This is a genomic window from Terrisporobacter petrolearius, from assembly GCF_020748185.1.
GTDB classification, from domain to species: domain Bacteria; phylum Bacillota; class Clostridia; order Peptostreptococcales; family Peptostreptococcaceae; genus Terrisporobacter; species Terrisporobacter petrolearius.
Genome location: NZ_JAHZMO010000008.1, coordinates 1 through 115,343 on the forward strand (window position 1 = coordinate 1; position 115,343 = coordinate 115,343).

Below are 115,343 nucleotides of genomic sequence, written 5' to 3' on the forward strand. Positions count from 1 at the left end.
ATATTAATTTGTCCTATTAAATTTAAAATCATGGCTATCCCTCCCGGGATAAGGATAGCAGAAATTTGTATAATTTTGTACATTTTTATATTCCATTTTATGTACATCTATATAGTATCATTTACAATTATATATCTTACAGAATACTAAAATTATTAAAAAATAACCTGTAAAAAATATAATAGCATTAATAATATCACTTGAAGATAATCCCTCAGTTCGTTCAAAAATTTGAATCAGTAAAAGTGATATACATGTTACTAAAAATATTAATATGGCTCCACAAAAATTAAAAAAATATTTTGGTAATAAACTAATTACTCCCTGTTTTTTTTCCTCATCTACAGTGTTCATAAGTCCCCCTTAAAATAATTTAATTCAACACAATCGTAGCACTAATTTTTCTAAAGGCTATATTTATTACGAAATCGTTAAGTTATTCTCCACCTTTCCTAGACCTTTGTGTAAGTAAAAAAGGCATACACGTTTTTGTGTATGCCTTTTTGATACTTTATTTTTAGGCTATGTTAGCTTTATCAAGAGTAAATCTAAAATAATATTAGAACAACTTAATCTTAACAGATTATATATGTGTAGTCCGTAATATATTAAAATTGCGTACTTTAATTAACGTAAAAATACCCCTAGAATCAATGGATTAGATACTAAGGGTATTACCTATTAGTTATTATTATATGGAATACTATCTTCATATAATGTTTCTGGGTCTATATCTGCTTCATTTGGCCATTCTATAGAATCAAAGCTTACTTTAACTGCTTTAAATAAATTTTCATCTTTTAAGTCTTTAAATATCCCCTGATTTAGATATGGGTTCATATCAAATAACTTAACTTCTTTATTTTCAAAAGTTAATATTAATTTATAATTATCTATTGCCTTAACATCTTTAACAGCTAAATACATATAATCACCCCTTACTTTAACGGTTCTATTTTAAATGGTAGTTCACTATTCATAGCTATTTCCCAATTTGCTAATAATTCATCTTGATGTGGTTCTGCCCAAGCAAGAACTAATCTAAGTTGTTTTTTAGGTAATTTACCATCTATTATACACTAATGTATTATAATTAAAAACATATCATAATACAATTTACGTTCACAATATATTAAAATTGCGAACTATTTTTTTCTACAATCTAATAATACTTACTTCAAATTTAGAGAATCCTTATCAATTTCATTATATAAAGCATATCCACTAATTAATACTCCAAATCCACCGACTAAAGAAATTACTACTCCACAAGTTCTATAACTTATTGTACTATCTTCAACAATGCTTTCATATTCATTAGTATCCATCATTCCGCCATTTTCTGTCATAGCCTTCATTCCTTTACTCTGCCCAATCTCTGCTGATGAAAATATTAATATAATCCCAATTACAAATGTAATTCCCGTAACTATTAAAGAATTTATAGCAATTTTGGTTTTCATATGCTCCCCCTTAACTCATTAATTCACACTATATAACAATTGTGAAGTGGTAGGTACTTGTGATTGTTGATACCTTAAAGTTTCAATACGTTCTCTATTTAACTTTATCAAACAATGGTGCTTCAATTCTAAAACATCTGATATTCTAAGCCCAGTTTTTAACATAATATAAACTATTAGAATAATATCTTTATGAATATTATGCTCATTTTCTATGTCCAAAACCTTTTTCTGGTGCCCACTCACATTCTTCATTAATATAGAATTTATTATTACACATCTCGTCTCCATCACCCAATGTTTTATCTCGCAAAAATCCGTTTTTTAGATAGTGTGACGTTAAATAATCTTATATAAATTTCATATTTATCATATGGTATCAAATACTTCTTTATTTTTTATTATATATCAATTGCAAAATAACTTCATTATATTTGATCCTTCCAAAACTTTTCCACATTAACTACTTCATGATTTAATCTAGAATATTCCCCTGCAAATGCCATTATATGACTCTCCACAGAAGTAATTGCACTAGTTTTTACTTCCTTATTATTTGAACTTACGGCTTTCACAAACTCTTCCATTAGTTTAAAATCCCCTCCACCATGACCACTTTTTACCACCTTAGGATGAATTACTGTGTGGTGGTTATCTCCAAATTTATGCACCTCTATTACATTCTTGTGAAAATCCCCTCCTACTTCTCCATGGGAAAACATAAGCTTTATAGTTCTTGTGCAATCCTTTGTAAATGCACATAAGTTGAAAGTGGCAGTTATATTGTTTTCAAACTCCAATATACTTACCATATGATCCACCACGTTGTTGTCACATTTGTACACACATCTTCCATAGGGGCCAGTAGTTATAGCCTTTGCCAAATTTTCTTTTGTAGGGTTGGCATCCACTGCATATAAAGATGCCTTAAGTACATCATCTTCCAAATATATTTTCTTTGCACTATAGGGACAAGCTTCCTCAGCTGCACAGTCCACACATTTATTTGCCATGTTTTCCTTGAAGCTTTCTTCTTTCATATGACTTAGACTTCCAAAGGAGGATATATATTTGCAACTTTTCCCTGTTAACCATAATAATATATCCATATCATGACAACTTTTAGCCAATATTAGCGGACTTGTTTCATGGCTATTTCTCCAGTTTCCGCGTGTATAGCTATGTGCAAAATGATAATATCCTATGTTTTCATTGTGTTGTATGCTTATAAGGTCACCTAATTCTTTGCTGTCCACTATTCTTTTTAGCTCACTGAAAAATGGTGTATATCTTAGAACGTGACATATGATAAACACTTGGTCTTTGTGTTTCTTTGCCAGTTGTCCTAGTTTGATTACTTCCTCCAGTTTATTTGACATGGGCTTTTCTAGTAACACATTATATCCTTTTTCTAGGGCTGTTTTAGTTGGTTCAAAATGGGATTCATCACTGTTGGCTATTATTATTGCGTCTGCTAATTTAGGTTTTGATAAGAGCTCTTCATATGAGGAATATGTATTTTCTTCTTTTATATTGTATCTATTTTTAAAGTTCTTTCTTTTTTCTTTGTTGGGTTCTGCAACTGCTACTATTTCTCCTAGGTTGGGGTTTCCCAATAGATAGGGTGCGTAGGCATTCATCCCCCTTGATCCTGCTCCTATTACAGCAACTGATATTTTTTTCATACTATCTCCACCCTTAATTTGTATTATAGGTAATTGTTTCCTTCTATTTATATATTCATATAAACATAATTAAAATGAGAAAAATTTAAGCTTTTAATTAATATTTTTGTCTTAAGATTTGTTTAGATACTGAACAATTTGTTGTTCTTATCAAAACTCATTGTTACAATATGGTTAATATGTAATTTTTTACATTATTGTAAATATTATAATTTATTCTAAAGGAGTATAAATTTCATGAAAAAAAAATTGGTAATTCCATTTATAGTTGTACTTAGTCTATTTTTTTATATAGTATCCTCAAATATTAATAAAGAAGTTTCTGATTATGACTATGGTGTAGTATATAGCTTGACTCACTCCAAGTCTAGAATAGTAACATATGATAAAAGTGGGAAGCTAATCGACGATAAAAAATTGAAATTTAGAGGAGTTAATCTAGGTGGTTTTACTGAGGTCGGTTTAAAAAACGGTGATGATATTTATTATGTAGATCCAATTTATAAAAACCATATTAATAATTATATAGTTAAAATAAATATGAATACATTAAAAGCCAAGGAGGTTGATGCTTATAATATTTCTCCTACAATTTTTTGCATAGATGATAAATACGCTTACACAGGTGCTTCTAATGCACAAGGAACACAAATTAATAAAACAGATATTAAAAAAAATAAAGTGATTGAATCTACAAAAATTGATGATGCAGGATGTTTCTTATTAGAAAATAAAGATAAGCTTTATTCTATAAATAATAACAGTGATACAGAAAAAAATTGTCATACTAATTTATATATTTTAAATAAATCTAATTTAAAAGTTAGTGATACTATTGATTTAGGCGAATCAACTTATGTGTCTGACGCTAAAATAATAGGTGAAAATATGTATGCATTACTATATTGTGATGGAAATGATGAATACTCAAACATAATGCTGAAAATAAATTTAAAAGAAAAATCTATAGAAAAAATTAAGTTACCATTTAAATACTTAGCACGTATGCATTTACACAATAATAATCTATATGTAGTTGAATATGAATCACATGATAATGATACTGGAAATAGAATTGCTAAAATTGATTTGAAGAATATTGAAAATATCAAAGTATTTAAAAGTAAAAACAAAAGCAGTTGTAGTTATATTCATGACAATAAATTTATATCTTGTGATGGAGAATATATATATACTTATAATATTGATGATTTTAAACTATTAGATAAATTCGAAATTAAGCAATTTGATGATTTGAATTTTGTGTCTTTTTACATAAAATAAAGAATGCATAAAATTAAGGCCCTTTAAATCCGAATAAGTGGATTTTAAGGCCTTTTTTAGCATTCTAATAAAAAATACCATATAACATTATTTAAACTTACGGCTTTTACAAATTTTTTGTAGGATTGACATCCACTGAATATAAATATGCCTTAAGTTTCTTTTTATTCATGAAAGTAATGATATGGATCATCAGGATCTAAATATCCTGGATTTATAACATTGCCATATTCATCTCTACCATTATCATCTCTATAATCATCATATGGACATTCATTTTCCCATTCAAAATACAATGTTTCTTTTATATCTTCATGAATTTCATCTAAGGTAGCTATTAAATTGTTCACGTTTTTAAAATAAGTTTTCATTCTTTCAATTTCGAATTTTGAGAAATAGTGATTTATATTTACAGCCTCAGGCCTTTTATTAATGCTTATTGTTTTATATGTTTCTGTTATTGCATTTACATAATCTCTTTGCCTTTTACTTTTATCTTCTGTATATTTATATAATTCATATTTTACACTACTTTTAATATCTTCCTGTGTTCCATTGCATAATCTGTTCATTATTTCTGATAACTCAGAAGTTATAAGTCTTACCTCTCCACATAATTCATAACATATAATATCATATATTTTGTCATATAATTCTTTATTTGAAAATTCTTCTCTAATTTCCTCGTGTATATCTTTAATTCTTCTTCTTCTAGTAGATTGTCCACTTAAATTTGGATTTTCATCTGAACTTTCCAACATAATGCATACCCCCTAATAATAATTATTTGCACTTACAAGTTCTATCCTGTTTGCCTAATAACTCTATATTCATATGTTAATTTATTTACCATTATGTTACTAAAAATCTAAATAAATTTAGCTGAATATAAGGATGCACTTGAAAATGACGAGGCTATAGATATAGATTTATAAGAAAATTTGATTAAATAACTCTCTTAATAATAAAAGAGAGCTATGGTATTTAAAAGTATATAGGTTACTTAATATATTCTAAAATCAAACAGGTATCTAATATTACTTAGTTATGTAAGATATTTGTTTGATTTTTATGCATTATGCTATGATTAAATTAATAATTAATATAAATATAAATAAAAAAAGGGGGATTTATTATGGAATTAGCAAATAGCACTTGTTATGCCTTTGGAATATCTACAACTTTTGTTTATATAGCTTTAAGCATAGTAATTATAGTTGCAGGAGTTTTTTTATATAAAAAATTAAAGAATAAAAAGTAATATTTTATTGAACAGAGCACCATACTTGTAATTTTAAGATATTCCATCACTCTATCCTTTGAAGTTTCTGTAAAAGTTTGTTTTTAAGATATTATTCTCATTTTCTATAATTTTAGATATAAAAATAAGGCAAGTCATATTTTGTATAACTTGCCTTACTCTTATTAATTTTATACCATAGCTGCCTTTTTATTAACTATATTATCTCAAATACATTACTTTGAAAGTAACTCAAGTGCATTGGCATATATTTTAGCCAAAGTTATCAGATGATCTATTTTTATATATTCATGATTAGTATGTTCCACAACTTCCTCTCCTGGAATGCATGGACCAAATGCTACTATATTATTAAGGTGTTTTGCATAAGTTCCTCCACCAATTGCAGTAGCCGCACTATCTCCATGGTAGAATTCACTATATACATCTGTTACAGTTTTTATAAGTCTACTATCCTTGCTCACATAAAGTGGTTTTGCATTTTCCACATTCTCTGCATCAAATCCTTGTAACTTAGCCAAGAAAGTTTCCAATATTCCTTTCTCAGTCTTTGTGCATGGGTATCTTAGGTCCATATGTACACGAAGTTTTCCATCTACAACCTCTACAATACCCATATTTATTGTTAATGATCCTGTTTCATCTTCCATATCTACACCAAGTTCAGCTCCAAAAGTTCCTTCACATAAATACTTACGTAAAAATGCAAGTTTTTCTCCTTCTTTACCTTCAACAAGGTTGTTATCTACTAAATATTTAATTAATATGCCAATAGCATTTTTACCTGTATGTGGTATACTTCCATGAGCAGGAATACCCTTAGCTGATACAGTTACACTTTTATCAGCATTTTCTTTGCAAGTAATGTTTTGTGTCTCTGGACACGTTTTCCCAGTAATAATAGCTTCGGCTTTATCAGGAACAGCATTTACCACAATTCCACCAGCTATGTTCTTAATGTTTGAACCATCTGTCAAATCAAATGGAGTAGTTAGTTCAAAACGAAGAATTCCTTTTTCACCATAAATTGCTGGAAAATCAGCATCTGGTGTAAATCCGTAAATAGGTGCTTTTTCTCTTTCATTATAATACGCCATATCTTCACAACCTGTTTCTTCATCACATCCAAAGATAATTCTAATTTTCTTAGAAGGCTTAAACCCTGATTCTTTAAGTGCTGCTAATGCAAACAAGGCTGCATTTATAGGTCCTTTATCATCAACAGTACCTCTTCCCCATAATTTATCATCAACTATTTCACCAGAATAAGGCCCATATTGCCATCCATCTCCCTCTGGAACTACATCCAAATGACCAAGAGCACAAACGTATTCTTCACCTTCGCCATATTCTGCATATCCATAGTAATTGTCTACGTTGGTTACTTTAAACCCTAGTTTTTCAGCAATCTCAAGTTGTTTATTAAGGACTTTACATACTCCTTCACCAAATGGCATTCCTTTTTTAGGTGTATCTCTTACACTTTTAATTTTAACCACATCTTGTACGGCTTTGATTAATTCTTCACTGTTTTTTTCAACGATTTCATTTAATTTATTATTCATTTCTTATACCCTCTTTCATAAAATAATCATATTTTATTTCATTTAATCAGTAGTTATATTTTTTTTGTATAACTTAAGTGAAATTCTTATAATAATAAATCCTGATCATAAGTACTATGTTATATATTTTGTAATATACTACCATTTATTATAGTACTCAATCTAGTCAAGAGTCAAATGGCATGGGATCTATCTAAATCTACAATAAAAAAGTTGCTTATAATAGCAACTTTTTTATATTAGAGTCCCCTTAGTTATATACTTCTTCACTCTCAGCAACTAAAACACTACTTCTAACAACCCTAGCTTCTTCCTTAGCCTTTTCATAACAGATATTCTCACTCATAAGCTTGGTCTGTCTCATAACTATCTCAAGTGCATGCTTAGCCTGTTTTGGTGGGTAGTCGTATTTTTTAAGAAGTCTTTTTATGGTATTTCTCATACCTGCTTGCAAGTTTGCTCTTACATTATAATCAACATTAACCTGTTTTCTTATGGTATCACTTAGCTCTTGTGCTATTTTTTTAAGAATTTCATCACTCATTACTTCTTTTACTATTTCATCATCTGTTAGAGCATCGTAAAATGCTATTTCATCTTCTGTAAGTCCTAGATCTTTTTCTAAATCACTTGCTTCTTTAAGTTCATTTGCCATTCTTATAAGTTCTTCTATAACTTCAGCATTTGTTATTGCTTGATTTCTATATTTGTTCAGTGATTTTTGTAGCTTTTGGGAGAACTTTTCAGATTTAACTATGTTTCTTTTTTCCATTAGTTTTATATTACCTTCTAGAAGTTTTTTAAGCATTTCCACTGCTAAGTTTTTATGCTTAATGTTTTTTACTTCTTCTAAAAATTCTTCTGATAATATTGAAACATCTGGTTGTTTTAAGTTTAATGTATCAAATACATCTATAACATCTTCTGATATTATTGATTTTTCTAGTAATTGATTTACTCTTTTTTCTATTTGATTGACCGAAAGCTTAGTTCTATCCCCTTGTGTTAGTTTTAATAAACTAGCTTTAACTGCTTTGAAATAACTGACTTCAAGAGCTACTTCCCTTCCTAAGTCAGTAGCAGCACATAAGCTATGTGCTTTTGCAAGTTCTATACATAATAATTTAAATTCCTTTTGCTCTTGCTCACTAAGTCCTAGTATAAAGTTCATACCTCCAACTATGGCATTCATTCTTCCTCTTGGAGAGCCAGTCATATACTCTGTGTAATCATATTCATGCATTACTTGGCGAAGTAGTTCTAGTTTTTCAATCATGACAGCTATGGCTTGTGATGAATCTATGCCTGTATTTCCTCTATCACTATCTGTATATTGTTTTAGCGCAGTTTTTAAACTTTCCAGTATTCCTATATAATCAACTACTACTCCACCACTTTTGTTTTTGAAAACTCTATTAACACGAGCTATTGCCTGCATTAAGTTGTGACCTTTCATTGGCTTGTCTACATACATAGTGTGCATAGATGGAACGTCAAATCCAGTAAGCCACATATCACGAACTATAACTATTTCTAGCTCATCTTTATTATCTTTCATACGTTTAGCAAGTAGATCTCTCCTAGATTTGCCGCCTACATGCTTTTGTATATATTCATCATCACTGGCACTTCCTGTAATAACTACTTTTATTTTTCCTTTGTTTTCATCATCACTACACCATGATGGTCTTAATTTTTCTATTTCATTGTATAAATCTACACATATTTTTCTACTCATACATACAATCATAGCCTTACCTGTAATAGACTTTGATTTTTCTTCGTAGTGACTTACTATATCTTTTGCAAGTTCCTTTACTCTATTAGGAGAGCCTACTATTGCCTCCATCTTAGAGAACTTACCTTTCATCTTTTCTTTTTGATGTTCTTCATAACCTTCTGATAATTCTTCAAACTCTTCATCTATTTTTTCAAGTTCTTCATTATCTGTATCAAGTTTTATAATTCTATTTTCATAATAAATCTTAACCGTAGCGCCATCATCTACTGCTCGAGTCATATCATATATATCAATATAATCACCAAATACCATCGGTGTAGATTTATCTTCAAACTCTATAGGTGTACCTGTAAATCCTATATATGATGCATTAGGTAGGGCATCTCTTAAATACTTAGCATATCCGTACTTAACATCTGCTTCTTCATCATTAGAAGTAGTCTTAGCATCAAGTCCATACTGACTTCTATGAGCCTCATCTGCCATTACTATTACATTTTTTCTATCTGTTAAAACAGGCATTTCACCATCTTCTGGTTTGAACTTTTGGATAGTAGTAAATATAATACCACCAGACTCCCTACCATTTAATAAATCAAATAGTCCATATTTCATCTTGGAATTATCCCTACAACCTGCATTAGCTAACTTATCCTCAACAGATAATTTTCTCTTATCTGCTCTTTTTGGTTCTTCACCAAGTAAATCAGCACTCTTTGCAAAAGTGCCATATAGTTGCTCATCTAAATCGTTTCTATCTGTTAAAACTACGATAGTTGGATTATTAAACTCTCTAATTAAATTACCTGTGTAAAACACCATGGAAAAACTCTTCCCAGATCCTTGAGTATGCCATACAACACCTATTTTTCTATCTCCATTATTAGCTGTAGCTACTCTTGTTTTTTCTATAGCTTTTTTTACTGCAAAATACTGATGATATCCTGCTAATATTTTTATTGTAACTTGTGTCTCTCCTATTTTATTCCCATCATCATCTAATAGGTTTTTAGAGTCATTTTGGAATAAAATAAAATTCTTTATAATATCTAAGATTCTCGCTCTTGGAAACATTCCACTAAATAATACATCATACTGTGGCATCCCTAGTGGTGCTATATTTTCTCCATCTACAGTTCTCCAGTTCATATATCTCTCAATATTTGAAGTAATAGTTCCAACCTTTGCATGTAGTCCATCACTCAGCACACAAAAGGCATTGTAGTTAAATAATGCAGGAATGTCTTTTTTATATGTTTGTATTTGGTTATAAGCTTCTTCTATACTTACATTCTCATCTGTGGCACTTTTTAACTCTACCACAACTATAGGAAGACCATTTATGAAAATCACTATATCAGGTCTTCTACTTTCTTTTCCTACTACTACAAACTGATTAACTGCTAAATATTCGTTGTTGTTTATATTTTCAAAATCTATAATATAAGCTTTTTTCGTTCTTATATTCCCATCTTCTTTGAAAGAAACATCAATCCCATTTACCATTAGGTTGTGAAAGTACTTGTTGTTTTCTTCTAAGGAAGGTGAGTTGAAAGATATTATTTGTCTATATGCATTTTCTATTGCTTCATTTGGAAGATCTCTATTTATTCTAAACAAAGCTTCTTTAACCTTCTCACTAAGTATTACTTCTCTATAGCTCTCACGCTGTGGAAACTCAGCACTTGGTGATAATTCTTTTCCGTGGATGTATTCATATCCTAAGCTTTGCAGTATTTCCAGTGAGGCTTGCTCTAATTCATCTTCTCTGAAATCATATTCACTCATAAATTTCCCCTTAATTTTAATAATAATTTTTTTAAGTTTATATATTTCAAGCTAAGTATTATTATTTAATAATTTCATTATAAGTCTTATAATCATATCCACTAAAATAAGTAATACATTTTTCAACTAAAAATTTAATAATATTATCTGCATTAAGAGTTTCGTAGAACTCTAGCATTAATGTATTGTATTCCTGCTTATCTCTAGCCGAAATAGATAACACTCCTATGTTGTTGCCTAAAAGTATTAAATTACTACTTAATCTTGAAGTTCTTTTATTCCCATCATAGAAAAATTGGCAATATGATAACCATAAGTTCAATATTATTGCTTTTTCTAAAGGGTTATTTATACTATTTATTATTTTTATATCATTTTCAAATATATCATTAAGCTTTGATGATTCGATACATTTATACTCAGTAGTCCCTGCGATTCCAATATTTCCATTTCTAAAATCACCTACTATTAATGCTTCATCTTTTGCGACTATATTGTGAATTGAACATATGATATCTTTGTTTATGTTAATTTTATCTTTGGTTCTTAAATTAATTATGTAATCCCATGATGCTTTGATATTTAATATCTGGTTTTGATCGCTTAACTTATGTCCACCTACTGTTATTCCATCTAGTAGTGTCTGTACTTCTGGAAAAGTAAATGGATTATTTTCTAGGTTTCCCATATCATATACAAACTCACTTATCATCTGTCTTACATAAGTTAATATGTATTTTTTATCTCCTCGTGGGATTTCTATAGGAAATTTATATTTATAACTTGGTATATATGATTTCATTTTTTCACTTCCTTTAATTTGATTTAGTTTTTATATATTTTAGTCATTATATCTTGATATCTGTTTATATTATTTGAGCACTCTTAAGATTTGGAGTGCTTAATTGGGCTCATGCTATATTTATTACTCTTTTATTTTTTAATATATATATATTCATATTTGCCTGTATTTTTAATTATTATGCTTTTGTCATTATTTTCTGCACCTCTGTGGGTTATAGGCAAGTCATTTCAATGATTTAACTTGCTATTCGACATAATTAGCGTACCCCCGGACATGTTTGAGGGAAACTCTGTTTCCCTCTTCCTATTTGTCTTACTATTTGTTTAGTGGTACCCTTATTTCTCCACTTATAAGTTTTGGTAATATAGTGTTTCTTAAACTCTCTAACTTTTCAATTTCTAAATTATTTTTATAAATTTTTTTAAAAATGTTTACTGAGACATTATTAAATTCTTTCAGTACTTTAGTATAAGGAATGAGAATCTTTATTTTATTAATATTTTCATTATTTATAGCTTGCATTGTAGTTCCATTACATAAACTATTTTTTATATCATCAAATTCATCACTCATAACAAAACACCAAATATAATATAGGCTTTCACATTTACAATTTAAACCTGTAAATCCAGTAGATATTATATAGTTCTCTATTATTTCTGTTGAAAAATCATCAATAACAATCAATTTTCTACTATTTTTCATTTTTGCAAACCAAATAGTTTTTTCTGATGGCTGTATGTTAGCTCTACTTGGCCTATTATCATATGTAATCATAGTTTTATTATTAGTAATTTTTGTATTTTCCACATCTGCTGTGGCAATGTATATTTTCTCTCCACAAAATTCTCTAATACCAGTTTTTACAAATGTTGTAATTTTACTCTTACCTAGATTTCCAACTTCCCAGCCCTTAGGAATCATACCAAGTTCACTTTCAACCATTTCTCCACCACTACTCTTATACGGTTTGCCTTCTTCATTAGGAAACTCAAAATCAACAAACCAATGCTTAAAAATACTTTGTGCAATGTCTTCTAATCTTTGATTTATTTTAGTGTTAACCTCTATCTTGTTCTCAATATTAAATAATATATTGTTAATTACTGCAATCTCATCATAAGTTGGTATATCTATAACCATATCAGTCAGCATTCCTCTTGAAACATTCGGGAATGTTGAGCCAGTAGCACTTTGTAATAATTCTGGAAGTTTTATCTCCATAATTGCTTTAATGAATTGAGCACTCTCACTATTTTTAGGTGAAATAGAAGCTATTCCTCTACCAATTGCATACTCTCTATCTGCCCAATTCATTCTACCTGTTGTAGAACCACGTACACAGAATAGCAAATCTCCTTTTCTAGCAGATTTTTTTATATCAGTAGTAAATTGCGTTGGATATGGATGATGTGTCCCAAATTCAGTTGGACCATTTAATAATGGAGTTCCATTTCCTTCGTTGTTGCAAAATTCACCTTTTGGAGATTGCCCCATTATAATCTCAGCAATATCACTTAGCTTTCCTTTTTTCCATTCCTTAAAACTCATAGCCAATGCCCCCTAAATTCCTTCTTATCTCATCCTCAAGGTTTCTTGACTCCCTAAACAACTCATCAAGCTCACTAGTTATCATCTTCATCTTCTCATCAAAAGGAACTCCATCATCTTCCACATCTTCAATCCCAACATATCTACCAGGAGTTAAGATATAATCATTATCTTTTACCTCATCAAGTGTAGCAACTTTACAGAATCCTTTTACATCTTCATAATTTCCATCCGTATTTCTATAATTATGATAAGTATCAGCTATCTTCTTAATTTCCTCATCACTAAGCTCTCTATGCTTTCTATCAACCATTTCCCCTAGATTTCTAGCATCTATAAACAGCACTTCATTTTCTCTACTTCTAAACTTAGGATTTGTACCTTTGTTTCTATTTAATATCCATAAACAAACTGGAATACCTGTTGAGTAGAATAACTTATCAGGAAGTGCAACTATTGCATCTACCATATCATTTATTAATAAGTTCTTTCTAATCTCGCCTTCATTAGAAGTATTAGAACTTAAAGAACCATTAGCAAGTACAACTCCACCTACTCCATTTGGTGCTAAGTGATGTACTATATGTTGTAACCATGCGTAGTTGGCATTTCCTTCTGGTGGAACTCCAAATTTCCATCTTATATCATCTACTAAAGCACTACCTCCCCAGTCTTTTATATTAAAAGGAGGATTTGCTAGTACGTAATCAGCTTTTAACATTTTGTGCATGTCATTGTGGAAAGTGTCTCCTTGGTAAGGTCCTATATTTCCATCTAATCCTCTTATAACTAAGTTCATTCTACATAATTTCCAAGTTGTAGAGTTTAGTTCTTGTCCGTATATAGATAAATCGTTTAAACTTCCTTGGTGTTCTTCTACGAATTTTTCACTTTGTATAAACATACCACCACTACCACATGCAGGGTCATATATTCTTCCTCTGTATGGCTCTATCATTTCTACTAATGTTTTAACTATACTTGTTGGTGTGTAGAATTCTCCACCGTTTTTTCCTTCTGCAGAGGCAAATTGTCCCAGGAAGTATTCGTAAATTCTACCTAATAAATCTTTTTCTTCTTTGCTATGAAGTTTTATTGTAGATACTAAGTCTACTAATTCTCCCAGTCTTCTTTTGTCCAGCTCTGGTCTTGCGTATCTTTTGTCTAGAACTCCCACTAAGGTAGGGTTTTCTTTTTCTATTTCTATCATGGCATCGTCTATTATTTGTCCTATTTCGTTAGACTTTGCATTGTTTCTTATGTATTCCCATCTAGATTTTTGAGGTACCCAGAATATATTTTGTTCTGTGTATTCGTCTATATGTTCTTCGTATCCGTATCCCTCTTCTACTAACTCATTGTATCTAGTTTCAAATTTATCTGAAATGTATTTTAAGAACATTAGTCCTAAAACTACATCTTTGTAATCATAGCTTGACATACTTCCTCTTAGTTTGTCTGCTGCTTTCCATAGTGTTTCTTCAAATCCAATATTTGCACTACTTTTATTAATAGCCATAATTATTTCTCCATTCTTATTGTTTAATATTCATTGTTAGAAAATACTTCAAATAGTTCTTCTTCAAAATCTTCTTGGTCAAATCCTTTGTTTATTTCTTTTGGAATTATGTTGTAATAGTGTGCCAAAGCCTCTATTGTTTTATTAAATATTGTTTCGTGAGGTACTTTTTCTGCTAGCTCTACTATTATGTTGTAAGTATCCATAAAAGGATTTTCATCAGTTATTTCTAGAGCGTTTTTAAATCTTTCTACTAACTTTGCTTTTTCAATGGACCTTTCTATTGAGTTCATTTCCTCTTTGTCATAAACTGGTTTTTTCACCATGTCATTTGCTTCACTTATTGAGTATTCAATTTCGTATTTGTTTACAATTGGTTTTAAATCTTTTTTTAGTTTTTCTTTTTGTATTTCCAGTTTATCTATTTCGCTTAGCTCTTTAGTAAAGTAGTTTCTATCTAATTGAAATAGTTCTTCTAGTACTGGCAAATATTTTTTAGGTATATTTTGTTTTCCTTTTACCCACATATTTATGTTTTGTTTCTTTATTCCTAAAATCTCTGCCAACTCTATGTGTTGCATGTTGTATAAGTTTAGTATATATTCCAAACCCAATAGCATCACCTCGTAGTTTATCATATTTTAGCTTTATTTATATTTTATAGTATGAAATTGTCTTAGTCAATAAACCTACTATTTACCTATAGATTTCCACATTTACTTATATATCATAAAAACACTTACGAACTGTAAGTGTTTTTATTCTTATTATTTATTTTCTATCTTTTCAACTACCATTGATGGAATTGTTATTTCTCCACCCATTGTAGACTCATATGTTAAAAGGTCTGAGCTTAATCCCATTACTGTTATATAATCATCTTCTAGTACTCTTGATGATACTATAGAACTATCGTATACTCCATATAATATATTGTCATAATCCCCATTTACGGCTAATCTTATTTGAACTTCCCCATCACCTTCCATTACTTGAATTACTTTACCTTTGAATTTTATTTTCTTTCCTACATAGTCTTTAGGATTTCTTGCTAAGTCTTTGTACCCTATTCCTGTATCGTATCCCTTTTTCTCTTTTTCCTCTGCAAGTTTTTTTGCTTTTTCCTCTTCTTGTTTCTTTTTAGCCTCTTCTTCAGCTTTTAATTTTTCGTTTTTTTCTTCTATTGCTTTTTGTTCTTCTTCTTTCATTTCAAACCATGGCGCAGCAGAATCTACTTTAACATTTAATGTTTCTATTTCTGTGTCTTTTTCTTTTATTGAAGTTTCTAGTTTTGATATTTTTTCTTCAACTCCATCGTGGTTGCTATCTGAGCATGTGGGAGAAAACACCCCTCCTACAAATATGCCTATTGCTACTGCAATAATTATTTTTATGTTTTTCTTTTCTTTTAATTTTTCTAATAATTTCATAATTCCTCCTATATTTTAATTCCCTCAAATTATATTTATTGTCTTAGACAATATTTATAATTATATAGTAGTAGATTTTATTGTCTTAGTCAATATATTTTTCAATTTTTACCATTTATTTTTTTTAATTTAATAAATTGGAACAAAACAAAAAGGATAGCCTACAGACTATCCTCTACATCCCTATTATCTATTTTATTTTCTTCTATCCCTCCACCACAGTCATCTGCCATGAACTATATCCAAGGCCTGTTAATGCATTGAATTTGCTATTTTTGCTTTTCTAGTATAATCTTTGTAGTTGTGCCCATAGCTGAAGCTTCATAGCTTAATTGGCCATTTTCGTATGTGATCGTTTTAGTATCATCATTTGATGCTAGCATAGCAGTTTCAGTTTTACTATGGTCATTTTTAGAATTCCATGAATAAGGTTCATCAGCAGTTTTTGGAGCTACAAAAGAACCAGCCCAATAAAGTGATTTTGTATCACCGTTATCACTTATCCAATAGATTGTAATAGTCTCATCACTTATTGTTGCCGCTTGATAAGAATCATTAGATTTGCTATTTTTTTGTTTCCATTCACCCTTCAAGTCAGGTATTTTCTTTTGCTGTGTTTTACTTGTGTTGCCAGAGCTTGTGGAAGTAGAGCTACACCCAGTACATATTGTTGTGAGCATGACCATGCAAAGGCCAATCATTACTAGTTTTTTCATTTTCATTAACCTCCTATATTTTTTATTAGTTTAAATTTTTATTTGTTTGTAATTAATTGTTTACTTCTACTTATATATTCATAAATTCATAATTAAGATGATTATAAAAAACAAAGATTTATTCTTTCCTCATTTCATAATCATCTTCCACCCTGCTCTTCCAACTTCCATCCACAACCCCCCTTGCCCTACAAGTGGAAATTACAGAGTTCATAACTTCATACGTAATCTGTGTGCCAACTTCATCACTCACATAATTAGAGGCAAATTCTTCTGATATGCCAAATTTTCTAGCTGTTGAAATTGCATCTATATTTGCTCCCAAAAATAAGAATTGCCAATTATATTTTTCTTTTTCATAAGTAATCATCTTTTTAATCTTTTTATAGGAATACTCTTTGCTGGCATTTTCGTATCCATCAGTAGTTATAATAAACAAAACATTTTTAGCTCTTTCTTTTTTTTTATTTTTCTGCACATTTATCATAAAATTAATGGAATAACCTAGGGCATCTAAAAGAGCCGTACATCCTCTTACATAATAATCCTTACTTGTAATGTTTTTAATCTCTTTAATATTAACTCTTTTGTGTAACATTTCTATTTCGTCATCAAACAAAACTGTGGTAACATTGGCGTCTCCATCTTCTGATCTTTGTTTTTTTAACATAGAGTTAAATCCACCTATTGTGTCATCTTCCAAGCCCGACATTGACCCACTTCTATCTAATATGAACACAACCTCTGTTAAATTATTTTTCATAAAAAATACCTCCCTAAAATTTATAACTAAGTTTTATCTTTAAATAAAGAATAGTTTTTTTAAGGAGATACTTGGTCGCATTAAAAGCGACATATATTTTTAAGTTGCCAATAAAGGCTGTTCAAAGGAGAACAGTGCTTCATTTATTATGAATATGTCGTAGTTTTTGTTTTTTATAAAATACTCTACTATTAAATCAAACTTGTGACTTGGAGATAGTGTATATCCAGCTTTTGCTAACAAATCCTTAGTTTCATCTAAAGATAGTTCTAAACCTATGGCCAAGGATAGGGCTGTGGATTTTTTAGGATTATAATTTTTATTACTTCTTATTTTAGAAAATAATTTTCTATCCATATTAGCTTTTTTATAAACTTCTACATCAGTTTTTCCTTTTTCATCAATAAGTCTTAATAACATTTGTGAAAAACTTTCATCAATATTATCTAAGATGCTTTCCAATGATGTCTTGTTAAAGTCTTTTGTTTCATATATTGGTTCCTGAAAATCACAATCATCCTGATAAATTTCTTCTATTTTTAATAAATCTGTATCTCTTAATCTATAATCTTCATCTTCATCTACATAAAAATCATCAATATAATGCTGAATTCCCTCATACAATTCTTCACTTAAATGTACAGCTTTTCTATCAAATACAACAAGATAAATATCCATTTCATTTTCAGCCAAAAACTCTTTAGTAGTTGAAACTGCTATATTTAGTGCTTCTTTTTTGGGATATCCATAAATACCAGAAGATATTAAAGGAAATGCTATGGATTTTAAATTATAATCCTTTGCAAGCTTTAGTGATGTTTCATAGGCACTTTTAAGAAACTTGGCTTCATCTGAGTTTCCATCTTTATATATAGGTCCTACAGTATGAATAATATATTTGGATTTAAGATTATATGCCTTTGTAATAACAGCCTGACCTACTGGACAGTGCTTTATTTTTTCACACTCTTTTTGTAACTCTTTCTCACCTGCTGCTCTAAAAATCGCTCCACAAACTCCTCCACCCATTAGGAGTTTAGAATTGGCAGCATTTACAATAACATCTGTGTTCATGTTTGTAATGTCATTATGTAGAATTTGAAATGGCATGGTACTACCTCCATATAAAGTTTTAGAATTAACCTACGGGAAAGTTAACAACTATAACATCTTTTTTAGGTATTTCCATACCTATCATATTTACAAATACTTCTTTGTAATGGGTATTCCATTTTTCTTCGCTTGTAGGTCTATATGTATAGTCTCCTACAAAATTTAGCAATACTAGTTTTACTTTTATATTTTTAATTTTTAATTTATCATTAAGCTTATGTAAAAATGTTAGACGATTGGCAAGTTGATAATATTCATCTGTCCACATTTTAAATGAGCCTTTTGGATAGTTACTTTCAAATACTTCTTTCATAGTTTTTAAAATTAAGTCCTTACTATTTGGATTTTTTGCACCGATTTTACTTTTTAACTCCGACAGATGGGCTTTTGCTTCTACCAAGTATAATGTATTATTATCTTTTGTTAGTGCTATGCCATCCCACTGTGGTTGCCTATTTGGCCAAAAAGAAAATATTTCTTTCTTTTCTTCAGCAGATATATTCAGTATTTTACACATGTAGTCTTGCTTTAGTTCATACTCTAGGTATTCTTTGTTATTACCCTCAAGTGGGGAAATCCATTTTAGGTCACAACCAATCTTAGAGTTCAATTGACTTTGCAAATTCTTAACAACATATTGCATCCAAAACTTACTTCCTTTAGTAGCTGGACCTTTGGATGTATTACTCATATTGCTACCCCCTTATTTAAGGAGCCATCTAAGACTCCATTAAAAATTATTCGCTAAATTAATACATTACTTCTCTTTTACAAATTTCTAATTTGAATATATTGTGTGTATTTCTTTATCTCCACCATAAACATGACTTTTGCGTAAACAGCATAGATGACCCAACTTTAACATATCCATATTTACCAGAACTATTTTTTACTTTTATATACTTGCTACTTCCCTTTTGATACAACTCATAAATATAAGCCTTACTACCCTTATTTATAGTAAATGCTTTCTTCTTACCACTTGTACTTGTATATGCAGTTAATTTTTTAGCCGCTACATATTTATTTTTTCTAGTACTACTGTCTGTATTAGCACTATATTGATTATACACATTGTATCCTTTTATTTGCACTTTATCATAAATATAAAAACATCCCATTGCCTTTATAAAACTGCTATATCTTCCTTGTTCATATTCTTCAAAAGTTACCATTCCATTGTTAGGATCATAACTTTTTAACATTGTATCTTTATAGTGCTTATTTACCATACATTTATTGTTTTTGAATTTAAGTATTTTTGTTCCACACTCACTATTTCCTGACCAATAAAAAACAATCTCTGAACTTTTGTCCTTTTTATTAAAATCGTAAATCTTCACATCATAATTACCATAATCAGTGTAATAATATGAGTCCAATGTTTTAGTTGTGTTATTTACTTTTAATAATAATTTATGACCTTTGCTATAAACTTTTATACTGTCCTTATCTCTATCTCCGTCCAAATCATATTTATAAGTCTTTCCAATTTTCAACTGTTTCTTATATGCTGTAGCAGCATAGGAACTGTTAATATCCCTTACAAAAACACTTCCAACTATCATACTTATTGATAGGAATAAAACACATACTTTTTTTATTATTTTCATTTCAAACACCCCCTACAGTAATATTAGCATATTATTTATTGGTAATATAAGTAAAATAAAAAGCTAATAATTTCAATAACTGAAATTATTAGCTCAACTTCCTATCAATACTACATGACTTTCCACACTTATCCTCTATGAAAGTAACAAACGCTTTACCTTATCTAATATATTTCTTAACAACCTTCGCCACAGGAACACCTATAATTAGCCCTACAACTATCTGAGTAACATTTCCTGGCACAGACGCCAAAGGTTGCACATAGTTTCCATATAATATTATCTCCGTTACATAATAACCAAATATCATCCAAATACCTGACACTACTATGGCAAAAACATTAGTTAAAACACTGTTTCCTTTTTTGTTGTTAGACCAAGCAATTCTTCCTATAATATATCCCATTACCCCTCTAACTATAAATGTAAAGGGTGCCCACATTGCCCATTCTGATAGTAAATCAAACAAGCCCATACCAAAAGCACCAGCTAAAGCACCCTTTTTCTTACCAAATACAATTGCTGAAATAAATAACATGGTATTTCCTAAGTGTACTAATCCTCCACTTGATGCTATGGGCAGTCTTATGTTAATAAACCTTGTTGCTATAAATACCAATGCTATAAGTAAAGCCGTTTCTACTAAATCCCCAGTTTCTATAGTTTTTCTACCTTCATTTGATATTTGCATTTTATATCCCCCACCCACATATTTATTTGTAGTATTTATTAAACAAACTTACTAAAGAGCCATTTCCTTTAAAACTTAAATCTTTCAAGCTATTATCTAAAATATCTAATATATATATTATTTTATCTAATTTTGCATTTTCTCCCATGTGGCCAATTCTAAGTAATTTGTCCACATATTCTCCCAGTGATGTTCCAATTATTGTGTTGTATTTTTCACCTATATACTTAGTTAAATTTAGAGCTCCTATATTTTCAGGTATAACTAGTGCAGTTACAGTATTAGAGTATCCACTGTTTAAAAACAACTCTCCACCATATTCTTTAAGTGCTTCTCTTGTAGCTGTTGCAATTCTTTCATGTCTTTTTATTGTATTTTCTATTCCTTCTTCTAATATATTTTCCAAAGCTCTATCCAAACTTATAATGTCACTTATAGGCATTGTATATGGAAAATATTTTTGTTCATAGTAATCTTCCCATATTGTTAAGTTGCAGTAGAAACCTATTATTTTACTTTTTCTATTTTTCATAGTATTTTTAGCATCTTCACTTACACTTACTATACTAAGGCCTGGTTGAGCTGATATGGCTTTTTGAGATCCACCAAGTACCATATCTATTTGCCAATCATCTACCAAAAGTTTTTCTCCAACCATGGCTGCCACTGAATCTACAACAGTAAGTATGTTGTACTTTTTAAGTAATGGACATATTTTGCTTAAATCATTTAAAACTCCTGTTGGTGTATCACAGTGGACTATAGTTGCATATTTAAAATCATGGTCTTTTTCTAAAAATCTTTCTAATTCATCTACATCTATAGCTTTTTTATAGCATTTACTAAAAAGTACAGCTTCCCCACCATACATAGTTACAAAATCCTCAAAACCTTTTCCAAATACACCATTATCTATAACTAAAACTCTATCGTTTTTCTCTGTCAATGATGCACAGGCTGCTTCTAAGCCCAATATACCTTCTCCACTTAATATGTATACGTCATTTTTAGTGTTTATTATTTTTGCCATTTTATCACAAGTGTTTTTATAAAACTCAACAAAATCAACATCCACATCTGGATTTGTAGTTTTTATACTTCTTGCTTGTCTTACATTTTCCCTAACATTACTTGGTCCTGGCATATATACATTTTTATTGTTCATAATTTCCTCCCCTTGTTAAAATACTTATGAAATAATTATATATGATTTTTTTATTTATATAATACAATTTCATCTTTTTCAAGAATTGTACCGATACACTTTATTGTGATAAAAGCATAAATAAGATCATAAAAATTCATTATAAACATAAAAAAAGCTGCTTATCTCAAATGATACGCAGCTTTTTATTTATTATTATTTGGCTATATTAAACTGTTCTTGTCAGTACTTCCCATTTTGTCAATTCATCAACGGGGTTCTATAATTGTTTTGGCACATCTATGGTTATCTTGTTGCATTCTTTGCAATAATAACCTTCTACTTTTGAATCCATCCAGTCTAAAATTTTAATTCCCTTTACAAAATTGGATAAAACCACACCTTTATCTTTTTCTTTTGGTATCCATTTAATAGAATCTCTTCCTCCACGTATAACCCCTAGTATCATATCATTATTACAATATGGACACTTCATAATTTACACCCCCACTTCATATATAAAAACTAAGTCCTACTTATTTTAATATTATATTATTTAATTCATTATAACAATTTACAATAATGTAAAAATTACTATCTTTAATAAGTAAACTACTTCATTATTCAAAACATTTATTAATTCCATCAGCTATAGCTTTAGCTATTTTAGGATGATTTTTTGTATTACTAACAAATGTATCATCTTCCTTATTAGACAAGAATCCCATCTCTATCAAAACAACAGGCACTTTTGACCAGTTAAACCCTGTCAAATCATCTCTTTCTATAACTCCTCTATCCTTTATACCTACTTCCTTCACATATGTATTAAGTATTTTTGTTCCATAAGATTTACTAACTTTATAAAAACTTGATGTGTATTCATTATTAGCGGGAACATGCATAGATGCACCTTTCACACTACTATCTTCACAAGAATCTCCATGAATTCTCACTACCAAATCCGCATTATTTTTGTTACCAACTTCAGCTCTTTCTATATTACTTTTAGATTCTGCCATGTCTTTTTTAGTTAAAACCACATTATAGCCCTTTGACTCCAGTTCATTTTTTAGTAAGGATGCCACAGACATAGTAGTTTTGTGCTCTGGTATATTTGTGAATGATCCTGTTGCTCCTAAGCCATCTTTTAGTTTCGTTTTAGAAGAATTTGGTGACACTGGTTCATTTCCTGACGTCCCTGTTGATGAATGACCTGGATCTATAACTATAGTAATCTTTGAATTATCATCTTTCTCAGAGTCATTATTTTTATCATTTTGTCTATCTTCTACTTTATTTTTTTGTTCATCCTTATTTTCCTCAGAATTAGTTTTAGCGCAGCCAGTAATGAAAGCTAACATGCTTACTGCCACAAATAATAAAATAATTTTCTTTTTCATATTATATCCCCTTTTTTATTTACTCTTTATTTATATTCTAAATATAAAACTTTGTAACTTGTGTTTTTACATGACTGTAATTATAGCTTAGTGATACAGTCTCTTTTTCTATTGTACAATAAATGTAGTATTTATAATAGGAATAGAATAAATTAAACCTGGTACAAAACTAGATATCTAGTACAAAAAAGGTATACACATTTTTGTGTATACCTTGATTATGTAAATTTCTTAGAAGTGTTCTCCATTTTCATAATACTTCTCTTTTTCAAAAACTGTAAAAGCTAAATCCATACTTTCTATACTTAGATTTTCTCTTATATTATTAGTTATTATTTTAGCTACTGTATCTTGCACCTCTTGACCTCTATCAAACCAAGCTACTTCTACAAACGGATATACATCTGCTATCTTACCATTTCTTATAGCAACAGACTTTATACATTCTATTTCAAAATAATCTCTTGGGCATTTTACTGCTTCTACTAATTCATCAATCATCTTTTCACTTATCTTGCAGATGTGGTTTTCATTTATTCCTCTTACTTTTATTTGTGGCATAACGCTCCTCCTGTTGTTGAATTTATTACTTATATTTATTTTACTATTTAGAAGATATAGTTTTACTATTTAGAAGATATAGGACAATCTTGTAATAGATATATTATAACAAATTATTAAAAAATAACAAAAGGGCTAATAAATAGTTTTAATGCTAAGAAACGATATATGTCTTTAACTTATATTAGTTTAATATTTGTATAGATATATTTATAACTCCCCAGCTATTGTTCCTGTTGCAGTTATACCATCTTCACTATAAGCTGTAGCTGATAAAGATACATATATATAACTAAAACCACTATAGATATGTTTACATCTGCTTATTTTTTATATTTTGTATTATTAAATAATCATGAAATGAAAGATATCAACTTATGCTTAGGCAAAAATTCTAAGAATATTGTAAATGTTCTAATGTCTATGATTACTAATTTTCTATTAGGATTTAATTTCTTTTTTGGTGAAGAATTTGGTTGGATATACTTTTCACACCCTAGATTGCAAAAACTTTATGGGAAAAGATTTTGTGTAATACTTATCTACTTTTTTTGTTGTAAAAATAGTTTATCAAATCAACATCATATTAAAACATAGCCTCTTTTAAATATGTTATATATAACATTAAATTTTAATTATGTAATTCAGATTACAATTATATATTTTTATCAAAAATCTACATTTTAAGCACAATATATGACAATACTAGTTATAAATAATTATATATTAAGGAGCACATTAACAATGAAAAAAAAAATAATTTGTCTTTTTATAACGATTGTAATGGTACTTCCTACTTTTACTCAAGTATCATATTCTTTAAGTCCTTTTTATCAAAGTCCGAACTTATCTGATATAAAAGGTAAAGATAATATAGTAAAAAATTTAATAGAGATACAAAGGATACGAAGTAATATTAGTGCGATAAAGATTAATTCTAATTCTCCAAATGATAATTTAACTGAAAATTCTAAGTTCATCGATTTTTATATATCAGAATTAAATAGAGTTGAAGACAACTTTAAAATGCATATAAAGACATATAAAGATTCTGAGGCTGATACATTTCTTTCAGATACATCAATATATATTATCCAGTGCTATATTTTAGGATTAAGAGAAGCCAAATTTTTAATTAATAATTTAAAGGGTGATAAAACATCTGACATAAGTATCTTTTATTCTCAACAGAATTCAATAATGTATTATTATTTTATGGCAGGAGATCTTCAACTTACATGCCTTGAGTCTTTTTTAATAAATAAGTAGTTCTAAATTTACTTTTAATATTATTTTAATTAACAAAAACCCCGTAATAAGAAATTCGAAATTTTCATATTACAGGGTTTTACTATCTTAAATTCGTTTTTTGTAAGTATCCATAGTTTCACTTGTTCTTGCTGTGTTTTTTATGATTTTTGTGAATTCTCCTCAAGAGAGCTCTTGGTTTTTCCAAATTTTCTCCATTAGGCTGCTTCCTGTTACTATTCTCATTAAATTTCCTCCTTTGTCTTTTTAGATTTCCCTTATGTATAAGCGAAGAAATAAAGTATATCGAAAGTGGGGGTGGGGGATTTTTTGAGCAACGGATATATCTGTAGCGGATCAAAGATATATCGTTGGCGACATGACACGCAGTAGCTTAAGCGAAGGGAATTTTTATAAGTTTTTGAGATGTTTTAGAATAAATTAGGAATAGAAAAGGGGTGATGTAATATGGAATTAACTACTAGTACTACTAATGCATTTGGGATATCTAAGAGTCTTATTTATATAGCTGTTGGAGTTTATATATGTGATACTCCACAAAGAGAGCTAACATATCCTTTTATAATAAAAAAGAGCCAGATACATTTAGTACCTGGCTCCAGTAATTACATATCTACTTTATCTACATCAACACTCGGTATGCTAACACTAGCAACCATATATCCCTTTAACTTATACTAATCTAATATTTGTATAGATATGTTTCTAACTCCCCAGCTATTGCACTGTGAATCCGAATTCATAAATATATCTATTTTATTTCCTTTTATTCCTCCACCACAGTCTTCTGCAATGAATGTTTTCCCAAATCTAGGTATATAGACTCTTGTTCCATAAGGTATAACATCTGGATCTACAGCTATTGTTCCCCATTTTGGTTTTGTTCCTGTTGCAGTTACACCATCTCCACTATAAGCTGTAGCTGAAACTACTATATTTTTATTTGATGAAGATGAAACTTCAGAATCTGATAATTTAGCTTGTGATGATTCTTTTTTGCCTGATGATACTTTTGAACTTGATGATTCTTTTGCATCAGAACCCTTTGAAGTTTTATTACTTGTCATTAAAGCCACATCTGTATCTAAATGTGAGCTATGTACCCATCCAGTTTTTCCCTCTGAAGTTTGAAGTTTATACCATCCATCTAATGATGATATTACTTTTACCTTTTCTCCTTCACCTAGGACTTTTATAACTTCATAATTAGTTGATGCTCCTTTTCTCATGTTAGCAACGTCTTTTAAAGTTCCATTAGCATCACTGTCTGACCATGCAAATTTAGCATCTGATACTTTTATATATTTTCTATATGACCAGCCTACTTCACCATCTGAAGTTTTAACTTTGTACCAGTCACCTTTTTTTGATAAAACTTTTACACTATCTCCCTTTTCATGAACACTAATTATTTCATTTTCAATTGATGGACCTTTTCTGAAATTTAAATATTCTGTTACTGTTCCTGAAACAGCATTTGCTTCTTCTTTTTCTTGTTTTGAAGCATCTACATATTTACCATATGACCAACCTGTTTCATTATCTGAAGTTTTAACTTTGTACCAACCATTTGACTCTGATAATATTTTTATATTTTCCCCTTGATCAAGTACCTCTTTAACATTATGTTCAGTAGATGCACCTTTTCTTAGGTTTAGATCTTCCTTTACTGTTGCTGCTTGAGATTCAACAGAAGCACAAGCCCCTAGTGCCATTGCCATTGATACAAAAGCTGTTGTTTTTAAAGTATTTTTTAACATATATTTTCCTCCAATATCGTTTTATAGAATAATCTTTCTAAATAAAATATTGTGCCTTTAGTCACTTAATTTTCAAATCTATACTTATATGTTATTACAACTTTGTAACTTTTGGAAGTGTTTTTTGCAAAATATTTACAAATCGTTTACAAAATATATGTTTCATTTCTAATCTCCATTAGCTCAAACCCAGTATTTTCAACATCCAAGCCTTTTGTATATTTTTTTAATTTTTTTCATTTTTGTAACTTTTGTAACTTTTGTAAAATAACTCTTTTTAAAATATTGCTAACCATACTAATATATTCTATATAAAAAAAAATATGTTTCTTTTAACAATAAATTTTCATCTCTCATCATCAATTTTTACTCTTTCACTTCCATAAAAATTAGCACTACTATATTAGTTTTTTTCCCTACTTTTCTTTTGATAATATAGCCCTTATTTTTAATATTTGATTTTTACCATCCTATCTCCTTTAATTTTAAGTAAAAAAACACCCCTATCGTTAGAATTTTGATCCAACAATCGGGGCGCAGTACAAAAATATCCCTTTATTTTTTTATTTATATTAATCTACCAACAATAAATTCTATAATATAACATCCCTATTGCAGTCTTTTGAATATATGTATGATAAATTTTCTCTACCTACTCCATAACAGCATTGTGGTACATAAGGTCCAAACCAAATATAATCATTTTTCTTAACAGGTATCCATGTATTGTCTAAATTATAAAGACCTTCACCAGACAAAAAATACGCTCCATGCTCTTGTACATGGGTCTCAATAAATGGATGACAAGCTCCAGGATAAAAAGTTAATATGTGAAAGTTCATATCAAATGCTAAATCTTTTGGTAAAAAATCTATTATTTTAACATTAGCCATATTGTCATAATCTACTTCATCTTGTTCTTTTATGTTGGAAACTACAACCCAAGGTTTATAATCTTCCAATGGTTGATATTTTTGTTTATACAAAAATATTTTAGAGTCATTACCATATATATTTTCTAAATTCATGGTTTCCCAAGGAGTGCAATATACATATCCTCCAGATTCAATTATATATTCTTCATTTTTTATAGTTACTTTAATTTTACCTTCTATGCAATAAACAAAGGTTTCTATACCATTTCCGCCAAATCCTTTAGTTGTTCTTCCATCTTTATTCATTGTTATTATGTAATCTACAAAACTTGCACCTAGTTTTGGTGATGCTAGTATTGATATTCTACAATTTTCAAATCCTGGTACTACATTATTTACTAATCCTTCTGGTGGTATTAGTGCAAAACTTCCATGGTTGATTATTGATCTAGATGTTAACAAATCATTTGGATACCCCATTTAAATTCACCCCTAAAAATATATTTTATAATTTAATATTAATGCAGTGAACAGTGTATTGGCAACATTTGATAAGTTTCTAAAGTCTGATGTAGTTATAATAAATGGATATAGAACAGATTAGATTGTATAAAAAAAAGACCCAATGGGTCTTTTTTTATACAATCTATATATAAAAATTATAATATAGTTATATTTTCAGCTTGAGGTCCTCTAGCGCCTTGAACTATTTCAAAACTTACTTTTTGTCCTTCTTCTAATGTTTTGTATCCATCAGTTTGTATAGCTGAGAAATGTGCGAATACATCATCTCCACCTTCTACTGATATAAATCCAAATCCTTTGTCATTGTTAAACCATTTTACTGTTCCGTTAGTCATCTAATAATTCTCCTTAACCTTTTTACATGTTTATATTTTTTTTACTTCATATGTTATTATATACTATTTCAAGAAAATTTACACACTTTTTTGAAATATATTTTAATTATTTATTTTATTTAATATTTTTTAATCTTTATATTTTTTATATCGCTTTTTATATCATTACAGTTGCCATCCAACAGCTTCTTTTCTTACATCAATAAATTGTTTGTATATACCCTCTTCTTTAATCAAACTATGATGATCTCCTCGTTGTACAATTTTCCCATCATCTACAACTAAAATTTGATCTGCATTTCTAACAGTTTTCAATCTATGGGCAATCATAATTATAGTTTTATTTCTTGTTAATTCTTCAATAGCATCTTGAAGTTGTTTTTCATTTTCAGCATCTACATTTGCTGTAGCTTCATCTAAAATTATAATTGGTGCATCTTTAAGCATGGCTCTTGCTATAGATATTCTTTGTTTTTCCCCTCCAGAAAGTGATGCACCTCCCTCACCGATTATGGTATCATATCCATTTGGTAGATTTATAATAAAATCATGACAACTAGCTTTTTTAGCTGCTTTTATTACATCTTCTCTAGATGCATTATTACTACCAAATTTTATATTATTAGCCACTGTGTCTTGAAATAAATAAACATCTTGAAATACCATACTAATATTTTTTAGTAAACTATCTAATTTATATCTTCTTATGTCATTTCCCCCCAATGTTATTTTTCCCTTATCCACATCAAAAAATCTAGCTATTAAGTTGCATATAGTAGTTTTACCTCCTCCAGAAGGCCCTACAATTGCTGTAGTTGTATTTTGTGGAATATTAAACAACATATTATCAATTACTTTTCTATTTTCATAACTAAAACTTACATTGTCAAAATTAATATCATAGTTTTTAGGAATTATTTCACTACCCTCCACATCCATTACAGGAGTATCAAATACTGTATTGACTTTGTCTACACAATTATCCATTACTCTAAGAAGGGCAGAATAATTGCCTGCTGATTCCAACTGCCCATAGATTATAAATGAACAAATTATCATTAATATACAGTTTATAAGAGTCATTGAATTATTTAAATAAAAATAGATTGAAGTTAATATTACTAATATTCCCATAGATTTTAGTACAAAAGTTTGAAGTCCCATAATAGGTATAAATGTTTTTTCCATTTTATAATTTATATCATTATTATCCTCAATAGCTTTTATTACTTTTTGATTTGATTGATGTGATAAATTATAAGATTTCACTATGGAAATTCCTTGTATATATTCTAATATTTTCTCTACTAGTCTGCTGTCACTTTCAGTTTTAATAGGTGACAATTTATTGGATTTTTTTTGCATAATATTGTTTACACCAAGAAAAACTAATATTCCTAAAAATATAAGAATACCTATTCTATAGTCATAAATCAAAACACATATTCCTATAATACACGTATTTATAAACCCTTGAGTAGATAACATTATAACTCTTGTTGCCACATCTTGTAGCATTTCTAGTGTATTAGTAGTAATAGAGGTTATATATCCTAAACTATTATCATTTAAATAACCCATTGGCACATATTTCAAATGTTGTGCAATATCAATACGTTTATTTGCACATAATTCATATCCACCTATGGTTTGCTTCATTGTGATTTTGTTTTTTAGTATGGAACAACCTACTATACTTACAATCATAATACCTAAACTTAAAAACATGGTTTTCTCCGTCACATTATTTTCTAACATATCTTTAAGTACAATGGCTATGGCTGGGATTCTTATTGCTTCAAATATGGAATAAAAAACACTCATTACAATAGAATCATAAAAGTATTTTTTATATTTGCCAGAAAAATCAAAAAACTTATTAAATATTTTCAACATTATATAGCCACCTCTTTTCTATCTTTAACACTATTATGAGCTTTCCACATTTCTTTATATAATTTACACTTTTTAAGTAGGTCTTCATGTGTTCCTGTGCTTTCTATTTTCCCATTATTAACAACTATAATTTGACTAGTATCTACAATAGTAGAAAGTCTATGAGCTATAACTATCAATGTTTTTCCTTTTACAAGTTTTCCTACAGCCTTTTGCAAAATCACTTCATTTTCTGGGTCTGTATATGCAGTTGCTTCATCTAAAATTACAATATCCGCATCTTTTAACATGGCTCTTGCAATACTAATTCTTTGTCTTTCTCCTCCCGACAAATGACCTCCACTAGAACCAGCAACTGTGTTGTATCCATTTTCAAGTTTCAAAATAAATTCTTCGCATCCACTTTTTCTAGCTACTTTCTTTACATCCTCATCTGAGGCTTTTAGATTTCCCATACGAATATTGTTCATTATAGTATCATTAAATAAATAACTATCTTGAGATACATAAGCTATTTTTTCATTAAGTATTTCTAAAGGTATATCTTTAATGTTTATTCCTCCAATTTCTATAGCCCCTTTATTCACGTCCCAAAGTGAGGCTATTAATTTAGCTATTGTAGACTTTCCTCCTCCTGAGGGTCCAACTAGTGCATTTACTTGACCACCTTTTATATTTAAGTTCACATTATTTAATACTTGTTTTTTATCATAAGAAAAGCATACATTTTTTAGTTTTATATTATTAAAGGATAATTTTTCATTTAAAACATTTGGTCTCTTTAAATCATCTTTTTCTAATACACTATTAATATCACCTATTATTGTTTTTATTTTAGCTATATCGTCTGAATAAGACATAGCTGTTATAAGTGGTGTCATAACTCCTAGGGCTAAAATTATAATATTTATAAAATTTTCTGAAGTTAAGCTTCCATTTATATAAAACATGCACCCAATAGGTAGTACTCCTATTAATACTGCTGGAAATACTGCTATAGCAATAGAAAAATAAACATTGCATTTATCCATCCAATCTATAGCTGAATGAGCTGATTCGTATGCTGCTTTAGTGAATTTTTCATAAGATGATGCAGATTGATTAAAAGCCTTTATAACTTTTATTCCTGACACATACTCAACTGATGTGGCATTTAATATTTTGTTTTTGCTAATATAATTGCCATAATTTTTTTCATAATCTTTTGTCATCATCATATAGCATAATATTCCAAGGGGAACGGTTATTAAAGATGCAAGTGCCATTCTCCAATCTATGGTAAAGATGTAAATAACAATTGCAAAAGGAACGAGTAAATTAGATGTCATTTCTGGAACAACATGTGCTAGTGTTGTTTCTATACTATCTATCTTTTCTACTATTATGGATTTCATAGTGCCTGAAGGTATGTTCAAAACATCTCCAAGGGGCATATTAGCCAATTTTTCAATAGATCTTTTTCTCACATTAGCTATAACTGTAAAAGTAGCTTTATGAGATAAGGTAGTTGATATGCTGTGAAATAACACGCGCAAAAACCAAGACACTATACATATAACACAAAGATTAACATAATTATTAAAATCCTTAACTCCCTTGACTAAATCAACAACTATTCTCGCAACCAAATAGTAGGGTAATATACTACAAGCAACTCCAATTACTGCACATATAACTGAAATTATATAATACTTTTTGTGATCACTTACAAAATCAATAAGACTTTCAATAGTGCTTTTTTTATTCATTTATACCACTTCCTTATTAAAATTCATTATTTCTATATCTTAATGGTGTAAACCCAATAACAGACTTAAAAGCTGCTGCAAATTTACTAGGGTTGTCATATCCTAAATAATTAGCTATATTGCTAATATTGTCATTACTTTCCTTCAACAAAATACAAGCTTCATTCATTCTATAGGATTTCATATAGCTATATATGGGGTCTCCATATACTTCTTTGAAACATTTTTTCATTGTAGTTAGTGGATAATCAAATTTATTAGATAATTCTTCTAAAGTAATATGTTTATCCATATTTTTAATCATATATTTTTCAATTTCCTTTACTTTGTCCACTTGAGATTTTGTAAAATAATTTCTATCTTCTTTATCTTTATTTACATCTAAAGTTTTGAAAAAAAGTAGCAACTCTAATATTTTTATTTTTAAATAAGAATCTCTTATTTTGTCATCTACTTGGTACAATTCATTAAACACATGCTCTATTCCACTTTTTGTTCTCATTATAAATGGTTCATTGTTTTTGCATAACTTGTCTTTTAGGTCATATAAGTCCACATCAAAATTATCCAAAACTTTCTTTATGCTCTGATTAGCTTCGTCTAAATAAAAAACCACTGTTATACCAATATATTTTTTTAGAGGAAATCCAAATATTTTTCCATGATGCTCTCTTATACTTATTTGCATATCCCCTTGTTTCAAATACAAATAATCATTATTGTGACATATCCACTCCATTCTGCCTTCTTTGCAATAATCTATACAAAACATATTAATGTCGCTTTTAAAATTAGATGTACACTCCCTCATATTAAATTCATTGTAAGTAATATAAACTCCAGGAAATACTTTATATGATTTGAAGCCACCACTACCTGTATTATTTCTTATCTTGAATATTTCTGGATCATCACCTTTTATAATTTGGTCAAAACTTTCAAATACATCAAATGAATATCTTTGCGATAAAAACATCCCCACCCCTCCTATTATTTTAATCTCTCTCACGATACAGTTAGTTTCAACTAACTATATAGTAGCAAATATATTTGTCTTTCTTCAACTCCATATTGGTTTTTATAATCCATTTGGACATTAACTTTAGACTTATTGTTTTTAAATAAAATTTATGATAATGTAATATTAATAGAAATGGAGGTAACTTATGAAAAAACAAGAATCTATAGAAAATTATTTAGAAACTATTTTAATACTGTCTAATAGATTAAGTTCAGTTAGATCCATAGATATAGTAAAAGAACTAGGCTATAGTAAACCTAGCATTAGTGTTGCCATGAAAAACCTTCGTACAAAAGGATATATAAACATGGATGATGATGGTTATATTACTTTAACTACTAAAGGCAATAATTTAGCAAAATCCATTTATGAACGTCATATAGTTTTATCTAAAGCCTTAATGTCAATTGGTATAAGAGAAGAAACAGCAAAGGAAGATGCCTGTCTTATAGAACATATTATTAGTGAAGAATCTTTTGAAAAAATAAAATTATATCTAAATAGAAAAATAAAAGTATAAATAATTGTATTAAAAAAGTGACATAACCCATAAAATTTCATGAGATATATCACTTTTTATAAGAAATAATAAATAAAAGTAGTACATATTTTATTTATTTTATTACATAATTATAGTTTTCCAAAGCATTTTTCCAATTGATCAAATTAATCCAATTATCTATATAATACGCCCTGTTGTTTTTATACTGCAAATAGTAAGCATGTTCCCACAAATCTATACAAATAATTGGTGTTAAATTATCTGATATAGGTGAGTCTTGATTAGCTGTTGTAATTACAGATAATTTTCCATCACCATCAGAAACAAGCCATGCCCACCCTGAGCCAAATACACTTGATGCAGCTTTCTTAAATTCATCCATAAAGTTATTATAAGTGCCAAAATCTCTTTCAATTGCCTTTTTCAATTCACCAGAAGGAGCCGTTTTGCTAGGTGTCATAATAGAAAAGAAAAACTCATGATTATATACTCCACCAGCATTATTTTTTACAGATTTGTAGATTTCCTTTGGTAGATAATCTAGATTTCTCAATAGTTTCTCCAAAGAATAACTTTGGTATTTAGGATAATTCGCCAAAGCTTTGTTTAAATTAGCTACATAAGTTTGGTAATGTTTGTCATGATGATAAGTCATAATTTCATTGCTTATAAATGGTTCTAAAGCATTGTAGGAATATGGCAGTGGCACTGCTTTAAATTCTTGGATGTCCTTCAACCCCAATGAAAATATACTTATGTAAGTTGTAAAAAGAAGCAAAAATCCAAATCCTACTGCCAATAATTTTTTTCTCATATTTTATCACCTCAGCAATAGTATGTCTTAAATAGTGCAAAAATATTTTACATTATAAAAGGCCTATAAAATTCTCATAAGCCTTTATAATCATTACAATTACTTTCTCTATCTTCAGTTTTAAGATAATTTCACATCATAACGATCTGCATTCATAACTTTATTCCAAGCACATACAAAATCTTTCAAAAACTTAACCTGAGAGCCTTCACTTGCATAAACTTCTGCAATAGCACGAAGTTGAGCGTTAGAACCAAAAATAAGGTCAACTGGAGTTCCTTTCCACTTTAATTTTCCTGTTGTTCTGTCACGTCCCTCAAATATTTGTTCATCGGTAGAAGTAGGTTGCCAAACTGTGTCCATGTCTAAAAGATTTACAAAGAAATCATTTGTAAGAGTCTCTGGTCTCTTTGTAAAAATACCATATTGAGATTTTTTATAGTTAGTATCTAACACACGCATACCACCTAATAATACTGTCATTTCAGGAGCAGTCAAAGTTAAAAGCTGTGCACGATCAATTAATAATTTGTCTTGCATCATCGAATATTCTGGCTTTACATAGTTTCTAAATCCATCTGCTTTTGGTTCAAGTACATCAAATGATTGAATATCAGTTTCTTCCTGTAACGCATCTGTTCGTCCTGGAGTGAAAGGAACTCTGATTTTATATCCTGCTTTTCTTGCTGCTTTTTCAATTCCTACACATCCCCCTAGCACAATCAAGTCTGCTAAGGATACTTTCTTATTTACTTTATTTGATTTTAACTGTACATAATTAAAGTCTGATTGTATTTTTCCAAGAATTTGTAAAACCTTATTTAATTGATCTGGTTCATTAACTTCCCAAGATCTCTGTGGCTGCAGACGAATTCTTGCACCATTTGCACCACCACGTTTATCTGATCCTCTAAATGTGGACGCAGAAGACCAAGCTGTATAAACAAGCTGTGGCACAGATAAATTAGACTCTAAAATTTTATTTTTAAGATGTTTAATATCTTCTTTGTTAACTAGTTCATAATCAACTTTTGGCACAGGATCTTGCCATATTAGTTGTTCTTTTGGAACTTCCGGACCTAGATACCTTGAAATAGGTCCCATATCTCTATGGGTCAATTTAAACCAAGCGCGTGCAAAATCATCAGCAAATTTATCAGGATTATTCATATAATTTCTAGCAATTTTCTCATATATTGGATCAAAACGAAGACCTAAATCAGCCGTTGTCATCATAGGACGATGCTTTATAGATGGATCATGTGCATCTACTATCATATCTTCCCCAGCTACATCTTTAGCCAGCCACTGATAAGCTCCCGCAGGACTCTTAACTAATTCCCAGTCATACTTAAACAATGTATTAAAATAGCCCATATCCCATTTTGTTGGATTTGGCTTCCATGCACCTTCAAGTCCACTAGTAATCGTATCAATACCTTTACCTGTTTTATAATCATTCTTCCAACCAAGTCCCTGTTCTTCAATAGGAGCAGCATCTGGTGCAGGTCCAACATATGTGGCTGGAGCTGCTCCATGACATTTTCCAAATGTATGACCGCCTGCAATAAGTGCCACAGTTTCTTCATCATTCATAGCCATACGAGCAAATGTTTCTCTAATATCTTTTGCAGACCCAACTGGATCTGGTTTTCCATCAGGTCCTTCTGGATTTACATAAATAAGTCCCATCTGAACTGCGGCAAGGGGATTTTGAATTTCGTTTGTACCAGAGATTTTATTAGTTCCAAGCATCTCTTTAGTAAAGCCCCAATAAACCTCTTGTGGCTCCCAAACATCCTCACGACCACCACCAAATCCAAATGTCTTAAGTCCCATAACCTCAAAAGCACAATTACCTGTTAATATCATAAGATCTGCCCAGGAAATTTTATCTCCGTATTTTTGTTTAATTGGCCAAAGCAACCTACGAGCTTTATCCAAATTAGCATTATCAGGCCAACTATCTAATGGTGGAAACCTTTGAGTTCCATCACTTGCTCCACCTCTTCCGTCCCCTACTCTATAAGTTCCTGCACTATGCCATGCCATACGAATAAATAGAGGTCCATAATTACCAAAATCTGCTGGCCACCAATCCTTTGAATCTGTCATTAAATCATATAAATCTTTTTTTAATGCATAATAATCAAGTTTTTCAAATTCTTTAGCATAATTAAAATTACAGCCCATTGGATTACTTAAATTTGAGTTTAGGTGAAGAATGTTTAAATTTAAATTATTAGGCAACAAATCCATGTTGTTTGTTGTAGTATTTGACATTCTAGTTCTTCCAGTAAAGGGACATCTCATCTCTCCCATTTCATAATAACCCTCCTTTACTTTAATGTTTTAAATGTTTCATTACATAATATGTAAATAAATTTTTACTTATGCAAATTCACATTTGTGTTTCATATAGGAGCTGTAATTATTAATACTATTTATTTTTATCTATAAATTTATCAACTTCATTATTTATCTTATTCTCATTGCCTGTCATTAAGTGGCCACCACTTTCATATGAAATAAAAGTACAGTTTGGAAATCTTTCTACAGATGATTTGGTACGACTGTACACTGCCAGTTTATCATCTTTTGCATTAAAAACAATTGTAGGAACTTTTAAATTCTCCACATCATACTGGTTAAAGTTTTTATCCATATCTGTATTTACTACTTTGGAATCAAATACTATTCCATTACGTTTTTCATTTATTGGAAGAATCTCATTAATAGTACTGCTATCCATTCCCATTAGGGGTTCAAATAAAGGACTTATAAGCCACATTGTGAGATTATTACAAACTTGCTTAGGTGGGCCAACATATTCTTCATTTGTATCTGGTTTAACTGAATATAGCATAGATGAGCAATATAATATAAGTCCCTTTGTTCTCTCAGGATAATCTAGAGCAAATCTTATGGCAGGTGTTCCTCCTGCTGATGTTGCAAGTACATAGACCTTATCTATGTTTAACTTATCAAGAAGTTGTTTATATGCTTTTGCTTGATCCTTAACTGTTGCATTTTGTGGCATATCACTTCCTATATATCCAAATCTTGATGGAGCAATTATTCTATAATCATCCACCCTATTTTTTAAAGCATCATAAGCTTGATCATATCCACCACAAATTCCATGACAAATAAGGACAGGTTCTCCACTTCCCTTATCTATATAAGTCATCTTTCCAAAACTAGTATTTATACTTGAGGTCATTTCCTTATAATAATTAAGGCGTGTATTAGCCTTATTAATACATATAAAATATCTAACTACAATTAAGACTATAAGGAAAGCTAAAAGAATTATTTTTAAAAACATACTCATTTTCATTAATTATTCCTCCAATCGATAATTATCAGAAAAAACTCTTACATGCTCTTTTATCATAAGTTTTAGTTCATCTTCCCTGGAGTTATCTATATCGTACATTTGGAACATTAGAAAAATTGGTGCATAGAAGTGCATTGCAATTATTTGAGGATTTTCCTTTCTAAAAAATCCATCCTTTACAAATTTATCAAAGATGTGAGATTCATTTTCTATGGGACCACTGATAAAAGTTTTATCATACATTTCTTTGGCATAATCATTGTTGTATTGTTCTCGACATAGGAGTTTTCTATAACTTGAAACTACATTGTCTTTCACATAAAGTTGAAATATATTCCATGATATTTCACTTAGTTTCTTTACTGCTAATCTTTTGTAATCACCACTTAAGTCTTGGCTTTCTGTATTTGGTACTGCATTTTTTAGAAAGGTTTCTTCTAGACGTTTATCTACTTCTTCGATTATTTTGTTTAGTATATCTTCTTTGTTTTTGTAGTGTTTGTAAAGCGCACTTTAGCTTATACCAATTACTTTTGAGATATCTCTGACAGATACTCCGCTGTATACTTTTTGTGAGAATAATTCTAAGGCTACTAATAAAATTTTTTCTTCTGTTTTTAAGTTATCCATAAATTTTATCCCTTCTAATAAATATATATATTAAGCTTTATATTCGGTGAACGATTGTTAACTAAATTGCAGTTAACAATTGTTCACTTGTCAATTTATATTTTTGTATAATGATGATATGTAGATTTTTTCTTTTGATGTATTTAAATTATTAAATTTAGGCATAATTTAAGGGGTGTATCAAAAATGATACACCCCTTGAGATTTTTTATTAAAGTAACTTAATCAGCTCTTCTAAATCCTCTGATAAAGTTCTTGCACGTTCAAAATCAGTATCAGCTAAAGCTAATGCTACTTTTGTTTCAACTGATTTTTTCTTTTCTTCTATTGCTAAATAGTCTTTATCAAAATGATTCGCATAAATCATTCTTCTAAACTTTTTCATACTCATTTTTCTAACTGTCTTATCTTCAATAAATAAAACATAGTCTACACAATTAACTATAAAATGATAATCATGAGAAATCATTAAAATAGCGCCTTTATAATCTTCTATCGCTTTTTCTAAAGCCATTTGTGAATAAATATCTAAGTGACTTGTAGGCTCATCCATTAGTAACATATTTGCCCTACTTGCAGAAACCTTAGCCAGTTGAAGTATATTTTTTTCTCCACCAGACAAAGATTCTATCTTTTGTGTAAGTGTATCTGCATCAAAACCGTATTTTCCAACATATCTTCTAATCTCACCATAAGTTTCAAATCCTACATCGTAGAACTCTTGAAGGATTGTATTAGATTCATTTAATGCTTCACCTTGATTTTGTGATAAATAAGCTACTTCAATGTTTTCATTTATTTCAATAGCTTTGTTATTATTTTTAAATATTTCTTTTAATAAAGTAGTTTTTCCCACACCGTTTGTACCAATGATAGCCACTTTATCCGTAGATTTTATCTCAAAATTAACATTTTCTAAAAGTACATCATCAAAGGCAACACTGTAATCTTCAACTTTCAAAGCAATAGTTTCTTCTATTTCATTATTTGTAACTAAGTTTATATACGGTTGTTTTATATCTACAAATGGAGCTTTAATTCTACGCTCTTCTAATCTTTCTTGGATTTTTACCCTAGCTTTTAAGGCTCTTCCTCTAGAAGCATCAGCATTGTAAGTTGCTTTTTCTCTTAATATATCAATTAAAGCTTCATTTCTGGCAATTTCTTCTTCATCAGCAAGAGCCATTTCTTGTAACTCTATTTTAGTTTGAAGTAAAGATAAGTTATAATCAACATATCTTCCATCAAATTCTTGAATTTCCGTATTTTCAAGATGAACAATTTTATTAAAACAATGATTAAGCAGATATCTATTGTGTGTAATAACTAAAATTGTTTTTTTGTGAGAATTAATTAAATCTTTAAGAGAATTAAGATTTTCAAAATCTAAAAATACATCTGGCTCATCCATAATTATTAAATCTGGATTATTAAGCATTTCCTTAATTACTTGAATAAGTTTAAATTCCCCACCACTAAGTTCACATATCATTCTATCTTTATGCTTGCTTAAGTTTGCAAGATTTAGTTTCTTGTTTATGTTACTTTCAAAATCATCCCCATCAATTGCCTCAAATGCGTCTAATGCTTCTTGGTACTTTTCTAATAAAGTTTCAATATCATCAGAAGTTCCCATTTCAGCGCAAATAGATGATATTTCATCTTGTAGCTTAATAAAAGGTTCAGCTATATATTCAAAAACTGTAATTTCCTTTGTTTTGTCTACTTGTGAGAACTGGCTTACATACCCGATTCTACAGCTTGGATCCATTTCTAACTTACCATCAAACATATATCTTTCTGGGTCCATAATTATATCTATAAGTGTACTTTTTCCGCTACCACTTGCTCCTATAAAAGCGCAGTGTTGATTCTCTTCTAATGTAAATGAAACCTTATTGTATAGATCTTTTAGCGGAAATGAGTAAGACAAGTTGTCAATTTTTATCATATTATTACCTCTCTTTATGATTTAAAAAGAGCTTATAAAAATAAGCTCTTTAATATATATTATAACGACATTTTTTTAAATTTTCTTTTGATAGCATAACACTTTTTACAACTAATTTCAATGATTTTATATTTAATTAAATTACTCTTTTATAATCCTTTTTATTTCTTTTTTTAGTTTTGGATCAAGATTTTTATTTGAATATACCTTTTTCCATTCTTCATTCAATGACTTCTTTTGATCCTCTGAAAGAGTTTCTGAATTATAAGGATTAAACATGTCCACTATTTCATAACAATCAAAGTTAACATACTTGCATAAGTCATCTATATTTTGAATTGCAAATTTCATATTTTCATATGACATCAATTCACCATCTCTTCCATTTTTTAATAAATACTCACTTATTTGATATTCTTGATCTGTAACAAGAAAGTATTCTCCTTCAGCATCCATTATTTCATCTGTAGAATCAATATATCTAACAAGCTCAATTTCTCTTATCAACTTCTCTTTTTCAGTTAAATCTTTATAATTACCATTAACAAACCCAACTAAGCCAAAGTCACAATCAGGATCTAAAATACTCTCTTTACGTTGTTTAATTGTTTCATCTTTAACATCGAATTCCTTAAACCCTTCTAAATTTTTATCAATTTCTTTATCCCTAATTTCTGTTAATTGATTAATATTTAAATCTTCTAGTTTTTGTGACTTATTATCACTATTTCTAAATATAAATACCGCTGATAATATAGCGCATATTATTAAAATAAAAACAATTAAACTTACTTTTTTATTTTTTATCATTTGTTCACCCCTGTTTCCCCTGATTTTGCTGCATTACTTATTCCACTAAATTATAATTAAGTCCACATAATCAATTTAATTATATCAAACTAAAAGTTAATGTAAATAAATGGAAACAATTTTATACCCTTTCAATATCTTAGGTTTAATGTGAACTATAGTATTTTGAACATCTATACAGATACAAATCATACTAAAGTGCATTTTGGTGTAGCAAATTAATACATTATATGATATGACAGTGTGATTTCAAAGCTAATACATTAGCCTGTGGTTACTAATTTTTTTTATTGGTAACCACAAATATTAATTTCCACAATACTCTGTTCAAGTACTATCTTTTCTGTCAAATTGTCTTTATCCTTTTTAATTGGTTTAATTATATTATATTTTTATGAATTACATTCAAGCTCTCTTTATACAAAAATAACCTGGAGCATTTAACTCCAGGTTTTTATATTTATTACTTGATTCATATGTAAGTATATAATTTCCTTTTTACTAATCACATAACTATAAATTTTACATAATAAAATTGCTCAATATAAACTTATACGTTTCTCCACCAACTATACCTATAAATATACTTAGAAAAGTACCAACTATAAATTTAACAGCAAAATCTCTATCCTTAAAATCGCCCATCCTAGCCAAAGATTTTCCAGTCAAAAGTAATGCAATAGATGAGTAATTATTGCAAATAACTAATATTATAACAATACTACGTTCTAATATTCCTATGTATCTACTTATATTCTCATCATTCTTTTTTGATTCATCAGTCTCTTCTGTTATAGCAGGTTCATCAATTTGTTCATTAAACTCATCATATTCTTCTACTCTCCCGCCGCTATTTAAAGCAAAATAAGTAGCAACTCTATCAATGCTACATACCAATCTATTAATTGACTCTTCTTTAGAATTAGCTTTGATAGTTTGTTGTTTAATGTTCTTAAATGCCTTTTCAAAAAACAAATCAATAAATAACTCACCACATCTAACTGTATAAATAAACACTATGATAAATAATAGTATTTTATAAAATAAAGATTGATCTATATAAGTTATTACTCTTAAATTTATTAATTTTGAATTAGCAAATATTAGAATAGTAAATATTAAATGAAGTATTTGATCTACTAGAAAAAGAATATCTTCGCCAAATCCAATATTAAATATTTTTTTGTCAGAAACTAAATTATATGCTTTTAAAAATTTAAATTTATTTTCATCTGTAACCACTTTAAAAGTCCAACATTTTATTATATCAATTAAAATATGTATGATAGAAATCAAAGATGTGTATCTTATAACATTTATAAAACTTATATGTCTACTATATAAAACTCCTATAATTATAGTAAAAGGTATAAATATTTGTGCAAAATGAACTAAATTACCAATGCACCTATTTTTTGCAGAACTTCCATCTTTTCTAAGTTCTACTGTTACACTTCCTTGTAAATACACATCACACAAAAGTGTAACTAATATTGAAATTAATAATGCTTCCAAACCTTACTCCTTATTTTTAAAATATAAATCTATTACTCTTTTTAAGTCTTCTTCAGCTTGTTTTATTTTTTCAAAGTGAGCTGTTTTACAGTTATTCGATATTGATTGTCTACTTTTACCAATTGAATTACCGGCTTTTTCATAATTTTCATATACTTCATAAGCATTTACAGACTCCCATTTTGAATCTGACCATTCATTTATAATACTATCCATTAGCATATAAATACTGTTGCTTATAATGTCAAACTGTTCATTAGGTGAGCATATATATGTCATTCTTTTTTTATCTTGTATTTTAACTTTATCTAAAGCTTCTCTTGCTTTGAAAAAAGCTTCCCCATCCATATTCCACGAGTTATCACTTTTTTCTGTATTTATTCCTCCAATACCCACTCCAATTCGTATTTTCAATGGTCTAAAGTAATATCTTAGTTGTCTAATTACTTCTATTATATTAATGATATCAGAACAAAATACTTGGATTTCATCTCCTCTAGATATGGATACATCTGTAGAAATCAAATTTTCACTTTGCAAACTCATTGTTATTTTTTGTGCTTGTTCAGTCAAAAATATATTTAGTACTTTGTCTTCATTATAATAAATATTTTTTGATTCTAAAAACTTTAATATATCTTTGTTACTATTTTTAGAGTTTATAACATCTGCCGTAATTACTGCACATAAGTAGTCCATATTTATTTCCTCCTTTAATTATTAATTATAATCATTTACAATATACTTGTCCACATTTATGTCAATCAATACACTTAACATTTTAATAATGTTAAGCATATTAGTTGACAAATAATTATAATTATCAACAATTATGTCAATTAATATACCTAACATTAATTTTTTATACATTATCTTTATACCTCATCTTCCTAATAGACGAAAACACTTTATTATCAAACAACTCATTATCTTAAGCCAATATAGAAGTAGCAAGATATAAGAAACCATTAATATTATCACACTAGTAATCTTAATAAAAATAAAAAGCTAATAATTTCAATAACTGAAATTATTAGCTTAACAAACTATTTGATTAACTTTTTATATTATTTGAAATCATTTTCAAACTCATCTATAGCATCTTTTAATAAAGTTACACTATAAGCCATAGATGGTCCTCCACCAAATCCTACAGCAACCATAGCTGCCTCTATTATTTCTTCTCTTGTAGCTCCAAGCTCTAATGATTTATAAACATGATAAACTATGCAGTATTCGCAACGGTTGTACACTCCAATAGCCACACTCATAAGTTCTTTAGTTTTTGTGCTTAAAGCACCTTCTTTGTAACCAGTATTTAAAAGTCTCATAAATGCGTTAACATTTGACTTATTAGTTTCTGCAAGTTCACCTAACCCCTGTGTAAATGAATTTAATATCTCCCTAACATCTCTTTTCATAATACCCTCCTTAATTTAATGCCATAGCAATAATTGCTATGACAAGTATTTAAGAAAATTGTAGCACCTTGTGCTACTGTTGTAAAGTATTTACTGTGATTTATTTATATTTTTCACCATTTTATTTAGAACTTCTTTGAAAGTTTCCAAATCTTCTTCACTGATTCCTTTAATACAATCTTTTGAGAACTTATCTCCTATAGGTAGTATTTCTTCTCTTTTTTCCATTCCTTCTTCTGTAAGAAATAACTTTGTAACTCTTCTGTCTGCTGGATCTTTTTCTCTTCTTACTATGTTTTCTTTTTCCATACGATCTACTAACCTAACAATTGATGATTCGTTGGAATCTAGTTTTTTAGCTAAATCTCTTTGAGTTATTCCTTCATTTTTACCTATATAAAATAAAGCCGTCCATTGAACTCTTGTAATACTATGTTCTTGAAGTCTTTGGCTAAATAAATCAGTAATCTCTTCATTGTATTTGTTAGTCATAAAAGCTATACAATCTTCTAGATTAAACATATTTATCTCCTCTTTTATATTTGTTTTTCATATTAAATTTATTATAAGTTCAATTTTAGTGTATCACTAATAATATGATTTAGGCAAATAAATTAATAAATACAAAGGTTCCTTATTTTTCAATAAAATAATAAATTCAAACTCCAATATATGGTATTATATTTTATACGGAGGTGTTTTATGAAAGCTTTATCAATGGATGAATATTTACATAATTTACAGTTTTTAAATACAAAAAAAGAAGAAATACAGACTCTTAATGAGAATAACTTGTCTGTAATAAATGAATTGGCAAATTTTATTTCTTCAAATACACATTATGAAAAATTAAATACATTTATTTCTTTGGCTGATACTATTGTTGAATTTATTGAAAAATTTAACAATAATGAAATAAATTCAGATGAATTAAAAAAATACTCTTATAACTTAAAAATCATTTTAGAAAATCTTGAGTTAGAATTAAGAGAACAATTAATGATTAATTTTTATTTCTACGGTGAAGATAATTTAGGAATCATAGAGAACAATCTTATAAAGTACAATATTAAGAAAATATGTGATGAAAATGAACTTAAATTATTTCAATTGAAAGACAAGAATGAAAATGATTATAATATTTTAGTTTTTAATAAAGATATCACTCATATTGATAATAGATATTTTGACGAAACTATAGATTATTCTAAAGTAGGTAATTCTCTGAAAAACCTTACTAAAATTTTATATACAAATAATTATGACTATAGTTACTTGAGTAATTCATTAATAGAAAGTATACAAGGAGATGCAAAAGCTATTATTGTTGGTAATTCATACCCTTTAGTTGGTATAGAAGAACAATTATTAAGTAAAAACACAATTAATTTATCAATGCATTCTCAAGATTTATATTACTCTTATGAATTAGCAAAAAAATCTATATCACAAAATAAAAATATAAAACAATGTATATTAGGAATTAGTCACTATGTGCTAAATCATGATTTGTCTAAAGGAGAAAGTTCATACTCTAAGAATATGATAGAAAAAATTTATTATCCTTTATTAAATGATGTGCATAATTACCCTAAAACTAATCTACCAACTCAGCAAACATTAAATGATTTTGACGCAGATATATTAATAAAAAGCTTTTTTGATTTTGATAAAATAGATTATTATTTCAGAAAACAAATTTATATTAGTAATAAAACTTATTATAGCGATTTAAATCCAAGAAATGTAGATAATTCATTTATGGTTCATACCATAGCTGAAAAAGAAAATATAGGTTATTATAGAGCAAATCAACACAACAAATTGTTTAAATATGATAATACAAAATCAGAATATGCAAATATATTAAAAGAGTTTATCAATTTCTCTAAAAGGGAAAATGTAGAATTAATAATAGTTATTTTGCCTACAACAAAATATTATTTTAATAATATAAAAATAGAATACAAAAATGATTTAGATAACCTTATAAAACACTTAAAAGATGAAGATGGTGTTAAAGTAATTGATTTAAGAAATTTAGATTTTGATGATTCTGATTTTGCAGATTCTGATCACCTTAACCAAAAGGGCGCTATAAAATCCACAAAATACTTAAACCAAATATTATAAAATACTTTTACCAATCTGAAATATTTTTATATGCTGCCTCTCCCTAGATAAATATAGGTATAGGCAGCATCAAATTTTCTCTTATCACTGATTAAATCTCTATAATATATTCCTAGTAAAGAATACAAAGCATTTACATCTTATTTTCAAAAAATTTATGGTGCTCCTAGTCTAAAAGCTGCTATCTTTGAATTTGCCATTCCAACCAACTACATTACTTACTGTATTTAGGCAAGAATTATTTCACTATTTTTACTCTTTTTGAAATATCCTCTTTTTCCTTTTCCTCTGGATATGAGCTAATTCCTCCAAAAGGCATTTGTGCATTTAGAGAGTAGCTTTCTGGTAGATTAAACATTTCTTTAACCATTTCATCTATAACAGGGTTATAGTGTTGAAGTGAAGCACCTATTCCTAACTCTTTTAAACCACTCCATATGCTTATTTGAAGCATACCAGATGACTGAGAAGCCCAACCTGGAAATCTATCTGCATATGTTGAAAATTGACTTTGAAGATTTTTCACAATATCTTCATCATAAAAATAAAGAATTGTTCCATAACCGTTTTTAAAACTATCAATTTTCTCTCTTGAAACCTTACCTTCAAATACTTCATAAATATTATCCCATAATTGATCTTGCTTTTCTCCTGTTACAACAATAACTCTTGAACTTTTCATATTAAAAGCATCAGGAACTAGCTCTGTTGCTTTTTCTACTAAGTCAAATACTTCTACTTCATCTACTGGTAAGTCTCTATTAATATGGTAATATGATCTTCTTTCTTTTAATGATTCTAAAATTTTCATAATTATTTATCCTCCATTTTCATAAAATTACGAAATTCTTTATTGTTTTTATTAATAATCTACTTTTTCTTTTAAAAAACTTCCTTCACTTAATTCCCTAAATGCCAAATCTAGTTCCTCTCTAGTGTTCATTACTATTGGTCCACCCCAAGATACAGGTTCTTCTAATTTATCTGAACTTATAAATAAAATCTGAATATCTTCCTTAAGAGATTCTATATCTAATGAATCTCCATTGGTTAACTTAACTGCTGTCTTCTCACTTATAGTTTCTCCTGCTACCTTAGCATCTCCAGACAATAAAAATACCAATACTGATTTGTCATTCTCAGTTTCAATATTAAACTTATTATTTGCATTCAGTATTATATGATAATAATCCATTGGTAAATATTTCCCCATAAAGCCTTTATGCTCTTTATATTGTCCACTTATAAGTCTCAAAATTCCTCCATCTATAGGAATTTCTTTTATTTCTTCTTTCTTTATACTATGATATTCTGGTGGAGCCATTTTATATTTTCTTGGCATGTTTAACCAAAGTTGAACTCCAAGCATTCTATCTGAAGCAGGTAATTTTTCTTCATGTAATATTCCAGATCCTGCTGTCATCCATTGAACTTCTCCATCTGTAATTCCATCTTCATTTCCTAGGCTATCCTTATGAACCATATTTCCCTTAACTACAAGACTTATAGTTTCTATACCTCTATGAGGATGCATTGGAAAACCTGCTGTGTATTCTTCAGGATTTGTGCTATCAAAAGAGTCTAACATTAAAATAGGATCATAGGTCTCAGCTGTAGTATTTCCTAAAACCCTAACTAAATTTACTCCTGCTCCATCTGTAGTTCTAAAACCTCTAACTTTATTTTTTACCATTCTTTTCATCTTCTACACCTCCAAATTTTTTCATATATTTTAGTATCTCTTCCTGTTCTTCTTTGTTCCAAATATTCATCATAGAAGTGATAATTGCTTCGTTTTCTGGATATATAATGTCCATAAGTTCTCTACCTTTTTGCGTAATATGGAGTATAAATCTTCTCTTGTCTCTATCATCATTGCGCTTTTCTAAGAAACCTTCTTTTTCTAAATTCTTTACTATAACAGGAATAGTTCCACTAGTACTCAATATTTTAGCCTGAACCTCTCCAACAGATAAATCTCCTTTATGGTAAAGAGCTTCTAATACAGCAAATTGAGCACTTGTTAATCCATATTTTGTATAAATCTTGTTAGTAGCTCTATTTATTTTGTTTAACGCTCTACTCATTCCTATAAATATTTTAAGTTCTGTCATCTCTATAACCTCACCTTGTAATATAATTTAATCATATTTAATATCTCTAATTAGATATAATTTACTCTAGTTAGAGATATTTGTCAAGCCTTTTTTATTTATTGTCTATTTTATATTTAAAAATATTTATTCTATTAAATTAAAAAGGAGCCCTTTAGGCTCCAATAAATTTCTAGTACTAATTCTTCTTTTGAAATATAGCAAGCTCTTGACATAAACTGTCAAGAGCTTCACCCCAAGGGCATTTAGTTATATACTAATTATTTACATTTTCATCTTTTGAACGTAGTTTAAATCTAGATATTAACTCATTCATTGCATAAGATTGTCCTGTTAATTCCTCACTTGCTGCTGCACTTTCTTCTGAAGTAGCAGAGTTAGATTGTATAACTGCACTAACTTGTTCTACAGACTCTCTTATTTGATTTACAGATGTAGATTGATCTGATAAATGAGTAGATATATTATCAACTAATGTAGCTGCCAAGCTGGCATTTATTGCTACCTCATCTAATGATTTTGCTGTATCTTCAGCAATTCCACTTCCTACATCTATAGCATTTACAGTTTCTTCAATAAGTAAAGCAGTATTTTTTGCTGCTTCAGCACTTTTAGCTGATAAGTTTCTTACTTCATCTGCAACAACAGCAAATCCTTTCCCTGCATCTCCCGCTCTTGCTGCTTCTACTGCTGCATTTAATGCAAGTATATTTGTTTGGAAAGCTATATCATCGATTATTTTTATTATTTTACTTATCTCATTAGATTTTAAATTTATTAATTCTATAGCTGACATCATCTCTTTCATTTTGTAGTTACTATCTTGCATTTTTTGCCCAGCTTCTTTTACTACATCATTTGCTTTATTAGCATTTTCAGAACTACTATTAATCTTGTCTGAAACATCTTCTATTGCTGCTGATAGCTCTTCCACACTAGCTGCTTGCTCAGACGATCCTTGTGCTAATGACTGAGCACCCATAGAAACCTCATTTGCTCCAGACGCAACTTGGTTAGATGTAAGTGTTATATCTTCCATTACATCATTTAATGATTTGATTATATTGTCTGAAGAATTTTTTATACTAACAAATTCACCTATGTAATTTGCATTTGTTTCAACAGTTAAATCTCCATTTGATATAGATGTTAATACCTGGTCTATATCGTATATTATCTCTGACATATTATGTACAAGGTCCGATGTTGCCCCAGCTAAAATTTCGATTTCATCCTTAGTAGTTGCAGATGGTACTGGTGATGACAAATCCCCCTGTGATAGAAGTTTTATTCTATCCACACAAGCTATAATAGGATTTACTATACTATTTGCTGATCTTAGAGTTATATATATTCCTAAAGCTAGAGCTATTATTATAAATAATACTACTATTTTTACTCCATCTAAAATAGCTTGCATAAATTCAGCTTTTTGCGCTGTTATTGCAATATTCCATCCATTTGTATTTTCAATTGGAGCATATCCTATAAATTCTTTACCTTTTGCTCCTTTAAATTCTGTAACGGCTGTATTTCCTTTAATCCTGTCTTTATATATTTCTGCTAAAGGCTGTAATGATTGATCTTTATTTGCTGCCTCTATTACATTGTATTCTTCCTTTACCAATTCTTTATTACTGTTTCCTATATCAGTTCCTTTAGAGTTTACAATAGATACTTTTCCTGTGTCTCCAATTTCTACAGCTGAAGCAACTTCAGATAACATCATTGCATCAGTAATAATACCTACAACGCCTTGAACTTCACCATTTACTACTATAGGTGCTGTTGTAGTCAAAATAGCTTTACCATCCTCTTTATTTATTACAATGTCATTTGTTAAGGCTTCTTTCTTTTCCATTGTTTGTGTAAAATACTGTCTATCAGAAAGATCCAAACCACTTATTAAATCCACGCCATCTTTTCCAATTACAACCATATCATAAATATATGGGTGCATTTCATAAATTCTATTTACCTTATCAAGCATCTTTTGTTTATTTTTCTTTGACTTATCTTTTGTAACATTTATAAATGCATCATTAGCAGAAACTTCATTTGCCAATTCTCTATATACTTCTAACTGATTGTCAATTCTTTTTGATGTTGTTGCTACTGTTTCTTTGAGTATTTTTTCTACAGTTAATTCCGTACTTTTATATGAAGTTAATAAAGATACTAAACCAATTACAACAGCCATTAACATAAGTGTAATTATCGATGAAAATAATAGTTTTTGCTTTATGCCAAGCTTAATATCCTTTTCAACCTTATTTTTTTTGAAAAATCCTCTTATATTTTCTAATTTAAATTTTTTATTTATCATGCTTTTTCTCCCTTAGTTGATTTTTTATTTTATAGTATGATAAATTCAACCCACCCCTTTCTTTAGATAATATCTGGAAACTATAAAGACCCTTTATTCATTATCGGAATGAATAAAACTTACTTTATAGTTAAGTCTAAATTTTAATAATTAAATTTCTAAATTTTATTTGAGTAGAGCCATACTAAAATAAGGTATACACAATTTTGTGTATACCTATAAAGTAAAAAAGGAGCCCTTGGGCTCCTATTAATCTACTAGTACTAATTCTTCTTTTTCTTTTGTTGTAGCATTTAATACATGATAAATTATATTCATAACTATATTAGAAATTAATATAACTATGATCCCATACATAAAATGATTAAGTTTATTTCCAACTTGTATAGGTGATGAGTTCATAAATCCATAATTTGAATTTGCCATATAGTTAAATATATATATAACTACACAGTATGTATTAGTAAATGCTAATATTTTTTTTAAGTCTGTTTTTGTTATTCCAATCTTCTTTGCATATAAAACATATATACTTCCCCATAACAGGAACATATGACCTATAAAAAAAGATACAATGGTTATATGTGGAAACATAAAAGGATCCATGTCTGCTGGAATTACTAAAGCAATTATAGCACCTACTATACCCCAATAAGCTCCAAATTTCATTAATGATACTTTGTTAAAAAGTAATCCTATACTTAGGAATAATATGGCTATTCTACAATGATATAATGGTAGTCCTTGTGTTAAAACATAGTAATTATTAGCTGTATACCACATATATAAAGCCCCTTGCTGAATAATTAAAACTATTCCTATAAAAATTTCAAGTCTACGATTTTCTTCTTTATGTTTAATAATAATATAGCTTACTAAAGTTGAAACTATTAATATCCATAAATGAGATAATCCAAATTGAACAAACTTTGTATTATCAGGAACTCCTCTAAAAAAGTATTTCATATTTTGCATCATATTTGCCCCCCTTTCTAAATTTTTTCTAGCTTATTTATATTTAGATCTCTACTAATTAATTTCATTACAATACATATTCCATTATAGAAATACTTTGAGAAATTTAAAATTTAAGTTAAATGCATTGAATATTATATCATAAATTTAAACAAATTTGATAAAGTTATACTTTTATGTTATTTAAATTATTCCAAATATTGACAATGTAAAAAGTTCTTGATAAAATATCAAGAACTCTTTGGTATAATATAAATTAAATTATTTATAAATATTAATGACTTACTCCTAATTACATCTTATTTAAACTATCATCAATGTATAACTCCACATCATCTTTTTCTATACCTAATACAATTGAAAACTCATTTTCAATTAAATTTTGGGCAGTTCTCATAAACTTATCATCCATTTGACTAAGTTTTTTACCATTATTACTTGCAACTTTTTTCTTGTCTCTAAGCGTTATCATTATAGTCAATAAATCCATACAATCATGATTTTTTATTAATTTCTTATAATACTCTTGTAATTCTCTTACACTTTTGTCATCATGGTCAATTTCTTTTATTGATGGAATCTGTTCAATTAATTTATGAACTTCTTCATATGATACAATTGGTCTCATAAATACAGTCGTATCAATAGGTGCAAACACTGTTCCATTATCATGCATTGGTTTTAGGGTATAGTAAGTTTTTCCTTTACTACTACCTCCAATGCTTAATTCACTTATGTCATCTACCCTACAAACACCTTCATTTCCATAAACAATAAATTCTCCAATTTTATACATATTAATTCTCTCCCATCTTATTTTTTATTTTATAGAAGCTGTACTTCTAGAAATAATTACTTTTCTAACTAACCTACAAAGTGTTTAAAAAAAAAGACCCTATATAAGGATCTTTTTTCCCGAAACAATGTATATTATTATAATATAGTTATGTTTTCTGCTTGAGGACCTCTAGCACCTTTAACTATATTAAAGCTTACTTTTTGACCTTCTTCTAAAGTTTTGTATCCATCAGTTTGTATAGCTGAGAAATGAGCGAATACATCTTCTCCACCTTCAACTGTTATAAATCCAAAACCTTTTTCACTATTAAACCATTTTACTATTCCGTTAGTCATATTAATTCTCCTATCAAAATCTCTTCAAAGACTTTTTTACCATTTTGTATTACTACAATAAGTATATTATAGCACAGTTTGAAATAAATAGATACAATAATTATAAAATACTTAATTTTCTATTTTTTCATTAAATTATCAGATGTTATTTTAAGCTATTCATCAAATCCTCAAATTCATTAAAATGAAGTGATTGCATTCCATCTGACAATGCTTCACTTGGATTTGGATGAACTTCTATCATTAAACCATCAGCTCCACATGCCATTGCCGCAAGGGACATTGGTTTAACTAGTTCTCTAACTCCCGTTCCATGGCTTGGGTCTACTATTACAGGTAAACCCGTTTCCCTTTGTATAATTGGAACTGCAGCTAGATCAAGTGTGTTTCTAGTATAGTCGTTGTAAGTTCTTATACCTCTTTCACACATTATGATTTTTTTATTGCCCTCGTAAGCAATATACTCAGCCGCTCCAATCCATTCACTTATAGTTGCTGAGATTCCTCTTTTTAGCATAACAGGCTTGTCTTGTTTTCCTACTTCCGTAAGTAAACTAAAGTTTTGCATATTTCTTGAACCTATTTGAATTATGTCACTTACTGCATAAAGTTTTTCCAAGTCTCTAACGTCCATAAGTTCTGTAATTACAGCTAATTTGGTTTCTTCTTTTACTGCTTTTAAAATTTCTAAACCTTCTTCTTTTAGTCCTTTAAATGAGGATGGTGATGTTCTTGGCTTAAAAGCCCCACCTCTAAGTATATTTGCTCCTTGTGATTTAACAAATTTAGCAGTCTTTAAAAGTTGTTCATAACTTTCTATTGCACAAGGTCCTGCCATTATTACTTTATCTTTTTTGAATACTATTGTTTTATCACATGAGACGACTTCTAAATTTACATCCTCATGGAAAAGTGTTTTTTTCATGAATATTAAGCTCCTTAATCTTTCTTTAGTAAATATATTTATATATAAGATATTATCTGGTTAAATACTTCATTATTTGAAGGGTAAGCTATTTTATCAATTTGTGATATTTTCATAGCTTTCATTAAACTGTTTGATATAAATGCAAAGTCAAAATTCTTAATGTCTTCCAGTTTTATTTCTCCTTCTATAACTTCAATATTTAAGTTTTTACAAATATCTAAGATTTTTCTTTTCATTATACCATTTAAAATGGGTAACTCGCCATGTGGAGTATAAATTTTATCATCTTTTATAAAAAATATATTACTCATAGAACATTCTAATATAATATTTTCATAATTTACAAATAATCCATCGTCAAAATTATTTTCAGTAGCATATTTTTTAGTATAAATATTTTCATAGTAATTTGTAGTTTTATGCTTATATATTATACTATCTCCTCTTTTTATAGGAGATATTGTTAGCTTAAATCCTTTTTTGTAAATTTCTTCATTATAAGTTATAGGTCTAGTAGAAATATTATAACCTTCATCAAATACAGTTATTCTTAATCCTTTGTTTTTTATTTTATTATCATCTATATAATTTAAAATAGACTGTGTTAAAAACTCCTTATGATATTTAATATTCATATTTAGTGACTCAATAGATTTAAACATTCTATTCATATGTAAATGTAAATCAATAGGACCATCTTCTATCTTTATTGTTTCAAATAAGCCAATACCAAATTTACTTAGCTCACTATTAAAACTTACACTATTCTTCATAGTAACCTCTTAAGGCCCTCATTATAGACTGAGCTTTATCAAGAGTTTCTTGATATTCTTCTCTTGGGTCGGAACCCCATGTCATCCCACCACCTACTTGAAAATACACATCATCTTCTTTTTTTATAACAGTTCTTATGGCTATATTTAAATCCATATCTCCATTAAAACCAATATAACCAATAGAACCTGTGTATGCATTTCTTTGAGTTGGCTCTAGTTCATCTATAATTTCCATCGCTCTAATTTTTGGTGCTCCAGTTATTGATCCTCCTGGGAAAGTGGCTTTTATTGCATCTACTGCATCTTTGTCCTCATCTAACTCTCCTACTACTGTTGCAACTAAATGATTTACATTTGCATAGGGCTCTATAACAAATAGCTCTGGTACTTTAACACTTCCTATTTTTGATATTCTTCCTATGTCGTTTCTCTCTAAATCTACTATCATAAGTAGCTCGGCCTTGTCTTTTTCGCTATTTCTCAATTCTTCTTGAAGTTTCAAATCTTCTTCTTTGTTTTTACCTCTAGGTCTAGTTCCTTTTATTGGTCTTGTTTCTAATTTTTTGTCCATACATTTTATGAATCTCTCTGGAGAATTTGATAAAATATTAAAATCATCAAAATTTAAGTATGCTCCAAAAGGTGCAGGACTTACTTTTCTCAAGTCTCTATATAATTCATAGCTGGATAAAGTAGTTTTCCCACTAAATCTTTGTGTTAAATTAGCTTGATAAATATCTCCATTTTTTATATATTGTCTAACTTTTTCAACTGAATTTTCAAATTCTTTTTTTGTAAAATTAGATTTAAGCTTTGTTGGAGACACTTCTTTTTCTTCATAGCAAATTGGGTTTACTCCATTTATTTCAGCTTCATCAATTTTATTTTCAATATTTAAAACTAAATTTTCTTCTTTTTTCACATCTAAATCTGGTGTAGCTATATATGTTTTTTCTTTTAAGTGATCCACTACTATTACACTATCATATAAACCAAAGTACAAATCATAACCATTTAAATCGTCTTTTGCACTTCTTGGTAGTTTTTCTATGTAATTTCCCAAATCATAAGACAAATAACCTACAGCTCCTCCTATAAAAGGAAGCTGCGTCTTATTTTCTACTTTATATTTATTTAACTCCTCTTGTAAAAAATCAAGTGGGTTTTCATTGCTGTTTTTATATTTTAAAGTTTTAAATGGATTACTACTAATAAAAGAATATCTGCCTAATTTATTTTTATCCATAGCACTATCTAAAATAAAACTATCTTTTTCATCTTTAAATATGGTAAATATCTCAAAAGCACTTAGTTTTGTATTAATTTCTTTTATCATTTTACGCTCATATCCTTTCTCTAGCTTCTTTTATAAAGTTTCTAAGTATTTCATGACCTTGCTGTGATAAAATAGCTTCTGGATGAAATTGTACCCCTTCTATAAGATAGTTTTTGTGTCTCAGACCCATTATCTCACCTTCTTTTGTCAAAGCAGTTATTTCCAAATCATGCGGCAAATTTTCTTTGTCTACTACTAAAGAATGATATCTTGTTACATTTAGTGGGTTGTTTAAATCTTTAAATACACCTTTATTGTTATGTTTTATAGCATGAACTTTTCCATGTACAGGCTCCAATGCTTTTACTACCTTTGCTCCAAAAACATGTCCTATAGTTTGATGACCTAAGCATATACCAAGGATTGGCTTTCTTCCTTTAAAATGATTTACAACATCTATACATATTCCGGCCTCCACAGGCGAACATGGCCCTGGAGATAAAACTATTATTTCTGGATTTAAAGTTTCAATTTCTTCTAACGTTATTTCTTTGTTTCTTTTTACTACGATTTCTTCTCCTAATTCTCCTATATATTGAACTAGGTTATATACGAATGAATCGTAGTTATCAATCATAAGAATCATGTAAATACCTCCCCCTAATGAAATGTGCATTTTTTAACAATCATCAATATAATTATAGTATAGTTTTGCCTTTAATGTGTTTATATGTTTAAATTTGTTACAAATGATTTTTTTATCTTATTTTCTTTGCAAACATTTCACATAAACAATTTTCTATATACATATAATTTTCAACTTAAAAAGGAGCCCTTTAGGCTCCTTTTAATCTAAATAAATACATAATTTTAACTACTAAATCTTTTTTGTTTCATAATCACAAGAGCAACTGCCAGTATGGCTATTGCAAATCCAAGTACAATAAGCATGCTGTAAATTATAGGAGTTACATTTGTGTCAGTAAAATTCACCAATACTGAAATTTCTTCATTTGCTTTTACATACCAGTAAGTAGGGTTAAATTTTGCTATAGAAATTACTGTTTTTCCCAGGAATTCCTGTGGTACAAATACTCCACTTATAAAACAACATCCTAAAGATACCACATTGGCTGCTGCCGACATTGCACTTCTAGTTTTAATCAAGGTAGAAATAAATAGACCTACACTTAGGGCTGCTAAAGTAAATATAAATGAGTTTACTAAAAATAAAACTCCATTCATACTAAACATGTAACCTTTGTACATTATGAAACTTGCTAATATCATAATTAACCATGCCACAACTGCATAACTAATATTACCTAAGACTAGCTGAAAATTCAAACTTCTCATTGTTAATGCAGAAGATAAATTTCTCATTTTTAAATCTTTGTTTTCAAATGTTAACATAACTGCTGTTACTCCAAGTATTAATATTGCAAATATGGAATAAGCCAAATAGTTATAATAATTTTTGCATCCTGAGTTGCTTACATATCCATTTTCATAAGTACTTACATTTACTTTTGTGCTATAGTCCAAATCCTCACTTATATACTTTACAAGTTCTGACTGAGATATATTATCTATAGCTAAAGTATATGTTTTTGCAGTATTTAAATATCTATTTACTAAATTGTCTATATAAACTTCACTAACTGAATTTGGCCTTGTATTTTTTTCAATAGTTACTTTTTCACTATTATTTAATATCTTTTGTGTAAATCCTTTTGGTATAGTTACTATATACTCTGCTTCTCTAAAATAAAGCGCATCTTGTAAATCTTCTTTTGTCTTTCCTATATCCACAATATTTGTATTCGTCTTAAGGTATTCTTTTAAGCCATTTACAACTTTTGAATCTTCATCTTTATTTATAAATGCTATATTTACTTTTGTATCTTCAAAATTTATATCATTTGGATTTTGCTTTGAATTTCCAAGTGCTATGGCAAATACTACAAACACTACCATGTATATTGAAAGTTGACCTAAGTTTTTACGAATAACTTTGAAAAAAGCTTTATAAACTTGCATATTTTTGCCCCCTTAAAACTAAGTATGTGATTCCACCACATATTATAGATAAAACACAAAGTAATCCTATATTTATAAAATACTTAGTTGCACTATCGTAATAGTATAGTGAATAAAATGAGTCTGCTATTAGATTTACAGGATTTATATAACTTAGTATAGGCATTTTTGAGTTTACAATATATTTCATTTTGTCGTACATCATGCCTGATAAAAATGACATAGTCATAGTTGCCCCTACTAATATACCTACCTTCACTCCCTCTGATTTTTTTAGCGCTACTCCTAAACATGTTCCAAAGGATACTCCTGTAATAGTTCCTATAACACATGCTAGTAATATATATCCTATCTGATTTGAAAAACTTACTTTTAGTACAAAAGAAAGATAGGCCATAAGAACTCCAATATCAAATAATTGAACTGTTGTCGCAGCTGCCATAGATGACATAAATACTTTTAGTTTATGGGTTGGAGCTACACTAACTCTAGCTCCCTGTGGAGATTGATTAGCTTGAATTTGAGATATTTCTTTAAGCCCTAAAAATCCTCCATATAAACAAGCCATTGCAATAAGTGTGTAAAAATAATTTATACTTTCGTTCATGGAAGTTTTGTTTATTGCCACTTCTTTAATATAATCCGTTTTTTTGAATAAGTTATCTGCACCAATACTTTCTATTGCCATTGGATTTTCTTTTAAAATTCTTTTTATTGTAGATTCTGTTTGTTTGTATTCATCTACAAAACTCTTTATTATAGTTTGGTTTATTCCACTATCTTTTACTACTATTTCTATATTTTTATCTAAATATAAATATCCATCTATTTTATTATTATCTAATAAGTCCTTTGCATTAGCTTCTGATGTGTATTTTGTATTAAATAAAGGATCATCACTTTCTCCCACGGAAACTGAGTTTACAACATCTATAAACTCTTTATTATCACCTTCTTTATCCTTTACAATAGCTATGTTAACTGCTGAAAAATCTTCAGCACTTGAAAGATTAGAAAGAGATAGATTAAATAGTGTTGCTAATAATATGGGAAATAATAATGTCCAAAACATCATATTCTTATCTCTTATAATACATTTAAGCCTATATTTATAATTATGAATAAACAATTTTTCTCCCCCCTTAATCCCTTAGTGCTTTTCCTGTAATTTCTAAGAAAACATCATTTAATGTGGGTGGTTCTGAATAAATTTTACCTATTTGCACATTATTTTTTCTTAGATAATCTATTACAATGGATAAGTTATTTTTTCCTTTACTTGATTTAACTACTAGATAATTATCCTTGTATTTTACATAGGTTACATTTGGTAATTCCTTTAGGCCTTTTATAACTTCTTCTTCTATTTTGAAAGTTTCAACTGTAATTGTTTCTCCGCAATTTATCATTTTTTTTAATTCTTCACTAGTTCCTGTTGCTATTACTTTTCCCTTATCCATAATTGAAATATTTGTACAGATTTGTTCTACTTCTTCCATATAATGAGATGTGTATACAATAGTAGCTCCTTCTTTATTTAACTTTTGTATTCCTTCCAAAATATTGTTTCTGCTTTGAGGATCTACTGCTACTGTTGGCTCATCTAAAATTATTAGCTTTGGTCTATGGGCTACTCCACAAGCTATATTTAACCTTCTTAGTAGTCCTCCACTTAATTTTTTAGGATAAAATTTTTTATATTCATCAAGTCCAACAAATTCTATTGCATCATTAACATATTTTTTTCTAAGATTCTTATCTGAAATGTATAAACCACAGAAGTAATCTATATTTTCATATACTGTTAGCTCTTCAAATACAGCCACATTTTGCATTATTACTCCTATGTTTCTTTTTATATCATAAGCTTCTGGACTCATTGTTTTTCCATAAATCTCTATATCACCTTTGTCGTATTCTAATAAAGATAATATACAATTTATTGTTGTACTTTTTCCTGAACCATTTGGTCCTAAAAGTCCAAAGACTTCTCCTTCTTTCACTTCTAAATTTAAATGATCTAGCGCCAATAAATCATCATATCTTTTAACAAGGTCTTTAACTTTTATAATCATATTTATTCCTCCATAAACCTTTTATTTAAGCAACAGATTTGCCTTATTTAAATTTTCATTTTAACTTTTCATACTATTATTGTATTAAATTTTCATGTAATGAATAAGTGACTAGGCTCCAAAACACATATGACAAATGTAATAATTTTATTGTTGCAATATGAATCTAATGATAAAATCATTTTAAGAGATTGTGAATTGAGGTGATTATACTGAGTAATAAATTAATTGATAAGGTTATAATCTTATTTATTTGTTTATCAATTTATTTACATAATGTGGCTAATACTTATTTAGTTGTACCCATACTTATATGTGTATTTTTAAGTTCAATCATTAGTTATAGAGAAAGTGACAAAGTCTTAATTACACTGTCTATTTTTTTCTTAATTTTATGTTTTTTTAATTTAGACTATTTATTTTTTATTCCACTTATGTGCTATGACTTATTTTCATATAAGATAAAGTGGTTATGGCTAGTCCTAATTTTTCCTATTATAATATATAGTTTTGAAATAAGTCCTTCATCCATATTTTTAATACTTGCTTATACTTTTATTAGCTATACCCTAAATTACCGTACTAAATCTTATGAAAATATTAAGAAAAATTATTATTATATAAGTGATAGTGCCAATGAGCTTTCTATGAAATTCGAAAACAAAAACAGAGAGCTTTTAGAAAAGCAAGATTATGAAGTTAATTTGGCTACTCTTAGAGAACGTAATAGAATTGCTAGAGATATTCACGATAATGTTGGCCATTTACTTTCTAGATGTATTCTTCAAATTGGAGCACTTTTAGCTATAAATAAAGATGAAAATATTGATTTGAATCTTAGACTTGTAAAAGATACTTTGTCGGAAGCTATGGATAGTATTAGAAGTAGTGTTCATGATTTACATGAAGATGCTGTTGATCTTCAAGTTGAGATCCAACAATTAGTTGATAGTTTTGAGTTTTGCTCCATAAAACTTGATTATGATTTAGAATCAAATCCCATAAAGAAAATAAAATATAGTTTTATTTCCATAACAAAAGAGGCTTTATCTAATATTATAAAACACTCCAATGCTACGGAAGTTTCTATTTTCCTTCGTGAGCATCCATCTCTATATCAGCTTGTTATTCATGATAACGGAAGTAACATTAATTATAATAGTGAAAATGGAATCGGCATAAAAAATATAAAAGATAGAATTGCTTCCGTTAATGGAAGTTTGAATATAAGTACTGATAGTGGTTTTAGGATTTTTATTTCTGTTCCTAAAAAATTAGATTAGAAAGGATGTAAAATATGCGTGTATTAGTTGTTGATGATGATAAATTAGTATGTGTTTCTCTAAAAACCATACTTGAAGTTGAAAATGATATAGAGGTGGTGGCAACTGGATGTAGCGGGAATGAGGCTATCGATCTTTATCATAAATTAAATCCAGATATCCTGCTTATGGATATTCGTATGGATGGTTTGACTGGACTTGAAGCAGCCCAGACTATTTTAAAAGAAGATAGTAATGCTAAAATACTATTTTTGACTACTTTTTCTGATAATGAATATATAATCAGGGCTTTAAATATTGGTGCCAAGGGTTATATTATAAAACAAAATTTTGAGTGTATAGTACCATCACTAAATGCAGTTCACGCTGGCCAAAATGTTTTTGGTGATGATATTATTTCTAAAATCCCTTCTCTTCTTGATAATTCTAATTCTACTGATTTCTCTAAATTTGGAATTACCCAAAAAGAGCTGGAGGTTATTACTCTTATAGCTGAAGGTCTTAGTAACAAGGAAATTGCTAATATTCTTTTTTTAAGTGAAGGTACTGTTAGAAATACCCTTAGCAATATTCTACAAAAGTTAAACTTGAGAGATAGAACCCAGGTAGCTATTTTTTATTATAAAAACTTATAAAATCTCAGCCAAGGACCTTGGTCAAATAATATTATAATATCCTAATAAATAAAATAGGCCCTATAAAGTAAGACACATAAAATGTGCTACTTGTATAGGGCCCTCTTTAATTTATCATAAAATTAAACTAATTTAATATTATTCTACTAAAGTATTGAATTTCTTATCTAATGACCATAATACTACACCACAGATAAGAACTATTGCTCCAACTATACCATATGCTGGTGCAAATGAGTATTTACCTAAATATTCATATAAGTATCCATAAGACTTACCTGCTATAAATATTGCAAATGGCCATACTCCTAGCATAAGTCCTAAAACTCTAGGTGGTGAGAACTTAGATATAAATGAGTTTCCTAGTGGTGAGAATACCATTTCACCAAGAGACATCAATACACCTACTGCCACAATCCACATTAAGTTTGCTTGATTTTCTCCTCTTATTATTTCAGCTCCAGCCATTATTACAAATGCTACACCAAGAAGTAACATACCAAGTGCAGTTTTCTTAAACATACTTAAATCACCTTTTGGTGATTTTGCACGTTTAGTCCATACAGCAGCAAGTATTGGTCCAAAAGTTATACAGCATAAAGCATTTAGTGAGTCAAACCATGCAGATGGTACTGTAAAGTTACCAATCATCCAGTTTGCTTTGTTAGCATAATCAAAGTCAGGACCCCAGTGATACATTATTGGCATGTATGTTAAGTACCATACAACCCAGAAGATTACAGAGAATAAAGTTACAAGGAAAATAGCTCCAATTCTATGTTTTTCTTGCTTAGTTAAAGGTTCGCTATCACTCTTTTGCTTGTCTTTTTCACTTTCAATATTTGTTTCGTTGATTTTAAATGGTTTTTTACCTATATCTCCGAAATATGTTCTTCCTCCAAATATTAACCATAGAGTATCAAGGAATAATAATAGAGCACAAACTATAAATGTTGGTCCAAAACCTATTCCATAAGCTACAAAAGATATAGCTGTAGTACCTATAAATGAACCTATATTTACAAATGAATATTGAATTGTAAATGCTGAATCCAGTTGATCCTTATCTTCAAATAATCTACCATTTATACCTGATATATTACCTTTAAATAAACCTGTTCCAATAGAAACTAAAATAATCATTAACCATATCATTGCGACTGAGCCTTGTGTTGCAGATTGCCATCCACATAAATATCCAAGACCCATTAATAGTGTTCCCAAAGGAACACAAATTCTAGGACTTACCCATCTGTCAGCTATCCATCCACCAATTATAGGTGTTAAGTATGTAAATGCTACTAAGTTTGCACTCATTTTTGCACCATCTGTGTCAGTTAAGCCTAAACCACCTTCAACCAATGTTTTTGCAACAAATAATGCAATTAGCCATTTACAAGAATAAAATGCCATACGCTCTAATGTAAATGAAAATGCACATACATAAAAGCCTTTAGGATATTTCTTCTTTGTTTTTACAGTGTTATCCATATTTCCCCTCCTAATTTTTTGTCTCTGTCAATACATTTATGCCCCTAAAAGGAGGATATCAGAAATTATATATACGGTCAATCATTTATATATAATTATTTTTGTATACAATATAATCAACACAATATGCTTGAAAAATATAATTTTAAGGGATACAAATTTTTATTATTGATTACTTTCACATTCTAAAATTTCAAGGATTTTATTTTCTTTTAGAATATTATTATAAAATTCATTGTTTTTTTCTAACACCATCTCACACCATTTATTTGCTTCCTTTAAATCTTTTTTTACATAAATACCATGACAATGCATGGCTACCAACTCCAGTTGAGCATACACATATCCTTGCCTAGCAGATTCTTTAAATAATTCCAAACCTTGCTCATAATCTTGCGCTACATATAATCCATCAAAATACATTTCACCTAATCTGAAATAAGCATCAGCAACTCCTTTTTGTGCCGCCTTATTAAAATATAAATAGGCGGTTTTGTAGTCTATGCCAATACCTTGTCCTTCTCTATACATTAGTCCTGCAAAATACAATCCTTGCTTATTATCCTTCTTTGCACATTCTTCAAAATAAAAGAAAGACTTTTCGTAGTTTTTTTCCACACCTCTACCTTCATAATACATACATCCAAGCATTATTTGAGCATTAATATTTGAGCCTTGTGCAGATTTTTCAAACCACATGAATGCTTTTTTGTAATTTTGTTCAAAGACCTCCCCATTGTAATACTTTAGCCCCACACTAAAGCACTCTTGATAATATTTAACATCATTTTGCAGTCTATTATCAAGTATAGTCTTTTGGTTTAAAACCATCTAAATCCCCCCTGATTAAACACATTATATATAATAAAATAAGAACACCCCATTAGTTACTTATTCTATACACACATTAATTTTAATAATTAATCATTTTTAGATATTTTAAGTTTATTAATTTGTAACTTACTATAAGTTTACTATGTTTTTTCACTTTTTCATATTATTATAAAGAATCTTTCCAGCTTTTATCATCATGTACTCTATCTTAATTCAGTAAAAAATATTAAAGAGCTGCCTAAATAAGACAGCTCCATAATTAGTAATTAAAAAGGTAATTACCAATTAATTTTATTAACTTTTTTTCTAACAGTATATCTGCCAGTCATTGGTTGGAAAAACTCTTGAATTTGTGGCATATATGGCTGTAATTTGGCAAGCTCTTTTTCTAGTTCTTTTTTAATTGCATCTAAATCCCACTTTTTATAATTATCACAATAACAATGTCCACATTGAGAAGCTTTCCAAACTTCTAGCCCTTGATATGGATTTGCTGTGCCTATATATAAATCATTATCACTGTCTACAAATAATATTCTTCCACCATAGTTATATCTGTTATCTAATCCATTTAAAAATACTGGATCAAAATCTAGTCCATTTTTAGATACATATAAATTAAATCCAAATGGATATTTAAATCTATTTAGTAGTTCTACAACAAGTTCATATATTCCTATTAAAATATCTACTATCCATCCTGGCAAAGGTATATTTTGTCTATTAGCTAATAATAACTCTAATATAAGTTGCATATTTGTAGAATCATCAAAAGTACTTACAAATAATTTATTCTCATATTCTTGTATTTGCCAAGCATATACGTTAAATGGATTAAAAAATCCTGACCAAATTCCAGATACACTATCTGGTCCTACTACTACTTCGTAATTGTCATATTTATCTATTCTTACTATATCGCAGCCTCTTGGTATAGCCCATGCTAGTGGCAATTCTTTAGTACCACTTACATATAGATGATTTTTGAAAACTCCCATACTCAATGAATATACGTTATCTTCATCACCAAAACCATTGTCTACTACAAGTGTCCAATCATTAACTTCAGGCTCTTCTTTATTAGTTCTCCATACTTGAACTCCAGCATCTGTACTTGTTGCCACATATATACGTCTGTTGAAAACAGCCATATTGGAGATTGCCCCTTGAGGGTTTTTATCTGGATCTGTTCCTTGTGGAGTTTCTAACTTCCATGGGAAGAACTCAGGATCTTTACTACTATACAGTAAAGTTTCTGATCCCATACCTGTTTCATCTATTGCTGCCAAATATAACTTACCTTTATGAACTACCATAGCTCTTGAGGAAGTTCCAGTTATAGTACTATTTGGTAAAACATCAGAAAGCACCGGCTCCCATATTACACCATTAACTGATTTGTAAACTTGCATATATCCTTCAGTAGCTGCTGATGCTGCATAAAGAGCTGGATTTCCATCAAAAGGTCTAAAATTAACCATATATCTAAATCCGTATTCTCTTTCCTCTTCAACTGTAAAAACTTTTTCCCAAGAATCTGGACAGTCTTTTTTATATCTCCAGATTTCAGCTCTATTATCTTGATCTGGCGCATATATGGATGTTGGTATATTTAAACTACCTCCAAAATAAGTCTGAAGTATTACTAATAGTATATTTCTACCTGTTCCCACATATATATAGTCATCTAGTTCACTCATAGACCAACAATAATTATTTTGTCTAGCATTTTCTAGATCATTATAATCCAATCCATTAACTGGTGTTAAATTTTTAAATTTATACATTATTCCACCAACTTTTTATTAATATAAGTAGGTATTTTAAATAAACGCCTACTTATAACAATATATGCTATATTTCGTCAATATGTTTATGAATTTTAAAAATTTATGTTATACTTATAAATAAATCAATCTATGCTTTTAAGGAGAGTAGCTATGAGAGAAATAAAAATAAATAAAATTTCAATAAATACCTTTTTATTATTTGTTGATATACCACTATTACTATTGTTAAGTAAAAATCTTTATATTGATAAAATTTTTATATATATTAATATTAGGCTTATTATGATTTGCATTATTCCTTTAATACTAATATTTAAACTACTAAAAACTACTATAGTCATATTAAAAAAATACGGATTTTTTAGTAAGGTAGTATCCTTAGCAACTTTAAAAAAAAGCATTTCGAATATGACTCATACTTACAAAGACTTTTTAAGTCTTCTTATATTCTATATTGAATGTAATATACTTATGATTCTATTTATATACTCTATGGAAAGAGCCAAACTCATATTATTATCATCAAATAATATGGCTATTTTTCTTACAGTAATATCATTAAATATTGTGCTAGTATTAATAAATAAATATATAAACAAACGATGTGAAACTATTTTAAATCTTTACGAAGAAAAAAAGAATATGGCTGTTTAGTACTAAAAAAAGCTACTAATATTAAATTAGTAGCTTTTTTCAACTCTATATACTACATTAAGCTACCACAACGCTTAACATATACTTTTTTCAAAATTGTTACTAAGCACATATATAAAAATACTGTAGCTCCCAAGTATAAGAAGTATACTCCTGGAAGTGGAACAAAACCAAGTGCCTTTCCAAATGGTGTAAAAGGAATAACTGTTAATAATCCTATTCCACCACAAGTAAGAAGAGTTAAAGATGCTGACGCTCTGCTTTGAATAAAAGGAATTTTTTGAGTTCTAATCATATGGATTACCAATGTTTGTGTCCACATAGACTCTACAAACCAACCTGCTTGGAACATTGCTACATAAGTTGCCTTCATATCTAATCCAGCAAACACACCACTTTGAATAATTGTTCCATCTGCAATTGTATTATATAATGCTCCATTAGAAACAAATTGCGGACATATTATAAAGTACATTATCAAGTATGTTGTCCAGTCAAATACAGAACTTGTTGGTCCAATCCAAAGCATAAAACTCCCAATTGATGAAGCATCCCAAGCTTTTGGTTCTTTAATAAATTCTTCATCAACATTATCCCATGGAATAGCTATACAAGATATATCATAAATTAAGTTTAACATTATAAGATGAACACTCATCATTGGTAAGAATGGAAGTAATGCACTTGCAGCTAATACTGAAAACATATTTCCAAAGTTTGATGATGCTGTCATTTTAATATATTTAATCATATTAGCATAAGTTTTACGTCCTTCAATAATACCTTCTTCTAATACCATTAAACTTTTTTCTAATAAAATTACATCTGCTGATTCTTTTGCAATATCAACGGCAGTATCTACAGAAATTCCCACATCTGCTGATTTCATAGCTACAGCATCATTAATACCATCTCCCATAAATCCAACTGTATGACCATTTTCTCTTAACACAGTAACAATTGTTGATTTTTGCTCTGGTGAAAGTTTAGCAAATACTGTAGTTTCTTCAACTGCTTTCTTTAATTCATTTGATGACATTTTTTCTATATCAGATCCTAATAATATATTTTCTACTTTTAAACCAACTTGACGACAAATACAACGAGTAACTTTTTCATTGTCTCCAGTTAATATCTTTGTTGTCACTCCGTGTTCTTTCAATACTCTAATAGCATCTTTAGTGCTTTCTTTTGGTGGATCAAGGAATGCCAAGTATCCTAGCAATACCATTTCACATTCATCTTTTACTCCAAATGATCCAACTGGAGATGGGTTTGTTTTTTGAGCTAAACCAATTACTCTCATTCCATCTTCATTTAAATCATTTACCCTAGCAAGAATTTCTTTTTTTACTTTTGTTGTAAGGGGCATTATTTCACCATTGTACTCTGCAAAATCACATATGGATAACATTTCTTCTACGGCACCTTTTGTAATCATTTGAGATTTTCCACTTGAATCCTCTATTACTACACTTAAGCGACGACGTGTAAAATCAAATGGTATTTCATCCACTTTGTGATAAGCTTCTGATAAATCTGTCAATGTCTTATCCTTAGCTTCTTCCTCTTCTGTTCTAGAAATAATTGCTCTATCCATTAAATTTTTATATCCTGTTTGGAAAAAACTATTTAAATATGCATGACGCAATATACGAGAATCTTCTTCGCCATGTAAATCCATATAATACTCCAAAACAACTTTATCTTGAGTTAGTGTTCCTGTTTTATCAGTACAAAGTATATCCATAGCTCCAAAATTTTGAATAGAATTTAAATTTTTAATAATTGTTTTTTTCTTAGACATGGCAACTGCACCTTTTGCAAGACAAGTTGTCACTATCATTGGTAGCATCTCTGGAGTTAATCCTACTGCCACAGAAATGGCAAATAAGAAAGCTTCTAACCAATCACCCTTTGTTATTCCATTTACAAAGAACACAATAGGTACCATTATTAACATAAATCTAATTAATACCCAAGATACTGCATTTACACCTTTTGTAAAGTTAGTTTCAACGGCTTCTCCTGCTACCGATTTAGCCATTGAGCCAAACATTGTGTTGTCTCCAACTGCTATTACTACTGCTTTAGCAGAGCCACTGATAACATTACTACCCATAAATGCAAGGTTGTGATATTCTGTTATAATATCGTAGTCTTTTGTAGCCTTAGTATGAACCTTTTCCACTGGTTCACTTTCTCCAGTAAGAGCAGATTGGCTTATAAACAAATCTTTTGCTTCAATTATACGAACATCTGCTGGCAACATATCTCCTGCTGACAAATGTATAATATCACCTGCTACTACCTCTTCTAGCGGAATTTCTTTTGGTCCCTTATCTTTTCTTTCCACTGAACATGTTGTAGTTATCATAGATAATAATTTTTCTGCTGCATTGCCTGAACGTGTTTCTTGAATATAGCGAAGTGCTCCTGATGCTATTACCATTGTCATAATAATAATTACTGTTAAAGGATCCACCTCGTCTAAAACTCCTTGAGTATAAGGTAATATAATATCTGTTATTGTTGATACAATAGCAAGACAAAGCAGTATAATAGTAAATGGATTAACAAATGACTCTACTAATTTCTTTGTTAATGACTTTTTTCTTTCACCTGTTATCTCATTTTTGCCATAAGTATTACGACTATTTATTACTTCTTTTTCTTCCATACCGTTGACAGAAGAATTTAATTTTTCTAATAAGACTTCAATATCTAAAGATGCTGCTGATTCTAATTTTTCCAAATTATAATTTTTATTAGCAACCTCTTGAGCAACCTTTCTTTTATCATTTAACTTTTCATTTCTTTTTATAGTATTCATTTTTGATACCTCCTTAATTTTGTTTTAGAGCAACCTGATTTTTAGGCACAAAATTAAAGGAAGGAATGTGTAAATTATTTATTATAAATTTGTGATAAAAAATGAACTCTAGGAACTTCCTCATCATCATTATTAATAATTTTGCTTCCTTGACCTTCTATGCCTTCATTACTTTGGGAATCCACTTTCATCACCTCTTATCTTTCTTTTTAATATCTATATAAACTCTAAAAGCATTTAGCTTATTGAAATTTTCACATCTTTGTTAAAAACTAATTTTCATATTTTTTTGATTTATCAATATACCATAGATTAATAGCACAACCTATTATCCAAATAACAATAAACCATTGAAATAAATTTTCTCTAAATTGTAATGAACACCCTGCTATGAAAAATATAATTGCTGCTATTAAAATTGCCACGCTTATATTTTGACAAAGTGGAATTATTCTTATTTTTCCTTTTTCTTCATCACTTAATCCTTCATAAGATTTCATATATTTTAGTGCCTTTCCAGTGTATAGGGCAAATGACACAACCATAAATATAATACTAAACATAAATAAAACCATAATTTCTTTTAACATTTTCTCATTCTCCTTTCTTATACATCTTCTCATTTTTCTTAAAAAAGGCCACAAAAATACACCCCTTGTTCTCCAAAGTTTTTTTGCATAAATAAATAGTTAAATTTACTATTTTATTATTCCTTACCATTGGATATTTTATTATTCCTTACCATTGGAAATTATTAAGAGGTGTTTACTATTAATTGTTATATATAAAAATATTTTTATTTTAATAAATATATATCATGGGAGAAAAATGATACCAAATAGACACTCTAATCCCATATTCCAATTTTTGTTTTACGCCAACTATTTTCCAACAGTAATTACTACTATGACTACCTGATTCCACAATCTCACCTTCCTTCTTATTATTTTTAGAATTCATTAAAAAAATCCCAGTTAAGCCATAGCTAAACAAGGATTTGTATACAATAAATAATATATTAATAATTCTCGTTCAAGCTTTAGCTTCTTAGGGCAATGTAATTGAATTAGAATACACCTTCTTTTTCCGATGCATCCTGCTAACCATCTAATAGTGTTTCCACTATTTCGCGGCACCAACCCGTATCCCTAAGGTAACCTCACCTACCGATTTTTTTTAACTTGTAATACCATTATATTAGCATTTTCAAATTAATGTCAAGATATTTTTAAAATTCACACTATTATCTTTTCATAATTAAAACTTTTTCTGAGCATTTTATATTAAATTCTTACATAAGAAAAATTGTTCCAATACCAGCAATATAGTAGAGCGCAATTGTACATCATTCATAAGAATTTCATTTTTATAAACTTTCTACTAAAAAAAGTCTACCTTATTTTTATAAAGGCAGACTTTTATATTTTACTTAATAAAATTAATATTAAATTATTAGCTAGCTTTTTCTTCTTTTTCAGTTTTTACATCTTTAGTCATAGCTGCTTTAAACATAGTTGCTGAAGTATAAACAACAACTAAAACTACTAACCATTTTAACCAGTATACTGGCATGTTAGTTACGAATAATAATGCAAGAATTGAACCTATTACCCCACCTATAGTTATACCCATAGATACTTGTCTTTCATAAGCTCCTTCTTTAACGAACTTTGTACTAGCTATTGGTCCAACAAATGCACAAGCACCCATCATTATTGGGAATGCTGCTTTTGGGTTCATTCCAAGAAGTGCAATCATTGCCATACATGGTGCATATAATCCTATACCTGCTGTCATTAATGCTCCAAGTATAAAGTTACCAACTATACCTACTATTAATTTTCCACCAGCAAGACCCATAGCCTCCCCACCTGATGGCATTAATCCTAGTTGACCTAACACTAATAATACAGCTGTTCCTGCAAGAGCAACTCCCATAGTTAATTGAACTTTTTTCTCTGGTAATTTTGATATTATACCAGCCCCTATCCAAGAACCTGCTACTGCTGATATTATCATGGATAATAAAGTAGTCATGTCTACAGATATTGCATTAAGTGATAAAAACGCTTGCGTTATCATTGGCAATGCATGTGCAACGTTTAATGTACCTGGTAATAACTTATCTGGTACATTTATTTTCTTACTGAATTTTAAAATTGCTGTTGTAGTTGCAAAAGAACCTACTCCTATTGCATCTAAGAAATCTGTTATAAATCCTATAAATAGTCCTGTTCTGAATACGTTTGCCTTAGATGCATCCCTGTGTTTTCTAAAGTCATTTACGTAAACTGTTGTGTAACCTGCTGTTATAACGCCTAATGCGCCTAAAATTGCTGTTAGCATAATTGCTTTAGCCCCCTTAAAATTAAATATTTGTTTTGACAAGAACGATTATACATCTTATTTTTATATTTTTCTATACCTTTTTTAATTTTTTTTAAAATTTTTTTATATTTCCAAATACACAAAATTATTTCATGTCTTATTTTGTTATAAAAAGGTTGAATTTTACACAATTTCAGTAGAACTGTCTATGAAGTTTAAATAAAAAAAATACTAGTATTTTTACTAGTATTTTACCCTAAATTATTATCCCATTACAGTGATCAACTTCATGTTGAATAATTTGTGCTACAAATCCATTAAATTTATTCTTTTGTTTTTTGAAACTTCTATCAAAATATTCTACCTCTATTGTTTCATATCTTGTTGTTTGTCTAATACCTATTAAAGATAAACAACTTTCCTCTATCACATAACTATTCTCTTTTTTAGTTATAACTGGGTTGATCATTGGAACTATTGAATTTCCTACAGCAAATACAATTATACATTTCTTAACTCCTATCATGTTTGCTGCCATTCCAACACAGTTTTCAAGATTTGCTCTCAATGTATCAATTAAATCATCAACTACATGTACATCTTCTTTAGTAGCTAGTTCAGATTTTTCTCCTAAAAACAATAGGTCTTTCATAATTGGTTTTATCATATTCATCCCAACCTTTCCAATTTTACTTATGTATTTATGTTTCATAATATGTTTTTCTTATTATATCATATAAAAATTTTCTATTCTTCATTATTCCTTGAAGAATAACTTTAATAGTTACCTCTAATGATAAAATTTATAATTTTTGATATAATAACATTACATTAATATGAGGAGATTTATAAAATGAACAATAATATTGATAATAAAATAACATTCAATCCTAATAAGTATTCTTGGAATGAATCTATGATTTTAGATAAAATACAAGAAATTTTAGATAATAAAAATATAGATGACTTAGAGCTTAGCAAAGAAGAGTTAGAAGATATAATATCTAAATTAAATAACAGCATTTCAACAGAAGAATTAAATGAGTCTGCTTGCATTATAGCTGAGAATATTGATGAATTAAAAGTTTTACCTAAAGAAGATGTAAAAGAATATATATTAAAATTAATAAATTACTTAAACAATACTAATTTAAAATGTATTATAGGTCAATTTAAAGGAATTGAATTTGAGGTATTTAAAGATTCCAAAGTGGATGATGTATTTAAAGATTACTACTCAAAATACGATGAAACATATGGAATATCTAGCATGCTTTCAGACTTAGGTTTAAAATAAACAAAAATAGCATTCACTAAAATAAATTAGTGAATGCTATTTTATTTACATTTTTGAAACCAAAGCTAAAATTATTATTACCACTATGTTGTGAACTGCGTATAATCCAATTGCAAGAGGTAAGTTTGTTCCTCCTCTTTTCTTTGCAATTATCTCTTTGGCCTCAGGTAATAATCCCTTTGTTTTTTCCATATTTCCACGTATCTGATCCTGGTATAATGCATTTGCATAAATCCCTATACCAATTAAAACTGCAAGGTTTAGTATGCCTCCAATATATGGTGTAGAAGATGCTACTAAGCTTAATATAAAAAATGCACCTGCTTTAAAGTACATTTTTCTATATATCATCCAATATATGCCCATAAAAAATGCTGACCAGTTCCAAGATATGCTCTTTCCTGAATCATCCATTTTTCTAAATTTTTCTTCATAAAAATTCAGATTCTTTTGTATAAATAAATTTAATTCATTTACTTGTTGCATAAATTTTTCTCCTTGATGATTTTAATTCTTGAAATACTTAATATATTATCATATTTTTGCTCATTATGCTCAAAATTAATTTGTCTTTTATATTAATATTTATACCCATTTTAAAATTAACAAAACTAAATTGTATGGTATTCAAAATATTCAAACAGACTTTTTCATAGTAATTTTATATTTTTTGTTAAACTTTTATCACTAAAAACATATCAATTCATTAAAACATTTAATAGCATAAGAATCTGTCATACAAGAAATATAATCTACTATGGCTTCTTTATATATTTTTTCACTATGTAGAGTTCCATAAACCTTCACATTATTTAGACTATTTTTCAAATCTTTTCTATCAAAAATACCTTCATCACAATACTTTATTATCCACCCTTTAAAATCACTTAAGACAAATCTGTATTTCTTATCTATATTGGCTTGCAAATTATTTATGGTATTTTCCTTGTCATAATATTTGAATAATTCTTCAAATATGCTGTTAATCACTAAGTTTGCATATTTTTTATAGTAGCTAAACTTTTCGTTATCGTATATTTTTTCATAGTTAAATTTTTTTATGGAGTCAATAAAGTTCTGTTTTTCATGAGAAAAGCAAATTCCATTTTCAATAGAGCTGTTTTCAATAAGATCGCCCATTAATTCGTGCATTATTACGGAAGTGTTCACTGTTTTTTGGCCGTACTTATGACCTAGTTCATATACTTCTTTTAAATCATCACGACTAATTATTTTTAAAAGAAGTGCATCTTCTATATCTCTTCCAAGATAAGCTATCTTGTCAGCAATTTTCACAACACAACCTTCCCAAGTATAAGGCTGCACCTGACCAGGATTAGTTATGGTATTTAGATCTATAAAATCTTTTCTAGGGTAGATTCCATTTTCATCCACCTCACCACAATGACATATTATGCCATCTCTCACTGCATATGTAAGGTTTAAATTACTTAGGTCTCCCTTATTATCTTGGAGTAATTCCAGCTTGTCTACTACTTTCAAACCATTTTTTTCATGCCAAAAAGAATAGTTTAAATTTTCTTCTAGTATATTTTTTATAACTTTTTCCCCCTCATGACCAAAGGGTGCATGGCCTAAATCATGGCCTGTTGCTATTGCTTTTGTTAATTCATGGTTTAGCCCTAAAGCTTTAGCTATAATATAACTTACTGATTCCACATGAGATACATGCTCCATTCTTGTGCAAATATGATCATTTTGTGTATTAAAAAATACCTGTGTCTTATGTTTTAATCTTCTATATGCTAAACAGTGTAAAATTCTAGTATAATCTCTTTCAAACTCACTTCTCATATCATTTTTTCTTGAGTATAGTTCTTTTTGTCTTAAAAGAGCTTCTTTAGAGTTTTTATCTTCATTAATTGCCACATGAGAAAATCTTTTGTACATAATATCCCTCCATATATAAATATAAGTTATATATTAATAATATTATAACACTGTTTTTTTATGCCTATACTATTCTTACTAATATCTTAATCTGCATATAGCTTTAACGGATAAAGGTATACACATTTTTGTGTATACCCTTAAAGTAGAAAGTTTAAAAATTATAATTAACTCACTGTACGTTCTACAACACTTTGCCTACCTGCAAAGCGATAGATAACATATGGAACTAAAGAGCATAGGACAAATAATAAGGGTAATATGATCACCAGTGGCCAGAAATTAAATTTGAAGTTTAAAAACCAAATTTGATCCACGTGTGGGCGAGCTACTTTAGAAAGCACATCCTTTATTAATGATGTATCTATCAGACCTCCCCAGGTAAGAGTAACAACCTTCATCTCATATATCTTCTACATTTACTACTAGAAATTTCGGATAGTGTTGGACTTCGTTTTGTTTAACTTCTAGTAAGCCTCATCTGTAGTTCGTGTCCCTCAGACCAAGACTTTACCGTAGGCTTCCTTAAGATTCCACCTCACGATGGACAACCTTGCCCTTACCACAAGCCTGCAACGGACTTTTACCGTCAAGTTGTTGCCTATGCTTGGCATACTAAAAAAGTAAGAAATATTGTATATTCCTTACTTTTTTATGCATAAAATCGTTTTCCTTATTAATTCAATCTAAATCTATATACTTAACCAACGGTGTTGTAATTAATATACTCTGTATTGTTTTTGTATACTCATACTATCAGATACATATGTTTTAGTTGTTGAACTAGATCCTGAAAAAGTAAATCCAGGAATGCTAATTCCACCGCCACCAGTCTGAGTCACTTTAGTATAAAATTTACCAGTTACCCCAACTGTAGCAGCTGAAACTGGGTATTTAGTTGTTTTCCAACTATTACTTTGCTTCCATGAACAAGTATATTTACCAGCTGCTAATGAAGAACCTACTGTACAGCTATTAATTTGTCTAAATGATAAGTTGGTATAAATTTCAAAACTTGCATCCATTTCAGCCTTAAAAGCAGTATTTTTAGAATAAGACTGTTTCCAAGATGCTTGTCTCCAAGTAATATTACCTGCCGCTTTAACATTTTTGCCTTTCATTTACAACGGTTTTCTTATTTCTTCTAGGGCTTTTTCCGTTCTTTCTGCTACTTGCTTATCAGCCTCATTAATCGTAATACCTTCATTTTTTGCTAGATTTTCCACATATTTTTCCCTTGTTATTTCTTTAATTGTTACCTCTTCATCCCCCTCAGACATTATATTTATTGGATTATTACTTTTACCCAAAGAATCTGCACTTACTATATTAGTCAGAGAAATAGAACCTATAATTAGCCCACTTAATAATAATACTTTAATATTTTGTTTTATTTTCATAAAATCCCCCCCTTTATTAATAAATGTAGCATACTCTTTCATAATACATAATATTATATTTACAATAATTTAAATATAAAAATTAGACATTATATTTTAAAAGTTTTAATAATATTCAGATCAATATTAATTCTTTATTTTGTATCACTAATTTTTAAATAAATTACAATTTCTCCTGTAGATTTATGTTTAAAAATCTCATCAATATTTGTGCTTTGTACATTTTTCACATCATCACCTATAATATAGCCTATAATTGGTAACTCGTTATTAATGATTATTTCTTTCTCTGTATCTAATCCAAATAGGGCTATTCCACTAGTATTTTTAAAAAAGTCTGACGTTATTGTATTTATGTCAGAATCACCAATATATACCTTAATATTTTCATTTTCTTGATATATACTTAAATTGATTTTATCTACATTTTTATCAAAAGTTAAAGTTGTATTATATAAACGCTCTTCTTTTTCAAAATTACCTTTTTTAAACTCTTTTGAATATAAACTAACATTATATTTTCCTTTTGTTATATTTTTTATTTGATAATCAATACCCATTCCGCTTATGTTATTTTCACCTGTATCATTTTTAGTTATAACCACTTTATCCTCTACCTGATTATAATTACATGAAGTCGAAAAAAATGATATTACAAATATACAACCTAATAGTAATAATTTTTTCATAAATCACCCTCCTTAACTTTCTATATTATTAAAATCTAATCAAATCTTTAATTTTACTTTATCCCATATTTAAACTAAGCCTCCTTATCCATCAAATTAATCTGTATCCTATTTTTTCATAGTAGTCATCATTATCATACATAAAATTTTAAGTTAATCTTAAGATAGTAACCTAAATTAAACTTAACGATATAGCTTTGTTTATCTTTTCATTAAACTTAATTTTAATTAATCTAATTTATAATTAATTATATTATTTAAATATTTTATTCGTAATATGGTTTGATTAAATTATATATATATTTTAATTAAAATCAACATTTTTTAACATCAATAAGTTATTTTTCTAATCAAAGTCAAAAATTTTCCTAGAAATAGGTTAATATAAACTTTTTTAATACTTACTTACAAAAAAATGACATCTAATAAATTAGATGTCATTTCTTGTTTATTCTATAAAAATCTATAAAAATAATCATTTAATATTTTTAAGAATAGCTACTAAGTAATCCCACGTTTTTTCTGTAGAACTAATACTTAAATGTTCATTTGGTGTGTGAACATCAAATAAGTCTGGACCTATGGATACTGCTTCTGCTCCTTTTATAGCGTCAAGTAATAATCCACATTCTAGTCCAGCATGTAATGCCACTATTTCTGGTTTTTTACCTGTTACTTCTTCGTATGTGTCCTCACAAATTTTTTCTAGTTTAGAGTTTTTAGCATATTCCCACTCAGGGTAATCATCTTCTAAGTCAAGTTTTACACCTATAAACTTGCTAAGTAATTCCATTCTATAGCTCAGGTCTTCTTTTAAACTTTTCACAGAACTTCTAGTTGCAAATTCAAATATAATATCATTTTCATTTGTAACTACAACACCTAAATTAGTGGAGCTTTCTACTAAGCCTTCTATATCTGGGCTCATAGTTTGAATGCCTCTAGGCATTAAGTTTAGAACACCAATAATTTTATTCTTAACATCATCACTTAATGCTTTATGATAAGTTTCTTCACCTTTATTACATTCTAAAATTACGCCTGGATCTGAAGTTTTTAACTCATTTTTAAATATATCTAAAATATTACCTATTTCTTTTTGTAAAGCTTCTTTATTATTATCATCTATAAGAATTACACATTCACTTTCACGAGGTATGGCATTATTTTTAAGTCCTCCATGAATAGAAACTAAATCATAACTTATTCCATTTTTACAAATATGATTTAAAACTCTACCCATTAATACATTGGAATTTCCTCTTTTTTTATCAATTTCCATTCCTGAGTGTCCACCTTGAAGACCTTTTATTCCTATATTATAAGCAGTTTTTGATGAAGAAATTTCCTTATACTCTTTATCTATAGTAATAATTGCTGTTACTCCACCAGCACAACTTACAGTTATTTTTCCCTCTTCCTCAGAATCTAAGTTTATTATATATCTTCCTTTAAAAATACTTTCATCTAGTTTCATAGCACCTATCATGCTAACTTCTTCATTAACTGTATAAAGAACTTCAAGAGGAGGGTGAGGAGTATCATCACATGCTAGTAATGCAAGCCCCATGGCAACTGCTATTCCGTTGTCAGCGCCTAATGTTGTTCCTGTAGCATATAAATAATCTCCCTCTACTCTTAATTTTATTTCATCTTTAGTAAAGTCATGAACTGTATCTTTATTTTTTTCACAAACCATGTCCATATGTCCTTGAAGTATTACACCTGGACTATTTTCATATCCTTTTGTACCTGGTTTTTTAATTATTACGTTTAGAGCTTTATCTTGAATTACTTCTAATCCAAGCTTTTTTGCTTCACTTACTAAATAATCACTTATTTCTTTTTCATTTCCAGAACCTCTAGGTATTTTAGATATCTGTGAAAAATACTTAAATACTAATTCTGGTTGTAAATTTTCTATTTTCATTTTAATTCTCCCTTAATTAAATACTTTTTGAACAAATCCAATTTTATACCATCATCATAGCAACACTTAATATTATTGCTGATGCCACAAAGATTGCTAATAATACTTTGCTAACAAATTTAACCCATGATGAATAATCAACTTTTGCTATGGCTAGTGTTCCCATAATAACACCACTTGTTGGCGTAACTAAGTTTACAATACCACTACCAGCACTAAATATTGAGATTATTACTTCTGGTGGAAATCCTAAACTAACTGCCAAAGGCCCAAATATAGGCATTGATAAACCTGCAAGTCCAGATGTAGAAGGTATAAAAAATGACAATGCCATATAAATTAAATATGCAACTATTGTAAATATAATTGGAGACATTCCAACTAATACAGAAGAAGCTTTTGATAAAACATAAGCATCTAATCCTGTAGAGCTCATTATAACTGATATACCTTTTGAAACACCAATAACAAGTGCGACTCCAACCATTTCAGCGGCTCCGTCTAAAAATGAATTTACTATTTCCAATTCTGTCATTCTATATACTAAACCTATGATTATTGCCATAATTACAAACCACATGCCTAGTTCAGAGAACCACCAACTTCCAAGAGGAGCTCCAGTCAAAAATGCTGTATTTGCAAATATATTTACTCCAAATTCTTCCCAAGGTATAATCCCTGCTACCATTACTAAAAATGTGAAAGCAAATAATGCTAACACAACTTTTCTCTGTCCAGTAAACTCTATTACTTCTTCTTTGCCCTCTTCATTTCCTATAAAAGCTTCGTTTGCTTGTCTTATTTCCGAATCTGATAATAATGTTTTTGATTTATCAGCATGAACTTTTTTAGCATAATTCATTACAAAGAATATAGATATAAGTAGTGATGATAACCATAATGCCACATTCGTACCAATTATTATAACTTGATTAGCTGCTATATTTACTCCTTTTAATGCCCCTATACTTACAGAAACTAAAAATGGATTTACTGTAGATCCTAAAACACCACTGCCTGCGCCTAAAATAATAGTTCCTACAGATACTAAAGGATCAAACCCTGCTATTATCATAGTAGTTGTAACTAAAGCTGTAAAAGCTATAGTTTCTTCTGCCATACCAAAACTAGTTCCTCCAAGAGAAAATAAAAACATTAGAACAGGTATTAAGATTAATTCTTTTCCTTTTAATTTTGCAACTACATTTCCTATACCTGCATCTAAGGCACCTGTTTTTGTTGTTACTCCCAAAAAGCCTCCTATTAATAAAACAAATATAGCTATATCAATTGCCTCCTGTAATCCAGTTATTGGAGCCATAACAAAATCAGCCAAAGTTGCCTTCTTAACTCCTGGTATGAAATATGTTGCAATTGCTATAATTGCTGTTATGGCTAATAATACAGTATAAGCCGTTGGTAATTTAAATGATTTTTTCTTATTTTCATTTGTGCTCATTTTACATTTCTCCTTTAATGACTTTTGCTATTTATATTAAATTTGCCATTAAAATATATTTTATGTAATTGTGAAAAGATTTAAATTAAATAAAGCCACTAATTATTACATTAATGGCTTTGTTTAAATAAAAGTTTTTTTCTTAAAATTTATGCTTTTTTTGTCAAATTGTTATTTGAAGATAAATCTTCTTTAATTAATTTTTTTGATAAAATTACAAAGTAAATCACACATAATATTATTTGTATAATTGTAGACATTGGTGTGGCAAGACCAACTTTAAATAGGGATACTGGCTCTATTTTACTCATAAGATACGAAACAGGTATTCTTACACAAAAAGCACCTACGATTCCTTGTATCATTACAAAAGTTGTTTTTCCACATCCATTAAAGTAACCTACCATAGAAAACATTATTGCAGTTAAAAGGCAGTCTATTCCATAAGCTTTCATATATTCCCAGGCTGCCATAACTACAGGCCTGTCTTTTGAGAACATTCCTGCTAGTAAATTTCCATGGAAGAATGTAATATAAAACATTACAACACCACAACATAGAGATGATAATATTGCATATAGAAGAACTTTTTTAGCTCTTTCATATTTTTTAGCTCCATAATTTTGTGCAACAAAAGCAGATACCGCTTGTGAGAATGAGGATGGTATAAGCATTATAAATCCAACAAGTTTTTCTGCAACACCAATTCCAGCTGATGGAATTACTCCCATAGTATTACCTATAATCATAATAACCAGAAAAGATAAATGCACAAGTCCATCTTGTAGAGCTATTGGAGCACCATATTTAATTATTCTTGATGTTAAGTTTTTATGGAATTTTATACTTTCTTTTGAAAACTCAAAAGGCAATCCACGCCTTTTAATAATTATTAAAGATAAAATAACACTTATACCTTGAGCCATAATAGTGGCAATAGCTGCCCCTGTTGCTGCCATTTTAAATAATCCAACAAAAATCAAATCTCCAATAATATTTGCGACACATGCAATTGCAACTGTTATAAGCGGAGTTTTTGAGTCCCCTAGACCTCTAAAAACACCTCCTATAATATTATAGGCAACTATAAAAACTGCACCTGCTGCACAAATTCTTATGTAAGATACAGTTCCACTAAAAGCCTCTTTTGGTGCATGCATAAAAGAAGATATGGGCGAAGCAAAACTTACAACTAAAAGTGTAATAATAATAGCCATAACTGCAAATATACATATCCCACTTCCCACAACATCTCCAGCTTCTTTTGATTTCCCTTCTCCTAATTTTTGACCTATTAATATAGTAAGACCCATAGTTAATCCTGTAATTATTACTGTTATAGTCATCATTACTTGACTACCTGTAGAAACAGCCGACACATCTGCCGCGTGACCAAACCTACCAACTATAAGTAAGTCAACTGCGCCATACATTGTTTGTAAAAATAGTGCAAGTAAAATGGGTATGGCAAATTTTAATAAGGGCGAGAATATTTTACCCTCTGTAAAATTAGACACTTTTGACATATTCAATTCTCCTTTATTTATGTTTTATACAAAACAATATCCTTATAAAATTTCACTTGGCTTAAGGGATTAATAACCTTAGTCCAAGTGCTATATTATATAGTTACTAAGAATTTATTCTAAATTATTTCTTATTTTATCAAGTACTGTTTTAAATACTTTTATTTCTTGTGATGTTATACTTTCACACAGCTTATTTTCTATTGAGTCAATAGCCATAGAAATTTCTTTATAAAGCTTTTTAGATTTGTTTGTTAAAATTATTTTTTTTAAACGTGCATCCTTTGCTACAGGAACTCTTTTTATTAAACCACTCTTTTCCATGTTATTTAACATTAAACTGATAGATGAACGCTTCAGATCAAACTCTTTTTCCAAATCCTTTTGAAATATTTCTTGGTTTTCACCTTTCATAGAAATAAAATCTATTACATAAGCTTGAGATACAGTTAAGTTATCATCAATAGCATTAATTACAGCACTATCCATTTTTCTTGAAATTATGTGATTTATTTTACTAATATGAAGACCTAGTTTATTTTTATTAGTCAATGAAACACCTCCATAAATTTGTTTTGTACTAAACTATAATAACTACTATTTATACTTATGTCAACAAAAAAAGATATGCTACTTTGAGCATATCTTTTTTTAAGTATAACAATTTATTTATTTGTTGAATCAGTTTCTAACTCAGCTTTTCCAAGCATTAAAGCAACTATATCATCGTCAGATTTTATTGTCCATGCTTTATCTTTTTTTGTTAAATTTACTTTTCCAGTTCTTGTCTCTACCTTACCTGACTTAACTTTTTCTAGTAGATTCTTACTCATATAATCATCATCTACTTTTTTTCCACTAAAAGCATCAGTAAGTCCTTCTTGCATTACTTCTATTAACATATTCCCGAAATTAAGACTACTAAGTTCTACTTCAACAGTTGCATTATCTCCATCTACTTTTTCAGATAATACTTTAGCATCCATTTTTGAAAGATATATTTTTAATGCTTCGTCCATAACTTCGTCTTTTTCTTCCTTTGCAGCTTTACCTCCAGTTTCATCTTCAGTTTCGGAAATAGCGTCTTCAATAAACTTACTAGCTTCTTCACTATCTCCCTTTTTAAGTTGTGTAAAATATGTATTCACTACATCTGTTGGACTTTCACTTTTACACCCTACTAACATCATACTTAGTGATAATATTGCTGCCATTAATACTGATAATTTTTTACTCATTTTTATTCCCCCACAATCTAATTATTATATTTTAACTTACTCTCTTTGTATTATAAACTATAACTCTTGTCGAAATTAGCACTTTGTTGTCATAAGGAAAATTTTTATGTAATTTAATATCATATATTTTATATAAAATATATAATTCTTTTTATTTATACCAACTAGTGTTTTGTTTTATTGGTTGTAAGTATTTTCAAAATTATTATTGACTAATGTTCTATGTTTTTTATTATAGATATATAAAAGTATTGTTATATTAAATTTTTAGTGATTATGCAAAATCAGTGATACTACTAAAATTACACCTGCTATGCCAAGACATATTAAACTATAAGACATTAAGTTAGTTTTAAAATATACAAATGGATTTAGTGCATATATTGATTCTGGATTTATAATTTTACTATATATATCATCTTCATCTTCTAATATAAGTAGTCTTACTTTCACTTCCAATTCAGACAATAAGCCCTTACTTCCATTTTCTTTTGTATCTTCTATTAATTTTAACATTACTGCTTTCTTATCTAGTTTAAGATTATTATTTTCTTTTTTTAAGCTTGAGTCTATAACTTCTTTTACTGTTTCTTCTATAATTTGTTTTATTTGTGGATTTTTTGACTGTATAAATTTAAGTTCTTTTAAAGTTATTTTTTCTCCTTTTAATATGTTCTCTTTTATATATTCAAATTTTTTCAACTCTACTTCTTCATTTTTAATTGTTTGTTTAGAAGATTTTATAACTTCATTTATTATATCTTTTTTTAACTTTATTACTATTGTTTTTAGTGTATTTTCTTTATTACCTTGTTCTATGTTTTCACCTTTTTTTAATTTACTTATTTCTTTTGAAATTATTTCATCTAGTTCTTTACCTGATTTGCATTCTTTTATAATATTTTTCAACGATTCATATTCTCTTTTTATATCATTAGCCACATCTTTTGACTCTGGATATTTTTTATCTATAAATTCATTTTCTTCAGATGTTAAATTCTTACCTTTTATAAATTTCAATAAAATATTTTCTAGTTTTGATAAATCTTTTTTTATTTGTACTAAATACTTTTCAACCTGATTTATTGACTCTTCTTTTATTTTCCATTCGCTTTTTGTTATTTTGCAATCTTTAAATAATGTATGGTTTTTTACCTTTTCATTATTTATTAAATCATTAATATCTTTTTCTGTGTTTTGTATTTCACCTAATTTGCTCATCTTTATAAACATTTTTAGTTCATTTGATTCTTTATATGTTTTAGTAGCAAATTCCTTTAGTTGTGGATATTTCTTATTAATAAATTCCTTTTCTTTGGAAGTTAAAGACTCTCCTTTAACTATTTTTATAGCTATATTTTCAGCTTTAGCTATCATTTCTTTTATTTTAATTACCATTTCTTTATTAAGATTTTCTTGAACATCCTTTAAAGTATTGCTTCTTTCACCTTTTAATTCACCTGTATTTGCATTATTTAATTCTTTATTTTTGTATATATTATTTAACTCTAAATCATTATTACTTAAATTCAAATTATTTAATTTATTAATCATATGTAACTCCAAATTATTAACATCCGTATTTTGTATTTCATCTAATTTATTCACCTCTATAAAAACCCTTAATGCATTGGATTCTTTATGTGTTTTAGTAGCAAATTCTTTTAGCTGTGGATAGTTCTTATTTATAAACTCTTTTTCTTCGGAAGTTAAAGACTCTCCTTTAACTATTTTTATTGCTAGATTTTCATTTTTTGCTATCAATTCTTCTATTTTAATTACCATTTCTTTATTAAAATTTTCTTGAACATCTTTTAAAGGATTAATTAATTCGCCTGTATTGGTATTATTTAATTTATTAATCATATGTAACTCCATTTAATTTTTCATATTAATATACAGTCTTTATGTTTATTTATATTTTATATACGGATAAATTTTATTTTTCTAAAATTTAAAATTAATATATGTTTTATGTAATTGAATTGTACAATTAATTAATTTAAGTATGTGCTGTTAATGGATACATTTATCTGGGTATTTATTATTACAAATAGATAAAAATATAATAAATAATCTTAGTTTAAATTTTTATCATACTTATTTAAAGGAGAATATAAATAATGAAATATTTTATTGTAGAAGGTAATTTAAAAATTTCTGATCCAATAGATGATACTATAATGAAAGAACACATGGATTATTCAGGAAAAGCTATGAAGGAAGGTTCAATATTAATGACAGGACTTAAAAAAGATATGAGCGGTGTTATATTTATAATGAAGGCAGAAACTCCTGATAAAGTAGAGGAGTATTTATCTAATGAACCTTTAAAAATTCATGACATTCAAGAGTATAAGGTTACAGAATTCTCTCCTCACTACTTTAATGAATCACCTACAGAATGGTTTAGAATATAAAAATGCTGGGATGAATTCTTTTCATCCCAGCATAAATCAAATTTTAAAAACTTCATACAACTTAAGTTCAATCTTTATCTAAATATTCATTTCTAGTATTATACTTCTTATTTACATTTTTTTATAAGTTTAACAAATTATATGTGGATTTTTAGTGATAAATTATAGTTTACAACTGTGTAAAACACCTTCTACTAAATTATATGTTAAGTTAGCAATCTCCTGAGAAGATTCTACACATCCACCCTTCATCCATGATTTTAATATACCAATATATCCACTTTTAACAAAGGAATATACATAAGCAGGATGGTCCATTTTACCATCAAAATCTTGTCTAAGTTGATCCTTAATATGATCTTCAACTAGTTCCTCCAGTTTAAATAAGAAACTTATATCCCCATTTTGACTAAAAATGCATTGGCAAAAATCAACACTTTCATTTATCACATCACACATATCTTCAATAAATTCATGAGCTTCTTTGTAAAGATCATGAGTCTTATGATCCTTAATAATGTGTAATTCTAAGATACGCATGAATTCATTATAAAGCTCCCTTTCTAACTTTTCCAACATATCTGGTATATCACAGTAATAATTATAAAAAGTTGATCTGTTTAAGTCTGCAGCCAAAACCAATTCTTTTACTGTTATGTTATTTATTGGCTTTTCTTTCATTAAATTTATTAAACTCTGCTTTAATGATTCCTTTGACTTTCTAATTCTGCGGTCATTTTTTATATTCATAAATTTACTCCTTTCTTTAAAATAAACAACATTTTTTCGAAAAATGTCGTTTATCATACATTTTTATAATTTTTAATGATTGAATATTATTCCTTATAAAATTATAATTCATATTATAGCAAAAAACAACACCATGTTGTTTAATAAAAACTTAATATTGAGAAGGGTGATATATATGCTAAAAAAAGAATGGAAAGACTTATTCAAAAACAAATTTCTAATTGTGGCTCTTATTGCTATAATTGCAATCCCAACTATTTATTCAACTTTATTTTTAAGTTCCATGTGGGACCCTTATGGTAAAGTTAGCAATCTTCCTGTTGCTGTTGTAAATAATGATGATCCTATTGATTATGAGGATATGGAAGTAAATGTGGGTGAAAGACTTGTTGATAGTCTAAAAGATAATGACTCCTTAGCATTTAATTTTGTTGATGAAAAAGTAGCAATGGATGGTTTAGAAAATGGTACTTATTATATGGTAATTACTATACCTAAAAACTTTTCAAAAGATGCTACTACTTTATTAGATAAAAAGCCTAAAAAAATGGTATTAGAATATGCTACAAACCCAGGTAAAAACTATATCGCCAGTAAAATGAGTGAAACAGCTTTAACTAAAGTTCAAAATTCAATTTCTGAAAAGGTAACTGAAACTTATGCAGATGTGGTATTCGAACAGTTTGACACTGTAGGTGACGGACTTAAAGAAGCATCTGACGGTTCTTTAGAACTTAAAGACGGCTTAGGTGATTTAAAAGATGGTGGTGTAAAACTAAGTGATGGTTTAAACACTCTTTCTAATAGTATGTTAACATTTACTAATGGTACAAATACTTTATCACAAGGTTTAGATACTTATTTAGCAGGTGTAAAAACTTTAAATTCAGCTTCTGGGGAACTTGCAAATGGTGCTAATAAGTTGGCAGATGGTGCTAATCAGTTAAACTCTGCTGTTAAAGGAATCTCTATTCCAAATATATCTTTAAGTGAAGAGCAAAAAAACACTTTAAAAGACACAGCAGCTTCTGGTGTTTCTGGTTATTCTAAACAACTATCTTCTGGTATAGGTAGTGCAGTTAGCAATAAAGTAAGTAACACTTTAACTTCTGATAATACAGTTAAAGCAGTGTCTTCTGCAATACTTAGTGATAGTAAGATTGCTCAAATGGTGGGAGCACTTCAAGCAGCAGGCTATACTAAAGAGCAAGCCCAAGGCTTAGTTGTTGGAATAGTATCAAATACTTTAAAAGGTGTATCTTCTAATATTACTGCTGATTCTATAACAAGTGCAGTTTCTCCATCAGTATCTAGTACTATGAGCAAAATTGCAGCAGGTTCAGCTGAAAAAGGAGCCCAGGCAGTTGTAAAAGAGGTAAACTCAAATCTTTCTACTTATGAAGAAATGTTTACTACTTTAAAATCATCTACAAAAACTCTTTCAGATGGATTAAATACATTAAGTGCTGGTGCCAACGAATTAAAAGCTGGTTCAGACAAACTTGTAGCTAATAATCCTAAATTACAATCTGGTATGACATCACTTTCAGATGGTACAAATAAAATATCATCTGGTGTTAATGATCTAAAAAATGGATCTGTAAGTTTAAAAGATGGTTTAAAAACTGCTTATGATGGAAGTAATACTCTTCAAACAAGTTTAGCTGACGGAGCTAAATCTGTAAAAGATACTACTTCTACAATAAATGATGACACATTAAAAATGTTTGCATCGCCTGTAGACTCATCTAAAACTCAAATAACTAAAGTTGCAGATAATGGTCATGCCATGGCTGCATATATGATGGTTGTTGGTCTTTGGGTTGGATGTATGGGATTCTGTACAGTTTATCCTTTAACTAAAAATAGCTCAAAAATAAAATCAGGCTTTAGATTATGGTTAAGCAAAGCAAGTGTTATGTATCCTTCAATAATATTAGCTTCAATAGGAATGGTATCAGCTTTAAGCTTCTTCAATGGATTTAGCCCAGCTGATTTAAATAGCACTATATTAGTTGCAGTTGTTGCCGCAATAACCTTTATGAGTATTATATACTTCTTTAACGTGGCCTTTGGAGTAGTTGGTAAGTTCTTAGTTCTAATATTTATGGTTATTCAGTTATCTGGTTCTACAGGTACTTATCCTTTAGAATTATCAGGTGATTTTGTATCTAAAATAACGGATTATCTTCCATTTACTCATGTAGTTACTGCATTTAGAAGTACAATATCTGGAGGAACAAGTATAGAGGGTCATTTAATTTTCCTTGCTTCAATAGCTGTAGTAATGATGCTAATAACAATTGCATTCCTTGAATTTAAAGTAAGATATAAATCTAATAATAATATTATTACTGAAGATGATATGGACGACAAATTAGCAGTTTAATAAATAAAAATAAGGATTATGTTTATAAACATAATCCTTATTTTTATTTTTACTACTATAATGTTGATTTTGCTAATATTTCTTCTTTAAAGTTATCACTATTTATTGGCCACTTACCATATTTTCTTGCAGCCGCCATAAATGCATCTATATTTTCTATAGGAGAGTTAATAGGTATACCACATCCTGTGCTTAGTAAATATCCCTTTGGACTGTCATAACCATCTTCTATACATTTTTTTACACCTGCATAAACATCTTCTTTTGTCCCAAGCATCATTACTTCTACTGGATCCACATTCCCAACAATAGGAAGTCTGTCTCCCACAAGTTTTTTTGTATCAACTAAACTAACTCTATTATCTATACTTAGCATATTACAACCACTTTCCACCAAGTCTAGGGTCATATGTGAAGTTTCTCCACAAACATGATATGTAAGGGATTTTCCAAAACTATGTACATAATCTACTATTTCTTTTGTATATGGAAGAACAAACTCTCTATAAGTTTTCTTGTCTATTAGTGTACCTGAAGCTATTGGATCGCATAAAGATATTCCTGATCCTGCCTCTAAGAAATCTTTCATTACTATTTTAGTTGCATCTGTACTAAATCTTAATAATTCGTGAACTTTTTCCGGTTCTTTTCTTATAGATCTTAATAATTTTTCAACAGGATAAATACTCCCCGCTGCTGTTATTGGTCCATGAATACTTAAAGATGCTCCAACTTCATGCCCATATTTCTCCATACACATATGATAAGCATCATAATTTAATTGATACCATGGGTCATTTTTTCTTTCTATTTTTGATAAATCTAAAGAACTTAAATCTTTAAGATTTTTTAAATAATGATCTATTATGGCTGGTACTCCATCTTCTGGATCATTAGTTTTACTACCTAGTGCAATACCAACGCCATGAAGTCCATATTCTATAGAAATACTGTCATTTCCAAATCTCTCATAACAAGCTATTTGTGCCTGAGCTTGGTTTTTAGCACAGCTTCTTTTTTCTTTATGCGTAATTTTAGCTACTCTTCCTGATACTGATGTTACAAATGGTAATGCTGGTATTCTATCTATGGGTTTTCCACTAAAAAATCCTGCTAGTCTTTCCTTAGGAGTCATTTGATCATCTTTATGCATTGTAATACCCCCAATTTAATAAATTTATAATTAGTTAGATGGAAACTTTAAACAGCTAGAAAATAATCTTTCATAACCTTCTGATGCTCCAAGCTCCATATATTCCATATTTTTAGAAAGCAATTCCATATCTTTTTTAGCTTCCTTAGACATTAATGCCATATAAGCTCCTGTTTTTGAAGAATTACCTACATAAACTATTTTTCCTTTTACTTCCATTGGTAAAATCCCTGTTCCAACTAAACTGTCTACACTAACATGAGCTCCAAATTGACCTGCTATCATTACTTTTTTCAAATCTTTCATTTCAATATTAGCTTTTTTAAGTAGTGCATAAAAACCAGAAAGTATGGCTCCCTTGGCTAACTGAACTTGTCTAATATCACCCTGTGTAATTAAAAGTTTGTTTTTATTATCATCATATAAAATAAATTCTCTTTTTTTATTATTAATTTGTATTCTATTTAATCTGTAATCATCTTCTTCTAACTTTTCTAGCTTAATAAAAGCTCCATTATCTCTTACAATTCCTGTTTTTAATAGTTCTTTTACTACAGCTAAAATTCCACTTCCACATATGCCTATAGGTTTTTCTTCTCCTATAACTTTTATTGCCGTTTCTTCTTCATTAATAACTACATCTTCTATGGCTCCATTGGCTGCTCTCATTCCACAACTAATGTTCATTCCTTCTAGTGCTGGCCCTGCAGCACAAGAACAAGATAAAAGGTTTCCTTTATTTGATAGAACGATTTCACCGTTTGTTCCTATATCTATGAAAAGCACATTTTCATCTGCTTTATTTAATTCACATACATAAGCTCCTGCTACTATATCAGCTCCTATATATGCAGATACAGAAGGCAGGCAATAAAGTCTTGCTTTTTCACAAGCTAATAATCCTATATCTTTTGCCAAAATATTTTTAGAAGTAGTGAAAATAGGTGCAAATGGAGATTTCCCAATAGACTTAGCATCTATTCCAAGCAACATATGCATCATTGTACAGTTAGCTGCCACAGCAATTTCGTATATATATTTTTTATTTACATTTGCTTTTTCACATAATTTTTCTATCATTTCATTTATAGAAGTTACTATAGCCTTTTGTAAATTTTCAACTCCGTCTTCTTGGTTTTCCACTTCATATGTAATTCTAGTTAACACATCTAATCCATACTGTTTTTGCGAATTAATCATAGATTCAACACATATCTCTTCACCAGAATTTATATCTACTAAAGATGTAACTACTGTTGTTGTCCCTATATCCATAATCACTCCATATATTTTATCTCTTGTATCATTTTTTTCCAGATAAATTACTTCATCATTATTAAACACTGCTGTAATTTTTTCATCTTGTGGTTTTATTTTTTTTAACAATTTCCATTCTAATTTATCAGTATTTAATTGTCTCAAAATTTCATCTTCCAATGGTCTTTGATTTTCTAAAGTTGATTTTTCAAGAGTTATTAATTTTTTATGTATGGAAGGATTAACTTCAAACTTTGGCATATATCCACTGCTTAATACTCTATGTTTTCTCTCTTTTTGTAATAATTCTATTTTTATATCTTCTTTTGGTTTTACTAAACAAGATAGACGTATATTATCATTAATTTCTTCTTGTGATAAAAGTTTCTTCTCTGTTTCACTTAATTCTCCCAAATCTCCAGAAATAAGTTTAATTTTACATTTTCCACAAACACCTTTACCATTACAAGCATTATCAACAAATATATTTTCATCTAACAAAACATCCATCAATGTTTTATTTTCTTTTGCTTCTACGATTTTATTTTCTTTTTCTATGAAAACTTTACACATTTACCTTAATCCCCTCTGCGTTTAATGTACTTAGAATAGATTGTATATTTTTAAGTGGAGATTTTGTTCCAAGTCCACATGCTGGTGATATAATATTTGATCCATCTTTCACACATTTGTTAGTTAACAATGAAATTTTCTCTGGAGTCCCAAATTCCAATGTGTATGTACTTACATTTCCCATAAGAATTCTGTTTGGTAAATTAGCTCTAGCATTTTTCATGGAAACTACTGAGTCAAAACTAAGAGCATTACTTTGTATCATATTTACTTCTTTGTAAACACTTCTCATTTGACCACAAATATGTACAATAGTTCCTATTTTTTCTTCTTGCAAACTATGAATTATTTTATTTATATATTTAACTGCAAATTGTTCAAAATCTCTTGGTCCTAAAATTTCTCCACTTCCACTTGGATCAGAGATGGCAATTATATCTGCTCCTGCATCTATTTGAGCTCTAGCAAAATTAATGATTTCATCTGTAACAAATGTCATAAATTCATGAGCCTTTTTATTTTTCTTTCTTAATTCTTTGTAAAAAACAACAGGCTCCATAAGAGAACTAGCTGTACTTATAGGCCCTGTAATATTCCCTACTATAGGTACATCATCATTTTTTGATTTCAAAATTTTTATGGCATCTAATACTACCTTTGCTCTGCCTTCTTGTAGATTCATTTCTTTTAAATTTTCGTATTCATCCACACTATTTATGGCATATTCAATTACATGTGGTTCATATTCTTTTGTTCCTAAAGTAGCTTTAGCTCCCATAGCTTCAGCTTCTACAGTCATACAAAAAGGAACTCCATAATTTTCAAAACAACCACTTTCATAATTTGCACTGGCAAGTTCAGCCATTTTTTCTCCATTTAAGTGTGCCCCTGGCCAAAACACATTTGATCTATCCATTAAATCTGTTGTTATCATATTCATCATGCCACCTGGACATATGCAAGGCGGTCTATCAACTTCTTCATTATTAAATACTTTTATAATTCTCTCTTTTGGTGTAATCATTTTATCAACCTCATTTTAAATAGCATTTACTAAGTTTTTAGCATGTAGAAGTTCTTTGGCAACTTTTACTGCTTCAACTGCATTACTTGAATATCCATCTGCACCTATTTCTTTTGCATATTTTTGTGAAATAGGACTTCCTCCAACCATAACTGTAACATTATCTCTTATTCCTTCTTCATTTAACATGTCAATAACTGTTTTCATTCCACCCATAGTTGTTGTCATTAATGTTGACATACAAAGAAGTGATGCATTTGTTTCTTTTACTTTTTCAACAAAAGATTTTAAATTAACATCTCTTCCTAAATCATGCATTTCAAAACCAGCAGTTTCAAACATAATTCTAACTAAGTTTTTACCTATGTCATGTGTGTCTCCTTCAACAACGCCTATAACACCTTTTACTTTTGTACCTTCCTCTTGTTCTGGCAAATGAGGTCTTAAAACGTCTAGTCCTGCATACATAGCATCTGAACACAACAATACATCAGTTACAAAATATTCTTCTTCATCATAAAGCTTACTTGCTTCATTCATTCCCTCAACTAATCCATCCATTATTCCATCAAAAGCTGAATGTCCTTCATTTAAATATTCTTTGGCAACATCCACCACATCTTCGTCTTCCATTTCAACCACACACCCAGCTAATTTTTTTAAAAGTTCTTTTTTCGATGACATAATTGTCCCTCCTATTTTATTATTTTATATTAGTTTGATTCCCTTAATCTTACCTTCAGTCAATTTATAATTTATATTTTTAATACACATTTGACCTACTATTTTCGTTTTTCCTATAACTTCAATACAGCCCTCACCATATTTTATAGGTTTTGATAATTCAATATCGTATAAACTTGCTTTATTTGTTCCAAGAAGTGCAAATGTTGTTTTGGGACATAGCAATAATATGGTCTTATCATCTATAATCTTTTCAGCCTTTTTCAAGAAAGGATATGTAAACATTTCCACACTTTCTTTCATCATTTTCGGTCCAAGAATATTAACACCACCTGAAGAGTCAGCAAAACTAATTAAATTTGCACCTGCTCTTTGCCCTTCTTCTATAAAGTTAAGGATTTCATCTTGAAATTTATCAAATATTTGTTTCATCTTTTCTGGTTCTTTTCTAAAAATCTTAAATGCACGTGTAGCATCCATTAATACATTTAAGATTGTAAATGGTCCACTAACTTCTAAAACAACATTTTCTCCTTCACTTCTTAAACATGTGCAGGCCTTTAATACTTCTGATATTCTACCTTTAGTAAAATCAATACTTTTCAGATTTAATACATCATCAGCATTTTTGCACACATATTCCTTTGCCCTAGGTCCTATCTTTTCATCTCCATAATTGATAATTCCACCCATTGCTTCCCCTTCTACAGTGTGACAAAAGGGTAGTTCACAAAAGGCTGCATTATCATGTTTTTTTAGTTCTTTTGCTATTAGGCTCATTGTCTCCCAATGTTTATAGGCCTGGGGAAAACTTAATTTTAAATTTTTTGTCACTTCTTCATTTATCCCTGCAGAATTATTATAAGTACATTTAAAATCAATTATCTTCTCCATATATTTTTTAGACCTTTCTAAATATTTAATTCTTCACATTAATAAGAGTACCATATAAAAATAACTTATAAAAATTGATAATTTTTATAGTTTCATGTTCTTTATAAATAAAATCAATATATATGAAAATTATAAACAAAAATAGCCAATGACCTTAATCATTGACTTTTTTTATTTATATTATTTTTACTTCATTAATTGAGCTTCAAATTCAATTTCAATTTTTCTATATACTATATATACATATTGAGATTTTTATTTGGGGACCTTTTTACTAAAAATAACACACTTGCTCGATACTTCGAGATTTAAACATTTCCTCTATCAAATTAATTTGATCAGAGCTTACCTTTATAGCAGCATTGTTATTAGAAAACTTAGATTTTTTCTTAAGCTTTAACTCAAGAGTGTGACAAACCTTACCTTTCACATGTTCTTTAGTCCATCTATATCCACATACATTACTAAAAGGAATAAAGCTCATAAGCGTAAGTATACCATCTGTATATACAATATTATTACTGTTTTTAGGATTTAACACTGAGAATAAAATAACTGTAATAAAGTAACTCTTTGATAGTATCAATGTTCTTAAAGCCTCTTTTAAAATTTCATTTTTAGGTATTTCATTAAAGTCTATTAAAAATGCTGCTAAAGTTAAAATAATTGATCCCATAAGAAAATATTGTATGTATTTTGTCATTTGCTCATACCAAGTAGGCCTTTTATAGGACTGAATATAAAAAATCGGCTCCTTTTTAGAAAGTTCACAATCTTTTTTATGTGTTTTTATAAGGTCAAATATAAAATATCCATAACATAAAGTCATAACTATTACAAATGATGCAGATATAAAAACATTAGAATTACTTATATAGGTATCTACAATTTCAGCTCCAACATATAAAAGCAATGTTATACCTATGAGAAATGCTTTAAATAATCTTTTAGATTTATTAGATTCACTTTTATAAATTTCACTTAGAACATCAGGATCTCCCATTTGTTTTAATGCCATGTTTGTTGCTTCTTCATATTCCATACCTTCTTGTGTAAATTCTTCAATATAACTAGAAACATGATCTCTAAGTTCATCTTGTATATCTTTTGCTCTTTCTTCTGTGGAAATAAATTTACAAGTAGATTGTAAAAATTTTTCCACAGATTTATTTTGTGTATTCATTAATACTGTCCCCCTAATACTAAATTCATTGTTTTACTAAATATAACCCATTCATCTTTTCTATCTTTCAATTCCAAAAGTCCCTTTTTAGTAATTTTATAATATTTTCTACGTCTACCATTTTCCACATTCCAAAAAGATTCAATTAACTTACTTTTTTCAAGCTCATGTAATAGTGGATATAAAGTTCCCTCCTTAAAAAGAAATACTCCATTAGACTTATTTTCAATTTCTTTTATCATTCCATATCCATACATGGGCTCATTTTTTAATGCATCTAAAATTAATGTTACTGTACTACCTTTCATAAGCTCTTTATTCAAAACAACACCTTCTTTAATAATTTATTAAATCATACCTCGGATTTCTATGTATTATAAAGAAATTGTATTTCTATAGCCCTTATTAGTCAACTGTAAATTTTTACCAAAACAAAAAGTTACCTAGATATTAATCTAGGTAACTACACATTAAATTGATTTACTAACTTTTAGAGGATTCACTTTCAAGAAATAATCTAATATCCTTGAGTATATAGATGTGAAAATCATTCCTATAATTATAGATTTAACTCCATATACAATTAATCCAACAAACAACACTACCATGTTAATTTTACTTATTGTTTTAGCTATATTTATATTATTATTCTTCTTATGCATAATAAGTGCTATAACGTCTACTCCCACAGTTGATGCATTCACAATAATGCAACAATAATATCCCATTCCTATAAATATACATGCTAATATTAAATCTACTACTGTATTAACATGTAGTGAAAAAGGTAGAGAGTAAAATAATGAAAATAAGGTGATATAGAATAAGCTGCCAAATATAGACTTCGAAAAATTATCCTTACCTAAAAATATATAACATGTTATTAATAATAGTAAAGTTAATCCATTGCTCAAGTATAAAAGTGGCACTGATAGTAACTTATTTAATATCATAGAAATACTTGTAACTCCACCATTTATAATTTCATTAGGAACCATCCACTTTGAATAAGCTATTCCCATAAATATATTTCCTAATAAAATAATGGATATATCTTTACTATACTTTTTAATCCTATTTTTATCCATGTTATTCTCCCATATTTAAATTTCCAAACATATATATTATACATGAAATTTTAATGCAGAAGGCCATATTGGCTAAATATATCAATTCTAAAAATAAAACTTATCAATTATTTAATAATTTTTTATTTGCATTTACTTTTTTAAATATTCCCTTATTTCCTTTAAATAATTTTTTCTTATTATTAAGAAATAAATAATTAGAACTATAAAGAAACTTCCCATAACTATATATGCTGATGAAGCCACTTCCATATTAAAGGAATTTTTAACTGCCAAAAGGGCAAATGTTGAGTGCATTACAGCTATTACATAGGGTGCTAAAAACAATATTCCTATTTCTATTGTTGAAATTTTTCTTATTTCTTTATATGTTAGACCTATCTTATTAAGCTTCATATACTTTTCTTTGTCTTCCTGACAATCCATATAAATCTTGTTGTATAAAAAACTACTTGCTGTAACGAAAAATATTAACCCTATAAATATAGTTAAAAACAACAAGGTAGAAAAAATTGTTTTTCCATAATCAAGTACAAAAGATTTTGATAAAAATTTATACGTTCCATTATTTAATTCTTCTTTATTAGTGTTTTCAAAGTTTTTACATATATTCAAAGTTCTCATATAGTTTTGTGTATCAAAAGTAGTGAATTCATCTACTACACAGTTATTTGTTTCATCATATAAATCATCTTTAACCACGTATATATCATAATAAGCTGGCATAACAGACTTTTCTACTTGTGTAGCAACTTTTAAATCATTATCATCTACTACAACTTTTTTATTTACTTTTTTATTTTCTAATAAAGTTAGTGATATTGCTTCATTTTCTTTAAAGTTCACTGTTTGTTGATTTAATTTTTCGGCAAACTCTTTATACTTGGATTCTTTAATTATTTTAACCGATTTTTCTTTATCCTTTGAAAAAACTGTTTTTATCTCTCCACTTATTTTATAGTAAGGAATCTTTTCTTCTTTCAATGAATTTTCCAACAAATCAACTTTATCCATATAATCTTTTTTATCAAATTCATCCAAATTATCAAGCATACTTTTATTTGTTGCAAAATGTATTGCTTGAGGATAAGCCAACTCAACTTGTCTAGTTTGATCTTTCCAATAGGCATATACTGCACCTATGGCAGTAAATGCAACTGCAGAAGTTATACATATTAAGAAAAACATTCTTGTATTGTCTTTCATTTTATAATACAAATTTGATACGCATAACATATTAGTATTTTTCTTATAAAATTTTTTATTATTTTTTATAGTTTTTATAATAAATACACTAAGTTGAGAAAACAATAAATATGTTGCTATAATAGTCATAAAAGTTACTGGTGCTATGGTATTTACCAATTGTATTTTTGTAACTGTCACCGCTTTATAATATGACCATACAAAAAGAGCTATACACAATATAACAAGTAATATAGAAAACTTTGGCTCTGGTCTTTGAGTTTCGCTCCCCTTTAACAATTTTAAAACTTTATCTTCTTTTACTACAAAAGAAATAAACAAAGATATTAATAGTGAAAGTAGCATAAAGTAAATTATGGTTGCTATCATTGACATTGCTGGAATATAAAACTTTAGTGGCTCTATTCCCAGTAAATTTGATATGGCTATTAAAATTATCTTAGAAAAAATCAGTCCTACTGCTACACCAAGAGTAGATGATAATGCATTTATAATAAAGTTTTCTATAAAAATCATCTTTTGAACTTGTTTACTTGATATTCCCAAACTGTATAATATGCCAAACTCTTTACTTCTACCTTTCAAAAAAACACTTACTGAATAAAACACAAAGAAAAATAAAAACACATATACAATAATCGAGCATACTTTAATTGTTAACAGTAAATAATCATCAAATGTTGAAGTGTCTAAATTGTGATGATTTATAAACATATTAAAGGAAAATAATAAAGCTGAAGATATTAAAATGCTAAAGAAATATCCTAAATAAGACTTAGTGTTTCTCTTTACATTTTTATATGCAAATTGGGCAAAGTTCATTATTTAGTACCTCCCAATAAAGAAAGTACATCTATTATTTCTTGATAAAATTGAATTCTATTTTCACCTTTATAAATTTCGTTGTAAATCTCTCCATCTTTTATAAACAGTATTCTATTACAATAGCTAGCTGCTAAAGGATCATGAGTAACCATCATAGTAGTTACTTTTTCTTCCTTATTTATTTTCTCCAAATACTCCATTACATCTCTTGCTGATGTGGAATCAAGATTTCCCGTTGGTTCATCTGCCAGTACTAAAGTAGGATTATTAATTAATGCCCTTCCTATGGCAGTTCTTTGAGCCTGTCCTCCAGAAACTTCATAAGTCCTTTTATCTAATAAGTTTTCAATTCCCAATATTTTAGAAACTTTATTTAATCTATTTTCTTGTTCTTTTAAATCTACATTGTCTAGGGTTAAAGGTAAAATCATATTTTCACCAATTGTTAATGTATTTAATAAATTAAAATCTTGAAATACAAATCCAAGTTCTCTTCTTCTAAATAAAGCTAGGTCATCACCTTTTAGGTTTAAAATATTTTCTCCTCTTAATGTTATTGTTCCTGATGTTGGTTTATCAATAGTTGAGATAAGATTTAAAAGTGTAGTTTTTCCACTACCACTCGGCCCCATTATACCCACAAACTCTCCATCCTCAATAGCAAAACTTATGTTATTTAGTGCTGTTGAAATTACTTTTTTACCATATACTTTTTTTAAATTTTTTATATTTAATATTTCCATCATTCTTCTTCCTTTCTAAATTAATTGATTTTTCTTATATACCAATTTTAATTTAGATTTAAATATGTAACTATCTGCAAACCTTTCAAGAGTATTACATTCATGTAAGGTTTGTATATTTTAAAAGTCAGTAGTTCATTTACCACTGACTTATCATTTCTTAAATAATATGGATACTTTCGTTCCTTTTTTCTCTTGGGATTTTATTTCTATATTATGTCCTAAATTATCACAAACTGTTTTTGATATGTAAAGTCCCATACCTGTGGACTCTCCATATTTACGTCCATTTTCACCTGTAAAAAATAAATCAAAAACTCTTTTTATATCCTTCTTACAAATTCCTACTCCCTCATCAATTATATTTAATGAAATATATTTTTCATTTTCTTCATAATCTATAGTTATATATTTTCCATAACCTTTTGAGTATTTTACTCCATTTATAATAATTTGTTTTATTACAAATTTTATCCACTTCTTGTCAGTGTATACTTTTATGTTCTTGTTCAGATTCACCTTAGGCATTATTTTATTTTTTATAAATAACCTTTTTTCTTCATTTACAATTTCCATGATTTCATCATATAAATTAACTTGTTCAATTACAAAATCTTTTTCAAATTCATCTAGTCGTGCAAAGTACATTGCCATATTTAATCCTTTGTCTAATTTATCTACTTCCTGCATAATTTCTGCCTGAATTTCCTCTCCTTCATAATCTTGAAGTTGAAGATTTATTACAGATAAGGGAGTTTTCATTTGATGTATCCAGTGATTTATAAAAGTTAAATGTTCCTCATGTTTTTTCCTTTGCTCTTCTAAAGAATTTATGTATAATTCATATTGATTTTCTAAAATTAATGATAGATTTTTACCTAAGTCAGATCTTCCAAGGTCCACAAAAGACTCGTCTAAAGTATTTATTTTTTTTTCAAAAAAGTTATATATTTTTTTAGAGTTTAAGTATTTGTATATTATAAAACAACTTATTATAAAAGTGTTAAACAATAATATATATATAGTTTCACTAAAATTTATATATTTCATCATATTACAATAAAAAAGCGTAATTATAAGTCCTAAATAATAAACAAAAACATATGCCTTATATTCTCTTATAAATAATTTCATATTCTTACCTACCAAGTTTTATTTAATTTGTATCCAACACCTCTAACTGTTTGAACTCCATCGTCTATTCCCAAATCATAAAGTCTTTTTCTTATCCTACTTACATTCACATTTAGTGTATTTTCTTCTACAAATTCAATATCATCCCATATTTTTTCCAATAAATAGTCTCTACTCACTACCTTTGGATATTTTTTCATAAGACATTCCAAAAGTATTCCTTCCTTTTTAGTTATAACTAAATCTTTACTCTTATACTTTAGTTCTAATCTTTCTGGGTAAAATTTCAATCCATCAAGTTCTACAATTCGCTCATCCAACTTTGGAGAGTACTCACCATATGCTCTTCTTATATAACTTTTTATTTTTGCAATTACCACATCATAATAAAATGGCTTAGTTATATAATCATCTGCACCGCTTTCCAAAGCCCTAATTTGATCCATTCCACTGTCCCTTGCTGATATGAAAATTATTGGTACATTTGATTTTTGTCTTATCTTTGTACACCAATAAAAACCATCAAACTTTGGTAAGTTAACATCTAATAATACTACACTTGGAGTAAGCTCATCAAACTCTTCCATAATATTATTAAAGTTTTCAACTATTACCGCCTCGAAGCCATATTTATTCATGTAATCTTTTAATAAGGTGCTAATTGATATGTCGTCTTCCACAATATAAATTATATTATTCATATTACACCTCCTCCAGTATTCATCTTACAAATAGTTATTTATATTTATCATAAATATAACATTTACTCTATGATTTTATCAATAAAACATCCAATAATAATATTATTAACTTTAAGAAAAGTGTTGCCCACTGTTTCAAGCAACTGTCTAGTTACTAAATTTAGGCAACACTTATACTAAAATAAGTAGTAATAAATTAATAATATACATCCTAAGACTATTCTATACCACCCAAAAACTTTAAAGTCATGCTTTTTAATATATTCCATAAGAAACTTTATAACAAATAAAGATACTATAAATGATATTATTATCCCAACTATTAAAACAGCTCCCTCCAAACTTGTAAATACAACACCAAATTTAATTAACTTTAATAAGCTGGCACCTAACATCACTGGTATGGCTAAAAAGAAAGTAAACTCCGCAGCCACCTCTCTGGAAACTCCCAATAATAACGCTCCTACTATAGTTGCTCCTGAACGTGATGTTCCTGGAAATACTGCGGCTATTAGTTGAAAAACGCCTATAATTATAGCCATTTTAATACTTAAATTATTTATATTATCCACCTTTGGATTCTTACCTTTATTATAATTTTCTATTACTATAAATAAAACACCAAAGACTATTAAAACTAGGGATACACTTTTAAAATTATAAAATAGCTCATTTATTTTATCATCCCACAGTATGCCTACAATTGCTGCAGGCACACAAGCTATAAAAATTTTCACCCACATAATAAAAATATCTTTTTTTACTATTTCTTTATCTTTAAAATCAAAGGGGAATATTCTTTCCCAATACAAAACTACTACTGCCATAATGACCCCCAGCTGTATTACTACAAAATACATTTCTTTAAAAGCCTCTGACATATTTAGTTGTAAAAATTGATCTACTAAGATCATATGACCTGTACTACTTATAGGAAGCCACTCTGTAATTCCTTCAATTATACCTAAAATTATAGATTTTAAAATTTCTATCAATTCCATAAATGCTACCTCACTTTAAAATAAATTTGATTATACTAGAACTTTATTATTTATTTTACATTTAAGCTATCTGCAAACCTTACATAAAGATTACATCTGTGTAATAAAAAAGTACTAAGTTTAAATTGCATAAGCGAATTCACCCTAGTACTTTAATTTTTTTATTTAATTTTGTGCTTATGATATATATCTAAAATTCTTCAACTTTTAAATATTCATATCTTTTCTATTATAAATTAAGTAAGTGCTTACAATGGACACAATCATTATACAAATACCTATTATAACATATTTCATTTCAAATCCATTTTTTAAAAGGTCTCCTGGTGCATAATAATCAAAAGGTGAAAAATACTTAAGAAACTCAAAATCTTCTTTTAATTTACCTATTATTCCGAATAAATAAGAAACAAAGAATATTCCAATTGATATAGGAATTCCTCCTTTATCTGACTTAGCTAAAGCAGATATGAACATTCCTATAAACATAAATACAAGGCCTAAAATAAACATTCCCATATATACTATTTTAATATTTATCAAAAGATCCATAAGTTCCACATTATCTGGTTTTACTGCCATACAAACAAAAATATTAGTCGCACCTATAATGACTATATAAAGAAAATAAATTGAAATTATTGATAATAACTTATAACTTACGATTTTGCTTCTTTTTATTGGTTTTGAATATAAAAATTCTATTGTCCCCTGACTTTCTTCTTTTATAAGAGAGTTAACGCCTAAAATTGCTCCATAGACAGCACTTGCCATTGCAATATATTGAATAACATATGCCATATAATTAAATATATCTGAAAAATCTGTTCCTGTATCTATATTAAATGCCTTTAACATATCGACAGATAAGCCACTCATCTTATCATTTACCAACTGTTGCATTCCCATATCGGCCATACTTGGAAACAACGACATAAATAAAGCTATCATCATACCACAAACTACTGACCAAATAATACATGACTTTAATAGTCTTTTAAACTCAAATTTAAATATGTTCATTATTTATCTTCCTCCTTATTTTCATAATAATTTAAGAAAGTATCTTCTAGGTCTTCTTTTTCTATTAATAATTCATCAATAGTATATTTGCTTAATTCTTTAACTAGAGAGTTTGTATCTTTGTAATAAAGAAAGACAAATGAGTTATTGTTTGACTTATTTAAAACCTTTCCACCTAAGTTTAGTATTATTTCTTCATTAATATCCTTACTGCTTAATGTAACTTTTAGCCCTAGAGTCTTTGTAGCCTTTTCAAGTTCAATTACATCTATTATTTTTCCCTCTTTTATTACTGCTACCCTATCACATAAACTTTGCACTTCGTTTAAATTGTGTGATGATAAGAAAACAGTATTTCCTTTTTCCTTCTCTTTAACTAATATATTAAATAACTTTTTTTGCATTAGAGGATCTAGACCATTAGTAGGCTCATCTAAAATTAAAAGTTTTGGATTTTGAACTAATGCTTGAGCAATTGCTACTTTTTTCTTGTTTCCCAAACTAAGTTCTTCCATTTTCTTCTCCATATCTAATTCTAAATCTGTACATATTTGTGATAATTCTTCATCACTAACATTTGGATAAAAACTTTGAGCATATTTCATTATATCCTTTACTTTAACTGTGTCATAATATTTAACTTCACTAGGCACATATCCTATGCTTTCTTTTATTTTGCAATTATCTTTTACAATATCCATTCCAAATATGGTTGCACTTCCACCAGTTGGATATATGAAGTTTAGTAATGTCTTTATTGTAGTAGATTTTCCTGCACCATTTGGTCCAATAAATCCGTAAATTTCTCCTTCATGTACACTTATATTAATATTTTCAATTCCTCTGTTTTTCTTATACGATTTTGTTAGATTCTTAGTTTCAATTATCTTCACTGCAAATCCCTCACTTTTATTTTATTTTATAATACTAGTATAGAGTTAGTTGCCTAAGCTTTCAAACATTTTATTCTAATATATAAAAAGATTTACTAAGTCTTATAACCTAGTAAATCTTTTTAACTTGATTAAATCTAAATGGATTTAACCTAATTGCATTGTTATATAAAAATGGATACGATTTATTTAAATACTTTAAGTAATCAACCCATTGCATAGCAATATTTTTATAAACTCTTAAAATATCTTTTTCTAAATGACTAATATCTAATTGACTATTTTTATCATTTTTATAAAAAATAATTTCATCTCTTAAATGAATTACGGACATAAGTAAGTCTGTAAAAATTTCATGTTCCGTTATATTTTCATTACTTATTAAATTCACTAACAAATTGCTATTTTCCAATAAAACATCCTTTATTTCATCCAGATCTATCTCTTTCATATCAATATTATAATCATGTTTTTCCACTTGATTTTTTACTTCATCTAAATTATTAAAAGAAGTTATGGAATTTTTGCCCAACTTATCTGCTTTTATAATTAGACGCATCAATTTGTATCCTACCTCAGTAAAAAATAGTCCAATTAACATACTCAACTTTTCCATTCTTTCTTGCTTTGCTTTATAATCTATTAATCTTTCCAATATTAATGTAACAACTAAACTGTTTACAGGAATAAAGCATAAATTCATTAATGAATAATATGCTGTGTTTACAGCTTGGCCAAATACTAAGTAATGTATCAGAAACATAATAGCAGATAAACCTACTAATATTAGTGATACTACAATATAATATTTTTTATTCTTCATTTTTCTCCTCCTAATTTTACCAATATCTTGATTATTATATCATAGGAAAAAATTTTTGACTTATTATATTTTTCATATGCATCACTTATATTTATTATCCTAGTAAAACATCATTCATATCGTAGAGCCCATTTTCTGCATTTACAATAAACTTAGCTGCCATAACAGCGCCTTTGGCAAATATCATGTTTGATCCAGCTTTATGTTTTATTTCTAGTACTTCATCATCTCCTGCAAAGATCACATCGTTGTCTCCTATAATTGTTCCACCTCTTATAGTATGTATACCTAGTTCATTTTCTTGTCTTTTCGCATTTTTTCCATGTCTTCCGTAAATATTTGTAAGTTCATTTCTTACTTCTTTAATAGCATCTGCTGTCATAAAAGCCGTTCCACATGGGCAATCTTCTTTTCTATTGTGGTGTTTTTCTATTATTTCTATATCAAATCCATCTAATAATCTAGTGGCTGTTTTTACTAATTGAAGCATTGCAGTTATACCAATTGATGTATTTGAAGATTTAAATACTGGTATTAATTTTGATACTTCTTTAACTTTCTCATTTTGTTCATCACTGTGAGCTGTAGTACCTATAATTACTGGTGTTTTAGTACTTACACCATAGTCTAAAATTTCTTCTAGTCTAGATGCTTTCGAAAAATCTATTATTGCATCTGCTTTTCCTTCTATATCGCTAAACTTTGGATATATTTTAAAATCTACGTCTTTTAAATCATGATCTGAAACTGCACAAAATACTTCTACTCCCTCAGTTTCATTTATACATTTTACTATTTCTCTTCCTGTATTTCCAAGGCCACTTACTATTATTTTTATCATCACAAAATCTCCCCTGTACAATAATATGTATTTACACTATAATGGTAATTTATTTGATACATTTATGTCAATTAATTCACATAAAAACACCCTATTCTCCAAATGAAAATAGGGTATTTTTAATTATTTTTAAATATCATCATCTCTTCTATGAATAGATTTTTCACTATCAAATCCTTCAGGGTATCTTTTTTTCAATTTATCAATATTCATTTTAAATATATCTTCCAATGAGTATCCTAAAGCAGTGGCTGTTTCAGCTAAGTACCAAGCAACATCACCAAGCTCCTTTGCCAAATGATCTTTGTCCAATTTATGATTATGGGCTATATGTTTTTTTACAATATCTATTGCCTCTCCTGATTCACCACAAAGTCCCATTACACCATTTATCAACATATCCTTTTCATTTAAATCTTTATTAATTGTTCTCTTTGCCAATTCTTGATATTCATTAATTTTCATATATTCCTCCTAAAATAAATACTACCCTTGAAGTCCATGGGCTTGCCTATCCATATTCTCAATTACAACATCATGAATATCTCCCTTTGAAGCGCAGTATTCAAGAACCTTCCATGGAGTGTTAGTATGAAAGTGAATTTTAATTAAGCTTTCATCACCAACAGCAAGTAAACAATCTCCTTTAATATTTTCTGTTATGTAATCATTTATTTCATCTTCACTAAGATTAGTTCCTTCAATTAATAATTGTGTATCAAATTTATACTCTAACATATTCATACTCCTTTTCTAGTTTATTATCTTATGTAATATATTTTTCTAATAATTATATTATACACTAGTAATATGGAGTTCTAAACATTTTACTGTTTAAAAAATAATGACCACCCTCAAAACCATGAAGGTGGTCATTCAAATTTCTAAATTACAAAATCTTTGATACTTATTTAATTGCTTTTGTCATAAACTTAGCCATGTATCTATTTATATAATCATCAATGTCGTCCTTATCACTATCAAATCCCCAGTTGTCTTCTAGTACTCTTATACTTCTATAAGTTAGTCCCACATCACCTTTTAATTTGAAATCTATTAAATCATAAAGCCAACATTCACGGGCATTTTCTTCCCAAAGATTATTTGACTTAATATACTTATCTAAAATTAATTTGTATCTTAATAAAGTGAAACGGTCTATAGTTATATTATTTATTCCTACATTAAATTTACTTCCCCTTGTCATATGATCCCCCCCTAAGATATATTTTCAATTAAATTATAGCATAGGTAAGTACATTTTAGGATTAATTGTCAGTATAAACAATTTTTCCTTCGCTAATTGTGTATTTAACTTTTCCAAATAGTTTTTCACCTATAAAAGGAGAGTTACTTGATTTAGAACCAAAATCTTTTACTACCCATTCTTCATCTGGGTTAAATATTAAAATATCTGCAATAGCTCCTTCTTTAATACATCCTCTGTCTAAATTATATAGTTTTGCAGGGTTTATAGTCATTTTTTCTAATAGGCCCATTAGGCTTAAATGTTTCTCTTTTACTAAAGATGTTATCCCTAGTGCTAAAGATGTCTCCAAACCTATGATACCACTTGGACATGCAGGAAACGCACGACTTTTTTCTTCTATAGTATGTGGTGCATGATCTGTTGCTATTATTTCTATTGTATTATCTTTTAATCCTTCAATTATTGTTTGCTTATCTTTCTGTGTTCTAAGTGGTGGATTCATCTTTGCCAATGACCCATGTTTTAGTACATCTTCTTCAGTTAAAGTAAAGTGGTGAGGCGCTGCCTCTGCATAAACTTTTGCTCCAAGTGATTTTGCAAATCTTACTGTTTCTACTGCTACACCTGAACTTATATGTTGAATACTTACTTTCGCTCCTGTTTCTAAAGCAATCATACAGTCTCTAGCTACCATAACATCTTCTGCACAAGTTTTGGCTCCACCTTTAAGACCTAATTTTTTAGCTATTTCACTGTCATTTACTCCAGCAGTCTCTATAAAATTAGAATCTTCCTCATGAAGGCTTATTGGCACATCAAGCTCCTTTGCCTTATTCATCGCTTCATATAAGATTTCTGTATCCATTATAGCTATACCATCATCACTAAATCCTACAGCTCCATTTCCTAATAGTTCTTCAAAGTTAGTTAATTCTTTTCCTCTAAAACTTTTTGTTATACTACCAACTTGAAGTACATTAATGCAAGCCTCTTTTGCTTTTTCATTTACATAATTTAGGGTTTCTACATTATCAACTACAGGTTTTGTGTTTGCCATACAAACAACAGTTGTAAATCCACCTCTTGCTGCAGATTTTGCTCCAGTTAATATATCTTCCTTATATGTGAAACCTGGATCTCTAAAGTGCACATGAACATCAATTAATCCTGGAGAAACTATATATCCTTTTGCATCTATTATTTTTTTAATTTTTTCATTAACTTCTATTTTGCCTATTTTTTTAATTTTCCCACCATCAATAGCTATATCTACTACTTCATCTTTTTTACTCAATGGATCAATTAATCTTCCATTTTTTATTAAAATCATAAATACCTCCTTTGCAATATCTATTTATATATAAATTATAAATATTGTACCATTTTTTATTAAAAAATAAAAAAAGAATTTTACCAATACATACATAAAATTCTTTCTTTTTAATATTATTCAGTTTTTACCATAATAGGTTCTAAAATGTAATTAAAAAAATATTCATTTTTTTAAGTTTATAATTTAATGAAATTTTTAGAATTTATATAAAATTTTGCTTTTTGAAATTTTTGTCGAAAAATAGGTTTACAAATTAATAATTATAATGTAAAATGTTTTTTATACGTAAGAGGAAATCTTTCATCAATTGAGGAAAGGCTTATCCTCAAAATTTAATTCCTTAAACTATTTCAGAGGAATAAGCAATAATTTTAGGAGGAAATCGATATGATTCAAATTTTAACAGGTACTGCTTTATTATTAGTAGTATTAGCACTATTTACTTTATTTAGTTACAAAGCACCACAAGGTATGAAAGCAATGGGTGGACTTGCAAACGCTGCAGTTGCATCATTCTTAGTTGAAGCTTTCCACTTCTCATTCTTTGGTGAAGTTTTAGGAATAAAATTCCTTGAAAACGTAGGAGCAGCAAACGGTTCATTAGGTGGTGTTGCAGCTGCAACTTTAGTACCATTAGCTCTTGGAGTTTCTCCAGTATATGCTGTAATGGTTGGTCTTACATGTTTAAACTTCAAGATATTACCAGGATTTATAGCTGGTTACCTAATATCATTTGTTATTAAGAAGTTAGAAGAAAAAGTTCCTGCTGGACTTGATTTAATCGTTATAATATTAGTTGCTGCACCACTTGCATTTGGTATCGGGCAATTCAGTAGTCCAATTGTAAACGGTGTTCTTGAAACTGTTGGTACAGTATTAACTCAAGCATCATCTGCATCTCCAATATTAATGGGTATAATACTTGGTGGTTTAATAACTGTTGTTGCTACTGCTCCACTTAGTTCAATGGCTTTAACAGCTATGATAGGATTAACTGGTGCTCCAATGGCAATAGGTGCATTATCAGTATTTGGTTCTTCTTTCATGAACTTTGTATTCTTCTCAAAAATGAAGTTTGGTTCTAAGAAAGATAATATATCAGTTGCTATAGAGCCATTAACTCAAGCTGACTTAATATCTGCTAACCCAATACCAGTATATGTTACTAACTTTATAGGTGGTGCAATGTCTGGTGTAATAATAGCTATGATGGGACTTGTAAACAACTCTCCTGGAACTGCTACTCCAATAGCTGGTTTCGCAGTAATGTTTGCTTATAACCCACCAATGCAAGTTTTAATAACTGCTGCTGGTTGTATTGCAGTATCAATAGCTGCTGGTTTCATAGGATATGCAATATTCAAAAACTACAAAATAACTACTGCTGATGTAGTTCGTGGAACTAACTCAGATGATATAGCTGCTTAATATATTTAAATAGCAAATTAAAAAGCCTAAAGGTTTAATATAAATTATTCCTTTAAGCTTTTTTTTTATTCAAATAATCAATTTCCATATTTTAATTTAGACCTTTTCCTTTCTTAATTATTTATTATAATTTATTTTTCAAATCATTATTTATCTTATAGAAATGCTACAGCAAGAACATGTGGTAGTTGACTTGTAAAGGCTATTATCTCATCATGAAATTTAGGAGTAGTTCTTTGAACATGCTTGAAACCCATTTCATAAGCTAGTTTTTCTATTAGTTTTAAATTTTTTTCTGCAAAATAAGTAGCCAGCCCTAAAATAAAAGTCCCAGAACATAAAATAAAAAATATGCTCCTCCTCACAATAAATAGTTGACAAACCAATTATCATAAGAAAAAGCATATTTAAATTTGTTACAATTTATTTATAGGAAATCTTATCCAAAATATCTTTCTAATAATCCTAAGAATGCTTTACCATGTCTAGCTTCATCTTTACACATTTCATGAACTGTATCATGTATAGCATCTAATCCTAATTCTTTAGCTCTCTTAGCTATTTTTAATTTTCCTTCAGTAGCTCCATACTCAGCATCAACTCTAACTCTTAAGTTTTCTTTAGTATCAGCAACTACTACTTCACCTAATAATTCAGCAAATTTAGCAGCATGTTCTGCTTCTTCAAAAGCTATTCTTTTGTAAGCTTCAGCAACTTCTGGATATCCTTCTCTATCAGCTTGTCTACTCATTGCTAAGTACATACCAACTTCTGTACATTCACCAGTGAAGTTAGCTCTAAGTCCTTCAACTATTTCTTCATCAACTCCTTGAGCTACACCTATTCTATGCTCATCAGCCCAATTCATTTTACCTTTCATTTCTTCGAACTTTTCAGCTCCTACTTTACATACTGGACATACTTCTGGTGCAGTTTCTCCTTCATGAATATATCCACATACAGTACATACAAATTTTTTCATAGTATTATACCCTCCCAATAAATATTATCTTTTCTATTTATAACTAATATATACCCCATGATTTTTTAACTAAACAAATTCTATAAAATTTCAAAAAAATATTTTTGATTTTGCCAAAATTAATCATGGTTATAGATAATGTTACCATTTTTTACAATTAAAAGCTACAATATAATTATTATTTTATTGTAAATCGTAGCCTAACATTAAAACTATTTTTTCAACCTCATCTTTATTTTCTTCATTTACCTTTTCTTCTAAATGAACACACCTATTTGGTTTAAAACTTCCATTTATTAATTTTGTAGAGAAGGCAAGGCATGTGGCAACCCCACATTTGCCACAATTTATTTTAGGCAAAAATTCATATACATCTATGGGGCTTGGAAGCCTTCTCATATCTTCATTTGGAGTAATTTTATCTATTTTATCAGCACAATCATTTATAATACTTTTTATGTAATCTAAAGTTTCAAAGGCATCAGTTTCATTTAATAATTTTGAAACAGCCACCTCTTCTTTGTACATAATAATTATTTTCGGTCCATGATTAAATGTCAGTGTTCCTGCCTTTTTATTATAAATTGTAGTTTTTAAATATGTATTTAAATAAGGAAATAAATCTTCAATATTTCGTGAAAAACTTCCTTTAATTCTTATTCTATTTGAATCTGTGGTGCAAGGTTGAATAAACTTTAAATCTAAATTTTCTATGTACATTTATTTTCTCCTTTTACAAATTATTTAATGCATAAGCTAATTTATCTATTTCTTCTTTTTCGTTAAAATATCCCATGCTAACTCTTACTGTTCCTCTTTCTTTTGTGCCAATTATCTCATGAGCGCAAGGAGCACAGTGAAGACCCGCTCTTACCATAATATTATATTTGTCTCCAAGTATATGAGCTACTTCTTCAGGTCTTTTATTTTTTATATTAAAAGATATGACCGGTGTGATTTTTTGCCAATCCTTAGGTCCATAAATTTCTATATCTTTAACCTTTGATAAAATATTTAAAGCATATTTAGTTAAACCTTTTTCCTTTTCATAAATATTTTCTACTTGTTCTTTTAATAAAAATTTAATAGCAGATCTTAAACCACAAATACCACTTACATTAAGAGTTCCAGTTTCCAATTTATTTGGGTAATAATCCACTTGATATTCATAAGCAGAGTCTCCACCAGTTCCTCCACTTTTTATAGGTTCTATATTATAACCACAGTTTATAACAATTCCGCCAGTACCCATAGGGCCTAGCAAGCTTTTGTGACCAGTAAATGTAAGTATATCTATATTATCTTTTTCAATATCTACTTTATAAGCTCCACAAAGTTGAGCACCATCTACCACAAAAGGAATTTTATTTTTTCTAGCAATTTCTCCAATTTCCTTAATAGGTTGTATGGTTCCAATAACATTTGAAGCTGCAGTGAATATAATAAGCTTGGTATTTTCTTTTATTAATTTTTCCACATCATTTGCTTTAGTTATGCCATTTTTATCACACTTTACTTTACTTATATCTATATTTTTTTCTTTTTCTAAGGTTTTCAAAGTTCTCCATACTGCATTATGTTCCAAGGAACTTGTTATTACATGATCATTTTCTTTTATCATCCCTCTAAGAACCATGTTTATGGACTCCGTTACATTTGATGTAAAAATAACATTTTTAGGACTTTTAAAATTAAATAATTCACCAATAAGTTTCCTACACTCGTATATTATAAAATCTGATTCCATTGCTTTTTTATATGCTCCTCTACCAGAACTTGTGCCATTATTAGTCATAAAATCATATACTGCCTCACTTACTTGTTTTGGCTTTGGAAAAGATGTTGCTGCATTATCTAAATATATTTCCACATTAATTCCTCCCAGATAAATTTCCATAATATTGCATCTTATATAAATGATAGCATAATTATAATAAGTAAATGTGCCATATAAACCTTAATTTTATTAATTTTTTATTTTTTTGTAATTATATAAAGTCAACAGTAGAATAATGTTTTTTTTTCTGATAAAATACTAGGGACATTAATTTTAGAGGGTGGTTATATAGATGAAAAATAAAGGTATATTTATAGCAATAGAAGGCCCTATCGGTGCAGGTAAAACTACGTTAGCAAATTTACTTAACGACTATCTAGGCTATACTCTGCTTAGAGAAATTGTAGAAGAAAATCCATTTTTATCGAAATTTTATACTGATATTAAGGAATATGCTTTACAAACAGAAGCATTTTTTTTATTCAATAGAGTAAAACAGCTTGAAGACGTTAATAAAAATATACTTAGCAAGTGCAAGGGAGTTGTAAGTGACTACCATATAGTAAAAAACCTTATTTTTGCAGGTATTACACTTGATAATAATCAGTTCCACCGATATAAACAAGTTTATAACATATTCGTAAATGATTTACCACAACCAGATATTATCATATATTTAAATTCAAATACAGATGTATTAATGAGAAGAATAGCAAGTAGAGATAGAAGTTTTGAAAGACAAATGGACAGAAATTATATCGATAATCTTCGTAATGAGTACCAATATTATTTCAATCCACTTTCTATTAAACATAACTTCACTGGTAAAGAACCTATTATCATAGAAATTGATAACTCTAATTTAGATTTCTTAAATAACGAGTCAGACAGAAAATATATTATAGATAAAGTTGAAAAAGCTATATCATCTTTAGGAGGAAATTCACAATGTTCAAATTAGAAAATAAAAGCGACAAATGCGCAAGCAGAGATTTATTTATAACTGTTGCAGGAAATGTGGGCGCAGGAAAATCCACATTAACAAAATTAGTAGGAGAAAAGCTGGGATTTGAAACTCATTTTGAAAAAGTTGACGGAAATCCTTATTTAGAAGATTTTTACAAAGACCAAGACAAATGGGGATTCCATTTACAACTTTACTTTTTAGCTCAAAGGTTTAAACAGCAAAAAGAAATACGTGCTAGCGGGCTTAATAATATACAAGACAGAAGTATATATGAAGACGTTGAAATATTTGCTAGAAACTTATTTGACAATGGCAAAATGACTAAAAGAGATTATATAACTTATAGAGATTTATTCAACGATATGGTTCCTCATCTTAGAACTCCAGACTTGATGATTTATCTTGATGGTTCAATAGACACTATAATAAATAGAATAAAATTAAGATCTCGTGATATGGAAAAAGATGTGGATGTGGCATACTGGACAAACCTTCATAATAGGTATGAAGATTGGATAAAAGAATACAATGATTCTCCAGTATTATATGTAAATATTAACAAAGTTGACTTAATAAACAAACCAGAGCATTTAGATATGTTATGCAACAAAATTAAAGAAACTTTAAATATATAACTTTTTATAAAAAAAGGGATTCACACTACACTGTGATTCCCTTTTTTATTTACTCCATCTGAGATTCCATCAAATTCTTTGTAGATTCTTCCACAGATTTTTTCTTAATAAAAGATAATTTAGTTTCTGCAACTATAATTGACACAAAAATTATTATGCACCCAACTACCATTCTACTAGTTAATACTTCGTGGAAAATTAAAACAGACATTATTGTACCAAATACGGCTTCTGTAGATAAAATTATAGCTGTTCTTGTTTGATCTACTTTTGATTGACACATTGTTTGTAGTAAGAATCCAATAGCAGTAGAGAATATTCCTAAATATAATGCTCCCATTAATCCTACTGGTGTCGCATTAAAATTAATTTCTCCTATTACAATTTGTAAAATTAAGGACAATAAAAAAGCTACTACAAACTGTGTAACTGTTAATACGTACGAATTATATTTTTTACTAAATTCTCCTGTAAAGAAAATGTGAAATGCAAAACCAATAGCACATATAAATGTTAAGAAATCTCCAAAATTAATGCTTAAATCAGCTTCTAAAGACAATACTGCTATTCCTACAAGTGCCATAAAACTACTTATAACGCCAATTTTATCAAGCTTCCTTTTGTATAAAATAAAACCTATAAATGGTACTATTACAACATTTACAGCTGTAATAAAAGCATTTTTTGAAACAGTAGTATATACAAGACCTAAAGTCTGTGTTGTAAATCCTACAAAGGAAAATAATCCAAGTAAAGCTCCTGCTATTAAAGATTCTTTTGATATATTCTCTTTGATTTTCTTATAAAATATTATTCCTAGCAT

114 protein-coding genes and 1 riboswitch (1 of these 115 running past the window's edge) are annotated in these 115,343 nt (G+C 28.6%); of the genes, 15 read left to right on the top strand and 99 right to left on the bottom strand.

The features are described 5' to 3' along the window. Positions 1 to 117: 117 nt before the first annotated feature. From K0040_RS06610 to K0040_RS06630, 5 genes are all read right to left on the bottom strand, one after another. Complete coding sequence (locus K0040_RS06610; protein WP_228108137.1) at positions 118 to 354, bottom strand: hypothetical protein; 237 nt, start codon at positions 352 to 354, stop codon at positions 118 to 120. A gap of 327 nt (positions 355 to 681) precedes the next feature. Continuing rightward, positions 682 to 927, bottom strand: coding sequence for a DUF2442 domain-containing protein (locus K0040_RS06615; protein ID WP_228108138.1), 246 nt, complete (start codon positions 925 to 927; stop codon positions 682 to 684). Positions 928 to 938: 11 nt separating this feature from the next. Beyond that, positions 939 to 1,076 (bottom strand): DUF4160 domain-containing protein, encoded by a 138-nt coding sequence (locus K0040_RS21270; RefSeq protein WP_228108256.1) that lies wholly within the window; start codon positions 1,074 to 1,076, stop codon positions 939 to 941. 96 nt (positions 1,077 to 1,172) lie between these two features. Then, positions 1,173 to 1,463, bottom strand: coding sequence for a hypothetical protein (locus K0040_RS06625; RefSeq protein ID WP_228108139.1), 291 nt, complete (start codon positions 1,461 to 1,463; stop codon positions 1,173 to 1,175). Positions 1,464 to 1,891: 428 nt separating this feature from the next. Then, a complete protein-coding gene (locus K0040_RS06630) occupies positions 1,892 to 3,148 on the bottom strand; it encodes a Gfo/Idh/MocA family protein (protein ID WP_228108140.1) in 1,257 nt (418 codons plus the stop codon). Between the two features lie 237 nt (positions 3,149 to 3,385). Between K0040_RS06630 and K0040_RS06635 the strand changes: the two genes are divergently transcribed. After that, positions 3,386 to 4,432, top strand: a complete 1,047-nt coding sequence (locus tag K0040_RS06635; protein WP_228108141.1) for a hypothetical protein — start codon at positions 3,386 to 3,388, stop codon at positions 4,430 to 4,432. A gap of 164 nt (positions 4,433 to 4,596) precedes the next feature. On the opposite strand, the gene K0040_RS06640 is transcribed toward K0040_RS06635, so the two are convergent. Next, positions 4,597 to 5,193 (bottom strand): hypothetical protein, encoded by a 597-nt coding sequence (locus K0040_RS06640; RefSeq protein WP_228108142.1) that lies wholly within the window; start codon positions 5,191 to 5,193, stop codon positions 4,597 to 4,599. A 374-nt stretch (positions 5,194 to 5,567) separates the two neighbouring features. On the opposite strand from K0040_RS06640, the gene K0040_RS20675 reads away from it, so the two are divergent. Continuing rightward, positions 5,568 to 5,693 (top strand): hypothetical protein, encoded by a 126-nt coding sequence (locus K0040_RS20675; protein WP_265588823.1) that lies wholly within the window; start codon positions 5,568 to 5,570, stop codon positions 5,691 to 5,693. Positions 5,694 to 5,908: 215 nt separating this feature from the next. On the opposite strand, the gene pepV is transcribed toward K0040_RS20675, so the two are convergent. From pepV to K0040_RS06725, 17 genes are all read right to left on the bottom strand, one after another. Further along, positions 5,909 to 7,258 (bottom strand): dipeptidase PepV, encoded by a 1,350-nt coding sequence (gene pepV / locus K0040_RS06645; RefSeq protein WP_228108143.1) that lies wholly within the window; start codon positions 7,256 to 7,258, stop codon positions 5,909 to 5,911. 250 nt (positions 7,259 to 7,508) lie between these two features. Continuing rightward, on the bottom strand, positions 7,509 to 10,787 hold the full coding sequence (locus tag K0040_RS06650; protein WP_228108144.1) for a type I restriction endonuclease subunit R: 3,279 nt from the start codon (positions 10,785 to 10,787) through the stop codon (positions 7,509 to 7,511). A 61-nt stretch (positions 10,788 to 10,848) separates the two neighbouring features. Then, positions 10,849 to 11,589 carry a Fic family protein gene (locus tag K0040_RS06655; RefSeq protein ID WP_228108145.1) on the bottom strand — a complete coding sequence of 247 codons (741 nt, stop codon included), beginning with the start codon at positions 11,587 to 11,589 and terminating at the stop codon, positions 10,849 to 10,851. A gap of 318 nt (positions 11,590 to 11,907) precedes the next feature. Beyond that, positions 11,908 to 13,143 carry a restriction endonuclease subunit S gene (locus K0040_RS06660; RefSeq protein WP_228108146.1) on the bottom strand — a complete coding sequence of 412 codons (1,236 nt, stop codon included), beginning with the start codon at positions 13,141 to 13,143 and terminating at the stop codon, positions 11,908 to 11,910. Further along, positions 13,133 to 14,662 carry a class I SAM-dependent DNA methyltransferase gene (locus K0040_RS06665; protein ID WP_228108147.1) on the bottom strand — a complete coding sequence of 510 codons (1,530 nt, stop codon included), beginning with the start codon at positions 14,660 to 14,662 and terminating at the stop codon, positions 13,133 to 13,135. Before K0040_RS06665 ends, K0040_RS06660 begins: the two co-directional genes overlap by 11 nt. A gap of 23 nt (positions 14,663 to 14,685) precedes the next feature. Further along, positions 14,686 to 15,270, bottom strand: coding sequence for a helix-turn-helix domain-containing protein (locus tag K0040_RS06670; RefSeq protein ID WP_228108148.1), 585 nt, complete (start codon positions 15,268 to 15,270; stop codon positions 14,686 to 14,688). A 159-nt stretch (positions 15,271 to 15,429) separates the two neighbouring features. Further along, positions 15,430 to 16,092 (bottom strand): toxin regulator, encoded by a 663-nt coding sequence (locus K0040_RS06675; RefSeq protein ID WP_228108149.1) that lies wholly within the window; start codon positions 16,090 to 16,092, stop codon positions 15,430 to 15,432. A gap of 269 nt (positions 16,093 to 16,361) precedes the next feature. Next, complete coding sequence (locus tag K0040_RS06680; protein WP_228108150.1) at positions 16,362 to 16,808, bottom strand: hypothetical protein; 447 nt, start codon at positions 16,806 to 16,808, stop codon at positions 16,362 to 16,364. Positions 16,809 to 16,926: 118 nt separating this feature from the next. Further along, a complete protein-coding gene (locus K0040_RS06685) occupies positions 16,927 to 17,571 on the bottom strand; it encodes a vWA domain-containing protein (RefSeq protein WP_228108151.1) in 645 nt (214 codons plus the stop codon). A gap of 99 nt (positions 17,572 to 17,670) precedes the next feature. Beyond that, positions 17,671 to 18,681 (bottom strand): macro domain-containing protein, encoded by a 1,011-nt coding sequence (locus K0040_RS06690; RefSeq protein WP_228108152.1) that lies wholly within the window; start codon positions 18,679 to 18,681, stop codon positions 17,671 to 17,673. A gap of 28 nt (positions 18,682 to 18,709) precedes the next feature. Beyond that, positions 18,710 to 19,375 (bottom strand): hypothetical protein, encoded by a 666-nt coding sequence (locus tag K0040_RS06695; RefSeq protein ID WP_228108153.1) that lies wholly within the window; start codon positions 19,373 to 19,375, stop codon positions 18,710 to 18,712. Between the two features lie 115 nt (positions 19,376 to 19,490). Next, positions 19,491 to 20,297: a hypothetical protein gene (locus K0040_RS06700; protein ID WP_228108154.1), complete on the bottom strand. Its 807-nt coding sequence runs from the start codon at positions 20,295 to 20,297 to the stop codon at positions 19,491 to 19,493. Between the two features lie 160 nt (positions 20,298 to 20,457). Further along, on the bottom strand, positions 20,458 to 20,988 hold the full coding sequence (locus K0040_RS06705) for an ECF transporter S component (RefSeq protein ID WP_228108155.1): 531 nt from the start codon (positions 20,986 to 20,988) through the stop codon (positions 20,458 to 20,460). 22 nt (positions 20,989 to 21,010) lie between these two features. After that, positions 21,011 to 22,153, bottom strand: a complete 1,143-nt coding sequence (locus K0040_RS06710; protein ID WP_228108156.1) for a pyridoxal-phosphate-dependent aminotransferase family protein — start codon at positions 22,151 to 22,153, stop codon at positions 21,011 to 21,013. A gap of 259 nt (positions 22,154 to 22,412) precedes the next feature. Next, complete coding sequence (locus K0040_RS06715) at positions 22,413 to 22,628, bottom strand: PF20097 family protein (protein WP_228108157.1); 216 nt, start codon at positions 22,626 to 22,628, stop codon at positions 22,413 to 22,415. 124 nt (positions 22,629 to 22,752) lie between these two features. After that, positions 22,753 to 23,535: an N-acetylmuramoyl-L-alanine amidase family protein gene (locus tag K0040_RS06720; protein WP_228108158.1), complete on the bottom strand. Its 783-nt coding sequence runs from the start codon at positions 23,533 to 23,535 to the stop codon at positions 22,753 to 22,755. Positions 23,536 to 23,766: 231 nt separating this feature from the next. After that, complete coding sequence (locus K0040_RS06725; RefSeq protein ID WP_228108159.1) at positions 23,767 to 24,096, bottom strand: DUF1904 domain-containing protein; 330 nt, start codon at positions 24,094 to 24,096, stop codon at positions 23,767 to 23,769. Positions 24,097 to 24,840: 744 nt separating this feature from the next. Between K0040_RS06725 and K0040_RS06730 the strand changes: the two genes are divergently transcribed. Together K0040_RS06730 and K0040_RS06735 are read left to right on the top strand one after the other, a co-directional pair. Continuing rightward, complete coding sequence (locus K0040_RS06730) at positions 24,841 to 25,365, top strand: hypothetical protein (RefSeq protein WP_228108160.1); 525 nt, start codon at positions 24,841 to 24,843, stop codon at positions 25,363 to 25,365. A 447-nt stretch (positions 25,366 to 25,812) separates the two neighbouring features. Next, positions 25,813 to 26,046: a hypothetical protein gene (locus K0040_RS06735; RefSeq protein WP_228108161.1), complete on the top strand. Its 234-nt coding sequence runs from the start codon at positions 25,813 to 25,815 to the stop codon at positions 26,044 to 26,046. Here K0040_RS06735 and K0040_RS06740 read toward each other — a convergent pair. From K0040_RS06740 to K0040_RS06765, 6 genes are all read right to left on the bottom strand, one after another. Next, positions 26,043 to 27,125, bottom strand: coding sequence for an SH3 domain-containing protein (locus tag K0040_RS06740; protein WP_228108162.1), 1,083 nt, complete (start codon positions 27,123 to 27,125; stop codon positions 26,043 to 26,045). The two genes, K0040_RS06735 and K0040_RS06740, sit on opposite strands and share 4 nt — an antisense overlap. Before the next feature lie 593 nt (positions 27,126 to 27,718). After that, on the bottom strand, positions 27,719 to 28,480 hold the full coding sequence (gene allE / locus K0040_RS06745) for a (S)-ureidoglycine aminohydrolase (RefSeq protein WP_228108163.1): 762 nt from the start codon (positions 28,478 to 28,480) through the stop codon (positions 27,719 to 27,721). Between the two features lie 179 nt (positions 28,481 to 28,659). After that, on the bottom strand, positions 28,660 to 28,860 hold the full coding sequence (locus tag K0040_RS06750; RefSeq protein WP_074916022.1) for a cold-shock protein: 201 nt from the start codon (positions 28,858 to 28,860) through the stop codon (positions 28,660 to 28,662). 165 nt (positions 28,861 to 29,025) lie between these two features. After that, positions 29,026 to 30,756, bottom strand: a complete 1,731-nt coding sequence (locus K0040_RS06755; RefSeq protein ID WP_228108164.1) for an ABC transporter ATP-binding protein — start codon at positions 30,754 to 30,756, stop codon at positions 29,026 to 29,028. Beyond that, positions 30,756 to 32,504 (bottom strand): ABC transporter ATP-binding protein, encoded by a 1,749-nt coding sequence (locus K0040_RS06760; RefSeq protein ID WP_228108165.1) that lies wholly within the window; start codon positions 32,502 to 32,504, stop codon positions 30,756 to 30,758. The genes K0040_RS06755 and K0040_RS06760 overlap by 1 nt, the downstream gene beginning before the upstream one ends. Before the next feature lie 16 nt (positions 32,505 to 32,520). Next, on the bottom strand, positions 32,521 to 33,480 hold the full coding sequence (locus K0040_RS06765; RefSeq protein WP_228108166.1) for a helix-turn-helix domain-containing protein: 960 nt from the start codon (positions 33,478 to 33,480) through the stop codon (positions 32,521 to 32,523). A gap of 190 nt (positions 33,481 to 33,670) precedes the next feature. Here K0040_RS06765 and K0040_RS06770 point away from each other — a divergent pair, with 190 nt between their 5' ends. Then, entirely contained in the window at positions 33,671 to 34,045 is a 375-nt protein-coding gene (locus K0040_RS06770) for a metal-dependent transcriptional regulator (RefSeq protein ID WP_228108167.1), read from the top strand. 94 nt (positions 34,046 to 34,139) lie between these two features. Here K0040_RS06770 and K0040_RS06775 read toward each other — a convergent pair whose 3' ends face one another. The 12 genes from K0040_RS06775 to K0040_RS06830 all read right to left on the bottom strand — a co-directional run bounded on the left by K0040_RS06775 (position 34,140) and on the right by K0040_RS06830 (position 45,030). Continuing rightward, positions 34,140 to 34,841: a superoxide dismutase gene (locus K0040_RS06775; protein WP_228108168.1), complete on the bottom strand. Its 702-nt coding sequence runs from the start codon at positions 34,839 to 34,841 to the stop codon at positions 34,140 to 34,142. Positions 34,842 to 34,961: 120 nt separating this feature from the next. Beyond that, positions 34,962 to 37,163, bottom strand: coding sequence for a catalase/peroxidase HPI (gene katG / locus K0040_RS06780; protein WP_228108169.1), 2,202 nt, complete (start codon positions 37,161 to 37,163; stop codon positions 34,962 to 34,964). Between the two features lie 118 nt (positions 37,164 to 37,281). After that, positions 37,282 to 38,181 carry an alpha/beta fold hydrolase gene (locus K0040_RS06785; RefSeq protein ID WP_228108170.1) on the bottom strand — a complete coding sequence of 300 codons (900 nt, stop codon included), beginning with the start codon at positions 38,179 to 38,181 and terminating at the stop codon, positions 37,282 to 37,284. Positions 38,182 to 38,184: 3 nt separating this feature from the next. After that, positions 38,185 to 38,499, bottom strand: coding sequence for a hypothetical protein (locus K0040_RS06790; protein WP_228108171.1), 315 nt, complete (start codon positions 38,497 to 38,499; stop codon positions 38,185 to 38,187). 195 nt (positions 38,500 to 38,694) lie between these two features. Then, positions 38,695 to 38,811 carry a TetR/AcrR family transcriptional regulator gene (locus K0040_RS06795; RefSeq protein WP_228108172.1) on the bottom strand — a complete coding sequence of 39 codons (117 nt, stop codon included), beginning with the start codon at positions 38,809 to 38,811 and terminating at the stop codon, positions 38,695 to 38,697. Positions 38,812 to 39,022: 211 nt separating this feature from the next. Beyond that, positions 39,023 to 40,762 carry an ABC-F family ATP-binding cassette domain-containing protein gene (locus K0040_RS06800; protein ID WP_228108173.1) on the bottom strand — a complete coding sequence of 580 codons (1,740 nt, stop codon included), beginning with the start codon at positions 40,760 to 40,762 and terminating at the stop codon, positions 39,023 to 39,025. 141 nt (positions 40,763 to 40,903) lie between these two features. Then, positions 40,904 to 41,572, bottom strand: coding sequence for a hypothetical protein (locus tag K0040_RS06805; protein ID WP_228108174.1), 669 nt, complete (start codon positions 41,570 to 41,572; stop codon positions 40,904 to 40,906). A gap of 522 nt (positions 41,573 to 42,094) precedes the next feature. Continuing rightward, positions 42,095 to 43,087 carry a DUF3307 domain-containing protein gene (locus tag K0040_RS06810; RefSeq protein ID WP_228108175.1) on the bottom strand — a complete coding sequence of 331 codons (993 nt, stop codon included), beginning with the start codon at positions 43,085 to 43,087 and terminating at the stop codon, positions 42,095 to 42,097. A 3-nt stretch (positions 43,088 to 43,090) separates the two neighbouring features. Further along, complete coding sequence (locus K0040_RS06815) at positions 43,091 to 43,786, bottom strand: SatD family protein (protein ID WP_228108176.1); 696 nt, start codon at positions 43,784 to 43,786, stop codon at positions 43,091 to 43,093. A gap of 21 nt (positions 43,787 to 43,807) precedes the next feature. Next, positions 43,808 to 43,957: a hypothetical protein gene (locus tag K0040_RS06820; RefSeq protein ID WP_228108177.1), complete on the bottom strand. Its 150-nt coding sequence runs from the start codon at positions 43,955 to 43,957 to the stop codon at positions 43,808 to 43,810. A gap of 197 nt (positions 43,958 to 44,154) precedes the next feature. Further along, positions 44,155 to 44,508, bottom strand: coding sequence for a carboxymuconolactone decarboxylase family protein (locus K0040_RS06825; RefSeq protein WP_228108178.1), 354 nt, complete (start codon positions 44,506 to 44,508; stop codon positions 44,155 to 44,157). A gap of 90 nt (positions 44,509 to 44,598) precedes the next feature. Further along, a complete protein-coding gene (locus tag K0040_RS06830) occupies positions 44,599 to 45,030 on the bottom strand; it encodes a MarR family winged helix-turn-helix transcriptional regulator (protein ID WP_228108179.1) in 432 nt (143 codons plus the stop codon). A gap of 180 nt (positions 45,031 to 45,210) precedes the next feature. Here K0040_RS06830 and K0040_RS06835 point away from each other — a divergent pair, with 180 nt between their 5' ends. Continuing rightward, positions 45,211 to 46,641, top strand: coding sequence for a hypothetical protein (locus K0040_RS06835; protein WP_228108180.1), 1,431 nt, complete (start codon positions 45,211 to 45,213; stop codon positions 46,639 to 46,641). A gap of 238 nt (positions 46,642 to 46,879) precedes the next feature. Here the strand turns inward: K0040_RS06835 and K0040_RS06840 are convergent, their stop codons facing one another. The 14 genes from K0040_RS06840 to K0040_RS06905 form a co-directional block, all read right to left on the bottom strand. Next, positions 46,880 to 47,452: a nitroreductase family protein gene (locus tag K0040_RS06840; RefSeq protein WP_228108181.1), complete on the bottom strand. Its 573-nt coding sequence runs from the start codon at positions 47,450 to 47,452 to the stop codon at positions 46,880 to 46,882. A 51-nt stretch (positions 47,453 to 47,503) separates the two neighbouring features. Then, positions 47,504 to 48,343, bottom strand: coding sequence for a pirin family protein (locus tag K0040_RS06845; protein WP_228108182.1), 840 nt, complete (start codon positions 48,341 to 48,343; stop codon positions 47,504 to 47,506). Further along, positions 48,321 to 48,755, bottom strand: a complete 435-nt coding sequence (locus K0040_RS06850; protein ID WP_228108183.1) for a MarR family winged helix-turn-helix transcriptional regulator — start codon at positions 48,753 to 48,755, stop codon at positions 48,321 to 48,323. The genes K0040_RS06845 and K0040_RS06850 overlap by 23 nt, the downstream gene beginning before the upstream one ends. A 256-nt stretch (positions 48,756 to 49,011) precedes the next feature. Continuing rightward, entirely contained in the window at positions 49,012 to 51,081 is a 2,070-nt protein-coding gene (locus K0040_RS06855) for a methyl-accepting chemotaxis protein (protein WP_228108184.1), read from the bottom strand. Positions 51,082 to 51,330: 249 nt separating this feature from the next. Then, the gene (locus tag K0040_RS06860; protein WP_228108185.1) at positions 51,331 to 52,059 is read right to left on the bottom strand and encodes a YwaF family protein; all 729 of its coding nucleotides are present in this window, start codon (positions 52,057 to 52,059) and stop codon (positions 51,331 to 51,333) included. 289 nt (positions 52,060 to 52,348) lie between these two features. Next, positions 52,349 to 52,852 carry a CarD family transcriptional regulator gene (locus K0040_RS06865; protein ID WP_228108186.1) on the bottom strand — a complete coding sequence of 168 codons (504 nt, stop codon included), beginning with the start codon at positions 52,850 to 52,852 and terminating at the stop codon, positions 52,349 to 52,351. A gap of 137 nt (positions 52,853 to 52,989) precedes the next feature. Beyond that, on the bottom strand, positions 52,990 to 53,190 hold the full coding sequence (locus K0040_RS06870) for a cold-shock protein (RefSeq protein WP_228104577.1): 201 nt from the start codon (positions 53,188 to 53,190) through the stop codon (positions 52,990 to 52,992). Between the two features lie 145 nt (positions 53,191 to 53,335). Next, on the bottom strand, positions 53,336 to 54,115 hold the full coding sequence (gene aroF, locus K0040_RS06875) for a 3-deoxy-7-phosphoheptulonate synthase (protein WP_228108187.1): 780 nt from the start codon (positions 54,113 to 54,115) through the stop codon (positions 53,336 to 53,338). A 38-nt stretch (positions 54,116 to 54,153) separates the two neighbouring features. Beyond that, a complete protein-coding gene (locus K0040_RS06880) occupies positions 54,154 to 54,891 on the bottom strand; it encodes an aminotransferase class IV (protein WP_228108188.1) in 738 nt (245 codons plus the stop codon). After that, complete coding sequence (gene pabB / locus K0040_RS06885) at positions 54,881 to 56,230, bottom strand: aminodeoxychorismate synthase component I (protein WP_228108189.1); 1,350 nt, start codon at positions 56,228 to 56,230, stop codon at positions 54,881 to 54,883. Before pabB ends, K0040_RS06880 begins: the two co-directional genes overlap by 11 nt. Positions 56,231 to 56,237: 7 nt before the next feature. Next, positions 56,238 to 56,816, bottom strand: coding sequence for an anthranilate synthase component II (locus tag K0040_RS06890; protein WP_228108190.1), 579 nt, complete (start codon positions 56,814 to 56,816; stop codon positions 56,238 to 56,240). 224 nt (positions 56,817 to 57,040) lie between these two features. Then, positions 57,041 to 58,210, bottom strand: coding sequence for an ABC transporter permease (locus tag K0040_RS06895; protein ID WP_228108191.1), 1,170 nt, complete (start codon positions 58,208 to 58,210; stop codon positions 57,041 to 57,043). Further along, positions 58,197 to 59,339 carry an ABC transporter permease gene (locus K0040_RS06900; protein WP_228108192.1) on the bottom strand — a complete coding sequence of 381 codons (1,143 nt, stop codon included), beginning with the start codon at positions 59,337 to 59,339 and terminating at the stop codon, positions 58,197 to 58,199. The genes K0040_RS06895 and K0040_RS06900 overlap by 14 nt, the downstream gene beginning before the upstream one ends. Before the next feature lie 13 nt (positions 59,340 to 59,352). Then, entirely contained in the window at positions 59,353 to 60,285 is a 933-nt protein-coding gene (locus K0040_RS06905; protein WP_228108193.1) for an ABC transporter ATP-binding protein, read from the bottom strand. A 647-nt stretch (positions 60,286 to 60,932) separates the two neighbouring features. Between K0040_RS06905 and K0040_RS06910 the strand changes: the two genes are divergently transcribed. Both K0040_RS06910 and K0040_RS06915 read left to right on the top strand, forming a co-directional pair. After that, entirely contained in the window at positions 60,933 to 61,568 is a 636-nt protein-coding gene (locus K0040_RS06910; protein ID WP_228108194.1) for a sensor histidine kinase, read from the top strand. Positions 61,569 to 61,582: 14 nt separating this feature from the next. After that, a complete protein-coding gene (locus tag K0040_RS06915) occupies positions 61,583 to 62,203 on the top strand; it encodes a response regulator transcription factor (RefSeq protein ID WP_228108195.1) in 621 nt (206 codons plus the stop codon). Positions 62,204 to 62,341: 138 nt separating this feature from the next. On the opposite strand, the gene K0040_RS06920 is transcribed toward K0040_RS06915, so the two are convergent. The 3 genes from K0040_RS06920 to K0040_RS06930 form a co-directional block, all read right to left on the bottom strand. Beyond that, a complete protein-coding gene (locus K0040_RS06920) occupies positions 62,342 to 63,694 on the bottom strand; it encodes a peptide MFS transporter (protein WP_228108196.1) in 1,353 nt (450 codons plus the stop codon). Positions 63,695 to 63,859: 165 nt separating this feature from the next. Continuing rightward, complete coding sequence (locus K0040_RS06925; RefSeq protein WP_228108197.1) at positions 63,860 to 64,525, bottom strand: tetratricopeptide repeat protein; 666 nt, start codon at positions 64,523 to 64,525, stop codon at positions 63,860 to 63,862. A 281-nt stretch (positions 64,526 to 64,806) separates the two neighbouring features. Next, entirely contained in the window at positions 64,807 to 66,315 is a 1,509-nt protein-coding gene (locus tag K0040_RS06930) for a hypothetical protein (RefSeq protein WP_228108198.1), read from the bottom strand. Between the two features lie 153 nt (positions 66,316 to 66,468). Here K0040_RS06930 and K0040_RS06935 point away from each other — a divergent pair, with 153 nt between their 5' ends. Beyond that, a complete protein-coding gene (locus tag K0040_RS06935; protein ID WP_074915949.1) occupies positions 66,469 to 66,972 on the top strand; it encodes a hypothetical protein in 504 nt (167 codons plus the stop codon). A 52-nt stretch (positions 66,973 to 67,024) separates the two neighbouring features. Here K0040_RS06935 and mgtA read toward each other — a convergent pair whose 3' ends face one another. The 4 genes from mgtA to K0040_RS06955 form a co-directional block, all read right to left on the bottom strand. Next, positions 67,025 to 69,805: a magnesium-translocating P-type ATPase gene (gene mgtA / locus K0040_RS06940; protein ID WP_228108199.1), complete on the bottom strand. Its 2,781-nt coding sequence runs from the start codon at positions 69,803 to 69,805 to the stop codon at positions 67,025 to 67,027. Between the two features lie 272 nt (positions 69,806 to 70,077). After that, positions 70,078 to 70,395 carry a DUF3784 domain-containing protein gene (locus K0040_RS06945; RefSeq protein ID WP_175487622.1) on the bottom strand — a complete coding sequence of 106 codons (318 nt, stop codon included), beginning with the start codon at positions 70,393 to 70,395 and terminating at the stop codon, positions 70,078 to 70,080. A gap of 427 nt (positions 70,396 to 70,822) precedes the next feature. Next, positions 70,823 to 70,983, bottom strand: a riboswitch (M-box (ykoK) riboswitch). A gap of 274 nt (positions 70,984 to 71,257) precedes the next feature. Beyond that, entirely contained in the window at positions 71,258 to 72,151 is an 894-nt protein-coding gene (locus K0040_RS06950; protein ID WP_228108200.1) for a sulfite exporter TauE/SafE family protein, read from the bottom strand. 238 nt (positions 72,152 to 72,389) lie between these two features. Beyond that, positions 72,390 to 72,845 carry a peptide deformylase gene (locus tag K0040_RS06955; RefSeq protein ID WP_331476279.1) on the bottom strand — a complete coding sequence of 152 codons (456 nt, stop codon included), beginning with the start codon at positions 72,843 to 72,845 and terminating at the stop codon, positions 72,390 to 72,392. A 141-nt stretch (positions 72,846 to 72,986) separates the two neighbouring features. Between K0040_RS06955 and K0040_RS06960 the strand changes: the two genes are divergently transcribed. Next, the gene (locus tag K0040_RS06960) at positions 72,987 to 73,430 is read left to right on the top strand and encodes a hypothetical protein (protein WP_228108201.1); all 444 of its coding nucleotides are present in this window, start codon (positions 72,987 to 72,989) and stop codon (positions 73,428 to 73,430) included. A gap of 45 nt (positions 73,431 to 73,475) precedes the next feature. Here the strand turns inward: K0040_RS06960 and K0040_RS06965 are convergent, their stop codons facing one another. From K0040_RS06965 to K0040_RS07015, 11 genes are all read right to left on the bottom strand, one after another. Continuing rightward, positions 73,476 to 73,916: a DUF2628 domain-containing protein gene (locus K0040_RS06965; protein WP_228108202.1), complete on the bottom strand. Its 441-nt coding sequence runs from the start codon at positions 73,914 to 73,916 to the stop codon at positions 73,476 to 73,478. Between the two features lie 201 nt (positions 73,917 to 74,117). Next, on the bottom strand, positions 74,118 to 75,341 hold the full coding sequence (locus K0040_RS06970) for a deoxyguanosinetriphosphate triphosphohydrolase family protein (RefSeq protein WP_228108203.1): 1,224 nt from the start codon (positions 75,339 to 75,341) through the stop codon (positions 74,118 to 74,120). A 719-nt stretch (positions 75,342 to 76,060) separates the two neighbouring features. Beyond that, a complete protein-coding gene (locus tag K0040_RS06975) occupies positions 76,061 to 76,462 on the bottom strand; it encodes a hypothetical protein (RefSeq protein ID WP_228108204.1) in 402 nt (133 codons plus the stop codon). After that, positions 76,463 to 76,741: a hypothetical protein gene (locus K0040_RS06980; RefSeq protein WP_228108205.1), complete on the bottom strand. Its 279-nt coding sequence runs from the start codon at positions 76,739 to 76,741 to the stop codon at positions 76,463 to 76,465. Positions 76,742 to 76,875: 134 nt separating this feature from the next. Further along, positions 76,876 to 77,430 carry a hypothetical protein gene (locus tag K0040_RS06985; protein ID WP_228108206.1) on the bottom strand — a complete coding sequence of 185 codons (555 nt, stop codon included), beginning with the start codon at positions 77,428 to 77,430 and terminating at the stop codon, positions 76,876 to 76,878. Positions 77,431 to 77,905: 475 nt separating this feature from the next. Then, complete coding sequence (locus K0040_RS06990; RefSeq protein WP_228108207.1) at positions 77,906 to 79,360, bottom strand: aminoacyl-histidine dipeptidase; 1,455 nt, start codon at positions 79,358 to 79,360, stop codon at positions 77,906 to 77,908. 43 nt (positions 79,361 to 79,403) lie between these two features. After that, a complete protein-coding gene (locus K0040_RS06995) occupies positions 79,404 to 80,819 on the bottom strand; it encodes a YfcC family protein (protein ID WP_228108208.1) in 1,416 nt (471 codons plus the stop codon). 149 nt (positions 80,820 to 80,968) lie between these two features. Continuing rightward, the gene (locus tag K0040_RS07000) at positions 80,969 to 82,345 is read right to left on the bottom strand and encodes an MATE family efflux transporter (RefSeq protein ID WP_228108209.1); all 1,377 of its coding nucleotides are present in this window, start codon (positions 82,343 to 82,345) and stop codon (positions 80,969 to 80,971) included. Positions 82,346 to 82,459: 114 nt separating this feature from the next. After that, positions 82,460 to 82,897 (bottom strand): MarR family winged helix-turn-helix transcriptional regulator, encoded by a 438-nt coding sequence (locus tag K0040_RS07005; protein WP_228108210.1) that lies wholly within the window; start codon positions 82,895 to 82,897, stop codon positions 82,460 to 82,462. A 113-nt stretch (positions 82,898 to 83,010) separates the two neighbouring features. After that, on the bottom strand, positions 83,011 to 83,583 hold the full coding sequence (locus K0040_RS07010) for a hypothetical protein (RefSeq protein WP_228108211.1): 573 nt from the start codon (positions 83,581 to 83,583) through the stop codon (positions 83,011 to 83,013). A gap of 267 nt (positions 83,584 to 83,850) precedes the next feature. Next, a complete protein-coding gene (locus tag K0040_RS07015) occupies positions 83,851 to 85,449 on the bottom strand; it encodes a hypothetical protein (protein WP_228108212.1) in 1,599 nt (532 codons plus the stop codon). Positions 85,450 to 85,706: 257 nt separating this feature from the next. On the opposite strand from K0040_RS07015, the gene K0040_RS07020 reads away from it, so the two are divergent. Next, positions 85,707 to 86,003, top strand: a complete 297-nt coding sequence (locus K0040_RS07020) for a YciI family protein (RefSeq protein ID WP_228108213.1) — start codon at positions 85,707 to 85,709, stop codon at positions 86,001 to 86,003. A gap of 162 nt (positions 86,004 to 86,165) precedes the next feature. Here the strand turns inward: K0040_RS07020 and K0040_RS07025 are convergent, their stop codons facing one another. After that, on the bottom strand, positions 86,166 to 86,753 hold the full coding sequence (locus tag K0040_RS07025) for a TetR/AcrR family transcriptional regulator (protein WP_228108214.1): 588 nt from the start codon (positions 86,751 to 86,753) through the stop codon (positions 86,166 to 86,168). 175 nt (positions 86,754 to 86,928) lie between these two features. Between K0040_RS07025 and K0040_RS07030 the strand changes: the two genes are divergently transcribed. Continuing rightward, on the top strand, positions 86,929 to 89,142 hold the full coding sequence (locus tag K0040_RS07030; protein ID WP_228108215.1) for a YhgE/Pip domain-containing protein: 2,214 nt from the start codon (positions 86,929 to 86,931) through the stop codon (positions 89,140 to 89,142). A 55-nt stretch (positions 89,143 to 89,197) separates the two neighbouring features. Here K0040_RS07030 and K0040_RS07035 read toward each other — a convergent pair whose 3' ends face one another. The 21 genes from K0040_RS07035 to K0040_RS07135 form a co-directional block, all read right to left on the bottom strand. Next, entirely contained in the window at positions 89,198 to 90,295 is a 1,098-nt protein-coding gene (locus K0040_RS07035; protein WP_228108216.1) for a uroporphyrinogen decarboxylase family protein, read from the bottom strand. Between the two features lie 30 nt (positions 90,296 to 90,325). Then, positions 90,326 to 92,125, bottom strand: a complete 1,800-nt coding sequence (locus K0040_RS07040; RefSeq protein WP_228108217.1) for an ASKHA domain-containing protein — start codon at positions 92,123 to 92,125, stop codon at positions 90,326 to 90,328. Further along, positions 92,118 to 93,149 carry a methylcobamide:CoM methyltransferase MtbA gene (locus tag K0040_RS07045; protein WP_228108218.1) on the bottom strand — a complete coding sequence of 344 codons (1,032 nt, stop codon included), beginning with the start codon at positions 93,147 to 93,149 and terminating at the stop codon, positions 92,118 to 92,120. Before K0040_RS07045 ends, K0040_RS07040 begins: the two co-directional genes overlap by 8 nt. A gap of 15 nt (positions 93,150 to 93,164) precedes the next feature. Next, positions 93,165 to 93,833: a corrinoid protein gene (locus tag K0040_RS07050; protein ID WP_228108219.1), complete on the bottom strand. Its 669-nt coding sequence runs from the start codon at positions 93,831 to 93,833 to the stop codon at positions 93,165 to 93,167. 24 nt (positions 93,834 to 93,857) lie between these two features. Then, complete coding sequence (locus K0040_RS07055; RefSeq protein ID WP_228108220.1) at positions 93,858 to 94,727, bottom strand: uroporphyrinogen decarboxylase family protein; 870 nt, start codon at positions 94,725 to 94,727, stop codon at positions 93,858 to 93,860. A 274-nt stretch (positions 94,728 to 95,001) separates the two neighbouring features. Then, positions 95,002 to 95,910, bottom strand: a complete 909-nt coding sequence (locus tag K0040_RS07060) for a permease prefix domain 1-containing protein (protein WP_228108221.1) — start codon at positions 95,908 to 95,910, stop codon at positions 95,002 to 95,004. Then, positions 95,910 to 96,218 (bottom strand): PadR family transcriptional regulator, encoded by a 309-nt coding sequence (locus tag K0040_RS07065; RefSeq protein ID WP_033316522.1) that lies wholly within the window; start codon positions 96,216 to 96,218, stop codon positions 95,910 to 95,912. The genes K0040_RS07060 and K0040_RS07065 overlap by 1 nt, the downstream gene beginning before the upstream one ends. Before the next feature lie 162 nt (positions 96,219 to 96,380). Continuing rightward, entirely contained in the window at positions 96,381 to 96,998 is a 618-nt protein-coding gene (locus tag K0040_RS07070; protein WP_074915866.1) for a YitT family protein, read from the bottom strand. 132 nt (positions 96,999 to 97,130) lie between these two features. Continuing rightward, the gene (locus tag K0040_RS07075) at positions 97,131 to 99,026 is read right to left on the bottom strand and encodes an FtsX-like permease family protein (protein WP_228108222.1); all 1,896 of its coding nucleotides are present in this window, start codon (positions 99,024 to 99,026) and stop codon (positions 97,131 to 97,133) included. Continuing rightward, positions 99,026 to 99,772 (bottom strand): ABC transporter ATP-binding protein, encoded by a 747-nt coding sequence (locus tag K0040_RS07080; protein WP_272491580.1) that lies wholly within the window; start codon positions 99,770 to 99,772, stop codon positions 99,026 to 99,028. Before K0040_RS07080 ends, K0040_RS07075 begins: the two co-directional genes overlap by 1 nt. A 153-nt stretch (positions 99,773 to 99,925) precedes the next feature. Then, on the bottom strand, positions 99,926 to 100,906 hold the full coding sequence (locus K0040_RS07085) for a sensor histidine kinase (protein ID WP_228108224.1): 981 nt from the start codon (positions 100,904 to 100,906) through the stop codon (positions 99,926 to 99,928). 8 nt (positions 100,907 to 100,914) lie between these two features. After that, the gene (locus tag K0040_RS07090; RefSeq protein WP_228108225.1) at positions 100,915 to 101,607 is read right to left on the bottom strand and encodes a response regulator transcription factor; all 693 of its coding nucleotides are present in this window, start codon (positions 101,605 to 101,607) and stop codon (positions 100,915 to 100,917) included. 176 nt (positions 101,608 to 101,783) lie between these two features. Next, entirely contained in the window at positions 101,784 to 102,608 is an 825-nt protein-coding gene (locus K0040_RS07095; RefSeq protein ID WP_228108226.1) for an undecaprenyl-diphosphate phosphatase, read from the bottom strand. A 207-nt stretch (positions 102,609 to 102,815) separates the two neighbouring features. Next, the gene (locus tag K0040_RS07100; RefSeq protein WP_228108227.1) at positions 102,816 to 103,631 is read right to left on the bottom strand and encodes an ABC transporter permease subunit; all 816 of its coding nucleotides are present in this window, start codon (positions 103,629 to 103,631) and stop codon (positions 102,816 to 102,818) included. Further along, positions 103,631 to 104,524 carry an ABC transporter ATP-binding protein gene (locus K0040_RS07105; RefSeq protein ID WP_228108228.1) on the bottom strand — a complete coding sequence of 298 codons (894 nt, stop codon included), beginning with the start codon at positions 104,522 to 104,524 and terminating at the stop codon, positions 103,631 to 103,633. The genes K0040_RS07100 and K0040_RS07105 overlap by 1 nt, the downstream gene beginning before the upstream one ends. Positions 104,525 to 104,633: 109 nt before the next feature. Continuing rightward, entirely contained in the window at positions 104,634 to 105,347 is a 714-nt protein-coding gene (locus K0040_RS07110) for an MJ1433 family protein (protein WP_228108229.1), read from the bottom strand. A gap of 94 nt (positions 105,348 to 105,441) precedes the next feature. After that, complete coding sequence (dapB, locus tag K0040_RS07115) at positions 105,442 to 106,188, bottom strand: 4-hydroxy-tetrahydrodipicolinate reductase (protein ID WP_228108230.1); 747 nt, start codon at positions 106,186 to 106,188, stop codon at positions 105,442 to 105,444. A 129-nt stretch (positions 106,189 to 106,317) separates the two neighbouring features. After that, positions 106,318 to 106,653 (bottom strand): nucleoside triphosphate pyrophosphohydrolase family protein, encoded by a 336-nt coding sequence (locus K0040_RS07120; RefSeq protein WP_228108231.1) that lies wholly within the window; start codon positions 106,651 to 106,653, stop codon positions 106,318 to 106,320. Positions 106,654 to 106,674: 21 nt separating this feature from the next. Then, positions 106,675 to 106,926, bottom strand: a complete 252-nt coding sequence (locus K0040_RS07125; protein WP_074915853.1) for a fatty acid kinase subunit FakA-related protein — start codon at positions 106,924 to 106,926, stop codon at positions 106,675 to 106,677. A gap of 169 nt (positions 106,927 to 107,095) precedes the next feature. Then, positions 107,096 to 107,395, bottom strand: a complete 300-nt coding sequence (locus K0040_RS07130; RefSeq protein ID WP_228108232.1) for a hypothetical protein — start codon at positions 107,393 to 107,395, stop codon at positions 107,096 to 107,098. A 61-nt stretch (positions 107,396 to 107,456) separates the two neighbouring features. Continuing rightward, entirely contained in the window at positions 107,457 to 108,728 is a 1,272-nt protein-coding gene (locus K0040_RS07135) for a dihydroorotase (protein WP_228108233.1), read from the bottom strand. Between the two features lie 390 nt (positions 108,729 to 109,118). Here K0040_RS07135 and K0040_RS07140 point away from each other — a divergent pair, with 390 nt between their 5' ends. Then, entirely contained in the window at positions 109,119 to 110,159 is a 1,041-nt protein-coding gene (locus tag K0040_RS07140; protein ID WP_265588825.1) for a PTS sugar transporter subunit IIC, read from the top strand. 439 nt (positions 110,160 to 110,598) lie between these two features. Here K0040_RS07140 and K0040_RS07150 read toward each other — a convergent pair whose 3' ends face one another. The 3 genes from K0040_RS07150 to K0040_RS07160 all read right to left on the bottom strand — a co-directional run bounded on the left by K0040_RS07150 (position 110,599) and on the right by K0040_RS07160 (position 113,011). Then, positions 110,599 to 111,141 carry an NADH peroxidase gene (locus K0040_RS07150; protein WP_228108234.1) on the bottom strand — a complete coding sequence of 181 codons (543 nt, stop codon included), beginning with the start codon at positions 111,139 to 111,141 and terminating at the stop codon, positions 110,599 to 110,601. A 183-nt stretch (positions 111,142 to 111,324) separates the two neighbouring features. Next, positions 111,325 to 111,861 (bottom strand): (Fe-S)-binding protein, encoded by a 537-nt coding sequence (locus K0040_RS07155; protein WP_228108235.1) that lies wholly within the window; start codon positions 111,859 to 111,861, stop codon positions 111,325 to 111,327. Positions 111,862 to 111,874: 13 nt separating this feature from the next. Next, positions 111,875 to 113,011: an aminotransferase class V-fold PLP-dependent enzyme gene (locus tag K0040_RS07160; RefSeq protein WP_228108236.1), complete on the bottom strand. Its 1,137-nt coding sequence runs from the start codon at positions 113,009 to 113,011 to the stop codon at positions 111,875 to 111,877. 199 nt (positions 113,012 to 113,210) lie between these two features. On the opposite strand from K0040_RS07160, the gene K0040_RS07165 reads away from it, so the two are divergent. Continuing rightward, complete coding sequence (locus K0040_RS07165) at positions 113,211 to 113,879, top strand: deoxynucleoside kinase (RefSeq protein ID WP_228108237.1); 669 nt, start codon at positions 113,211 to 113,213, stop codon at positions 113,877 to 113,879. After that, positions 113,867 to 114,520: a deoxynucleoside kinase gene (locus tag K0040_RS07170; protein WP_228108238.1), complete on the top strand. Its 654-nt coding sequence runs from the start codon at positions 113,867 to 113,869 to the stop codon at positions 114,518 to 114,520. The genes K0040_RS07165 and K0040_RS07170 overlap by 13 nt, the downstream gene beginning before the upstream one ends. Before the next feature lie 49 nt (positions 114,521 to 114,569). On the opposite strand, the gene K0040_RS07175 is transcribed toward K0040_RS07170, so the two are convergent. After that, positions 114,570 to 115,343: the 3' portion of a DMT family transporter gene (locus K0040_RS07175; RefSeq protein WP_228108239.1), read on the bottom strand. 141 nt of this gene lie beyond the right edge of the window; the window shows 774 of its 915 coding nt (coding positions 142–915); its start codon lies beyond the right edge, outside the window; it ends in the stop codon at positions 114,570 to 114,572.

Excerpts from the sequence above, each read along its gene's own strand:
- K0040_RS06930 (WP_228108198.1), bottom strand. The coding sequence starts at position 66,315 with ATGTATAAATTTAAAAATTTAACACCAGTTAATGGATTGGATTATAAT.
- K0040_RS06760 (WP_228108165.1), bottom strand. The coding sequence starts at position 32,504 with ATGAATAAAAAAAGCACTATTGAAAGTCTTATTGATTTTGTAAGTGAT.
- K0040_RS07025 (WP_228108214.1), bottom strand. The coding sequence starts at position 86,753 with ATGAATATAAAAAATGACCGCAGAATTAGAAAGTCAAAGGAATCATTA.
- K0040_RS07065 (WP_033316522.1), bottom strand. The coding sequence starts at position 96,218 with ATGAAAGGTAGTACAGTAACATTAATTTTAGATGCATTAAAAAATGAG.
- K0040_RS06830 (WP_228108179.1), bottom strand. The coding sequence starts at position 45,030 with ATGTTTAATCTAGAAGATTGTATAGCTTTTATGACTAACAAATACAAT.
- K0040_RS06945 (WP_175487622.1), bottom strand. The coding sequence starts at position 70,395 with ATGTTAAAAGAAATTATGGTTTTATTTATGTTTAGTATTATATTTATG.
- K0040_RS06955 (WP_331476279.1), bottom strand. The coding sequence starts at position 72,845 with ATGAAACATAAATACATAAGTAAAATTGGAAAGGTTGGGATGAATATG.
- K0040_RS06965 (WP_228108202.1), bottom strand. The coding sequence starts at position 73,916 with ATGCAACAAGTAAATGAATTAAATTTATTTATACAAAAGAATCTGAAT.
- K0040_RS06860 (WP_228108185.1), bottom strand. The coding sequence starts at position 52,059 with ATGATGCAAAATATGAAATACTTTTTTAGAGGAGTTCCTGATAATACA.
- K0040_RS07085 (WP_228108224.1), bottom strand. The coding sequence starts at position 100,906 with ATGAAATTATTTATAAGAGAATATAAGGCATATGTTTTTGTTTATTAT.
- K0040_RS06915 (WP_228108195.1), top strand. The coding sequence starts at position 61,583 with ATGCGTGTATTAGTTGTTGATGATGATAAATTAGTATGTGTTTCTCTA.
- K0040_RS07095 (WP_228108226.1), bottom strand. The coding sequence starts at position 102,608 with ATGGAATTGATAGAAATTTTAAAATCTATAATTTTAGGTATAATTGAA.
- K0040_RS06685 (WP_228108151.1), bottom strand. The coding sequence starts at position 17,571 with ATGAAAAATAATTTAACAGAGGTTGTGTTCATATTAGATAGAAGTGGG.
- K0040_RS07020 (WP_228108213.1), top strand. The coding sequence starts at position 85,707 with ATGAAATATTTTATTGTAGAAGGTAATTTAAAAATTTCTGATCCAATA.
- K0040_RS06650 (WP_228108144.1), bottom strand. The coding sequence starts at position 10,787 with ATGAGTGAATATGATTTCAGAGAAGATGAATTAGAGCAAGCCTCACTG.
- K0040_RS06980 (WP_228108205.1), bottom strand. The coding sequence starts at position 76,741 with ATGAAAATAAAACAAAATATTAAAGTATTATTATTAAGTGGGCTAATT.
- K0040_RS06890 (WP_228108190.1), bottom strand. The coding sequence starts at position 56,816 with ATGATTCTTATGATTGATAACTACGATTCATTCGTATATAACCTAGTT.
- K0040_RS06630 (WP_228108140.1), bottom strand. The coding sequence starts at position 3,148 with ATGAAAAAAATATCAGTTGCTGTAATAGGAGCAGGATCAAGGGGGATG.
- K0040_RS06770 (WP_228108167.1), top strand. The coding sequence starts at position 33,671 with ATGAAAAAACAAGAATCTATAGAAAATTATTTAGAAACTATTTTAATA.
- K0040_RS06910 (WP_228108194.1), top strand. The coding sequence starts at position 60,933 with ATGAAATTCGAAAACAAAAACAGAGAGCTTTTAGAAAAGCAAGATTAT.
- K0040_RS06985 (WP_228108206.1), bottom strand. The coding sequence starts at position 77,430 with ATGAAAAAATTATTACTATTAGGTTGTATATTTGTAATATCATTTTTT.
- K0040_RS06925 (WP_228108197.1), bottom strand. The coding sequence starts at position 64,525 with ATGGTTTTAAACCAAAAGACTATACTTGATAATAGACTGCAAAATGAT.
- K0040_RS06865 (WP_228108186.1), bottom strand. The coding sequence starts at position 52,852 with ATGTATAAAATTGGAGAATTTATTGTTTATGGAAATGAAGGTGTTTGT.
- K0040_RS06640 (WP_228108142.1), bottom strand. The coding sequence starts at position 5,193 with ATGTTGGAAAGTTCAGATGAAAATCCAAATTTAAGTGGACAATCTACT.
- K0040_RS07050 (WP_228108219.1), bottom strand. The coding sequence starts at position 93,833 with ATGTCATCGAAAAAAGAACTTTTAAAAAAATTAGCTGGGTGTGTGGTT.
- K0040_RS06730 (WP_228108160.1), top strand. The coding sequence starts at position 24,841 with ATGAAAAAAAAAATAATTTGTCTTTTTATAACGATTGTAATGGTACTT.
- K0040_RS07110 (WP_228108229.1), bottom strand. The coding sequence starts at position 105,347 with ATGAAGAATAAAAAATATTATATTGTAGTATCACTAATATTAGTAGGT.
- katG (WP_228108169.1), bottom strand. The coding sequence starts at position 37,163 with ATGGGAGAGATGAGATGTCCCTTTACTGGAAGAACTAGAATGTCAAAT.
- K0040_RS20675 (WP_265588823.1), top strand. The coding sequence starts at position 5,568 with ATGGAATTAGCAAATAGCACTTGTTATGCCTTTGGAATATCTACAACT.
- K0040_RS06800 (WP_228108173.1), bottom strand. The coding sequence starts at position 40,762 with ATGATAAAAATTGACAACTTGTCTTACTCATTTCCGCTAAAAGATCTA.
- K0040_RS07075 (WP_228108222.1), bottom strand. The coding sequence starts at position 99,026 with ATGAACTTTGCCCAATTTGCATATAAAAATGTAAAGAGAAACACTAAG.
- K0040_RS06735 (WP_228108161.1), top strand. The coding sequence starts at position 25,813 with ATGGAATTAACTACTAGTACTACTAATGCATTTGGGATATCTAAGAGT.
- K0040_RS06740 (WP_228108162.1), bottom strand. The coding sequence starts at position 27,125 with ATGTTAAAAAATACTTTAAAAACAACAGCTTTTGTATCAATGGCAATG.
- K0040_RS06765 (WP_228108166.1), bottom strand. The coding sequence starts at position 33,480 with ATGTTTTTATCGCAAAGATATTCATTTGATGTATTTGAAAGTTTTGAC.
- K0040_RS06625 (WP_228108139.1), bottom strand. The coding sequence starts at position 1,463 with ATGAAAACCAAAATTGCTATAAATTCTTTAATAGTTACGGGAATTACA.
- K0040_RS06870 (WP_228104577.1), bottom strand. The coding sequence starts at position 53,190 with ATGACTAACGGAATAGTAAAATGGTTTAATAGTGAAAAAGGTTTTGGA.
- K0040_RS06920 (WP_228108196.1), bottom strand. The coding sequence starts at position 63,694 with ATGGATAACACTGTAAAAACAAAGAAGAAATATCCTAAAGGCTTTTAT.
- K0040_RS06725 (WP_228108159.1), bottom strand. The coding sequence starts at position 24,096 with ATGCCACAAATAAAAGTAAGAGGAATAAATGAAAACCACATCTGCAAG.
- K0040_RS06950 (WP_228108200.1), bottom strand. The coding sequence starts at position 72,151 with ATGCTAACAGCAATTTTAGGCGCATTAGGCGTTATAACAGCAGGTTAC.
- K0040_RS07170 (WP_228108238.1), top strand. The coding sequence starts at position 113,867 with ATGTTCAAATTAGAAAATAAAAGCGACAAATGCGCAAGCAGAGATTTA.
- allE (WP_228108163.1), bottom strand. The coding sequence starts at position 28,480 with ATGGGGTATCCAAATGATTTGTTAACATCTAGATCAATAATCAACCAT.
- K0040_RS07040 (WP_228108217.1), bottom strand. The coding sequence starts at position 92,125 with ATGTGTAAAGTTTTCATAGAAAAAGAAAATAAAATCGTAGAAGCAAAA.
- K0040_RS06905 (WP_228108193.1), bottom strand. The coding sequence starts at position 60,285 with ATGATTATAAAAGTTAAAGACCTTGTTAAAAGATATGATGATTTATTG.
- K0040_RS06795 (WP_228108172.1), bottom strand. The coding sequence starts at position 38,811 with ATGGATAACTTAAAAACAGAAGAAAAAATTTTATTAGTAGCCTTAGAA.
- K0040_RS06990 (WP_228108207.1), bottom strand. The coding sequence starts at position 79,360 with ATGAAAATAGAAAATTTACAACCAGAATTAGTATTTAAGTATTTTTCA.
- K0040_RS07120 (WP_228108231.1), bottom strand. The coding sequence starts at position 106,653 with ATGAAAATTAATGAATATCAAGAATTGGCAAAGAGAACAATTAATAAA.
- K0040_RS06775 (WP_228108168.1), bottom strand. The coding sequence starts at position 34,841 with ATGAGAAAAAAATTATTGGCAGTAGGATTTGGATTTTTGCTTCTTTTT.
- K0040_RS06845 (WP_228108182.1), bottom strand. The coding sequence starts at position 48,343 with ATGAAAAGAATGGTAAAAAATAAAGTTAGAGGTTTTAGAACTACAGAT.
- K0040_RS06665 (WP_228108147.1), bottom strand. The coding sequence starts at position 14,662 with ATGGCTATTAATAAAAGTAGTGCAAATATTGGATTTGAAGAAACACTA.
- K0040_RS06935 (WP_074915949.1), top strand. The coding sequence starts at position 66,469 with ATGAGAGAAATAAAAATAAATAAAATTTCAATAAATACCTTTTTATTA.
- K0040_RS06680 (WP_228108150.1), bottom strand. The coding sequence starts at position 16,808 with ATGAAAAAACTAGTAATGATTGGCCTTTGCATGGTCATGCTCACAACA.
- K0040_RS07125 (WP_074915853.1), bottom strand. The coding sequence starts at position 106,926 with ATGTTAGAGTATAAATTTGATACACAATTATTAATTGAAGGAACTAAT.
- K0040_RS06610 (WP_228108137.1), bottom strand. The coding sequence starts at position 354 with ATGAACACTGTAGATGAGGAAAAAAAACAGGGAGTAATTAGTTTATTA.
- K0040_RS06805 (WP_228108174.1), bottom strand. The coding sequence starts at position 41,572 with ATGATAAAAAATAAAAAAGTAAGTTTAATTGTTTTTATTTTAATAATA.
- K0040_RS06695 (WP_228108153.1), bottom strand. The coding sequence starts at position 19,375 with ATGAGTAATACATCCAAAGGTCCAGCTACTAAAGGAAGTAAGTTTTGG.
- K0040_RS07015 (WP_228108212.1), bottom strand. The coding sequence starts at position 85,449 with ATGATTAATAAATTAAATAATACCAATACAGGCGAATTAATTAATCCT.
- K0040_RS06715 (WP_228108157.1), bottom strand. The coding sequence starts at position 22,628 with ATGAAGTGTCCATATTGTAATAATGATATGATACTAGGGGTTATACGT.
- K0040_RS06850 (WP_228108183.1), bottom strand. The coding sequence starts at position 48,755 with ATGACAGAACTTAAAATATTTATAGGAATGAGTAGAGCGTTAAACAAA.
- K0040_RS07150 (WP_228108234.1), bottom strand. The coding sequence starts at position 111,141 with ATGAAAAAATTTGTATGTACTGTATGTGGATATATTCATGAAGGAGAA.
- K0040_RS07100 (WP_228108227.1), bottom strand. The coding sequence starts at position 103,631 with ATGAACATATTTAAATTTGAGTTTAAAAGACTATTAAAGTCATGTATT.
- K0040_RS07030 (WP_228108215.1), top strand. The coding sequence starts at position 86,929 with ATGCTAAAAAAAGAATGGAAAGACTTATTCAAAAACAAATTTCTAATT.
- K0040_RS07035 (WP_228108216.1), bottom strand. The coding sequence starts at position 90,295 with ATGCATAAAGATGATCAAATGACTCCTAAGGAAAGACTAGCAGGATTT.
- K0040_RS06750 (WP_074916022.1), bottom strand. The coding sequence starts at position 28,860 with ATGACTAACGGAACAGTAAAATGGTTTAACAATGACAAAGGATTTGGA.
- K0040_RS06880 (WP_228108188.1), bottom strand. The coding sequence starts at position 54,891 with ATGAAGAATAGTGTAAGTTTTAATAGTGAGCTAAGTAAATTTGGTATT.
- K0040_RS06840 (WP_228108181.1), bottom strand. The coding sequence starts at position 47,452 with ATGAAAATTTTAGAATCATTAAAAGAAAGAAGATCATATTACCATATT.
- K0040_RS06675 (WP_228108149.1), bottom strand. The coding sequence starts at position 16,092 with ATGAAATTATTAGAAAAATTAAAAGAAAAGAAAAACATAAAAATAATT.
- K0040_RS07135 (WP_228108233.1), bottom strand. The coding sequence starts at position 108,728 with ATGATTTTAATAAAAAATGGAAGATTAATTGATCCATTGAGTAAAAAA.
- K0040_RS06835 (WP_228108180.1), top strand. The coding sequence starts at position 45,211 with ATGAAAGCTTTATCAATGGATGAATATTTACATAATTTACAGTTTTTA.
- K0040_RS06975 (WP_228108204.1), bottom strand. The coding sequence starts at position 76,462 with ATGAAAGGCAAAAATGTTAAAGCGGCAGGTAATATTACTTGGAGACAA.
- K0040_RS07155 (WP_228108235.1), bottom strand. The coding sequence starts at position 111,861 with ATGTACATAGAAAATTTAGATTTAAAGTTTATTCAACCTTGCACCACA.
- K0040_RS06970 (WP_228108203.1), bottom strand. The coding sequence starts at position 75,341 with ATGTACAAAAGATTTTCTCATGTGGCAATTAATGAAGATAAAAACTCT.
- K0040_RS06615 (WP_228108138.1), bottom strand. The coding sequence starts at position 927 with ATGTATTTAGCTGTTAAAGATGTTAAGGCAATAGATAATTATAAATTA.
- K0040_RS07080 (WP_272491580.1), bottom strand. The coding sequence starts at position 99,772 with ATGGAAATATTAAATATAAAAAATTTAAAAAAAGTATATGGTAAAAAA.
- K0040_RS07000 (WP_228108209.1), bottom strand. The coding sequence starts at position 82,345 with ATGTCAAAAGTGTCTAATTTTACAGAGGGTAAAATATTCTCGCCCTTA.
- K0040_RS06855 (WP_228108184.1), bottom strand. The coding sequence starts at position 51,081 with ATGATAAATAAAAAATTTAAATTAGAAAATATAAGAGGATTTTTCAAA.
- pabB (WP_228108189.1), bottom strand. The coding sequence starts at position 56,230 with ATGATAAAAGAAATTAATACAAAACTAAGTGCTTTTGAGATATTTACC.
- K0040_RS06720 (WP_228108158.1), bottom strand. The coding sequence starts at position 23,535 with ATGAAAAAGAAAATTATTTTATTATTTGTGGCAGTAAGCATGTTAGCT.
- K0040_RS06825 (WP_228108178.1), bottom strand. The coding sequence starts at position 44,508 with ATGAAAAGAGATGTTAGGGAGATATTAAATTCATTTACACAGGGGTTA.
- K0040_RS06785 (WP_228108170.1), bottom strand. The coding sequence starts at position 38,181 with ATGAAAATGAGTATGTTTTTAAAAATAATTCTTTTAGCTTTCCTTATA.
- K0040_RS07165 (WP_228108237.1), top strand. The coding sequence starts at position 113,211 with ATGAAAAATAAAGGTATATTTATAGCAATAGAAGGCCCTATCGGTGCA.
- K0040_RS06820 (WP_228108177.1), bottom strand. The coding sequence starts at position 43,957 with ATGTATAAAAAATTAATGTTAGGTATATTAATTGACATAATTGTTGAT.
- K0040_RS06815 (WP_228108176.1), bottom strand. The coding sequence starts at position 43,786 with ATGGACTACTTATGTGCAGTAATTACGGCAGATGTTATAAACTCTAAA.
- K0040_RS06995 (WP_228108208.1), bottom strand. The coding sequence starts at position 80,819 with ATGAGCACAAATGAAAATAAGAAAAAATCATTTAAATTACCAACGGCT.
- K0040_RS06700 (WP_228108154.1), bottom strand. The coding sequence starts at position 20,297 with ATGAAAATAATAAAAAAAGTATGTGTTTTATTCCTATCAATAAGTATG.
- K0040_RS06635 (WP_228108141.1), top strand. The coding sequence starts at position 3,386 with ATGAAAAAAAAATTGGTAATTCCATTTATAGTTGTACTTAGTCTATTT.
- K0040_RS07090 (WP_228108225.1), bottom strand. The coding sequence starts at position 101,607 with ATGAATAATATAATTTATATTGTGGAAGACGACATATCAATTAGCACC.
- K0040_RS07045 (WP_228108218.1), bottom strand. The coding sequence starts at position 93,149 with ATGATTACACCAAAAGAGAGAATTATAAAAGTATTTAATAATGAAGAA.
- K0040_RS06710 (WP_228108156.1), bottom strand. The coding sequence starts at position 22,153 with ATGAACAATAAAAATGTATATATGCCAGGACCAAGTAATGTTAGGGAA.
- K0040_RS06960 (WP_228108201.1), top strand. The coding sequence starts at position 72,987 with ATGAACAATAATATTGATAATAAAATAACATTCAATCCTAATAAGTAT.
- K0040_RS07130 (WP_228108232.1), bottom strand. The coding sequence starts at position 107,395 with ATGACAAGGGGAAGTAAATTTAATGTAGGAATAAATAATATAACTATA.
- mgtA (WP_228108199.1), bottom strand. The coding sequence starts at position 69,805 with ATGAATACTATAAAAAGAAATGAAAAGTTAAATGATAAAAGAAAGGTT.
- aroF (WP_228108187.1), bottom strand. The coding sequence starts at position 54,115 with ATGAAAAAAACACTTTTCCATGAGGATGTAAATTTAGAAGTCGTCTCA.
- pepV (WP_228108143.1), bottom strand. The coding sequence starts at position 7,258 with ATGAATAATAAATTAAATGAAATCGTTGAAAAAAACAGTGAAGAATTA.
- K0040_RS07010 (WP_228108211.1), bottom strand. The coding sequence starts at position 83,583 with ATGAGTAAAAAATTATCAGTATTAATGGCAGCAATATTATCACTAAGT.
- K0040_RS06755 (WP_228108164.1), bottom strand. The coding sequence starts at position 30,756 with ATGTTGAAAATATTTAATAAGTTTTTTGATTTTTCTGGCAAATATAAA.
- K0040_RS06690 (WP_228108152.1), bottom strand. The coding sequence starts at position 18,681 with ATGCCATTTCAAATTCTACATAATGACATTACAAACATGAACACAGAT.
- K0040_RS07140 (WP_265588825.1), top strand. The coding sequence starts at position 109,119 with ATGATTCAAATTTTAACAGGTACTGCTTTATTATTAGTAGTATTAGCA.
- K0040_RS06655 (WP_228108145.1), bottom strand. The coding sequence starts at position 11,589 with ATGAAATCATATATACCAAGTTATAAATATAAATTTCCTATAGAAATC.
- K0040_RS06895 (WP_228108191.1), bottom strand. The coding sequence starts at position 58,210 with ATGCAAGTTTATAAAGCTTTTTTCAAAGTTATTCGTAAAAACTTAGGT.
- K0040_RS06660 (WP_228108146.1), bottom strand. The coding sequence starts at position 13,143 with ATGAGTTTTAAGGAATGGAAAAAAGGAAAGCTAAGTGATATTGCTGAG.
- K0040_RS07070 (WP_074915866.1), bottom strand. The coding sequence starts at position 96,998 with ATGGATAAAAATAGGATTAAAAAGTATAGTAAAGATATATCCATTATT.
- K0040_RS06705 (WP_228108155.1), bottom strand. The coding sequence starts at position 20,988 with ATGCAAATATCAAATGAAGGTAGAAAAACTATAGAAACTGGGGATTTA.
- K0040_RS07060 (WP_228108221.1), bottom strand. The coding sequence starts at position 95,910 with ATGAATACACAAAATAAATCTGTGGAAAAATTTTTACAATCTACTTGT.
- dapB (WP_228108230.1), bottom strand. The coding sequence starts at position 106,188 with ATGATAAAAATAATAGTAAGTGGCCTTGGAAATACAGGAAGAGAAATA.
- K0040_RS07055 (WP_228108220.1), bottom strand. The coding sequence starts at position 94,727 with ATGGAGAAGATAATTGATTTTAAATGTACTTATAATAATTCTGCAGGG.